The sequence below is a fragment of the Phytohabitans rumicis genome (genome assembly GCF_011764445.1).
GTDB lineage: Bacteria > Actinomycetota > Actinomycetes > Mycobacteriales > Micromonosporaceae > Phytohabitans > Phytohabitans rumicis.
This window is the reverse complement of the sequence record NZ_BLPG01000001.1, coordinates 1,948,793-2,061,283: the sequence shown is the minus strand read 5'-3', so window position 1 is coordinate 2,061,283 and position 112,491 is coordinate 1,948,793. Positions and strand designations below refer to the sequence as shown.

Sequence of the window (112,491 nt, the reverse complement as noted above, 5' to 3'; positions counted from 1 at the left end):
GGCTCTTCCCGGAGATGACCGCGCTGGAGAACGTGATGGTCGGCGCCGACGCGCACCACAAGACCAGCGTGATCTCGGCGCTGTTCCGGCTGCCGAGGTTCTGGCGGGAGGAGCGGACCGGGCGCGACCGCGCGCACGACCTGCTCCGGTTCGTCGGTGTCGAGCGGCCGGGCGAGTTGGCGCGCAACCTGTCGTACGGCGAGCAGCGGCGCCTGGAGATCGCGCGGGCGCTGGCGACCAGCCCGACCCTGCTCTGCCTGGACGAGCCGGCCGCCGGCTTCAACCCGGCGGAGAAGGACTCCCTCCTCAAGCTCATCCGCAAGATCCGCGACACCGGCGTCACGGTGCTGCTGATCGAGCACGACATGCGCCTGGTCATGGGGGTCACCGACCGGATCGTGGTGCTGGAGTTCGGCAAGAAGATCGCCGAGGGCCTGCCCATCGAGGTTCGGGACAACCCGGCCGTGATCGCCGCGTACCTGGGAGTGCCGACCGATGCTGCTTGAGATCGAGAACCTGACCCTGCTGTACGGCCGCATCCAGGCCCTGCACGGCATCAGCCTGCATGTGAACGAGGGCGAGGTGGTGGCGCTCATCGGCGCGAACGGCGCCGGCAAGACCACCACCATGCGGGCGATCTCCGGGCTGCGTCCGGTGGCGTCCGGCAAGATCACGTTCGACGGCCACGACATCACCAAGACCCGCGCCGACCTGCGGGTGATCCGCGGCATCGGCCAGGCGCCCGAGGGCCGGGGCATCTTCCCCGGCATGACGGTGCAGGAAAACCTGGAGATGGGCGCGTACACCCGGCGGGACCGGTCGGCCATCAGCGGAGACCTGGCGATGGTCTTCGACCTCTTCCCGCGGCTCAAGGAGCGCGAACGCCAGGCCGGCGGCACGCTCTCCGGCGGTGAGCAGCAGATGCTGGCCGTCGGGCGGGCCATGATGACCCGGCCGAAGCTGCTGCTGCTGGACGAGCCGTCGATGGGTCTCGCGCCGATGCTGATCCAGCAGATCTTCGAGATCATCACGCGGATCAACGAGCAGGGCACGACCGTCCTGCTCGTGGAGCAGAACGCCCAGCAGGCGCTGTCCCGGGCACACCGGGGCTACGTGCTGGAGACCGGGCGGATCGTCAAGGAGGGCTCCGGTCAGGACCTCCTGCACGACCCGGCGGTCAAGGAGGCGTACCTGGGCGTCGCCTAGGGCCTGCTAATTGGTGCGTGGGCCGCCAAGCTCTGCTCAGGGCTTGCGGCCCACGCCCGCGTACGACGGCATGAGCTCGTCGACATCCTCGTCGGCGTGCCACCGGGCCGGGTCGACCAGGCCCGGCTCGACCAGCTCCAGCCCGGCGAAGAAGCGGGCGACCTGCTCGCCGGTGCGCAGCGCGACCGGGTTGGCGCGCGTGTACATGTCGGCGACGGCCTGCTCCTGCGGCGTCAGCGCGCGTGTCGGCGCTCCCACCTGGGAGATGGCCAGGTAGCTGCCCGGCACGACCGCGTCGCGCAGCCGGCCCACGAGGGCCGCCGGGTCGTCCGCGTCCGGGACGAAGTGCAGCACGGCCACGATCAGCACCGCGACCGGCTGGCTGAGGTCGAGGGTCGCGTTGAGCCGCGGGTTGGCGAGGATGGCGTCGGTGTCGCGGATGTCGGCCTGGAGCACGGTCACCCGCTCGTCGTCCTCGACCAGCGCCCGGCTGTGCGCGACGGCGACCGGGTCGGCGTCGAGGTAGACCACGCGGGCGTCCGGCGCGACCCGGTGGGCCGCCTCGTGCACGTTGCCGACCGTCGGGATGCCCGAACCCAGATCCAGGAACTGCCGGATGCCGGCCGCCGCGAGGAACTTCACCGCGCGGCGCAGGAAGCCCCGGTTGGCGTGCGCGGAGATCCGCAGCTGCGGGGCGACGGCGAGCACCTGCTCGGCCATCTGCCGGTCGATCGCGAAGTTGTGCAGGCCGCCGAGCATGTAGTCGTAGATCCGGGCGGTGCTCGGCCGCTCCAGGTCGATCTCGGGCGGCGCCCACGCCGGCCGGTCCATCGGTGCCTCCCTCTATCTGCCTGTCGGCGGACACCTTACGGGCTTCGGGCCGGCTCCGCGTGCCCGTGGCCGAGAGTGTCGGGGGTGCGGACTAGAGTCGCATTCTGTGACAGAGTCAACGCCGCGCCTGCTCCTGCTCGACGGGCACTCGCTCGCATACCGGGCGTTCTTCGCCCTGCCGGTGGAAAACTTCTCCACCCAGACGGGACAGCCGACCAACGCGGTCTTCGGGTTCACGTCGATGCTGATCAACATGCTGCGTGACGAGCGGCCCACGCACATCATCGTGTCGTTCGACGTGTCGCGGCAGTCGTTCCGCACCGAGCGGTACGCGGAGTACAAGGCCGGCCGCGCGGAGACGCCGGCGCCGTTCCAGGGGCAGGTGAGCCTGGTCAAGGAGGTGCTCGACGCGCTGCGGATCCCGGTGGTGGAAAAGCCGGGCTACGAGGCCGACGACGTGATCGGCACGCTGACCAAGCAGGGCCGCGCGGCCGGCATGGAGGTGGTGATCAGCACCGGCGACCGCGACGCGTTCCAGCTGGTCGACGAGCACGTGACCGTGCTCTACCCGGTGCGCGGCGTCTCCGAGGTCTGGCGGATGAACCCGGAGGCGGTCGAGGCGAAGTACTTCGTGCCGCCGTCGCAGTACCGCGACAAGGCGGCCCTGGTCGGCGAGGCCAGCGACAACCTGCCCGGCGTCCCCGGGGTGGGCGACAAGACCGCCGCCAAGTGGATCAAGGAGTACGGCGGGCTGGACGGCATCGTCGCCAACGCCGACAAGATCAAGGGCAAGGCCGGCGACAACCTGCGCGCCAACCTGGCCAACGTCCTGCGCAACTACGAGATCAACGAGCTCGTGTGCGACCTGGAGCTGCCGCTGCGCCCCGAGGACGCGCGCTGGCAGGGCTGGGACCGCGAGGCGGTGCACCAGGTCTTCGACGCGCTGGAGTTCCGGGTCCTGCGCGAGCGGCTCTACCAGTACCTCGACGCCGTCGAGCCGGAGGCCGAGGCCGGGTTCGACCTCGACGGGTCCGTCCTGGCCGGTGGCGAGGTCGCGGCCTGGCTGGAGTCGTACGCGCCGGCCGGCACGCCGATCGGCGTCGCCGTGGCCGGGCGGTTCGGCCGGGGCACGGGCGAGGTGACCGGCGTCGCGCTGGCCACGGGCGACGGTCCGGCCGCGTGGTTCGATCCGGCCGAGCTGGACGAGGCCGACGAGGCCGCGGTCGGCGCCTGGCTCGCCGACGCCAAGCGGCCCAAGGTGATCCACGACAGCAAGCCGGCGCTGCTCGGGTTCCTGGCCCGTGGCTGGAAGATGCACGGGACCACCCGCGACACCGCGATCGCGGCCTACCTGGCGCGACCCGACCAGCGCACGTACGACCTGACCGACCTGGCCCTGCGCTACCTGCACCGCGAGCTGCGGGTCGACGCGCCGGAGACCGGCCAGCTCACGTTCGAGGGGCTGGGCGACGACGGCCAGGCGGTCGAGCAAAACCTGATGCTCCGCGCCCGGGCCACCCTCGACCTGGCCGAGGCGATCGACGCCGAGCTGTCCCGCGACGGTGAGCTGTCCGCGCGGCTGATGGCCGAGGTCGAGCTGCCGCTGGTCGAGGTGCTCGCCGAGATGGAGCGCACCGGCATCACCGCCGACACCGATTACCTGTCCGACCTGGAGAGCCACTTCGCGGCCGAGGTGAAGGCGGCGGCTCAGGCGGCGTACGCGGTGGTGGGGCGCGAGTTCAACCTCGGCTCGCCCAAGCAGCTGCAGGAGATCCTGTTCGGCGAGCTGGACCTGCCGAAGACCAAGCGCATCAAGAGCGGCTACACGACCGACGCCGACGCGCTGCAGAGCCTGTTCGCGCAGACCGGGCACCCGCTGCTGGAGCACCTGCTGCGGCACCGCGACGTGGCCAAACTCAAGTCCACTGTGGATGGCCTGCTCAAGTCGGTGTCCGACGACGGGCGCATCCACACGACGTACTTCCAGACCGTCGCGGCCACCGGGCGCCTGTCGTCGACCGACCCCAACCTGCAGAACATCCCGATCCGTACGCAGGAGGGCCGGCGGATCCGGCGGGCGTTCGTGGTGGGCTCCGGCTACGAGTGCCTGATGAGCGCCGACTACAGCCAGATCGAGATGCGCATCATGGCCGACCTGTCCAAGGACGAGGCGCTGATCGACGCGTTCAACTCCGGCGCCGACTTCCACGCGGCGACGGCGTCGTCGGTGTTCAGCATCCCGCTGACGGAGGTCACCGCCGACCACCGCCGCAAGATCAAGGCGATGAACTACGGCCTGGCGTACGGGCTGTCGGTCTACGGGCTGTCCCAGCAGCTCGGCATCCCGACCGAAGAGGCGCGGGCGCTGATGGACGAGTACTTCGAGCGGTTCGGCGGGGTACGCGACTACCTGCAGGCGGTGGTGGGGCAGGCCCGGCAGGACGGCTACACGGAGACCATCCTCGGCCGCCGGCGCTACCTGCCCGACCTGATCAGCGACAACCGGCAGCGCCGGGAGATGGCCGAGCGGATGGCCCTCAACGCCCCGATCCAGGGGTCGGCCGCCGACATCATCAAGGTGGCGATGCTGCACGTCGACACCGCGCTGCGCGGCGCCGGGCTGCGCTCCCGGATGCTGCTCCAGGTGCACGACGAGCTGGTGTTCGAGGTGGCGCCGGGCGAGCGTGAGGCCCTCGAAGCGCTGGTACGCCAGGAGATGGGCAACGCGTACCCGCTGTCCGTGCCGCTGGAGGTCTCGGTCGGCGTCGGCCACGACTGGAACAGCGCCGACCACTAGCCGCCCGGCGCGCCGCCGCCCCGCGGCGCGCCGATCAAGCTCAGCGGCCGGTTGGTGGGATGTTCGAGGTCTTGTCCGAGCGCCTGATCTTCTTCATCCTCTTCTCGGCCCGCTTCTCCTTCAACGTCCTACCCTGCTTCTTCAGGTTGGCCTTTTGCGGAGACTTGTCGGACATCGTGGTCCCTTCATCTGGCAGCCGCGGCTACCGGCAGGTCACGTGGACCTCAAACTCGCGCGGGGGGTGCGTCCGCTGATGCGGACTGTCACGCCACCGGGGTCCGGAGCGGCGCCCTCACACTACGCCCGTCGGGGCCTGCGGTGCCGCTTGCTGGTGAACGGACGACAGGGCCGGCCGACGCGACTGAGTCACGTTGGCCGGCCCTGCCCGAGGGGGATTGAACTGTCGTGCCGTGTGGGATGGTGGCTCAGGAAGTGATGGCGAGGTGGTTCTTCACGCTGGTCACGCCCGATGCCGCCCACGCTACGTAGCCCGCCTGACGGCGCTCGGCCCACGACTGGACAGAACCGTTCAGGGTGACCTCTCCGCCGTTGACGTTGACGATGATCTTGCCGGAGTCGAGCTGCGCGTTGCGCAGGATCGCTGCCTCGATCGCGGCCTTCGCCTCGGACGCCGGCGCGGTCGTGGTCAGCGAGATGCTGTTGGTGACCGCAGTGACGCCCTTGAGGTACATGACCGCGCGGGCGGCAGCCTCGCGCTGGTACTGCCACTTGACGGTCCCCGACAGAGTGAGAGTGTGATTGCGAACGTCGGCCTTGACCGAGTCCGACGGCACGTCGACCGCCCAGTTGAGCATCTGCTTGGCTGCCTCGGCGATATCGGTGTCCTTCGCGCCGGACATGCCCGGGTCACGTACCACCACCATGTCATCGGTGACGGCCTTGACGCCCCACACGCGCAGAGCCGATCGCTTCGCCGCATGGCGCTCGGGCAGGCTGTCAACCTCGCCGGAGAGTGTCACGACGCCGCTGTTCGTCGATACGCTGAGCCGCGCGGCGTCGATGCTGGGGTTGTACAGCAGCTCGTCGGTGACGTTAGTGTGAAGTTCGTTGTCGCTCCTATGGATCGTCTGTGTCATGTGCCAACCATGGCCTTCCGGCGAGAAACATGCCACGCCGTTTGCTGGTTATCTGAATAAATCTTCAAATTCGTTCATAAGTGCATGCGTATAAGGGGTTATGGTCGCCTATTCGGCACGACATTGTTCGTCACCGTAGAACCGCATGGTGAGGAGGTGCCGCCCCCGGGTGAGGAGCGCCGCGATGAGCGGGGCCGGCCGCGGGTGTCAGCGGGGCGGGTTGGCAACCGTCGCCGGCGGAATCTGTTCGGTGCCGTCGACGATGGCTTGAGCGAGGTCGGACAGGCGCCGGTTGTGGTTGCGGGCGTCGCCGCGCAGCAGTGTGAAGGCTTCGGCCATGTCCAGCTTGAGGCGTTCGGCCAGGACGCCCTTGGCCTGCTCGATCAGGACGCGGCTGCGCAACGCGGTTTGCAACTGCTCGGTGAGGGCGTCGCGCGCCGATGATCTCCGTGCGTAGGCGCATGGGCATCGCGTGCACGGCGACGAAGCCGACCTCCGCGGCGGCGGCGGTGAAGGCTGGCCAGCGGCCGGCCGAGGGTAGGTCGGCGACCGACACGGGTTGGCCGGTGCGGAAGCAGTCCACGCATGGGCCTTGGTCGGTCTGGAGCTGGAAGAGCTCGAGCAGCCTGGTCCGTTCGGAGGAGGCGGCCACCACCTGCAGCGTGTCCCGCTGGTCGGTCAGCAGCAGCCCGGCCGCCGAGACGCCCAGCAGTTGGACACATCGCTCGGTCAACACGTGCAGGAAGTCGATCACGTCCGCCGTCGCCTTCTTCGGCGACGGGGTCCCGCTCGAACCGTAGGCGTCGGGCGACCACGTCCCCGGCGACGTCACGCAGCCGCCGGTCGTGGGCGTACGCGTAGGCCCGCAGCCGGAGGAGAGCCACCGCCGCCGTCCAGGCCACCGGGCTGGGCGCGGTAGAGGCCCATGACGCCGACCAGGATCGCGCCGACCTGCAGGGGCAGCGCGAACACCGCACGTGCCCCGGCGTGCGTCGCCGCTGGCGCGAACACCGGCCACCGGGCCAGGCACCACGGGGTCGTCAGGTCGGCGACCAGCGCCGGGCCGCCGGTGACGGTGTCCACGCCCGGGCCCTCGCCGAGCGTCAGGGCCAACTCGTCCACCTCCGAGGCGACCTGGTCGCTGGCGTACACCAGCTCGCGTGGGCCGGTGCTGAGCACCACAGTGACGGCGGCGCCGTCCACGCCGACGGCCGACACCGCCGTGGCGCAGACGGGTGCGACCGTGACCGGTCCGCCCTGGGCGTGTTCGACGACCTGGCTCCACAGCGACATCCTGCGATCGGCGTTCATCGCGCCGCCCATCCGGACACCGCGCCAACCGAAGGTGGTTCCACGAGGGCGCCTCCGATACCTCAACGGTTCGTGAGGGCCGCGACGGGCACGTGACGTAGGACAAGGACCGGGTCGAACGCGACTGGCTCCTCGGGCGGCTTGTCACCGCCCCGCCTACGCCCGGTGCCCCGGGCTTCGTTCGGGCTGGGCGGGCTTCGCCGCGACGTAGATGGCGGTGCCGGGGAAGAGGCGGCCGCGCAGGGGGCTCCACTGGCCCCAGAGCTGCTCGTGGTCCTCGGGCCACTCGGGTTCGATCAGGTCGCGCAGGACGAAGCCGGCCGCCACCAGCTCGCGTACCCGGTCGCCGAGGGTGCGGTGCTGCTCGACGTACGTGGGGACGCCCGCCTCGTCCTGCTCGACGTAGGGGCTGCGGTCGAAGTACGAGTGCACGGCGACCAGGCCCCGCTCGCCCGGGTCGTCCAGGAAGATCCAGCGCATCGGGTGGGTGACCGAGAAGACCCAGCGGCCGCCGGGGCGGAGCACCCGGTGGACCTCGCGCATCGCGGCGGCCGAGTCGTCGACGAACGGGATCGCCCCGAACGCTGTGCACGCGATGTCGAACGACCGGTCGGGGAACGGCAGCGCCAGCGCGTCGGCCTGCACGAGCGGCACCCGTACCCCGGAAGTGTCGGCGGCGTGCGCGGCGTGCCGCAGCATGCCGGCGGACAGGTCGAAGGCGACCACCTGGGCGCCCTGGGTGGCGAGCCACCGGGCGGCGGCCGCGGCGCCGCAGCCGACCTCGAGGATGCGCCGGCCGGCGACGTCGCCGAGCAGCCGGGCGTCCGCCTCGCGCAGGCCCTCCGGGCACCACACGAAGTCTACGTCGCCGAGGAACTCGCCGTGTTCGGCCTGGTAGTTGTCGGCGTCGAGGTCCCACCAGCGGCGGTTGGCGCGGCGGGTCTGGGCGTCGGTCACCGGGTGGCGGCCGACCCGCTCGTCCTCGTCGATCACGCGCGCCACAGTAGCGGTATGACACAGGACACATCACGGCGACATCCAGGACATTTTCCCGCGATTGGGAGACACGCGCACATCGGGTGCCGGTAGGGCTTGCACGCTGTGGTAATGCGCACGGTAAGCTGTTCGATGCACTCGCGGATCGTGACCTCGGCAGGGAGCAGGTCCGCGGTCGGCGGACACATCTTGCACGCATCGATGCCAGCTGAGTATCGACAACGGTAGTGCTGTGCCCGGCGGCGGGTCCGTGGGCGCAGCAGGTCACCCGCGACACCATCCGTTCGGAGCAACAGTCCACATGACGAGCAGCATCGAGGCCACCTCGAGCGCCAACAAGGTCACCGTCGACGACCTCGGATCCGAGGAAGCGTTCCTCGCCGCGATCGACGAGACCATCAAGTACTTCAATGACGGCGACATTGTCGAAGGCACCGTCGTCAAGGTCGATCGGGACGAGGTCCTGCTCGACATCGGCTACAAGACCGAGGGCGTCATCCCCTCGCGCGAGTTGTCGATCAAGCACGACGTGGACCCCGCTGAGGTGGTGTCGGTCGGTGACCACATCGAGGCCCTGGTTCTCCAGAAGGAGGACAAGGAGGGCCGCCTGATCCTCTCGAAGAAGCGTGCGCAGTACGAGCGCGCGTGGGGGACGATCGAGAAGATCAAGGACGAGGACGGCGTCGTCCGCGGCTCCGTCATCGAAGTGGTCAAGGGCGGCCTCATCCTCGACATCGGGCTGCGCGGCTTCCTGCCGGCGTCGCTGGTCGAGATGCGTCGGGTGCGCGATCTGCAGCCGTACGTGGGCCGCGAGCTCGAGGCGAAGATCATCGAGCTGGACAAGAACCGCAACAACGTGGTCCTGTCCCGCCGCGCGTGGCTGGAGCAGACGCAGTCCGAGGTGCGCACCGAGTTCCTCAACAAGCTGCAGAAGGGCCAGGTCCGCAAGGGCGTCGTGTCCTCGATCGTCAACTTCGGCGCGTTCGTCGACCTGGGCGGCGTGGACGGCCTGGTGCACGTTTCCGAGCTGTCCTGGAAGCACATCGACCACCCGTCCGAGGTCGTCGAGGTCGGCCAGGAGGTGGAGGTCGAGGTCCTCGACGTCGACCTGGACCGCGAGCGGGTCTCGCTGTCGCTGAAGGCGACGCAGGAGGACCCGTGGCGCCAGTTCGCCCGCACCCACGCGATCCAGCAGATCGTGCCGGGCAAGGTGACCAAGCTGGTGCCGTTCGGCGCGTTCGTGCGGGTCGACGACGGCATCGAGGGCCTGGTGCACATCTCCGAGCTGGCCGAGCGCCACGTGGAGATCCCGGAGCAGGTCGTGCAGGTGGGCTCCGACGTCATGGTCAAGGTCATCGACATCGACCTGGAGCGCCGGCGGATCTCGCTGTCGCTCAAGCAGGCCAACGAGGGCTTCGTCGAGGGCGAGGAGCACTTCGACCCGACCCAGTACGGCATGGCCGCGACGTACGACAACGAGGGCAACTACATCTACCCGGAGGGCTTCGACCCGGAGACGGGCGAGTGGCTCGAGGGCTTCGAGAAGCAGCGCGAGGAGTGGGAGCGGCAGTACGCCGAGGCCCGCGTGCGCTGGGAGGCCCACACCAAGCAGGTGCAGAGCGCTCGGGCGGCCGACGCGGACGCGGCGGCGGCTCCGCCGGTGGCTCCGTCGTCGTCCGGCGGCTCGTCGGCTCCTGCCCGCCAGGCGCCTGAGGAGCCGGCTGGGACTCTTGCCACTGACGAGGCTCTTGCTGCTCTGCGGGAGAAGTTGGCTGGCGGTAAGTAGTCGTCGGTTGCGCTTTTGAGTTTCGGGCCGGGGTGCCCGCGGAGCCCGTCAGGCTTGATGTCTCCGCCGGTCACCCCGGCCCGAAACTCTGTTGTGGGCTTTCTCCGTCCGTTGGTTGCTGGCTTGGGAGTTACCTGATTTGTTGATGGTGGGCCTGACGGGGGCATCGGCGCGGGGAAATCGGCGGTTGCGTCGCGGCTCGTGACGCTGGGCGCCACGCTTGTCGACTCGGATCTGGTGGCGCGGGAGGTCGTGGCGCCGGGGACCGAAGGGCTGGACGCCGTTGTTGCGGCGTTCCCGGGAGTGCTGGGAGCCGATGGCGCCCTTGATCGGGTGGCGCTCGGCGATCGGGTGTTCGGGGATGATGGGGCGCGGCGAAGGCTCGAAGCGATCGTGCATCCTCGCGTGCGTGCCCGGTCCATCGAGCTTGTCGCCGCGGCGGGGGCCGACGCGATCGTGGTGAACGACGTCCCCCTCCTCGTCGAGGTGGGACTCGCACCGTCGTACCATATTGTGATCGTCGTCGATGCGGCCGAAGCCACCCGCGTGGGCCGGCTGGTCCGCGACCGGGGAATGACCGAAGATCAGGCGCACGCGCGCATCCGCGCGCAGGCCGACCCGGCGCGGCGGCGGGCCGCCGCCGACGTGCTGCTGGACAACGACGCGGACCTCGACACGCTGCACGCCCGGGTCGACGACCTGTGGCTGGGGCGGCTCGTGCCGTACGGCGAGAACGTGCGCCAGCAGCGGGTGGCGCACCCCGGCGCGCCGGCGGACCCGGCCGACTACGCGCGGATCGAGGCCCGGCTGGGGTACGTCCTGGGCGCCGACGCCCGGGTGGCGGACGGCGTCTTCGAGGTGACCACCGACCGGCCGGACCTGCTCGGCCCGGCCGGGTTTCCGCCGCTGCCGGACGGCGGCGGGCACGGCAGCGCCGACCCGGGCCGCCCGGCGCACATCGTCACAGGGGCACGTCGCCCGGCTTGATGTCGAGCTGCCCGAACGCCCCGACCCGGGTGCGCAGCTCCAGCCGGCGCAACCCACCGTTCCGATCGACCCAGTAGCGGATGCGGGCCTGCCCGCGCGCGCCGCCGACGTCCGCGACCTTGGAGATCTCGAACACGGTCACGGGCGCGCCGCCGATCGTGTCCGTGCGCAGCCACAGCGCCGCCTTGCGCAGCGCCTTCGCGTCGTCGCGGCGCGAACTGCTCACCGCGAGCGCCTCGTTGAGCAGCATGTCCAGATCGAGCCCGCCGAGCGCGTCGCCCCGCTTGGACCACGCGATGAACTCCCAGCCGCCGCCGGGCACGGGCATCGGGGGCAGCTTGCCGGCCGTGTAACCCTTGGCGCGTACGGAGACGCCGTCGCCGCTGACCCGCATGAGGATGCGCTCCTTCGGCGTGTCGGGGTCGTACACGCCGAGGTAGGCGCGGGTCTTGCGCCAGTCGATCCAGCCCTTCGCGCGCAGCACCCCGGCGGGGAGCATCGGCACGGTCAGCGTGAGCTCGCCGCCGCCCACGGCGCGGTTGCGCTGGCGCATCTTCGCGAGCAGGTCGGCCTCGGCGGTGCTCAGCTTGCGCGGCTTGGTGATCCGGCCGCCGAACGCGTCGATCGCGGCGATTTGCGGCTGTTCGCCGCGGGTCAGGTCGACCTTGACCGGCAAGTCCTTGGCCAGCAGCGCCTCGTACCGGTGCAGCCGCGCGTCGCCGTCCAGCCAGTAGCGGACCGCCCCGCCCATCGCGGCCAGCGATCCGGGCGCTGGCGTCGGGCTGGCGGGGCCGACGGGGCCGGTGGGGGTCGGCGTGGGCGTCGGGCTCCCGGTGGGGCGGATCCGCGGCGGCACCGCCGGACCGAGCAGCACGTCGACCGTCCGGCCCTCGACCGTGTCCCGGCCGAGCCAGCGCGACTCGCTGCTGACCAGCAGCTCCGCCACCGTTCCTGATTGATCGGATGGCGCGGCGTCCGCCACCGTGAAGAGCAGCGCGAGGAACGAGTCGATCACCGCCGGCTGCGCGGCGGTCGCCGTGGACGGCCGCACCCGCCAGTCGCCCACCGGTGGCGTCGCCGGTGGCAGACCGCCGTCGGCCCGTCCGGGCCGCGTCGCCACTATTCCGGGTACGGCTTGCAGCAGCCCGTCGTCGGGACCCGGAGCCGGCGCGGTGGCCGCGAGGTAGGCCAGCTGCCGGCGCCAGTCGACCCACCCCGCCAGGCGGATCTCGGTACCCGGCTTGCCCACTGTGGCGCGGATGCCGACCCGCCCGTCCTGGTAGTTGCGGGCGCGCATGCCCGCCAGGCGCTGCGCCTCGGTCGCGGACAGCGGCCGGATCTGGGCCGTCTCCTGCGCCGGGGTGCAGGAGACGAGGCCGGTGGTCAGTCCCGCGGCCGAGCCGACGGCGATGCAGACGAGAGCGACGAGCGCGACCACGCGCCGCCGGTCGAGGCTTGCCTTCACCTGAGGTTGAACGGCTGGGCGCGGTTGAGGTGACGTGTCGGAACACAATGGGGCGCTCGCGGCGGCCGGTCAGCGCGTCCTGCGCGACCGCGTCGGGTGCGCTCACCGACGAGCTGCCGGGGCTGCAACCCTGCGCCGGGTGTGATCGGCCGGTGTGGAGGCCCGATCGTGAACCCGGTCGGCCGCCGCGAGCGGCCTACCTCTAAGACGGTAGCGCGGTGATCTTGTGCACACAATGACAAATCGAAGTTGATCGTACGCGCTCCGAGGTTGTCATACGGTCGGCGTACGGTGGGCTGCATGGCGCTCGACATCCCGCGACTCGACGGCCGTTTCGAGGTAATCAGCGACTACAAGCCGTCCGGCGACCAGCCGACAGCCATCGATGACCTTGAGCGTCGGGTGCGCCGGGGCGACCGGCACACGGTGCTGCTCGGCGCCACCGGCACGGGCAAGAGCGCGACCACGGCGTGGCTGGTCGAGCGGCTGCAGCGGCCCACACTGGTGATGGCACACAACAAGACGCTCTGCGCCCAGCTCGCCAAGGAGTTTCGCGAGCTGATGCCCAACAACGCGGTCGAGTACTTCGTCTCCTACTACGACTACTACCAGCCCGAGGCGTACATCCCGCAGACGGACACGTACATCGAGAAGGACTCCTCGGTCAACGAGGAGGTCGAGCGCCTGCGCCACTCGGCGACGATGTCGCTGCTGACCCGCCGCGACGTGATCGTGGTGGCCACCGTGTCCGCGATCTACGGCCTGGGCACCCCGTCGGAATACCTCGACCGCTCGGTCAAGTTGCGGGCCGGTCAGGAGATCGACCGCGACAAGCTGCTGCGCCGGCTGGTCGACATCCAGTACACCCGCAACGACATGTCGTTCAGCCGGGGCACGTTCCGGGTCCGGGGCGACACGCTGGAGATCATCCCGGCGTACGAGGAGCTGGCGGTCCGGATCGAGCTCTTCGGCGACGAGGTGGAAAAGCTGTACTACCTGCACCCGCTCACCGGCGACGTGGTCAAGGAGGTCGACCAGCTGCTCATCTTCCCGGCCACCCACTACACGGCCGGGCCGGAGCGGATGGAGCGGGCGCTGCGCGGCATCGAGGCCGAGCTGACCGAGCGGCTCGCCGACCTGGAGCAGCAGGGCAAGCTGCTGGAGGCCCAGCGGCTGCGGATGCGCACGTCGTACGACGTGGAGATGATGCGCCAGGTCGGGTTCTGCTCGGGCATCGAGAACTACTCGATGCACATCGACGGCCGCGAGCCGGGCAGCCCACCGCACTGCCTGCTCGACTACTTCCCCGACGACTTCCTGACCGTCATCGACGAGTCGCACCAGACCATCCCGCAGATCGGCGCCATGTACGAGGGCGACGCCTCGCGCAAGCGGCTGCTGATCGAGCACGGGTTCCGGCTGCCGAGCGCGGCCGACAACCGGCCGCTGCGCTTCGACGAGTTCCTGGAGCGGGTGGGCCAGATGGTGTTCCTGTCCGCCACCCCCGGCCCGTGGGAGCTGCAGCACTCCGGTGGGGAGTTCGTCGAGCAGGTGATCCGCCCGACCGGCCTGATCGACCCCGAGGTGCTGATCAAGCCGACCAAGGGCCAGATCGACGACCTCATGCACGAGATCCAGCTGCGTACCGAGCGCGACGAGCGGGTGCTGGTCACCACGCTGACCAAGAAGATGGCCGAAGACCTCACCGACTACCTGCTGGAGCACGGCATCCGGGTGCGCTACCTGCACTCCGAGGTCGACACGCTGCGCCGGGTCGAGTTGCTGCGTGAGCTGCGCAAGGGCGACTTCGACGTCCTGGTCGGCATCAACCTGCTGCGGGAGGGCCTCGACCTGCCCGAGGTGTCGCTGGTGGCGATCCTCGACGCCGACAAGGAAGGCTTCCTGCGCAGCGGCACGTCGCTGATCCAGACGATCGGCCGCGCCGCCCGTAACGTGTCCGGCCAGGTCCACATGTACGCGGACAAGATCACCCCGTCGATGGCCAACGCGATCGACGAGACCAACCGGCGGCGGGCCAAGCAGGTCGCGTACAACGAGGCGAACGGCATCAAGCCCGAGCCGCTGCGCAAGAAGATCCACGACATCCTGGACGACATCTACCGGGAGGCCGACGACACCGAGGGCGCGCTGGCCGGCCACGGTCCCGGCGGGCACGTCATCGGCGGCTCCGGGCGGCAGATGTCGCGCGGCAAGGCGCCGGTGCCGGAGACCCGGTCGCGCGGCAAGGCGGCCACCCCGTCCCGGGCCGGCATGGCCCGTGCCGACCTGGCCCAGCTCATCCAGGACCTCAACGACCAGATGCTGGCCGCGGCCCGGGAGCTGCAGTTCGAGCTGGCGGCCCGGATCCGCGACGAGGTTCACGAGCTGAAGAAGGAACTGCGCGGCATGGACGTGGCGGGCGTGAAGTAGCCATGGGCCTGGCGCTCGCGTCCGGGGCCCCGCATCCGCGGCTGCGCCCGTACGTCGAGCGCTACGTCGGGTACGAGGAGGACGCCGGGTCGCTGCTGCGGCGGCGGGAGATGCCGGGCGCCCACGTGGTGCTGGTCGTCGGCTGGGGCGACCCGCTCGACGTGGTCGACCCGCGGGGGACCGGGGCGTACGGGGTCACCTCGTTCACCGCCGGGCTGTACGACTCGTACGTGGTCACCAGCACGGCCGGGGTCGGCCGGGGCGTGCAGCTCATGCTGGAGCCGCCCGTCGCGGGCCGGATCCTGGGCGTGCCGGCGGGCGAGCTGACCAACCGGGCGGTCGCGCTCGACGACCTGCCCGGCGGCTGGATGCGAGGGCTGCGCGAGCGGCTGGCCGAGGCGCCCGACTGGCGCAGCCGCTTCGCCGTACTGGACCAGGCGATCGGCGCCCGGCTGGACGCCTCCACCGCCCCGGATCCGCGCGTCGAGTGGGCCTAGGCGCGGCTGCGGCGCGCACACGGTGGGGTGAGCGTGGCCGGGCTGGCGGCCGAGCTGGGCTGGAGCGGCCGGCACCTCGCGTCGACGTTCCGGCGGGAGATCGGCCTGACGCCCAAGATGGCGGCGCGGGTGCTGCGCTTCGAGCGGGCGTACGCGGCGCTGGGCTCCGCCGATAGCTGGGCCGACATCGCGGTCTCGTGCGGGTACTACGACCAGGCGCACCTGATCCGCGACTTCAAGGAGTTCGCCGGCGCGCCGCCGGGTCACTTTCGTCCAATCGCGGGGGCGCCCGGCGTCGCAGACTAGGCGGCATGCGAACCATCTACCCGGTCTTCAGGTACGCCGACGCGCGCGCCGCCATCGACTGGCTGGTCACGGCGTTCGGCTTCGAGGTGGGGTCGGTGACCGACGGCCCCGACGGCTCGGTGACGCACGCCGAGCTGACGTACGGCACCGGCATGATCATGGTGGGCCAGGGCAAGCCGGCGGGCGGGCTGCCGGCCGCCGACGAATGGCGCGTCTACGTCGCCGTGGACGACGTGGACGCGCACCACGCCCGGGCCACGGCGGCGGGGGCGGAGGTCGTCATGCCGCTGACCGACCAGCCGTACGGGTCGCGGGAGTACGGCGCCCGCGACCTGGAGGGCAACGTCTGGTCCTTCGGCACGTACCGCCCGTAGGGGGCCGGGAAACGGGGGCGCGGACAGTGGGGTGGGGGCCGTAGGCTCAGCGGCGTGCATAGCGGGGAGCTGACCTGGGGGCCGCTGGACGGGGCCGCGGACGCGGGGGATCTGGCCGGGCTGGCGGGGCGGTGCCATGCGGCGGACGGCGGGATGACCGAGGTCACCCTCAGCCGGTACGCGGCCGACGGCGTCATCACGACGAGCGGGCGCACCGCCGGCGGGGAGCTGGTCGCGGCGGCGGCCGTCCGGCGGCTCCAGCCGGGCGTGGCGGTCATCGGGCTGGTGGACCCGGCGCACCGCGGGCGGGGCGTGGGCGGCCGGCTGCTCGACTGGGGCTGTCGGCGGCGGCCACGATCGCGGACGGCGTGACGGTGGAGACCGAGGCGCTCACCGCGGCGACGGAGCGCCTGTTCGCCAGCCGCGGGCTGCGCCAGGTTTTCGCCGAGGACGTGATGCGCTTCGACCTGGCCGGCGCCGAGCCGCCGGACGTGGCGCTGCCGCCGGGCGTACGGCTGGGGGAGTGGGGGTCCGACATCGCGGGCCGGTTCTTCGCCGTCTATGACGCGTCGTTCCGGGACCGGCCGGGCTTTCCGGGCTGGCCGGCGGAGCGGTGGGTGGCGTGGACCGCGGGCGACGACGAGTTCCGTCCACAGTGGTCATTGCTGGCGACGGGGGTGGACGGGGACGACGCCGGGTTCATCACGTGCGCGCAGGGGTGGATCGTCCAGGTGGGCGTGGTGCCGGCCTGGCGCGGGCGGGGACTGGGCGCGGCTCTGGTGGCCGAGGCGCTGCGGCGGATGCGGGCCACCGGCGCCGCCGACGCCCTGCTCGACGTGAACGTCAACAACCCGGCGGGCCAGCTCTACACCCGGCTGGGCTTTACCCTGCTCGGCCGGCGCGCGAGGTTTCAGCGCACCGTCTCGTAGGCTTCGACGAATCGTTCCAGCGCCGCGTCGACGCCCTCCCGGTCGCCGGTGGCGAGCAGATCCAGCAACAGGCCGCGCATGACGGCCACGCCGAGCCGCGCGTCGGCCCGCGCGACGTCTTCGGGTACGCCATGCCGCCGCGCGTACTCGACGGCCGGCTCCAGCCAGGACTCCACGATCCCGTCCAGCAGCGGTACGGCGTGCGGCCGGCCTTGCAGCGCCTGGCCGTACACCTCGAAGAACAGCCGTTCGTGGGGGGCGAGGGCGGGGTCGGCGAACCGCTGCCACATTCGCCGGAGCACGTCGCCGGGGCTGGCCGCGTTCTCGACGCTCACCTCGGCGAAGGCGTCCCGCTGCCGCCGCTCCACCGCCCGGATCGCCTCGACGAGCAGGCCCTCCTTGGAGCCGAAATGGTAGATCAGCATGCGGTGGCTGGTGCCGAGCGCGGCGGCGAGCTGCCGGAGGCTGAGGTCGCTCAGGCCGTGCGCGGCGAGGTGGTCGATGGCGGCGTCGAGCAGGCGCTGCCGGGGATCGGGCATGTACCATATGGTACATGCGTGACATCGATGTGACGGCTCGCTCGGGCGCCGACGCGGAGACCGTGTACGACCTACTGAAGTCCGGCGCGACCTGGCCGACGTGGTCGGGGCTGGGATCGTTCGCGCTGGAACGCCCCGACGCCACGGGCGGGGAGGGGGTCGGCGCGATCCGGGTGTTCCGGACGTGGCCGTTCACCACCCGGGAGGAGATCGTCGAGGCGGTGCCGGGGCGCCGGCTGAGCTACGTGCTGCTGTCCGGCATGGCGCTGGACGGCTACCGCGCCGACGTCGACCTCACCCCGGTCGAGGACGGCACGCTGATCCGCTGGCACTCCACGTTCACCGCGCGCCGGCCGTGGATGGGCGGGTTCTACCGGTGGTTCCTCGGCAGGTTCATCAAGGGCTGCGCGGACGGGCTGGCGAAGGCGGCCGCCGGGCGTACCAGCTAGGCAGGAACGTCCGTGAAGTGCTCGACCACCGGCGGCGCGGCGAAGTAGGGGCCGATGAGCGACCGCCAGGTCGTGAAGCGCTCGGTGTCGCGGAAGTTCTCGATGTGGGCCTCGACCGTGTCCCACTCGACGAGCAGGACGAACCGCGTCGGTGACTCGATGCCGCGTGTCATCCGCACCGACCGGCAGCCGGGGGTGCTGGCCAGCACGGGGTGGCCCTTCGCGTACGCCGCCGCGAAGTCGTCCTCCTGGCCTGCCACGATGTCGATCAAAGCCACCTCAAGCACCATGCGGGCAGACTACCGGGCCTAGCCTCCTAGGATGCTCTAGGCGTGGGGAGGCGCATTACACACCGGCGTGCCGTGCCAAAAAGCGTGGCGATGGTGGATGATGGAGGCCGTAGGAGGGGAGTATTCCCCCGCGATGATGTCGTCAACACGGTCAACACGACCCGGCATCGTCGGTCGCTGATCACGAGGCGGCGGAAGAGACCTCCGACAGAGTCACATCGCTTCGTCCATGACGAGGCGATGTCGTATGTCTGCCGGAGGTTGTCTTGGATGTTTCCGCAGGGGTGTGGATCGCCACCCTGATCGTGCTGGGTGCGGTGCTCATAGTCGACCTGCTGATCATCGGTCGCCGCCCGCACGAGCCGAGCATCAAAGAGTCCAGCCTCTGGGTGACGTTCTACGTCGCGTTGGCGCTGGTCTTCGGCGTCGGGGTGTGGCTGACCAGCGGCGGCACGATCGCGGGCGAGTTCTACGCGGGCTGGCTGACCGAGTACAGCTTGTCGGTGGACAACCTGTTCATCTTCGTGATCATCATGAGCCGGTTCGCGGTGCCCCGGAAGTACCAGCAAGAGGTGCTGCTGATCGGCATCATCCTGGCGCTGGTGATGCGCGGCGGGTTCATCGCGGCGGGCGCGGCGCTGATTTCCCAGTTCGCCTGGGTGTTCTACATTTTCGGCGCGTTCCTGATCTACACCGCGATCGGGCTGGCCCGCCAGGGTGAGATGGACGAGGCCGACTACAAGGAGAACGTGCTCATCCGGTACGCGCGGCGGGCGCTGCGGGTGTCGCCGGACTACGGCAACGGCCGGTTCACGACGGTCAACGGCGACGGGCGGCGGATGTTCACGCCGCTGCTGCTGGTGATGATCGCGATCGGCACCACCGACCTGATCTTCGCGTTGGACTCGATCCCGGCGATCTTCGGCATCACCGAGGAGCCGTACCTGGTCTTCACGGCCAACGTGTTCGCGCTGATGGGCCTGCGCCAGCTCTACTTCCTGCTCGGCGGGCTGCTGCAGCGGCTGGTCTACCTGTCGATGGGCCTGGCGGTCATCCTCGGCTTCATCGGCGTCAAGCTGGTGCTGGAGGCCCTCGCCGACAACAACGTGCCGTTCATCAACGGCGGCGAGCACGTGGGCTGGGCGCCGCACATCCCGATCTGGCTGTCCCTCACGGTGATCATCGGGACGCTGCTGGTGGCCACGGTGGCCAGCCTCGTCAAGTCGTCCCGGGAGGCCAAGAAAGAGTTAGTCGGCGCCGAGCGCTGAGACCCGCCCGTCTGAGACCCTGTGGACGGCGACCAGGGTGTCCGCCCGGTCGCCGGCCAGCGGCTCGTCGATGACCCGGCGCCGGGTGTAGCAGGCGTGCAGCATCTGGCGCCGTGCCCCGGGGTAGGCCGACACGAAGCCGATGTGGTGCACGCCACGGCCGGGCCGGGCGAAGAAGTACAGGTCGCCGGGGCGTTCCTCGCCGAGGGCCAGGGGAGTGGTGGCCCTGGCCTGGTCGTCGGCGTCCCGCGGCAGCCGTACGCCGAAGCGCCGCCAGGCCAGGTGCACCAGGCCGGAGCAGTCGATGCCGTACGTGGAGACACCGCCCCAGACGTACACGACGTCGTGCAGGCGGCGGGCGACGCCGAGCACCTGCGCCGCCGTGGGTGGGTCGGCGGGCAACGGCGCCAGGTCCCGCTCGGGTGCCCACAGTGGACTGTCGTGGCCGGGGACGTGCAGCGGCAGCCAGCCGCGCTCGGCGGCGCCGGCGGGGACAGGCGGGTGCCGAGCATCACCCCGGCCAGCACCACGCCGCCGTCCGGCCGGTCGCGGAGCGCGGTCGTGGTGGCGTCTACGACCACGGCGCCCTCGGCCTGTCTGGCCGCCGCCAACTGCCCGACCGGGAGCCAGCCGGGGTAGCCGCGCGGGTCGAGCTTGGCCGCCGGCTGCTCGACGGCGACGACCCGCGCCCACCCGTCGGACCGTACCTCCTCGACCAGCACCCGCTCGCCGAGCAGTAGCTGACTGAGCACACAGTCACTGACTTGCTGGTCGGTGTCCATTCCGGATACCCAGCGGGGGATGTCGGCGAGCCGGCCGAGTGCGGGACGGTCCACCGGCCGTACCGCCTCGGGGCTCGACCACAGCGTCGCGACGGTCGCGCGCACGGCGGCAAGCACGTAGCTAGTTTACAAGAAGTGGGTCGGCTCCTGAACATTATCTACGCCGAGACCGGGCGCGTCCGGGAGGACCACGGTGGCACCCTCGTACCGGATCCCGCCGCGTACCGGCGAGGCGGCCAGCCACCACGCGGCGTCCAGGTCCGGGACGGCCGTCGTGCCGTACGCCGACACCAGGCTCGCGGCCGCGCCGATGCCGACCGGGCTCTCCATCATCGAGCCGACGACCGTGCCCATCTCGTGCGCGGCGGCCAGCTCCAGCAGCGTGCGCGCCGGGCCGAGGCCGCCGCACTTGGCGAGCTTCACGTTCACCATGTCGGCGGCACGCCGGTGGATCACCTCGACGAGGTCGCGCACCCCGTACACGGACTCGTCGGCCAGGATCGGCACGCCCACCCGGTCGCTGACCCACGCCAGCCCGGCAATGTCCGATCTGGACACTGGCTGCTCGACCAGCTCCACGTCGAGGCCGGCGTCCTCGATGCCGCGGATCACCCGGACCGCCTCCCTGGGCGTCCAGCCCTGGTTGGCGTCCAGCCGGATCCGCACATCCGCGCCGACGGCCGCCCGCACCAGACGTACCCGATGAAGATCGGTATGAGCGTCCGTGCCCACCTTCAGCTTGAGCACCGCGAAGCCCTCGGCGACCCGGTCCTTGGCCGCCGCGGCGAGGGCGCCGGGGTCGCCGGCGGACAGCGTGACGTCCGTCGGCACGCGCAGCGCCGTCCCGCCGAGCAACCGCGCCAGGGGTACGCCCAGCCGGCGCGCCGCGAGGTCGTGCAGCGCGGTGTCGACGGCGGCCTTCGCGGCCTCGTTGCCGGCGACCGCGCGCCGCGTCTCGGCCAGCCGGGCGTTCAGGTCGTCGGGGTCGCGGCCGGTCAGCAGCGGGCCGAGCAGCTCGCGGACGCACGCCTCGCTGCCGGCCACCGAGGCGCCGGTCACCTGCCACACCTGTGGCGCCTCGCCGAAGCCGGACCGGCCGTCGGCGTCGACCACCTCGACGATCAACGTCTCGACGGTGGTGGCCCGGCGCAGCGCGGTGACGAACGGCGTGTGCAGCGGCGCGGAGACCCGGTGGGTGCGGACGGCATCGATCATCGCTGGGCCCAGGCGGCGGCGGAGACGCGGGCGACGAGCGCGCAGGCGTCGGCGTCCGGCAGGTCGGTGCTCGTGCAGACGGCGATCGCGTACGGCGGAGCGTCGTCCGGGAAGACGACGCCGGCGCCGTGGCGGACGCCGTGCACCCAGCCGTTCTTGTGGGCGATGCGGGTGCCCGGCGGCAGGCCGGCGACCAGGTCCTCGGTGCGCTCCTGGGCGAGCAGGACGCCTCGCAACTCCGGTTCGGCCACGGTGGCGGTGAGCAGGGCGGCCAGGTCGGCCGCCGTGACGAGGTTTTCGATGCCGGCGTCGCGGGCCGCGTAGTCCTCGATGCCGCGGCGGGTCGTGCTGTGCCGCGCGCCCACGCTCTTCCAGACGTCCTCGACGGCGGGCAGGCCGATGTGGGACAGCACGATGTTGGTGGCCAGGTTGCTCGACTGGACGATCATGCGGGTGGCCAGCCAGCGCAGCCTAGCGGTGCCGCCGAGGCGGTCCCACACCTGCTTGTCCGTGTCGTACTCGGGCGTGCAGCCGAACAAGCCCGTTGTTTGGGACTCGAAGACGTTGTGCACCGGCACCTCGGCGTCCAGGTCGAGCCCGGAGCGGTGCAGCGCCGCCAGCACGGCGACCTTCATCGTGCTGGCGGCGTAGTGGGTGGTGTCCGGCAGCCGGGTGTACGCGGGTGCGGCGCCCAGCCGCCCCACGTACACCGAGACCGTGTCGGGGAAGCTATCCAGCATGCTTGCGGCGCGCGGTCTCGCGGGCCCGCTGCGTGGCGTCCAGGGTCACCTTGCGCAGCCGTACGGTGGCCGCGGTGACCTCGACGCACTCGTCCTCGCGGCAGAACTCCAGCGCCTGCTCCAGGGACAGCTTGCGGGGCGGGATCACCTTCTCCGTCTCCTCGGCGGTGGACGAGCGCATGTTGGTGAGCTTCTTCTCCTTGGTGATGTTGACGTCCATGTCGTCGGAGCGGGAGTTCTCCCCGATGATCATGCCCTCGTAGACCTCGGTGGTCGGCTCGACGAACAGCGTGCCGCGCTCCTGCAGGTTGAGCATCGCGAACGGGGTGACCACGCCGGTCCGGTCGGCGACCAGCGAGCCGCTGTTGCGGGTGCGCAGCTCGCCGAACCACGGCTCGTAGGACTCGAAGACGTGGTGCAGGATCCCGGTGCCGCGGGTGTCGGTCAGGAACTCGGTGCGGAAGCCGATCAGCCCGCGGGCCGGCACCAGCCACTCCATCCGGATCCAGCCGGTGCCGTGGTTGACCAGCTGCTCCATGCGGCCCCGGCGGGTGGCCAGCAGCTGGGTGATCGCGCCGAGGTACTCCTCGGGCGCGTCGATGGTGAGCCGCTCCACCGGCTCGTACGTCTTGCCGTCCACCTGCCGGGTCACCACCTGCGGCTTGCCGACGGTCAGCTCGTAGTGCTCGCGGCGCATCTGCTCGACCAGGATGGCGAGGGCCAGCTCGCCGCGGCCCTGCACCTCCCAGGAGTCCGGCCGGTCGGTCGGCAGCACCCGTAGCGACACGTTGCCGACCAGCTCCTTGTCCAGGCGGTCCTTGACCATCCGGGCGGTGACCTTGGCGCCCTTGACCCGGCCGACGAGCGGCGAGGTGTTGGTGCCGATCGTCATCGAGATGGCCGGCTCGTCGACCGTGATGCGGGGCAGCGCCACCGGGTTGTCGGCGTCGGCCAGCGTGTCGCCGATCATGATCTCGGGGATGCCGGCGACCGCCATGATGTCGCCGGGCCCGGCGCTGTCCGCCGGCTTGCGCTCCAGGCCGTCGGTCATGAGCAGCTCGGAGATGCGTACGCGCTCCTCGGCGCCGCCCTCGCGGCACCAGACCACGGTCTGGCCCTTGCGGATCGTGCCCTGCCGCACCCGGCACAGCGCGAGCCGGCCCAGGAACGGCGAGGCGTCGAGGTTGGTGACGTGCGCCTGCAGCGGCGCGGCCTCGTCGTACGCGGGGGCGGGAATGGTCTCCAGCAGCGCCTGGAACAACGGCTGCAGGTTGGCGGAGTCCGGCAAGGCGCCGTCGGCGGGCTGCTTCAGCGAGGCCATGCCGTCGCGGGCGCAGGCGTACACGATCGGGAAGTCGATCTGGGTCTCGTCGGCGTCCAGGTCGAGGAAGAGCTCGTACGTGTCGTCGACGACCTCCTTGATCCGGGCGTCCGGCCGGTCGACCTTGTTGATGACGAGGATGATGGGCAGGCGGGCCTTGAGCGCCTTACGGAGCACGAAGCGGGTCTGCGGGAGTGGCCCCTCGCTCGCGTCGACCAGCAGGAGCACGCCGTCGACCATGGTCAGGCCGCGTTCCACTTCGCCGCCGAAGTCCGCGTGGCCGGGGGTGTCAATGATGTTGATGGTGACGGGTGGTTCACTGTCGGTGGGCCGGTACGTGATGGCGGTGTTCTTGGCGAGGATCGTGATGCCCTTCTCCCGCTCCAGGTCCATCGAGTCCATCACGCGGTCGGTCATCTCGGCCCTGGCGTGGAACTGGCCACCTTGTCGCAACATGGCGTCGACCAGGGTGGTCTTGCCGTGGTCCACGTGGGCGATAATGGCGACGTTGCGGAGATCGGAGCGGGTCTGCATGCCGCCCATCCTCCCAGACGGGTTTCGGGGGCCTTCGTGCAAGACCTGCTGAACTTGCTCGAGCAGTTGCCGCCGGTGCTGGTGTACGTGGTGGCGGCGCTGCTGGTCGCGGGCGAGACCGCGGTGATCGTGGGCATGGTGGTCCCCGCCGAGGCGACGCTGCTGACCGTGGGCTTCCTGGCGTACCTGGGCACCCTGCGGCTCGGCCCGGCCATCGCGTTGATGATGCTCGCCGCGCTCGCCGGCGACACGCTGGCCTTCCGCAGCGGCCGGCGCTACGGGCCGCGGCTGCGCGCCAGCCGCTGGGGCCGGCGGGTCGGCTACGAGCGCTGGCACAAGGCCGACGCGATGCTGGCCCGGCTCGGCGGCCGGGCCATGTTCGGGGCCCGGTGGGTGGCGTTCGTGCGGACGCTCGCGCCCCGGCTGGCCGGCGGCGCCGGCATGCCGTACCGGTGGTTCGCGCCCTGGAACGCGTTGGGCGTGGTCACCTGGGTCGGCGCGTCCGTGACGGTCGGCTACCTGGCCGGCGAGTCGTACGAGACCGTGTCGGAGTACCTGGGCAGGGCGACCGGCGCGGTGCTCGTGCTGCTGGTCGCCGTCGTCGTGATCGTCCTCATCGGACGGTGGCTGGGCCGCAACCCGGACCCGGTCAAGGCGCTCGCGACGCGTGCGGGGGCATGCCGCCGATGCGGTGGGTCACGCAGCGGTACGGCTTGCTGCTCTTCCTGCTGTCCATGAAGATCGGTCCGGGGTGGGCGTTCGTGCTCAACCTCGTCTCGGGCCTGGCGCTGCTGCTGCTCTTCGCGGTCGTCATGGCCTGGCTGGTCAACGCCGTGGTGCTCCACAGTGGACTCTCGGTGGTGGACACGGCGATCGCGAACTGGATCGCCTACCGGCGCACCGACGGCTTCGCGCACTCCGCGAACCTCGTGGTCGACGTGTTCACCCCCAAGTACCTGGTGCTCGCGGTGGCCGTCGTCGCCCTGGTGCTGGGTTGGCGTACCCGGGCGTGGCGGGGCGACCTGGTCACGTTGATCGGCACGGTCGGCGCGTTCCTGCCGCTGGTGGTGCTCGCCGCGGCTGAGCGCGTCCTGGTGCCGGAGCGGTACTTCCTCACCCAGCACGCGGTGGTGACGGCCAGCCTGTGCACGCTCGCCTGGCTGGTCGCCCAGCGCACCCGGTGGCCGGCCGCGGTCGCGGCGTGGACCGCCGCGGGGGTGGGGCTGGCGACCGTGTCGGCGGCCCGGCTCTACGTCGCCTTCAACACCGCCAGCCAGATGGTGACGTCGGTGCTGCTCGGCGTGCTGTGGACGGTGGTCTTCATGGTGGCCTGGTCGACGCACCAGGACGTACCCGATATATCGGATTCACGGGCCCGCGAGCGGCTGCCGTAGTTGTTAGGGTGCGCCCCATGGGGTGCCTGGAGCGGACGCCCGTGTCGTCGTCCGTTGCTGAACCCTCGTCGTCGGCGTCCCCGGCGCCCGTCACGCTCGCCGAGGGTTTCGGCAAGGGGGCGACGCCTTCGCGCTCGCCTTCGCCTTCGCCGTGGCGAATGTCCGTGCGTTGATGACAGAGTGCGAATGTCTAGCGTTCTGAACGCTAGATGAACTTATGGTTAATGGATGTTACGGCGTACCCTTTTGCGCGGCGCTGCTGCCGCGACCGTTATCGGCGGGCCGTTTGCCGGGTTTGCCAACCGGGCGAGCGCGGCCCCGGCGACCCCGGTGGTCGGCCCCATTCCTGACCTACGCGACGGCAAGGTGCGGCTCTGGCTGCCCGAGGGCTTCCAGTACCGCTCCTTCCACGACACCGAGTTCCCCGTGACGCTGAACGACGGCACCCTGCTGCCCGGCCGGCACGACGGCATGGGTGCCTTCCGCGGGCGCAACGGCAACTATCTGCTGGTCCGCAACCATGAGCTGAACAACCCCGGTCCGGCCTTCGGCGACGCCGGTGCGGCATACGACCCGATGGCGCAGGGTGGCACCACCACGGTCGAGGTGACCCGGTACGGCGAGGTGGTGAGCGCCTACACCAGCTGCAACGGCACGATGATGAACTGCTCCGGCGGGCGGATGCCGTGGGGCAGCTGGATCACCTGCGAGGAGACCATCAACGGGCCGGACGTCGGGCCCGACTTCACCGGCGCGTCGAACGTGCCGCTGACCCAGCGGCACGGCTTCATCTTCGAGGTGCCCGCCGGCCGGCCGTCCGACCGCGAGCCGATCACGTCCGCCGGCCGGTTCGCGCACGAGTCGGTGGCGTACGACCCGCGCAGCGGCTACCTCTACCTGACCGAGGACAACTTCGGGTGGCCATCCGGGTTCTACCGGTACAAGCCGCGCAAGCACGGCCGGCTCGGCAACAACGGCCGGCTGCAGATGCTGAAGGTGCGTGGGCGGACCAACCTCGACCTGGCCGCCGCGCAGCAGAGGCGTGCCACGTACCGGGTGGACTGGGTCGACATCGACGACCCGGCGCCGACGTTCCCGTACACGCCGGGCCAGCCGGCACCGACCACCAACGACACGGCGCTGACCCACGTCGGCCGGCAGGGGTGGGCGCAGGGTGCCGCGTACTTCTCCCGACTCGAGGGCTCCGCGTACGACGACGGCGTCGTGTACTTCACCTCCACCCAGGGCGGTGGGCCGGCCGAGACGTCCCTCGGCCCGATCGCCGACGGGTACGGCAACGGCAGCGGCCAGATCTGGGCGTACCACACCCGGGCGGCTGTGTTGCAGCTCGTGTTCGAGTCGCCCGGCCCGGACGTGCTGGACTTCCCGGACAACGTCACCACCAGCCCGCGGGGCACGCTGGTGGTCTGCGAGGACAACGTAGCGGACAACTTCGTACGCGGGCTGACCCCGGGTGGCCGGCTCTTCAACATCGCGTTGAACCGGCTCACCAGCAGCACGGGGGTGGACCGGTCGAACGACGAGTTCGCCGGGTCGACGTTCAGCCCGGACGGACACACGCTCTTCGTCAACATCCAGGCCAGCCGGGGGATGTCGTTCGCGATCTGGGGTCCATGGCACCGGATAGGGGTGTAGTTTTCACATTTTCCTCACGAGCCCCATTTCGGGCAAATAACGTGTAGGGCATGAAGTGGGTGCTCGTGTCTGTGGTGGCTTCGGTGTTGGTCCCGGCTCCCGCCGCGGCGGCGGGCCCCGTGGCCACGGTCCGGTCCGACACCGGGCTCAACATGCGCTCCGGCCCATCGACGGCTGACGCCGCGATGGGCCGGCTCGCCGACGGCGCCCGGCTGACCGTCGTCTGCCAGGCGTACGGGCAGTTCATCGCGGGCACCCAGCGCCGGACCGCCGCCTGGGACCGGCTGTCGAACGGGCGGTACATCTCGGACGGGTACGTTCGCTGGAGCCCGCGGCGACCGTGGGTGCACTGGTGCGGCACCAAGGGCGCCGCCCGGCCCACTATCCGGACCGGGACGGGCCCGCTCAACGTCCGCACCGGACCCGGCACCCGGTACGCCCGCGTCGGCCAGGCCGCCGAGGGCGCGGTGCTGGCCGTCGAGTGCCAGGTGTGGGGCGAGACCGTCAACGGCCGGGTCCGCCGCACGGCCGCCTGGAACCGGCTGGCCGGCAACCGGTACGTGTCCGACGCGTACGTCGCCTGGAGCTCCGCCGCGTCGACACTGCCGTGGTGCGGCCAGGAGCCGCCCACCGTGCCGCCGGCGAACTCGGCCCAGTTCATCGCCCGCGCGGCGGGGCCGGCCCGCGCGGGCTTCCGGCAATACCAGGTGCCGGCCTCGGTGACCATCGCTCAATCCATCCTCGAATCCGGGTGGGGCGGTAGCGGGCTGACCCGCCGGGACCACAGCTACTTCGGTATCAAGTGCTTCGGTAGCCCGGGCGGGATCGCGGTGGGCTGCCGCTCGTACGCCACCTATGAATGCGACAAGTCGCACTGCTGGCGGACGACCGCACAGTTCCGGGCGTACCGGAACGCGACCGGCTCGTTCGCGGATCACGGGCGCTTCCTGACCGTGAACCCGCGGTACAAAAAGGCGTTCAAGTACAGCCGCGACCCGAACCGCTTCGCCGTCGAGATCCACAAGGCCGGGTACGCCACGTCGCCGACGTACGCCAAGAACCTCATCGACCTGATGAAGCGCTACAACCTGTACCGCTTCGACAAGTAGGCGGCCGGGCCGCCGTCAGGCGGCGCGCGGCTCGGCGGAGATCTCGCCCAGGTGGACGAGGCGTGACCGGATCCCGCCGCGGTTGCGCCCGAACTCCTTCATCAGGTCCGGAATGGACGCCCCGCCGCGATAGCGGGTGACGAGGCGCTCGTCGTCGTCCGGCGCCCAGCGCGCGCCGTGGTTGGGATGCGCGTGACGCCGCCGCGCGGGCGTGTGGGTCATCGCGACGAGTCCGGCCAGCGTGGAGGTGACGACGTCGGCCAGGACGGGCAACTCGTCGGGTGCCAGCTCGCCGGTCACCTCGGCGACGACCCGGCCATCGCGGTCATGCCCGACGACCCGGAGAGCGATCGGGCCGGCGTCAGCGCCGGCGGCGGTGATCTCGTAGCTGCGGCCACCGACGATCAGGCGGCGGCTGAAGGTGGCTTCCATGCCGTCACCGTAGGGCTGCCCTCCGACAATTCCCTTGTGTCTGGCCGATCATGCCGTCTGACCTCGGCTTGCGGTTCTTGTCGGTGGGTGGGTTTACGGTCCCGGATGTGTTAGACGGTGTGTTGCTGGAGGATCTCGCCGAGATGGCGCCGGGTCCGGAGCTGGCCGCATTTCTGGCCACTGTGGACAGATCAGTCCTCAATGGATACGAGATGGTGGAGCTGATGCGGGCCCGGTCGCGTCAGATCGCACACGAGCAGGCCGCGCTGCTCGCTGACATGGTGGAGGTGGCTCATTGCGCGTCGGGGGAGTTCGATTCGCCGGCAGGGCGGATGGAGCGCCCGGACGAGTTCGCCTCGGATGAGATCCGGATGGCGCTGTGCCTGACGAGGCGTCCCGCCGATCGGATGCTGAGCCTGGCTCTGGATCTGGTCAACCGCTTGCCGGCGGTGCACGAGGCCCTGTCGCGGGGCCAGCTCGATCTGGCGCGGGCGCGGGTGTTCGCCGCCGAGACGGCGGTCCTGGACGAGCCGACCGCACGGCAGGTCGCCGGCGAGGAGCTGGACTGGGCGACGAATCGTACGACGGGCCAGATCGGCGCCCGCTTGCGACGCAAGGTCATCTCCGTCGATCCAGATGCCGCCCGCAGGAGGCAGGAGCGCTCGGTCGCGCGCCGCTCTGTCCACAGTGGTCTTGATGAGCACGGCACCGCGAGGCTGGCCGGCTACCGGTTGCCCGCCGACCGGGCGGCGGAAGCGCTGGCGCGGATCGACGCGATCGCCCGTGCGGTGAAGCAGGCAGGTGACGAGCGGAGTATGGACGCGCTGCGGGCGGACACGTTCCTGGATCTGTTGACCGGAGTCGAAACCGCGGGCGCGGCTGCGGGTGGTGCCGTGGAGCTGCGCGTTTCGCTGTCCACGTTGATGGGGCTGTCGAACGAGCCGGGCGAGGTCGCGGGTTGGGGGCCGGTGATCGGCGAGATCGCTCGCAAGATCGCAAAGCAGCAGGCGCGCGGTCCCTGGCGGGCCAGCGTGTACGACGACAGCGGTGGGCTCGTGTTCCATGGTCGGGTCCGGCGCCGCCCGACGCGCATCGACGAGCAGTTCGTGAAGGCGCGGGACGTCACGTGCCGGGCGCCGGGTTGCCGGGTGCCGGCCAGTCACGCCGATCTGGACCACACTCGCGACTTCGCCAAGGGCGGGGCGACGATCCCGGAGAACCTGGGTGTCATGTGCCGCCACCACCACGGCTACAAGCACCACGACGGCGTCGACGTGCTGCAGATCATGCCCGGAGTGTTCGTCTGGACCAGCCGGCTCGGCCACCGGTACGTCGTGCCGCACGATCCGCCGGATCTGCCGGATTGAACCGCCGTGCTGCGCGCCCCGTACTCCCGGGCGCAGCCGCTCCAGGGGAGGTTCCGCATGCGTGCCAGGCTGGCCGCCGTTGCTCTGCTCGTCGTCCTGGGAGTCACCGCCTGCTCAGGCGGAGAACCGGAGGTCGACCAGGCCGCACCACCACAGCAGCAGGTGGCGGCCAGCCAGGAGGCCACGCAACCGGCCACCGCCGGCCCCGTCCCGGCAACGCTGAAGTTCGAGGGCACGACGCTCGACGGCAAGTCCTTCAGCGGCGCCGCCCTCGCCGGCCGCCCGACCGTGCTGTGGTTCTGGGCGCCGTGGTGCGCGACCTGCTTCGGCCAGGCGGCGTCGGTCGCCGACATGCAGACCGAGTTCGGCACGAAGGTCAACCTGCTGGGGGTGGCGGGGCTCGGCGACGCGAAGGCGATGAAGGAGTTCGTCAAGGACGGCGAGGTCGGCAACGTGACCCACCTCAACGACGAGGCGGGCACCGTCTGGAAGAAGTTCAAGATCGCCGAGCAGAGCACGTTCGTGCTCATCGACAAGGATGGCAAAGTGCTCCGGACGGGGTGGATGGACAGCGTCGAGTTCGAGGGCAAGGTCGCCGAGATGGCGGCCTGAGCGATGACAACCCTCGTCCTCGCGCTGACCGCGGGCATGCTCGCCGCGGTGAACCCCTGCGGTTTCGCGCTGCTGCCCGCGTACCTGTCGCTGCTGGTGGCCGGGGACGCGAAGGTCACCAAGGCGCTGGCCTCCACCGCGGCCATGACCGCCGGCTTCGTGGGCGTGTTCGGCGTGTTCGGCGTGATCGTGGCGCCCGCCGCCGGCTGGATCCAGCAGCGGCTGCCGTGGGTAACCGTCGTGTTGGGACTGATGCTCGTGGTCGCCGGTGGTTGGCTCGCCGCCGGCCGGGCGCTGCCAACACCGTGGCGCGGGCCGCGCGCGCCGGAGGTCCGCCGGACGTTGCCGTCGATGGCGCTGTTCGGCGCCGCGTACGCCGCCGCGTCGTTGAGCTGCACGATCGGGCCGTTCCTGGCGATCGTGGTGGCCAGCCTGCGCGCCGGTTCGACCGGCGCCGCCCTCGGACTCTTCCTCGCGTACGCCGCCGGCATGGGCCTGGTGGTCGGCGCGGCCGCCCTCGCCGTGGCGCTGCTGCGCACCTCGCTGATCGGGGCGGTCCGCCGGGCCGGCCCGGCGATCACCCGGACCGGCGGCGTGCTGCTCATCCTCGCCGGCGGCTACGTGGCCTACTACGGCGGGTACGAGATCAGGCTGTCCGGCGGCGCCGTCGACGATCCGGTGATCACCGTCGCCGCCCGGGTGCAGCACTGGTTGTCCGGCGGGCTCACCGGGGCCGGCGTCGGCGTGGTGGGCGCCGTTTTCGCCGCACTCCTTGTTGTGGCCGTGTGGATCCGGCGTTCAAAAGTCGGCGAACAGGTACGGGACCTGCCGGGGGAAGAGGGCGCGCAGCTGGGCGCCGGCGTCCGGGGACACGGTCCCGAAACCGCGTAGCGGCAGCTCGTCGGGGTCCAGCACGCCGTAGACGAGTGCGGATAGCCCGGCCGCCCGCAGCGTCGCGTCCGGTACGCCGTCGCTCGGTGTGACCGTCGGCCCGTCCAGCAGGTACGTCCCGGCGATGAAGGGGTCGTCGACGACCTCGACGACCACCCGGCCGGGACCCGAACCGGCGAGCGCGTCGACCGACAGAACCCGGGCCATCGGCGCGTTCGAGTTGGGCACGCGGGTGCGGGCCTCGGTGTGGGTGCCGAGGTCGGTGGCCCACAGTTCCGGGATCTCGTCGGCCGGTACGCCCGCCACGATCCGGGCGACCTGGTCGACGTGCCGGGCGAAGAACTGCAGCAGCAGTGCCCGGCTCAGCGGCGTGGTCACGAGCAGGTGGTCCACGACGAGGTCGGCACCGAAGCCGGTGATCTGGTAGAGGGCGGCGGCCGCCACCTGGCCGTCCACCCGGGCGGTGACCAGCCAGTGCTTGTCGTCCTCGCGGAGCCGGGCGGCGCGGAAGTCGGGGAACGTCGCGAACCCGTGCCGCTCCGCGGCCAACCGCTGGGTGAAGGCGCGGTACGTGTCGTATCCGGTGCCGATCCGCTCCCAGGCGAGCTCGCCGGGCAGGTCGGCCCGCAGCAGGTGGCCGAGGTCTTCGGGAGCGAACGTGACGGTGCGGCGCTGGGGCAGCCCGACGTAGCCGAAGCGTTCGTAGAACGAGGCGCGGAACGGGTACAGGGCGCTCACCGTGTGGCCTTCGTCACGCATCTCGCGGAGGAGCTGGGTGAGCAGTGTCCGCACGTAGCCCTGGCGGCGGGCCAGCGGGTGGACGGCCACCCCGGCGATGCCGGCCATCCGGTGGAGGGTGCCTCGTACGTTCTGGCGCATCGGGATCCCGGTTACCGCCGCGAGCGCGGTGCCGCCGTCCTCCACGACGAGAGTCCGGTTGCCTTCGTGGAATGGCAGGTAGTCGCGGAACGGCTGGCCGTCCGCGGGTGATGCCTCGAAGGCGTACGCCTGGAGGGGAAGGAATGGCTGAGTCTCTCCTCGGAGCTGATGCACCGGATCTTCATCGCCCCAGTAAACCCTTAGGGTCATCTCCCCTCGGGTGCGAGGGCGGAATCAGGGAGAAGTCGGTGCCGGGCCCGGATGGAAGTGTGAAGATCGACGGGGAGGCTGTGCTCATGGCGGTCATCACGGGGGTCGAGCGGGCAGGATCGGTCGAAGCCACACCACAGGTTCGCCTGCCTCGACAGATAATCATTGTCGTCAGCGCCATTACCGTGTACTTCGGCGTGCGTCATCTGACCGAGGGCTCGGTGGGGCAGGCGGTCGCGAACGCGGACCGGGTCGTGGACTTCGAGCGCGCCCTGGGGCTGCACCATGAGCAGTGGCTCCAGTCGACGCTCGCGGGGTCCCCGGCGGTCAGCACGTTTTTCAACTGGATCTACATCTGGGGGCACTGGCCGGTCATCGCGGTCACGCTGGTCTGGCTTGCCCGCAACAATCCGGTGGTCTACCTGCGTGCGCGGAACGCCATGATCATCTCCGGGGTCATCGGGATGGTCATCTTCGCGTCGTTCCCGGTCGCGCCGCCGCGGCTGGCCGGGATGGGCATGGTCGACACGGTGACGGTCAGCTCGCACGCCTACCGGGTGCTGCAGCCGCCGATGTTCACCAACCAGTACGCGGCCGTGCCGAGCCTGCACGTGGGCTGGGACCTGCTCATGGGCATCGCGATCGCGATCGCGGCGCGCCGGCTGTGGGTGCGCGTGCTGGGTGTGGTCATGCCGGTGGCGATGACGCTCGCGGTCATCCTCACCGCCAACCACTACATCCTCGACGCGATGGCGGGGGCGGCGCTCACCACGGCCTGCTGGTTCGGGGTCGGCTGGTGGATGCGCCGGAGATCTTTAACGCCTTTGACGGTATCTTGACCTAATTGGTGGCAAATCCCAAGGGTCACCCCTTACACTCCGGCCACATGGGTTGGAAAGACCAGGTGCTGGTGCGTTTGACACGGGCGACCGGGGTGCAGGTGTTGCGGCAGGCCGGCGGGCGCAGGGGGCTGAGCCTCGCGCGGCGTGAGCGCATGCTGGTGCGGCCGACGTTCATCCTCTCGTCGGTGCGGTCGGGCTCGACGCTGCTGCGGATGATCCTCAACAGCCATCCGGAGATCTACGCGCCCCACGAGTTGCACCTGAGCAGCGTGAAGGTGGACCTCTGCGATCACTACGCGGAGAAGAGCATGGGTGAGCTGGGCCTGCCGGCGGCCGAGCTGACCCACATGCTGTGGGACCGGATGCTCGACCACGCGCTGCGCAAAAGCGGCAAGTCGGTGCTGGTCGAGAAGACGCCCAACCACGTGTTCATGTGGAACAGGTTGGCCCGCTGCTGGCCCGACGCCCAGTTCATCTTCCTGCTGCGCCACCCGGCCGCGATCGTCGAGTCCTGGGCGCGGGCCCGGCCCGAGGGCGGGCGCGAGGGGCCGCGGCCAGCGTCGGCCGGTACGCCGCCGCGCTCAACGACGCCCGGCGTGTCCTGCCCGGCCACACCGTCCGCTACGAGGACTTGGTCGCCGATCCGGAGAAGGAGGGCCAGGCCCTGTGTGACTTCCTCGGGGTGCGGTGGGAGCCCGCGATGCTCGAGTACGGGCGCTTCGAGCACGGCGCGATCAAGGCCGGGCTCGGAGATTGGACCCAACGGATCCGAAGCGGCCGGGTCCAGCCGCCGCGCCAGCTCCCGCCGGCGACGGACCTGCCGGACGGCCTGCGGGCCGTGGCCGAGGACTGGGGGTACGTCTGACTAGAGGTCTAGTAGTCAGTATGTATTGACAAAGTCACCGCCCCGGGGTCAACTGAGGCAAAACTTCGGGAGGCGATGTGAGGATTGCTGGTGCGCCCATTTCGTGGGGCGTGTGTGAGGTGCCCGGTTGGGGCCACCAACTCCCGCCCGAGCGAGTGCTCGCCGAGATGCGCGCCCTGGGTCTGGAAGCGACCGAGTTCGGCCCGGACGGCTTCCTCCCCGTCGAGCCGATCGCGCGGGAGGCGCTGCTCGCCGGGCTCCGGGCGGTCGGCGGGTTCGTCCCGGTCGTGCTCCACGACGGCGACCCGGTCCCGGCCATCCGCCAGACCGCCGAGCGCTTCGCCGCGGACGGCGCCGACGTCGTCGTGCTCGCCGCCGACACCGGAGCCATCGGGTACGACAGCCGCCCCGCCCTCGACGAGGCCGGCTGGCAGACGCTCCTGTCCAACCTCGACGCGGCCGCCGCGGCGGTGGCCGAGCACGGGCTGACCGCCACGTTGCACCCGCACGTCGGCACGATGGTCGAGACCGCCGACGAGGTCGACCGGGTGCTCGCCGGGTCGTCGATCCCGCTGTGCCTGGACACCGGGCACCTCCTGGTGGGCGGCGCCGACCCCGCCGAGATCGCCGCCCGGGTGCCCGAGCGGATCGCGCACGTGCACCTGAAGGATGTCGACGCGGACTACGCCGCCAAGGTGCGCGCCGGCGAGCTGACCTACACCGAGGCGGTCCGCGCCGGCATGTACCGGCCGCTGGGCAAGGGCGACGTCGACATCGCCGGGATCGTCCGGACGCTCGTGGACTACCAGGGCTGGTACGTCATGGAGCAAGACGCCATCTTGAGCGGCCCCGAAGACGACCCGCTTCCGGACGTACGGGCCAGCGTCGAGTACCTGAGGGGCCTGTAGATGTTCGAGGTCCTCACCATGGGCCGGATCGGGGTCGACATCTACCCGCTGCAGGTGGGCGTGGGCCTGGCGGAGGTGGAGAGCTTCGGCAAGTACCTCGGCGGCAGCCCCACCAACGTCGCGGTCGCGGCCGCCCGCTACGGCCACAGAACCGCCGTCATCACCCGGACCGGCGCGGACCCGTTCGGGGCGTTCATCCACCAGGCACTCACCGGGTACGGCGTGGACGACCGTTACGTGACCGCCGTCGACCACCTGCCCACCCCGGTCACCTTCTGCGAGATTTTCCCCCCGGACGACTTCCCGCTCTACTTCTACCGCTATCCCAGCGCGCCCGACCTGCAGATCGAGGCCGACGAACTGGACCTCGACGCGATCCGGAGCGCCGGCATCTTCTGGGTGACCGGCACCGGCCTGTGCGAGGAGCCGAGCCGGTCGGCCACCTTGAAAGCCCTCAAGGCACGCGACAAGGCCGGCATCACGATCCTCGACCTGGACTACCGCCCGATGTTCTGGCCGTCCCGGGAGGAGGCACGGCACTGGCTCCAGGAGGCCCTGCCGTACGCCACGGTGGCGGTCGGCAACCTCGACGAGTGCTTCACCGCCGTCGCCGAGCAGGATCCGGCGGCCGCCGCGAAGGCGCTGCGCGACCGGGGCGTGGACCTCGCCGTCGTCAAGCAGGGCCCGCGCGGCGTGCTCGCCGTGGACGCCGGAGGCGCCGTGGAGGTGCCGCCGGTGCCGGTCGACGTGGTCAACGGCCTGGGTGCCGGCGACGCGTTCGGCGGGGCGCTGTGCCACGGCCTGCTCGCCGGGTGGGACACCGCCCGCATCATGCGGTTCGCCAACGTCGCCGGCGCGATCGTCGCCGGCCGGCTGGCGTGCTCCGACGCCATGCCCACGCTAGCTGAAGTTGAGGCCCATGTTCACTGACCGGCTCGCCGAGGTGGTCGACGCCCGTGTCCACCGTCCACACGTCATCGTGGAGGCCGCGGCCCGGCGCCGGCGCGCGTACGTCGGTGACCGCCTCGTGCTCATCGCGGCCGACCACCCGGCGCGCGGGGCGCTGCGGGCCGGCAGCCGCCCGCTGGCCATGGCCGACCGCGCCGACCTGCTCGAACGGCTGTGCGTCGCGCTGGAGCGGCCGGGCGTCGACGGCGTGCTCGGCACCGCCGACATCCTGGAGGACCTGCTGCTGCTCGGCGCCCTCGACGGCAAGATCGTCGTCGGCTCGATGAACCGGGGCGGCCTGGCCGGCACCACGTTCGAGATCGACGACCGGTTCACCGGGTACGACGCCGACGCGCTCACCGCGATGCACTTCGACGGCGGCAAGATGCTGCTGCGCATCGACCCCGACGACCCGGCGACGGCGTCCACGATGCAGTCCTGCGCCCAGGCGGTCGACACCCTCGCGGCCCGCCGGCTGATGGCGATGGTCGAGCCGTTCATCTCGCACCGCGTGGACGGCCGGGTCCGCAACGACCTCACACCGGACGCGATGATCCGGGCCATCTCGGTCGCCTCCGGGCTGGGCGGGACGTCGGCGTACACCTGGTTGAAGGTGCCGGTGGTGCCGGAGATGGAACGCGTGATGGCGGCCTCGACGCTGCCCGCGCTGCTGCTCGGCGGCGAGGTGCCGGCGGACCGCGACGCCGCGTTCGACGGCTGGCAGAAGGCGCTGCAGCTGCCCACGGTCAAGGGCATCGTCGCCGGCCGGTCCCTGCTCTACCCGACCGACGACGACGTGGCCGGCGCCGTCGACACGGCGGTGAGCCTGCTATGAAGGTGATCACGCCGGAGTCGGCCGGCTGGACCTACTCGGGGCTGCGCGTCGTGGACCTCAACGGCACGCTCACGTTCGCGACCGGCCCGGACGAGGTGCTGGTGCTGCCGCTGTCCGGGTCGTGCACGGTGGAGTGCGACGGCGAGACGTTCGTCCTCAACGGACGCCGGGACGTCTTCTCGGGCGTCACCGACTTCGCGTACGCGCCGCGCGACGCGACCGTGACGGTCACCGGCCGCGGGCGGTTCGCCATCCCGGCGGCGCGGGCGCGGCGGCGCCTGGAGTTCCGGTACGGCCCGGCCGAGAAGGTGCCCGTGGAGCTGCGCGGTGCGGGCAACTGCTCCCGCCAGGTCAACAACTTCTGCACCCCGGAGGCGTTCGAGGCGGACCGGCTCATCGCCTGCGAGGTGCTCACGCCGGGCGGCAACTGGTCGTCGTACCCGCCGCACAAGCACGACGAGGAGCGGCCGGGCGAGTCGGTGCTGGAAGAGATCTACTACTTCGAGGTCGCCGGCGGCGGCATGGGGTACCAAAGGGTCTTCGGCGAGGGCATCGACGTGCTCGAGGAGGTCCGCGGCGGCGACGTCGTACTGGTCCCGCACGGCTGGCACGGCCCGTCGATGGCCGCGCCCGGCTACGACCTCTACTACCTGAACGTGATGGCCGGCCCCGGCGCGGAGCGCGCGTGGCTGGTCTGCGACCACCCCGACCACGCCTGGATCCGCGGCACCTGGGCGGACCAGGCAATCGACCCGAGACTTCCGGTGGGAGAGCGATGAGACTCACCGTCGCACAGGCCCTCGTCCGGTTCCTGGCCGTGCAGCACAGCGAGCGGGACGGCGTGGAGCAGAAGCTGTTCGCCGGCTGCTTCGGCATCTTCGGCCACGGCAACGTCGCCGGCCTCGGCCAGGCGCTCATGGAGGCGGAGCTGCACGCGCCCGGCGCGCTGCCGTACCACCAGGCCCGCAACGAGCAGGCGATGGTGCACGCCGCCGCGGCGTACGCGCGGATGCGCAACCGGTTGACGACCCTCGCGTGTACGTCGTCGATCGGCCCCGGCGCGACGAACATGGTGACCGGCGCGGCCCTCGCCACGATCAACCGGCTGCCGGTGCTGCTGCTGCCCGGCGACGTGTTCGCCACCCGGGCGGCCGACCCGGTGCTGCAGCAGCTGGAGCACTCCCAGGGTGACGTCACGGTCAACGACACGTTCCGGCCGGTGTCGAAGTACTTCGACCGGATCTGGCGGCCCGAGCAGCTCCCGTCCGCGCTGCTGGCCGCGATGCGGGTGCTGACCGACCCGGCGGAGACCGGCGCGGTCACCCTCGCGCTGCCGCAGGACGTGCAGGCGGAGGCGTACGACTGGCCGGCGGAGCTCTTCGACCGCCGGGTCTGGCACGTGGCCCGTCCGGTGCCCGAGCCGGCGGCGCTCGCCCGCGCGCTGGACGCCATCCGGGGCGCCCGGCGACCGCTGATCGTGGCCGGCGGCGGGGTCGGCTACTCCGACGCCACCGCGGCGCTGCGCCTGTTCGCCGAGGCCACCGGGATCCCGGTCGCCGAGACCCAGGCCGGCAAGGGCTCGCTGCCGTACGACCACCCGCTGGCGCTCGGCGCGGTGGGCGCGACCGGCACCACCGCCGCCAACCAGATGGCCCGCCAGGCCGACGTGGTGATCGGCATCGGCACCCGGTACAGCGACTTCACCACCGCGTCCCGCACGGCGTTCGGCGACGCCACGTTCGTCAACATCAACGTGGCCGCCTTCGACGCCGCCAAGCACGCCGGCGTCGCGATCGTGGCGGACGCCCGGGAGGCCCTCACCCACCTGACCGCGGAGATCAACTGGTCGGTCCCGCCCGAGTACCGGCAGGAGGCGCGCCGGCTCGCGGCCGAGTGGGACGAGACCGTGGAACGGGCGTACCACCTGGGCCACGGCCCGCTGCCGGCCCAGTCCGAGGTGATCGGCGTGGTGAACGAGGTCTCGGATCCCCGCGACGTCGTGGTCTGCGCGGCCGGCTCGATGCCCGGCGACCTGCACAAGCTGTGGCGCACCCGGGACCCCAAGGGCTACCACGTCGAGTACGGCTACTCCTGCATGGGCTACGAGATCGCCGGGGCCTGGGCGCAAAAATGGCCAGCCCGGATAGAGACGTGTTCGTCATGGTCGGCGACGGGTCGTACCTGATGATGTCCTCGGAGCTGGTCACCGCCGTGCAGGAGGGCATCAAGCTCATCGTCGTCCTGGTGCAGAACCACGGCTTCGCCTCGATCGGCGCGCTGTCCGAGAGCGTCGGCGCGCCCCGGTTCGGCACCTGGTACCGCTACCGCAACCCGGACACCGGCCGGCTGGACGGCGGCGTCCTCCCGGTGGACCTGGCCGCCAACGCGGCCAGCCTGGGGGTACGGGTGCTGCGCGCGAACGGCGTCGAGGAACTGCGCGCCGCGCTGCGCGAGGCGAAGGCGCACGACGGGCCCACGCTCGTGCACGTCGAGGCCGACCCGCTCGTGTACGCGCCGGACAGCCAGTCCTGGTGGGACGTCCCGGTGGCGGAGGTGTCCGAACTGGACGCCACGGGGGAGGCCCGCAAGTCGTACGAGGCCGCGAAGGCGAACCAGCGGCCATACCTTGGAAAGGCGCGACAGTGAAGACGATAGAGCACTGGATCGGCGGCAAGGCCACGGCCGGCGCGTCGACCCGTACCGCACCGGTGTGGAACCCGGCCACCGGACAGCAACAGGCGCAGGTCGTCCTCGGCACCGCCGGCGACGTCGACGACGCGGTACGCGCGGCCCGTGCCGCGTTCGCGGACTGGTCCCAGTCGTCGCTGAGCCGGCGGGCCAAGGTGCTCTTCGCGTTCCGCGAGTTGGTCAACCGGCACATCGACGACCTCGCCGAGGTCGTCAGCGACGAGCACGGCAAGGTGGTGTCCGACGCCCGCGGCGAGGTCCAGCGCGGGCTGGAGGTGGTCGAGTTCGCCTGCGGCATCCCGCACCTGCTCAAGGGCGACTTCTCCGACCAGGTCTCCACCGGCGTCGACTCGTACTCCTTCCGCGAGCCGCTGGGCGTGGTCGCCGGCATCACGCCGTTCAACTTCCCGGTGATGGTGCCGATGTGGATGCACCCGATCGCCATCGCCTGCGGCAACACGTTCGTGCTCAAGCCCAGCGAGCGCGACCCGTCCGCCTCGGTGCTGGTGGCGCAGCTGTGGGCCGAGGCCGGCCTGCCCGACGGCGTCTTCAACGTCGTGCACGGCGACAAGGAGTCGGTCGACGCGCTGCTCGACCACCCCGACGTGGCCGCGGTGTCCTTTGTGGGCTCCACGCCCATCGCCCGCTACATCCACCAGCGCGGCACCGCGAACGGCAAGCGCGTGCAGGCCCTCGGCGGCGCCAAGAACCACGCCATCGTGCTGCCGGACGCCGACCTGGACTACGCCTCCGACCACCTGGTCGCGTCGGCGTTCGGCTCGGCGGGGGAGCGGTGCATGGCGATCTCGGCGACCGTGGCGGTCGGCGACGCCGGCGCCGCGCTGGTCGAGGCGGTCAGCGCGAAGGCGGCCGCGGTGAAGGTCGGGCCCGGGCGGGACGCGACCAGCGAGATGGGCCCGGTCGTCACCAGCGCGGCCCGGGACCGGATCGTCGGGTTCATCGACTCGGGTGAACGCCAGGGCGCGCGGATCACGGTGGACGGCCGCGGGCTGGTCGTCCCCGGGTACGAGGACGGCTTCTTCGTGGGGCCGACCGTCGTCGACGAGGTCACCCCGGGGATGGACGTCTACCGCGAGGAGATCTTCGGCCCGGTGCTGTCCGTGCTGCGGGCGGAGACCGTCGACCACGCGATCCGGCTCGTCAACGCCAACCCGTACGGCAACGGCACGGCCATCTTCACCTCCAGCGGCGAGGCGGCGCGGCGGTTCCAGCGCGGCGTCCAGGTGGGAATGATCGGCATCAACGTGCCGATCCCGGTGCCGATGGCGTACTACTCCTTCGGCGGTTGGAAGGACTCGCTCTTCGGCGACAAGCACGTGCACGGTCCGGAGGGCATCTCGTTCTACACCCGCGCGAAGGTGATCACCGCGCGCTGGCCGCACGTCTCGCACCCGGCGGGCGCCAGCTACCACTTCCCCACATCAAGCTGAGCCCCACATCAAGCTGAGGCACCTACCCCACCTACCCACGGAGGGACAAAATGGCACAGCTAAGGAAGGCGGCACTACTCGGACTCATCACGGCCGTGACGCTCGGCGTGGCGGCCTGCGGCAACGACGACGACACCGGGGGCGGGGCGACGACCCAGACGACCGGCCTGACGATCGCGGTGATCACGCACAGCGACGGCACCGACAACTTCTGGCCGGTGGTCAAGAACGGCGCGGAGGCGGCCGGCAAGCAGCTGGGCGTGACGATCGACTACACCTTCTCGGGCGACCCGCTCAAGCAGTCCCAGCTGATCGACGACGCGGTGGCCAAGAAGGTCGCCGGGATCGCGGTCTCCCTGCCGAACGCCGACGCGCTGCGGGCCGCGTTGCAAAAGGCCCAGTCGGCCGGCATTGCCGTGGTCACCCTGAACTCGGGGCAGAACCAGTCGGCCAGCGTGGGCGCCATCGCGCACGTCGGGCAGGACGAGAAGATCGCCGGTCAGGGAGCCGGGGAGCGGCTCAAGGTCGCCGGCGTCAAGAACCTGCTGTGCCTGATTCACGAGGCGGGCAACATCGGCCTCACCGAGCGGTGCGCCGGCGTCGCCGAGACCCTTGGCGGGAAGGTCACCAACCAGCAGGTCAACGTGGCCAACCTGACCGACGTGTCGGCGACGGTAAGCGCCAAGCTGCAGGCCGACAAGTCCATCGACGGCGTGATCGCGCTGAACCCGGGCGTCGCCACCGCCGCCCTGGCCGGCATGAAGGAGGCCGGGACCAGCGCGAAGCTGGCCACCTTCGACCTGTCGCCGGACGTCATCTCGTCCATCCAGGCGGGCGACATGCTCTTCGCGGTCGACCAGCAGCAGTACCTGCAGGGTTACCTGCCGGTGCAGATCCTCTATCTGAACAAGACGAACCTGAACACCGTCGGTGGCGGGCAGCCGATCCTGACCGGGCCGGGCTTCGTCACGAAGGAGAACGCGGGCCAGGTCGCCGACCTGACGAAGAAGGGCACGCGCTAATGGCGACCCTGGCGGTGCCGGACGAGCGGGTGGCCGGACGCGGCCTGTTCCGCAGGATTCTGGTACGCCCGGAGCTCGGCTCCCTCACCGGCGCGATCGCGATCTTCATCTTCTTCGCGGTCCTGTCGGAGACGTTCCGTTCGATGCAGGGGGTCGCGACCTGGCTGGACCCGGCCTCGCTGCTGGGCATCATGGCGGTCGCCATCGCGCTGCTGATGATCGGGGGCGAGTTCGACCTGTCCGCCGGCGTGCTCACCGGTACGGCCGGCACGGTGACGGTGTGGCTGGCGGCGCTGGAGGGCTGGAACGTCTGGCTGGCGATGGCCGCTTCGTTGGCGATCGCGGTGGCGGTCGGGCTCGCCAACGGGATCCTCGTGGTGCGCACCAGGCTGCCCAGCTTCATCATCACGCTGGGCATGTTTCTGATGCTGCAGGGGCTCAACCTGGGCGTCACCAAGGTGATCACGGGTGGGTCGGTGCAGATCGCCGGGCTGGGCAGCGCGTCGGGCTACGAGTCGGCGCAGACCGTGTTCGCCAACCCGATCACGATCGCGGGGCAGCAGTTCCGCATCGCCATCCTGTGGTGGGTACTCATCGTGCTGGCGGCGACCTGGGTGCTGACCCGCACCCGCGCCGGCAACTGGATCCTGGCGGCGGGCGGCGACGCCAACGCGGCCCGCGCCACGGGCGTGCCCGTTGCGCGTACGAAGATCATGCTGTTCGTCACCGTGTCGGTGTGCGCCTGGCTGGTGGGCAACATCGCCGTGCTTCGCCTGAGCGTAGTCCAGGCGAACATGGGCATCGGCGAGGAGCTCACCTACATCGTCGCGGCCGTGATCGGGGGCTGCCTGCTGACCGGTGGCTACGGATCCGCCATCGGTGCGGCGCTGGGCGCGCTGATGTTCGGCATGGCGCAGAAGGGCATCGTCTACGCCGGCTGGGAGAGCGATTGGTACAAGTTCTTCCTCGGCGCCATGTTGTTGATCGCCGTCATCACCAACCAGTTCGTGCGCCGGTACGCGGAGGTGACGCGACGATGAGCGCACCTCTGCTGGAAGTATCGAAGCTCAGCAAGCGGTACGGGCAGGTCATCGCGCTGCGGGAGGTGTCGGTGACGGTCCGGGCCGGCGAGGTGACCTGCGTCCTGGGCGACAACGGCGCCGGGAAGTCGACCTTCATCAAGATACTGTCCGGGCTGCACCAGTACGACAGCGGCGAGTACCGCATCGACGGCGAACCGGTGCGCCTGACCAGTCCGCGCGACGCGCTGGACCGGGGCATCGCCACGGTGTACCAGGACCTCGCGATGGTGCCGCTCATGGCGGTCTGGCGCAACTTCTTCCTGGGCGCCGAGCCGACCCGCGGGATCGGGCCGCTGCGCCGCTTCGACATCGAGGCGGCGAAGCGGATCACCCGCGACGAGCTGCTGGCGATGGGTATCGACATCCGCGACGTGGAGCAGCCGGTCGGCACCCTCTCGGGCGGTGAACGGCAGTCCATCGCGATCGCCCGCGCCGTCTACTTCGGCGCCAAGGTGATCATCCTCGACGAGCCGACATCGGCGCTCGGCGTCCGGCAGGCCGGCGTGGTGCTGAACTACATCATGCGGGCGCGGGCGCGCGGACTCGGCGTCATCTTCATCACCCACAACCCCCACCACGCGTACCCGGTGGGCGACCACTTCGTCGTGCTGCGGCGCGGTCAGATGATCGCGGACGCGGCCAAAAAAGACATGAGTCGCGACGACCTGACCCGTCTCATGTCCGGCGGTGCCGAGCTGGAGGAGCTCGCGCACGAACTCGACCGGGTCGGTACTGCCAGCGACCGGCCACAGAGCACCTGAAGGAGCACAATGAACATCGGCGTCATCGGCACCGGCAACATCGGCACCGAACACATCCGCCGGTTGGCCGGACACGTGTCGGGGGCGCGGCCCGGTGCGGTCTTCGACGTGGACACCGAACGCGCCGGCGCGATCGCCGCCGCCGTCGGCGCGTCCGTCCACCGCGAGGCGCACGACGTCATCGACGATCCGGCCGTCGACGCCGTCCTGATCGCCTCGCCCGGCGACACCCACGCCGAGCTCGTCCTGGCCTGCATCGCCGCGGACAAGCCGGTGCTGTGCGAGAAGCCGCTCGCCACCACGAGCGGCGCCGCGCTGAAGGTGGTCGAGGCCGAGGCCGCGCACGGCCGCCGGCTGGTCCAGGTCGGCTTCATGCGCCGGTACGACCCCGGCTACCTCCAGGTGAAGTCGGTGCTCGACAGTGGACAGATCGGCGAGGCGCTGATGCTGCACTGCGTGCACCGCAACCCGAGCGTGCCGCCGACGTTCACCACCGACATGACGCTGACCGACTCCGTCGTACACGAGATCGACGTGACCCGGTGGCTGCTCGACCAGGAGATCGTCGCCACCACCGTGCTGGGCGGGCGGCAGAGCCCGCTCGCCGCCGACGGGCTGCGGGACCCGAAGCTGGTGCTGCTGGAGACCGACGCCGGCGTGCTGGTCGACGTGGAGATCTTCGTCAACGCCCGGTACGGGTACGACGTGCGGTGCGAGCTGGTCGGCGCCACCGGCACGGTCACCCTGGACACCCCGTCCACCGGCACGGTGACCCGCAACGGCGGGCGGGCGCAACCCATCCACCCGGACTGGCAGGAGCGCTTCAGCCAGGCATACGTGGACGAACTGCAAGCGTGGGTCGCCGGTCTCGCCCGCGGCGTCACCGGCGGACCGAGCGTCTGGGACGGGTACGCGGCCACCGCGGTTGCGGAGGCGTGCATATCGTCTAGGGGTACGCGTACCACTGTGGACCTCGCCGACCGCCCGAGCCTGTATCGGAGCACACCGTGAACCCCGTAAGCGAGCTGATCCGGGTCGACCGCTCCAGCCCTGTGCCGCTGTACTTCCAGGTGGCGCAGCGGCTGGAGGAGCTGATCGAGTCGGGCCAGCTGGTGCCGGGCACCCGGCTGGAAAACGAGGTCTCTCTCGCCGACCAGCTCGGGCTGTCCCGGCCCACCATGCGCCAGGCCATCCAGTACCTCGTCGACAAGGGGCTGCTGGTCCGCAAGCGCGGCGTGGGCACCCAGGTCGTGCACGCCAAGGTGCGCCGCACCGTCGAGCTGACCAGCCTGTACGACGACCTGGACCGCACCCACCAGCAGCCGCGCACGGACGTGCTGTCGCTGGCGGAGACCACCGCCCCGGACGAGGTGGCGGTGGCGCTGGTCCTGCCCACCGGCGCGCCGGTGCTGGCCATCGAGCGGCTCCGGTACGCCCAGGGCGAGCCGCTGGCGGTCATGCGCAACTTCCTGCCCTCCGGGCTTTTCCCGCTGACCATCGAGGATCTGCGCGCGCGCGGGCTGTACCAGCTCATGCGGGCGGCCGGGATCAACCTGCGGCTGGCCGACCAGACCATCGGCGCCCGCCGCGCCACCGCCGCGGAGGCCAAGGCCCTCGGCGAGGTGCGCGGCGCGCCGCTGCTCACGATGGCCCGCACCGCGTACGACGACGCGGGGCGGGCGGTGGAGTACGGCCAGCACGCGTACCGGGCCTCGCACTACAGCTTCGAGCTGACCTTAGTGGCGCGGTGACCTAGGAGGCACGGTGATCGGCGTTGGCGTCATCGGGCTGGGCTGGATGGGCCGGGTGCACGCGCAGGCGTACCTGCGGGTGGCCCACCACTACCCGGTGCCGGCGCCGCGCCTGGTCGTGGCCGCGGACCCGGTCGCCGGGCTGCGCGCCGACGCCGCCCGCCGGTACGGCTTCGGGCGTACCACCGGGGACTGGGCCGAGGTGCTCGCCGACCCGGACGTCCACGCGGTGAGCGTGACCGTGCCGAACTTCCTGCACGCCGAGGTCGGCGCCGCCGCGGCGCGGGCCGGCAAGCACATCTGGATCGAGAAGCCGGTCGGGCGGGACGCCACCGAGGCCGCCACCGTCGCCGCGGCGGTGGCGGCGGCCGGGGTACGCGCCACGGTCGGCTTCAACTACCGCCACGCGCCCGCGGTGGCGTACGCCCGGGAGCTGATCGCGGCGGGCCGGATCGGCGCGGTCACGCACGCCCGGTTCCGGCTGCTGTCCGACTACGCCGCCGACCCGAAGGGCGCGCTGTCGTGGCGCTTCGTCCGCGAGCGCGGCGGCTCCGGCGTCCTGGGCGACCTGATGTCGCACGGCGTCGACCTGGCCCGGTACCTGGTCGGGCCGATCGAGGCGGTGGTCGCCGACGAGGCCACGTTCGTCCCGCGGCGGCCGGTGCCGGGCGGCGCCACGAGCCACTTCGCGACGGTCGAGGGCGGCGTGCTCGGCGACGTGGAGAACGAGGACTACGTCGGCTGCCTGGCCCGCTTCGCCGGCGGTGCGCGCGGGACCCTGGAGGCGAGCCGGGTCAGCGTGGGCTCGCAGTGCGACTACGGCTTCGAGATCCACGGCACCGAGGGCGTGCTCGCCTGGGACTTCCGGCGCATGGGCGAGCTACGCGTCGGCGGGACCACCGTGCACGTCGGCCCGGGGCACGGCGAGTACGCCGCGTTCCAGCCCGGTCCGGGCATCGCGATGGGGTACGACGACCTGAAGGTCATCGAGGCGGCCGGCTTCCTGCGGTCCATCGTGGACGGCACCGCGCACGGCCCGACGATCGACGACGCGGTCCACGCCGCGCGGGTGGTCGCGGCGATGGCCGAGTCCGCCCACAGTGGACGCTGGGTCAATACAGGCTGAGCAGGCCGGTCGCGCCGGTGCGTTCGGCGAACGCGCGTACCCGGGCGGCGTGCGCGGCCGATCCGGTGGCGCGGGCGGCCCACGCGGCCGCGAGCACGGCGTCGCTGGCGCAGCCGATCTCGTCGTAGCGTTCGGCGGCGGTCGCCGGGTCGCCGGCCACGAGGGCCTCGGCGGCGACCACCCACCGGGTCCGCCGGACGCTGGTGCGCACCACCCGCTCCACGGTGGAACCGCCGGTGAGCACGTCGGCGTGCACCGCCGCGGACAGCCACTCCAGGGTCAGTGCGGTCGGCGCCTCGTGCCACAGCTCGACCAGTTCGGCCAGGAGCGCGGCCGCGCCTGCGGTGTCGCCGTCGAGCGCCCGGCTCAGGGCGCCGTGGGCGTACGCGTTGTAGCGCAGCCGCACGAACCCGGACCGGCGGGCGACGTCCAGGCTGCGGGCCACGTCGGAGACCTGGGGCCGCCCGCACAGCGCGCCGATCCAGGCCCGCCGGCCGCGCAGCTGCAGATCCCAGTCGGTGGTGTCGGCGCCCTCCTCGTCGAGGTACTCGTCGGCGGCGCGCAGCAGGGCCGGCCAGTCGCCGGTGAAGTACGCCACCTCGGCCTCCTCCGAGTGGCTGAGTACGAGGCTGAGCTGTCCACCGTGGACACCCCGGCTCTCGCGTTCCAGCTCGGCCGCGCCGGCCAGCTCGCCCTCCTCCTGGCGGAACGTGGCCAGGTTGTGCGCGGCCCGGCGCAGCGTCGGCAGGCTCTGCGCCCGGCACACCTCGACGGCCCGTTCCAGGTCGGCCAGGGCGGACGCGTCGCCGGCCACGTACCGGGTGGCGTGCTCGGTGACGAGGGCGTGCATCTCGGCGTCGGCCAGGCCCTGCCGGTGCGCCAGTTCCCGGGCGGCGCGGGCGGCCGGCAGCGCGGCGCCGGTCTGGAACTCCAGCAGGTGCAGCCGGGCCAGCTCGCCGTACGCCTCGGCCTTGGCGGCGTCGTCGGGCAGGTCGGCGAAGAGGGCGAGTGCCCGGTCGAGGTGCTCGCGGGCCCGGTCGCGTTCGGCGCGCATGAACTCGGCCTGCCCGAGCAGCGTCTCGGCGCGGGCCTCGCCGGTGCGGTCGCCGGCCTCGCGCATCCGCTCGGCGAGCCGGGTGACCTCCTTGACGCCGTACTCGCGGTAGAAGCGGTCGCTGTCGACGAGGAACTGCAGCCGGTGGTGCAGCAGCTCGGCGGTGCGCCGCTGGGCCGGCTCGTGGTCCACCGGCCACACGTTGAGCGCCTGGCCGACGTACCCGAGGGCGGCTTCCACGGCGTACACGGCGAAGGCCGCGTCGGCGGCGGCCCGCAGCGCCGCGCGGGCCGCCTGGACGTCGGCGGCGGTGTCCTCGCCAAGGCTCTCGGCGAGCGCGAGCGCCTCGATCCGGTGCCGGGCCACGGCGGTGGCCAGGTCGTGGCGGCCGTCGATGGAGACCGCCTGCAGCCAGCCGGCCGCCCGGCGATGCAGCGCCGCCCGGGTGGCCCGGGGCAGCCGCCGGTACGCGACCTCGCGGACCAGCTGGTGCTGGAAGGTCAGCTCCGCCTCGCCGGCCACAGTGGACACCGAGCCGGCGACGAAGAAGTCCCGGCGCTGCAGCCGGACCAGCACGCCGGCCACGTCGGCGCCGTCCAGGCTCAGCATGGTGCCGATAGCGCCCGGCCAGAGCCGGTCGCCGAGCACGGCGGCGGCGTTGAGCAGGGTGCGCTCGGCGTTGTCGAGCAGGTCGATGCGGTTGGCGATGACGCCGTGCACGCTGTCCGGCACGTCCAGGTCGCCCTGGCCGTCGGCGAGCATCCGCACGTACTCGACGGCGTACATCGGGTTGCCGCCGGTCAGCCCGGTCAGCCGCTCGGTGTGCTCGGCGGCCACGCCGTGCCGGCTCATCAAGGTGGACAGCAGGGTGCGCATCTCGTCGGCGCGCAGCCGGGACAGCGACACGGTCAGCATGCCGGGCAGCGCGGACGGCCAGGCCGGTTGCTCGTCCAGCAGTTCCGGCCGGTACGTGCACAGCACCAGCAGCGGCGCGTCCCCGCCGGTCTCCACCAGCTCGGCCAGGAAGCGCAGCAGCGCCGGGTCGGCGAAGTGCAGGTCCTCCACGACGAGCACGGTGGGCAGGTGCCGGGCCAGGGCCAGCAGCGCGTCCCGCCAGGCGGCCTCGATCTCGCCCGGCCGCACCGGCCGGCCGGGCAGCCCGGCCAGCGGGCCGAGCAGGTTGGTCAGCCGCTCCACCTCGGTGGCCGGCAGCACCTTGGCCAGCGCGGTGGCCAGCCGCTCGCGGGTGCGCACCGGGTCGTCGGTGTCCAGCACGTCCGCCTCGGTCTTGATGATCTCGGCGAGCGCGTCGTACGTGCCGCCCGCCCCGTACGGCAGGCAGCGCCCGACCCGCCACCGCACCAGCAGGCCGCTGTCGTCGTGCACCCGCCGCAACAGCTCCCGCACCAGCCGGCTCTTGCCCATCCCGTGCGCGCCCACCACCGAGACCAGGTGCGCGCGGCGCTCCGACACGCACCGGCGCAGCGCGGCCATGAGCAGGTCCAGCTCGGCGGCCCGGCCGACCAGGGGAGTGGCCTCGTCGTCGGGGACCGGCGGCCGCCGTACCGACGCCCGGGCCAGCCACGCCTCGACCGGCTGCGACTTGCCGGCCAGCTCCAGGCGCAACGGCGCCTCGTCGTACCGGATGGAACCGGCGGTGGCGCGGTGCGTGACCGCCGAGACCAGGACGCCGCCCGGCGGCGCGTGGGTCTGCAGCCGCGCCGCGGTGGCGACGACGTCGCCGGACAGCAGCGCCTCGCCGCCGTTGCGGGCCGCGGCCAGGTCGACCAGGGCCTCGCCGGTGGCGATGCCGACCCGCGCCCGCATCGGGTAGCGGCCGGCCAGCGCCCGCCCGTCCAGCTCCCGCTGCAGCTCCAGGCCCGCCAGCACGGTACGCAGGCCGTCGTGCTCGGTTTCCACGGGTACGCCGAACACGGCCATCACCGCGTCCCCGATGTACTTCTCCACCACCCCGCCGTAGCGCCGGATCACCTCGCGGGCCGTGCTGAAGTAGTCCAGCTGCAGCTGGCGCAGGTCTTCCGGGTCGAGGCTCTCGGCCATGTTCGTGAAGCCCTTGAGGTCCACGAACAGCACGTTGACGGTGCGCCGCTCCTCGCGGACGGCGCCGGTCGCGGACAGGTCGCGGGACAGCTGGCGGCCGCAGGCGGTGCAGAAGTTCAGTCCGGGCGCGACCAGCGTCAGGCACGCGCCGCAGCGGGTGTGCAGCGGTGCTCCGCAACGCCCGCAGAACTGATGGGAGGGGTCGGCGGGCGCGTCGCACTTCAGACAGACGCGATCCATGGTCTGTCACACGGTAGCGGTGTCTGTCGAGCTTGGGACAGTTGCGCGGTAGGCCCGGCCATTAGGCTACCCACATTGGATCTACTTGGAGGGACGACATGACGGACCCGCTGGAACCGACCGAGGTGACCACGCAAGGCAAGGGTGTCAGCTCGACGCAGGGCAAGGGGGTCAGCTCCACGACCCAGGGCAAGGGGTCAGCTCCACCACGCAGGGCAAGGGCGTCAGCTCCGCGCCCGCCGACGAGGAGAACTGACCGACCTCTCAGCGGTCGCTGCGCCGGGGCATGGGCAACAGCCGGCGCAGCGTGTCGCCGGGGCCGAGGAACCAGTGGTCGGCCACGCAGCGCACACCGACGACCTCGACCGGGCCGTCGCTGCCGGCGGCCTTCCCTTGGCTGGTCACGGTCGTCGGGAGCCCGCATTCGGGGCAGTCGTACAGCATCTTTACCTCCTCCCTTCCATGACACTGCGTATTCGCTACGAGCGTGTTAACTGCGCGCGTGATACCGGTCATGCGTGGCATAGATTGGTCAAGTGATCCCTGCCACCCCCGCCGCCCTGGCGCAGGCCCTCGCCGGGGTCGGTTACCTGGCCGACGACGGCCTGGCGACCGCCGGCCATCTCGCGCAGCGGCTCGGCCGTCCGCTCTTCCTGGAGGGCGACGCGGGTGTGGGCAAGACCGCGTTCGCCCAGGCGCTGGCCGACGCGACCGGCGCCCACTTCGTCCGGTTGCAGTGCTACGAGGGGCTGGACGCCTCCCAGGCCCTGTACGACTGGGACTTCCCGCGCCAGATCCTGCACCTGCGCACGGTGGAGGCGGCCGCCGTCGCGGCCGGGGACAAACCGGACACTGAGGCACTGGAGGCCAGCCTGTACGACCGGCGGTTCCTCATCGCCCGGCCGCTGCTGCAGGCGCTGGAACGCACCCCGTGCGTGCTGCTGGTCGACGAGATCGACCGGGCCGACGACGAGTTCGAGGCGTTCCTGCTGGAGATCCTCGCGGACGCCGCGATCACCATCCCGGAACTGGGCCGGATCGCCGCCGAGCGGCCGCCGCTGACGGTGCTGACCAGCAACCGCACCCGGGAGGTGCACGACGCGCTCAAGCGCCGCTGCCTCTACCACTGGGTGGAGCACCCGACCTTCGAGCGCGAGGTGGCGATCCTGCGTTCCCGGCTGCCGGAGGTCACCGAGCGGCTGGCCACCGACGTGGCCGGCGCGATCCAGCGGATGCGGCGGCTCGACCTGATCAAGGCGCCGGGCGTGGCGGAGGCCCTGGACTGGGCCAACGCCCTGGACGCCCTCGGCGCCCGGCAGATGGACCCCGATCTGGCCGCGGCCACCCTCGGCGCGGTGCTGAAGTACCGCGAGGACGCCGACCGGGTGCGGGCGGCGCAGCCGTGGCTGACTACCTGACCGGCGTCCTGGTCGGCTTCGCGCGCACGCTGCGCAACGCCGGCGTACAGGCGATCGGCGAACGGGTCGAGGCGATGATCGCGGCCGTCGACGCGCTGGACGTGACCCGGCCGGAGGACGCCTACTGGGCGGGCCGGTTGACGCTCTGCGGCGAGCCGGACGACCTGCCGATCTACGACGCCGCGTTCGCCGCCTACTTCGGCGGCCGCATGCCCGTCCGTCCGCCGGCGCCCGTGCCCGCCCGCCGCCGCGCGGCCGCGCTGTTCGCGCAGCGCTCCGAGGGCGGCGAGGCCGGCGCCGACCCGCAGAAGGACCTCAACGTCGCGGCCAGCGCCGCCGAGGTGCTGCGCCGCCGCGACGTCGCGGCCCTCTCGGCGGCCGAGCGCGACGAGGTACGACGGCTCGTGGCGCTCCTGGCCCCGAGCACCGCGGTCCGGCCCGGTCGCCGGTGGCGCCCGGCCCGGGGTGGCGGGGTCGACCCGCCCCGCACGGTACGGCGGATGCTGCGCCACCTCGGCGAGCCGACCCGGCTGGCCCGCCGCGACCACCGGCCCAAGCCGCGCCGGCTGGTCCTGCTGCTGGACGTGTCCGGCTCGATGGCCCCGTACGCCGACGCCCTGCTGCGCTTCGGCCACGCGGCGGTACGGCGGCGCCCGACCCTGACCGAGGCGTTCACGCTGGGCACCCGGCTGACCCGGGTGACCCGGGCGCTGCGCCACCGCGACCCGGACGGCGCCATCCGGGGGCCGGCGAGGCCATCCCGGACTGGCACGGCGGCACCCGGCTGGCGGAGTCGCTGAAGGCGTTCCTGGACCGGTGGGGGCAGCGCGGCACGGCCCGCGGCGCGGTGGTGGTGCTGTGCAGCGACGGCTGGGAGCGCGGCGACCCGGCGCAGCTCGCCGCGCAGATGGCCCGGCTGTCCCGATTGGCGCACCGGGTGGTGTGGGTCAACCCGCACCGCGGCAAGCCCGGGTACGAGCCGCTGGTCGCCGGGATGGCGGCGGCGCTGCCCTATCTGGACGACTTCGTCGCCGGGCACAGCCTCGCCGCCCTGGAAGAGCTCGTCCGGGTCATCTCGAAGCCGTAAGTGTTTCTGGCGGGTTACGCCGAACCCCTTGCGGTAGATCGCTGGGAGGACTTGTCTGATGGGTAGGTCGCCCCATGGGAGGGATGATGGCCCGTATCAGCATCACCGTCGATGGCGTCCGCTACGACGATGACGTCCAACCCCGCACTCTTCTCGTCCACCACCTGCGTGAACGGCTCGGCAAGGTCGGCACCGTGGTCGGCTGCGATACCAGCAACTGCGGCTCCTGCACCGTCCTCATGGCCGGTGAGGCCGTGAAGAGCTGTACCGTCCTGGCCGTCCAGGCCGACGGCAAGGACGTCACCACCGTCGAGGGCCTCGGCGACGGTGGCCTACACCCGGTACAGCAGGCGTTCCACGACTGCCACGCCCTCCAGTGCGGCTTCTGCACGCCTGGGATGATCATGACGGCGGTCGACCTGCTCGCCGAGAACCCCGACCCCACCGACGCGGAGATCCGGGAGGGGCTCGAGGGAAACCTGTGCCGCTGCACCGGCTACCAGAACATCGTCCGGGCGGTCCGCGACGCCGCCACCGCGATGCGCTCCGCCCAGGCCCCCGCGCCGGAGCCGGCCAGCGAGGAGGTGTCGGCATGACCGTCACCCACGAGCGCCCGTCCGGCGAGGTCGGCACCGCCCGACGGCGCAAAGAGGACGCCCGGCTCATCACCGGCCGGACAATGTGGACGGAAAACATCACCCTGCCCGGCATGCTGCACCTGGCGATCCTGCGCAGCCCCATGGCGCACGCCCGGATCACCCGCGTCGACACCTCGGCCGCGCTGCGCGAGCCGGGCGTCGTGGCGGCGTTCAGCGGCCGGGACGTGGCCGACGTGCAGGGCAGCCTGCCGTGCGCGTGGCCGGTCACCGAGGACATGGTGCTGCCGGACCACCCGCCGGTCGCCGTCGACGAGGTGCGGCACGTCGGCGAGGCGGTCGCCGTCGTGGTGGCCCGCGACCGGGCCAGCGCGGTCGACGCGCTCGCCGCCATCGAGATCGACTACGAGCCGCTGCCGGTCGTGCTCGACATGCCGGAGGCCCTCGCCGAGGACGCCCGGCTGGTGCACGCCGACAAGGGCACCAACAAGGCGTACACGTGGATCTTCGACTCCGGCGAGGCCGGCACCGGCCAGTCGGTGGACGCGGCGTTCGCGGACGCCGAGGTCGTCATCAAGCGCCGGTACGTCCAGCAGCGGCTGATCCCGGCGTTCATGGAGCCGCGCAGCGTGGTCGTCGACCCGACCGGCGACCAGCAGACCGTGTGGTCCGCCACCCAGATCCCGCACATCCTGCGCTTCCTGATGGCGGTGGTGACCGGCACGCCCGAGCACAAGGTCCGGGTGATCGCTCCGGACGTCGGCGGCGGGTTCGGCGGCAAGCTGCAGGTCACCGCGGAGGAGATGATCGCCTTCATCGCCGCGCAGCGGGTCCGCAAGCCGGTCAAGTACACCGAGACCCGGTCGGACAGCATCCTGTCCGCCCACCACGGCCGCGACCAGATCCAGGAGCTGGAGTTGGCCGCCCGGCGCGACGGCACGGTGCTCGGCCTGCGGGTGCGGCTGCTGGCCAACATGGGCGCGTACATGGGGTTGGTCACGCCGGGGGTGCCGCTGCTCGGCGCGTTCATGTACAACGCCATCTACAAGTTCCCGGCGTACCGCTTCGAGTGCACAGGCGTGTTCACCAACACCACCCTGACCGACGCCTACCGGGGCGCCGGGCGTCCCGAGGCCACGTACGCCATCGAGCGGATCATGGACGAGCTCGCCGTCGAGGTCGGCCAGGACCCCATCGAGGTACGTCGGCGCAACTGGATCGGGCACGAGGAGTTCCCGTTCAACACCGTCGCCGGGCTGACCTACGACTCAGGCAACTACGAGGCCGCCACCGACAAGGCGTTGGCCCTTTTCGGGTACGACGAGCTGCGCCGCGAGCAGGCCGCCCGGCGTTCCGCGAAGGACCCGGTGCAACTCGGGATCGGCGTGTCCACGTACACCGAGATGTGCGGGCTCGCGCCGTCCCGGGTGCTCGGTGCCCTCCGGTACGGTGCCGGCGGCTGGGAGAGCGCCAGCGTGCGCGTGCTGCCCACCGGCAAGGTCGAGGTGGTCACCGGCACGTCGCCGCACGGGCAGGGCCACGAGACGGCGTGGAGCCAGATCGTCGCCGACCAGCTCGGCGTGGCGTTCGAGGACGTCGAGGTGCTGCACGGCGACACCCGCACCTCGCACAAGGGCCTGGACACGTACGGGTCGCGGTCCCTGGCGGTCGGCGGGTTCGCGCTCGTCAACGCCTGCCAGCGGGTCGTCGACAAGGCCAAGCCGATCGCCGCGCACCTGCTCGAATGCGACGTGTCCGACCTGGAGTTCAGCGGCGGCACGTTCCGGGTACGCGGCGCACCGTCCGATGTGGCCGGCAAGACGATCGCGGACTGCTCGCTGGCCGTGTTCGCCGCGCACGACCTGCCCGACGGCGTCGAACCGACCCTCGACGCCGAAGCCACGTACGACCCGGCCAACTTCTCGTTCCCGCACGGCACGCACCTGTGCGCGACCGAAGTGGACACCGAGACCGGGCGGGTCTCGATCCGGTCCTATGTGGCCGTCGACGACGTCGGCCGGGTCATCAACCCGCTGATCGTCGAGGGCCAGGTGCACGGCGGCGTGGCCCAGGGCATCGCCCAGGCCCTGTTCGAGGAGGCCGTGTACGACGCCGACGGCAACCTGCTCACCGGCACGTTCGTGGACTACACGGTGCCGAGCGCGGCGGACCTGCCGGACATCGTGAGCGACCGCACCGAGACGCCCGCGCCGGACCACCCGCTGGGTGTGAAGGGCGTCGGCGAGGCCGGCACGATCGCGTCGACGCCGGCCGTGGTCAACGCCGTCGTCGACGCGCTGCGCCCGTACGGGGTGAACGACATCCGCATGCCGTGCACGCCGGAGCGCGTGTGGCGGGCCGTCCAAGGGGGTGACCGGTCATGATCCCGGCCGCGTTCGAGTACGTCCGTCCGTCCACCGTGGACGAGGCGGTCCAGGCGCTGACGGACGGTGGTGAGGACGCCAAGGTGCTGGCCGGCGGGCAGAGCCTGATCCCGGTGCTGCGCCTGCGGCTGGCCGCGCCCAGCGTGCTCGTCGACCTCGGCGGCCTCGGCGAGCTACGCGACGTCCGCGACGACGGCGACGCCCTGGTCATCGGCGCGATGACCCGGCACGCCGACATCCTGCGCGACCCGCTCGTGCGCGCGCACGCGCCGCTGCTGGCCCAGGCCACCGCCACGGTCGCCGACCGCCAGGTGCGCCACCTCGGCACGATCGGCGGCTCGCTGGCGCACGCCGACCCGGCGGGCGACCTGCCCGGCGTGGCGGTCGCGCTGGACGTGGTCATGGAGATCGCTGGACCCGGTGGCCGCCGCACGGTCGCCGCGTCCGACTTCTTCGTGGACTTCCTGACCACCGCGCTGGGCCCGGACGAGGTGCTGGTCTCCGTCCGGGTCCCGAAGCAGGACGGGTGGGGCACGCACTACGAGAAGTTCAACCGGGTGGCGCAGGCGTGGTCCATCGTCGGCGTCGCCGCGGCCGTACGCCGGGACAACGGCAGCATCGCCGAGGCCCGCGTGTCGCTGACCAACATGGGCGCCACGCCGATCCGGGCCCGGGGCGTGGAGGAGGCGCTGGTCGGCGCCCCGGCGACCATGGACGCCGTGGCCGCCGCCGCCGAACGGGCCGCCGAGGGCACCGCGCCCCCGACCGACGTGACCGCGTCCGCCGACTACCGCACGCACCTGGCCACCGTGCTGACCCGGCGCGCGCTGGCCGCCGCCGGAGGCGTACATGCGGCTTGACCACCAGTTCACCGTGCCGGCGAAGGTCGACGAGGCATGGCAGGTGCTGCTCGACGTGCCGCGGGTCGCCCCGTGCATGCCGGGTGCCACCCTGACCGACTTCGACGGCGAGCACTTCACCGGCACGGTGAAGGTCAAGGTCGGGCCGATCGTCCTGACGTACACGGGCAAGGGCCGCTTCGTCGAGCGCGACGAGGCGGCCCACCGCGTGGTCGTCGAGGCGTCGGGTCGCGACACCCGGGCCGCGGGTACGGCCGCCGCCACCGTCACCGCCGTCCTCGTACCCGACGGGGACGCGACCCGCGTCGAGGTGACCACCGACCTGACCGTCACCGGCAAACCGGCGCAGTTCGGCCGCGGCATGCTGGCCGACGTCGGCGGCCGCCTGCTGGGCCGGTTCGCCGACTGCCTGGCCCAGGAGCTGTCGACGCCCGCCGTTCCTGCGGCGGACGTCGAGCTCGCCCCGCCCCCGCGGAGCCGGAGCCCATCGACGTCCTGCGCCTGTCGGCCGCCACCCCGATGGCCCGCTACGCCGGCCTCCTGCTCCTGTCCGCCGCCGCCGCAGGCGTGACCTGGCTAATCATCCGCGCCCTCCGCCACTAACCCCGCCCCTCCTCCTCCCCCGCCCCCTCGCCGCCCTCCTCGCGCCCCCTCTCCCCTCTCGCCGTCGATCAAGGGCGAATGGTCGTGCTTTGATCTCTTTTCCACGACCATTCGCCCTTGATCGACGCCAAAGTCCTTGATCGGCGAGCGCTGCCGGGGGTGTGGGACGGTGTCCGCTTCCCGCGAGACGCCGCCACCGAGATCGTGGGCAATGTCGGGGACATCGCCCACTCCGACGAGCGCGGCGCCGCGTAGGCCACGGGTTACCCGTGAGTAGGGGGCCCCTGCTGGGGATCGGGCGTGAGTAGGGCGCCCTCTGTACAGCTTCACGCAGGCAAAGGGGCGCCCCCAAGGCCGGGTAGTTAAGGAAAGTGGGCCCTTGTCAAGCGGTGTCGGCGCTGTTCGACGTGGCCGGGGCGATCGGGCCGGCCGCTCGGACGTATCCGGCATACCCGACCGCGAGACCCAAGGCCATCCACGACTGTGGCGAGTAGTTGCCCCGTGGACGGCAACTACTCGCCACAGTCGTCAAGACCCGCCCTGCGTCGTCAGCGCTTGACACGCACCGGGTTCCCCTAACTTCCCGGCCTTGGGGGCGCGCCCACTCACAGCGGGACGCCCAATGGGCCCCCTTTTTGGGGCTCCTGTCCGCTCCGGGGGCCTACCCGCCCCGCCCGGCCCGCGCCGATCAAGGAAAACCGCGTCGATCAAGGGCAAACGGTCGTGGATCGGAGATCAAAGCACGACCGTTCGCCCTTGATCGACGAGGAGAGCGCGGGGCGCGGAGGGCGGAGGGCGGGCGCGGAGGGCTTAGGTCGGGCGCTCTCGTTTGGGGAGCTTGCTGACCACCGCGTCGTACGAGGCGTCCACCGCTTCGAGCAGCTCGTCCGGCGGGATCTTGCCGTCGAAGCCCAGCGTGTTCCACCCGGACCGGCCGATGTACGCCATCACCGACGCGTCGTCCGGATAGCGGGCCAGCCATTCGTCGGCCACCTCGCGGCTGGCGCCGCACTTGACTCCGACGCTGCCTCGCGACTCCGACTCCGAGCCCAGGAACGCGAAGATCTTGCTGCCGACCTTCACCACGACGTCGCCCTCCCAGGGCTCGTCCTGCCACGCTCCGGGCTTGGCCAGGCAGTACGCCAGCACCTCGTCCCACGTCATGGCCCTAGGCTATGAGAAGTCCGACCCCGAGCGTAATCGTGCCGGCGGCCAGGCACGCGGCGCCGGCCCAGAGGATCGCGAAGAAGCGGTTGGGCTGAGTGACGTCCTTGCCGGCGGACGAGGCGAAGAAGCCCCCGGACATCAGGATCGCCGCCGCCGGTACGCCGAGGCGCGCCACCCAGTCCGCGACGCCGTCGAGCGTGGTCGCGTCGGCGAGGAGTTGGCACACCAGCCCCAGCGTCACGAGTACGCCGGCGTGCGCGTGCCCGGCCCGGGCGAACGCCTTCTGGAAGTCGGTCATCGGCACCTGACCCCGCACGATCTTGGTCATGAACCAGCCGCCGAACTCGATGGTCACGATCGTCAGCAGCATGATGCCCGCGACGACCCGACTGGCGTCACTCATGACAACCTCCGATCTAGCCGCTGTCAAGTTACGCGAACGATAGCACACGGATACGGTGAAGCGGTGGTGACGGCGGAGGACGTACGGCAGGTGGCGCTGTCCCTGCCACGCGCCTACGAGGCGCTGGTGCGCGACCGGGTGAAGTTCCGGGTGGGGCGGATCGTCTTCGTGTCGCTGTCCCGGGACGAGACGTTGATGGGCTTCGGCTTTCCCAAGGAGGAGCGCGAGGCCCTGGTCGCCGCCGAGCCCGACAAGTTCCTGATGCCGATCAAGTCCGACGAGCGGTATCAGTGGGTCCGGGTGCGGCTGGCCGCCATCGACCGCGACGAGATGCGCGAGCTCGTCACCGACGCGTGGCGCATGTGCGTGCCGAAGAAGGTGGCGGCCGCCTACGACTCAGCCGCGCCGGACGCGGGGTAGGGCAAAGGACAACTGGGCGTCACCCCAGTTCCTCGAAGAGCGTCAGCTGCAGGTGCGCCGGGCCTTCGAGGCGGGAGTTCAGCGAGTCCCAGGGCGTGCGGGTCGGTGGGGCGATCACCTCGGCGCCGGCCGCGGCCAGCCGCGCGGTCGCCTCGGCGGCGTCGTCGACCTCGAACGCGACCCGGATGTGCCCGGCCACCCGCCGCCCCACCTCGACCTCGTCGACGTAGTCGGCGTGCCCGGCGTCGGCCAGTTCGAGGGTGGCGACTCCGGCCTCCAGGATCGCCACGCGCCCGTCCGGCGAGGAGAACGCGGCCTGCTCGGGCATGCCGAGGACGTCGCGGTAGAAGCGCAGCGCGGCGTCGTAGTCGTCGGCGGTGACGACGAGGCGAAGCTGCCGGACCGGAGAAGATCCACTCATGTGCTTACCTTAGTGTGTACGGCGCTGAGCTGGGACTATGGCATGGGAGGAACGGCGTGACACCGCGCGTTTTGGCCGTCGAGGGCACGGACCTCTTCACGGGTACGGCCAGCGCGCCGCTGCAGGTGATGCGGGTCACCCTGGGGGAGGGGCGAGGACCCGTCACGGTACGCGTCGAGGGGCCGTCGGTCACCACGCCGGAGCCCGTGGTGGTCCACGAGGTGCCGGGCGTCGTCGAGGTCGGGGTGCGGATCGCCGCCCCCGCGCCGGCCGGCTCGGTGCACCGGGTCACCGCCCTCGTCGACGACCAACCGTCCATGGTGGACACGTTCATCACGGCGGCCGACACCGGCTGGACGATGTGGATGGTGTCGCACTTCCACTACGACCCGGTGTGGTGGAACACCCAGGGCGGCTTCACCGAGGTCTGGCACGACCTGCCGTGGGCGGACCGGCTGCGGCCACCGTTCGTGCGGACGGCGTTCGACCTCGTCCGGGCGCACCTGGAGGCGGCCCGGCACGACGAGGACTACCGGTTCGTGCTCGCCGAGATCGACTACCTCAAGCCGTACTGGGACGCGTTTCCCGGTGACCGGGCCGAGCTGCGCCGGTTCCTGCACGAGGGGCGCGTCGAGTTGGTCGGCGGGGCGTACAACGAGCCCAACACCAACCTCACCCACCCCGAGTCGACGATCCGCAACGCGGTCTACGGCATCGGATACCAGCGCGACGTGCTCGGCGGCGATCCCCGCTCGGCCTGGATGCTCGACGTCTTCGGGCACGACCCGGCCTTTCCCGGCCTCATGGCGGACGCCGGCCTGGACTCCAGCGCCTGGGCGCGCGGGCCGTTCCACCACGTCGGGGCGAAGCGGCATACCGGCGACATCACCCGGATGCAGTTTCCCAGCGAGTTCGAGTGGGTCTCGCCGAGCGGGCGCGGGCTGCTGACCGCGTACATGGCCAACCACTATGTGGCGGGCTGGGACATCGAGCGCAAGGATACGCTCGACGCCGCGATGGCCGAGGCGTACGCCCAGTTCCGGGAGTTGAAGCGGGTCGCCGCGACGCGCAACGTGCTGCTGCCCGTGGGACACGACCACAACGTGCCGTCGCGCTGGTGCACGGAGATCCACCGGCACTGGGCCAAGCGGTACGTGTGGCCCCGCTTCGTGGTCGGCCTGCCGCGCGACTTCTTCGCCGCCGTACGCGCCGACCTTGCCCACAGTGGACGGTCGTTGTCACCGCAGACCCGGGACATGAACCCGGTCTACACCGGCAAGGACGTGTCCTACATCGACACCAAACAGGCCCAGCGGGCCGGCGAGGTCGCGGTGCTGGACGCGGAGCGGCTGTCCACAGTGGCCACGTTGTTCGGGCACCGGTTTCCGGCCGAGGCGCTGGACAAGGCGTGGCGGCAGCTGGCCTACGGCGCCCACCACGACGCGGTCACCGGCACCGAGTCCGACCAGGTCTACCTGGACCTGCTCGGCGGTTGGCGCGAGGCGTACGAGTGGTCCGCCGGCGCGCGGGACGCGGCGGTGCGCGCCATCGGGGAGCAGGTCGGCACCGCTGGCCCGGGGCGCCCGGTGCTGGTGGTCAACCCGCTGTCCTGGGCGCGCGACGGGGTCACCACGGTCCGGCTGGCGTTCGACGCGCCCGGCCCGCAAGGGGTTGCCGTCGCCTCCGACGATGGCGAGCCCGTGAAGGCGGTATCCGAAGGGGTATGCCGGCACCCGGATGGCACGCTCGCCGAGGTCACGCTCTCGTTCCTGGCCCGCGCGGTCCCGCCGGTCGGCTACCGGGTCTACCGCGTCCTCGACGCGCCCGACGTGCCCGCGGGTTGGACCCGGGCCACCGGACACACCGCGTCGAACGACGCCTTCCTGGTGGCGGCCGACCCGGCCCGGGGCGGCGCGCTGTCCCGCGTCCTTGACCGCCGGACCGGCCGCGAGTTGCTGCGCCCCGGCGGCCTGGGCGGCGCGCTCGTCCGCCAGGAGGAGCACGACTCCCATCCACGGTGGGGCGAGGGGCCGTGGCACCTGCTGCCGAAGGGGCCCGGTCACGGCGCCGGACCCGCCGAGGTGTACGCGGAGACGAGCCCGGTCGGCAGCCGGGTCGTCTCGGTCGCGGACCTCGGCGACCTGCGCGCCCGCCAGGAGGTCACACTGTGGGACGGCGTCGACCGGGTCGACTTCCGCACCCACGTCGACGGCTCCATCGGGCAGGACCACCTGCTGCGGGTGCGCTTCGACCTCGACGCGCCCGGCGCGCTTCCGGTGTCCGAGGTGGGGTTCGCCGCGATCGGCCGGTCGTTCGGCTTTCCCAATTCGGACGCCGCCGAACATCTGTGGACATTGGACAATCCGGCGCACACCTGGGCCGGGCTGTCCGCGACGGCGCGGATCCGGGTACGACTGCCCGACGGGAGCCGCCAGGAGCACGCGATCGGCGTGGCCGAGGTGATCGCGGACGCACCGGCCCGGGACCTGCTCGTCCGGCTCGCCGCGATCGGGGTCACCGCCACCGGCACCCGCCCGGACGGGCAACGCTACGGCGCCCTGGACGCCGACTCGAACCTGCCGGACGTGCGGATCGCGCTGGGCGCCGGCAACTCCTTCGCGGCGGCGGTGCTGGAGTCGGCCGGCCCGGCGTACCGGGAGGCGCTGGCGCGTACCGGAAAGGTCTTCGTCCCCGCGGACCGCAGCCGCCGGGCGGCCTGGACGCCGGACGCGGACCTGCGCGGCCCGCGCGACCTGCCGGTGCTCGTGGTGGCCGGCGAGGCGCTGGACGTCGACGGCACGGCCATCGACGCGGCGGGCGTCGCGCCGGTCGCCGAGCCGTTCGGCGGCCACTCGGTCGCGCTGGTCAACCACGGCACGCCGAGCTTCGTCGCCGAGCCCGACGGCACGCTGTACCTGTCGCTGATGCGGTCGTGCAGCGCGTGGCCGTGCGGCGTCTGGATCGACGGGCCGCGGCGCACCGCCCCGGACGGCAGTTCGTTCGCCTGGCAGCACTGGACCCACACGTTCCGCTACAGCCTGGTGGCCGGCGCGGGTGACTGGCGGGACGCCGGCTTCGTGCGCGCCGGTCAGGAGGTCAACCACCCGGTGCACGCCACGGAGGTGCCCGCCGCCGCCGGCCCGCTCCCGGCGAGCCTGAGCCTCGCCTCCGTCGAGCCGGAGACGGTCGTGCTGGCCGCGCTCAAGCCGCGTGGCAACCCGATGGCGTCTGGCCAGCCCAACGACGGCTCGTCAGGGGTGACGTTCCGCCTGTACGAGTCGGCCGGCGCCCCGGCAACGGCCACGGTGCGCCTGCACGGCGGGCTCGACAGCGCGGTCGCGACGGATCTGCTGGAGGGCACGGCGCGCGGCCCGCTCACTGTGGACGGTGAGGCTGCGGTGGTCGACCTGGCCGCAGCGGACGTGGTGACGGTCGGCGCCCAGCCGCTGCTGCTGGCTGCCGGCGCGGCCCTGGGGCCCGCGCGAGCGGAGCGAGCGCCAGCCAGCAGAGTGATCGAGCCGGCTCAGCCGGTCTACACCCGGTACTGGCTGCACAACAAGGGTCCGGCCCCGGTGGGCTACCTGCCGGTGAGCGTCCACGTCGAACCGACGTCCATCGCACCGGGCGGCACCGTCCTGGTACGCGTCGCGTCCGGGACCCGTGCGGCGGCCGGCGTGGTCGACCTGGACGTGCCGGCCGGGCTCACCGTGACCCCGGACGGACCGCTGCCGTACGACCTGGCGGCGGGCGAGCACGCCGAGTTCGCGGTGCGGGTGCGCGCCGACGGCGCCCCGGCGGGGACGTATTTCGTGGGCGCCCGGATCCGTGACGACCTCGGGCAGGTGCTGGAGGACGTAGTCGCGGTGGCGGTCGGCGAGGCGGGCGTGCCGCTGGACGTCGTCCTCGACGCCGAGCCGCTCCGGCTCGCTCCAGGTGTTCGGGCCGACCTCGCCGTGCGGCTGGACAACCGGTCGCCCGGCGAGATCCGCGGCGAGGCGCAGTTGGTGAGCCCGTACGGCACCTGGGGCGGGCCGGACTGCGGCGTCGCCATCACGCCGTGGACGCAGGGCTTCGCCGTGCCGGCGGGCGGCAGCACGCGTCTGCGGTACGAAGTCGCGGCGCCGGCCACCGCCCGGCCGGGCAGCCACTGGTGGGCCCTCGTCAAGGTTGTCTACTTCGGACGGTTGCACTACACCGAGGCGGTGCCGGTCGAGATCAGACCGGCGCCATGACCTTTCGCGGCGTCAACAGCAGCCCGAAGCTGAGCCCGAACACGGTCCACAGGGCCGCCAGTTCGGCCACGGAGGCGAGCCGGAAGTCCCACAGCAGCCCGGCCGGGATGTCGGCCGGCACGCCGTCCGGAGTGGCCGGCCACGTCATCAGCAGCGCGGCGTAGCCGGCCGCGGCGACCGCGACGGCGAGCGCCGCACGGTGCGCGGGTGGCCACGGGCGCGCCGCCAGCCGGTCGTGGACGAGCAACGCCAGCCACGTGACGGCGATCCCGGCGGCGATCAGCGTGAGGTACTGGACGGTGCGCTCGGTCACCGTGTCGGGATCGCCCACGCCGGGCGGGTTCGCGGGGTACTTCAGGGCCGGCAGCAGCGCGACCGTGACGAACCCGAGGAACGACAGCAGCGCCGCCCGGCCGAAGTCGGTGCCGGCGGGCAGCCGGTGCCGCACCCGGGCGAAGACCACGGCCACGACCAGCGCGAGGCACACCGCGACGATCGCCGCGGCCACCATGCCGCCGATCACCTGTGTGGTACGGCCGTACAGCGCCTCCTCGTGCACTGTGGACCGTGCCTCTTCGATGACCAGGGCGTTGTCGATCTGCGGCTCCACGAGGAGCAGGGCGACGAGCGAGGCGGCGACGCCGGCGAAGAGCCCGGCGAGCGCCCCGCGGCGCACGATCGCGCCGAGGGTGAGGGAACCCATCGCGGCTAGTGGCAGGGAACGCCGAAGGCGTGCCGGCCGTCGTGCGTGAGCTCGTGGATCTGGTCGGCGAACGCGGTGCCGTTGAGCTGCAAGAGCACGAAGACCGCGGCGATGGCGGCGGCCGCGAGCAGCCAGGCCACCACAGGTACGCGAACGGGGGTGACGGCGGAAGCCGAAGGTGCTGACATGCCAGGTGTTCCTCTCGTCCATGCCTCGTGGCGATGCGGTGCGTGCCACGGCCGGTCTCCTGGCTCCCGGATCAGCGCACTCCCTCAACCTTCCCAGACCGTTGCCGGCCCAGTGGCGTCGCGAGGGAACACTCCCCGGTCACAGTGGCGAGGACCACGCCGGACTTTCACCGGCTTCCCGATACACCGTGGCCTGGGCAGCCTAACATGGCCCGCATGCCCGCGGCCTATCCCTTCTCCGCCGTCGTCGGCCTTGACGACCTGCGTCTCGCACTCCTGCTCACCGCCGTCAATCCTGCGATCGGGGAGTGCTTGTGCGCGGCGAGAAAGGTACGGCGAAATCGACCGTCGTGCGCGCGCTGGCGACCCTGCTGCCCGAGTTGGACGCCGTACGCGGCTGCCGCTTCGCCTGCGACCCCGCCGCGCCGGACGCCTCCTGCCCGGACGGTCCGCACGACCCCGGCGCGGGGTGACCCGGCGCCGGGCCGCGCTCGTCGAACTGCCGGTCGGCGCCACCGAAGACCGGGTCGTGGGCACCCTGGACATCCAGCGGGCGCTCACCGAGGGCGTCAAGGCGTACGAGCCTGGACTGCTCGCCGCCGCCCATCGTGGACTGCTCTATGTGGACGAAGTGAACCTGCTCCCGGACCACCTCGTGGACCTGTTGCTGGACGCCGCCGCGATGGGCCGGGCGCACGTGGAGCGGGACGGGGTCTCGGTCAAGCACGCGGCCCGCTTCCTGCTGGTCGGCACCATGAACCCGGAGGAGGGCGAGCCGCGCCCGCAGCTGGTGGACCGGTTCGGCCTGGTGGTCTCGGTCGGGTCGCCCGACGAGCCGGCACCCCGGCCGAGGTGGTACGCCGGCGGCTGGCGTACGACGCCGACCCGGACGGCTTCGCCGCGCGATGGTCCATACAGGACAATGCGCTCGCCGGCCGGATCGCGGACGCCCGCGACGTGTTGCCCGGTGTACGGCTGCCCGATGTCGAGCTGGACCGGATCGCCCGCATCTGCCTGGCGTACGGGGTGGACGGGTTGCGCGCCGACATCGTGGTCGCGCGGGCCGCGTTGACGCTCGCCGCGTGGCAGGGCCGGGACGAGGTGACCCCGGACGACATCCGGGACGCGGCCCGGCTCGCGCTGCCGCACCGGCGCCGGCGCGATCCGCTGGACCCGCCCGGGAGCGACTCGTCGAAGCTGGAGGAGGCGCTGCGCGAGCCGGACGAGGAGCCGGACGGTCCGGATGACGGTGGCCCGACGGGGTCCCGCCCGTCCGGCGAAGGCGATGGGACGGACCAGCCGGTCGCCGCGCCGGGGCAGGCGTACCAGCCGCGGGTGCTGGCGCTGCCGAAGGCGGGCGAGCGGGCGCACACCGGCCGGCGGTCCCAGGCGTACGCCCGGCGCGGCCGGGTGGTCGGCGCCCGGCTGCCGCGGGGTCCGGCGCCCCGCACCTGCCGGCCACGCTGCGGGCCGCCGCCGCGCGGGGCAGCCGCACGGTCCACCCGGGCGACCTGCGCGAGTCCGTCCACATCGGACTGGAGGCGAACCTGGTGCTCTTCGTGGTGGACGCCTCCGGGTCGATGGCCGCCCGCAAGCGGATGGGCACGGTGAAGACCGCCGTGCTGTCGCTGCTGCGCGACGCGTACCAGCGGCGGGACCGGGTCGGCATGATCACATTCCGGGGCGCCGGGGCGGACGAGGTGCTGCCGCCGACGTCCAGCCACGAGGTGGGGGTGGCCCGGCTCGCCGAGTTGCGCACCGGTGGCCGTACGCCGCTGGCCGCCGGCCTGCGCGCGGCGGCGCGTACGCTGCGGACCGAGCGCCGCCGCGACCCGCGCCGCCGGCCGCTGCTCGTGGTGGTCACCGACGGGCGCGCCACCGCCGGGGAAGACCCGCTCACCGTCACCCCGGAGCTCGCCGGCACCACCACGGTGGTCGTCGACTGCGAGGCCGGCCCGGTGCGCTTCGGCCTGGCCCGGCGGCTGGCCGACGCTATGGGCGCCGAGTGCGTCCCGCTCGCGCAGCTGTCCACGCTGAGGAGGGCCGCCTGATGCCGCAGGGCAAGCCGGAGCACGTGCCCGACGACGGGCTCACCACGCGGGAGCGGCGCCGACAGCCGGTGCTGGCCGTCCACACCGGACAGGGCAAGGGCAAGTCCACGGCGGCGTTCGGGATGGCGCTGCGCGCGTGGAGCGCCGGCTGGCCGATCGTGGTGTACCAGTTCGTGAAGAGTCCAAAGTGGAAGGTCGGCGAGGAGGCGGCCCTGCGGGCGCTCGGCGAGACCGGCAAGGGCGGGGCGGTCACCTGGCACAAGATGGGTGAGGGCTGGTCGTGGATCCAGCGTCCCGGCACCGAGCGCGACCACGCCGCCGAGGCCGCCGAGGGTTGGGCGCAGATCAAACGCGACCTGGCCGCCGAAGCCTATCGGTTCTACGTGCTCGACGAGTTCACGTACCCGATGAAGTGGGGCTGGGTCGACGTCGCGGATGTCGTCGCGACGCTGCGCGAGCGCCCCGGCGGCCAGCACGTCGTGGTCACCGGGCGGGACGCCCCGGCCGGCCTGGTCGACCTGGCCGACCTGGTCACCGACATGACGAAGGTCAAGCATCCGATGGACGCCGGACGCAAGGGCCAGCAGGGCATCGAGTGGTAGCCCGGCTCGTCGTCGCGGCGCCCGCGTCCGGGCACGGCAAGACGACGGTCGCGACCGGACTGCTGGCCGCGTTCGCCGCCCGCGGCACCCGGGTCGCCGGCTTCAAGGTGGGCCCGGACTACATCGACCCCGGCTACCACGCGCTCGCCGCCGGCCGGCCGGGCCGCAACCTCGACCCGGTGCTGGTGGGGCAGGAGCGCATCGGGCCGCTGTTCGCGCACGGCAGCGCCGGCGCGGAACTCGCGGTAATAGAGGGCGTCATGGGCCTGTACGACGGTCGCGTCGGCGCGGGCGACTTCGGCTCCACCGCCCACGTCGCCGCGCTCCTGCGCGCCCCGGTGGTGCTGGTCGTCGACGCGTCCGCGCAGGGCCGCTCGGTGGCCGCGCTCGTGCACGGCTTTCGGTCCTTTGGGGACGTCCCGCTGGCCGGCGTCATCCTCAACCGAGTCGGTTCAGACCGGCACGAAACCCTGCTGCGGGACGCGTGCGAGGAGGTCGGCACCCCCGTACTCGGAGCGCTGCGCAGGCACTCGGCGGTGGCCGCGCCGTCGCGGCACCTCGGCCTGGTGCCGGTCGTGGAACGCTCGGCGGAGGCCGAGGCGTCCGTCGCGGCGCTCGCCGCCGTCGTGGCCGGCGGGGTCGACCTCGACGCGGTGCTCGCGGTGGCGCGGACCGCACCACCCTTGCAGGCCACGCCGTGGTCACCGTCCTATCCGGACCCGGTCACCGGCCGGCCGGTGGTCGCGGTCGCCGGTGGTCCGGCGTTCAGCTTCGGGTACGCCGAGACCGTCGAGCTGTTGCGCGGCGCGGGCGCCGAGGTGTCCATCGTGGACCCCTTGCGTGACGAGGCGCTGCCGCCGGGCACCCGGGCGCTCGTGGTGGGCGGCGGCTTTCCCGAGGTGTACGCCGACCGGCTGGCCGCCAACGCGCCGCTGCGCGCCGCCGTGGCCGCGCTGGCCGCGTCCGGCGCGCCGATCGCGGCCGAGTGCGCGGGGCTGCTGTGGCTGTGCCGCAGCCTCGACGGCGCCCCGATGTGCGGGGTGCTGGACGCCGACGCGGCGATGACCGACCGGCTGACGCTGGGCTACCGGGACGCCGTGGCCCTGACCGACAGCTCAGTGGCGCCGGCCGGCATGCGGGCGACCGGCCACGAGTTCCACCGCACGGTGGTGACCCCGCCCTCGGCACCGACCCCGGCGTGGGCCTGGCGCGGCGCGGAGCCCGAGGGTTGGGTGGCCGGCGCGGTCCACGCGAGCTACCTGCACCTGCACTGGGCCGGCCATCCCGAGATCCCGGCCCGCCTGGTCGCAGCGAGCCGGGCGTTCACGAACGATCGCTAGGGTGGGCGGCGTGACCGAAGATCGTGAGGTACTCGACTGGGCGACGTTCGGCTCGGCCAGCCGGGAGTTGGCGGGCCAGGTGTCCGCGGACGGGTTCCAGCCGGACCTGATCCTGGCCATCGCCCGGGCGGGCTCTTCCTCGCTGGCGCGCTCGGCTACGCGCTGGAGGTCAAGAACCTGCACGTCATGAACGTCGAGTTCTACACCGGCGTGGACGAGCGCCTCGACATGCCGGTGATGCTGCCGCCGGTGCCGCAGGTCGTCGACCTGGCCGGCGCGCGGGTGCTGATCGCGGACGACGTGGCGGACACCGGGGCGACGCTGAAGCTGGTGCACGACTTCTGCGCGGACCACGTCGCGGAGGTGCGCTGCGCCGTCCTGTACGAGAAGCCGCACACCCGGGTGCGCTGCGAATATGTCTGGAAACGCACCAACAGCTGGATCAACTTTCCCTGGTCCTCCGACTGAACCTCTTGGTGTCCTTGTACCAACAAACCCTCGTTGGCGATATTGCGACAGAGGCCAACGAGGGAGGACAACGCGATGAACGACGTAGCCATCTCCGTAGGTGCGGTCAAGGTTGCGGAGCACGCCCACCGGTTTGGCGTGCCCCTGACCTCCGCGCAGTGCGAGCAGATGTCGCGGGCCGTGCTGGAAGCCGCCGAGCCGTACTTCGACGGCGTGGGGCCGGACCTGGGCTGGCCGCCCCTGCCCGACCCCATGTCCTAGACGTCTATTCCCAGGGTCCTGGATCTAGACGAGAAAGGGTCAGCTCCGAACCCTAACTCGTCTAGATCCAAAAATTCAGGGCTACCGCGACGTCCGCCGTGGTACAGACCGTTGCTCCCGCGGCCTCACCCGCCGCGATCCACACCCCTGGCGCACCCAAGCCGTCGTACGGCGCCCGTAGACCTCGACCTTGCCGGGAACAACCTGAACGTGGGCAAGATCATCATGGATCGACTGGTATCGGCGGATGCGGTCTCCCGGTGCGAGCGGGCGGCGCATCCGGCGCCAGAGCAGCAGGGCGGCGCCGACGACGGTGGCGGCGACGGGGATCGTCAGGGTGGCCGGCCAGGGCCCGCGCCGCGGGCGGCCGGCCTCCCGGACGGTCAGGTCGGGCAGCAGCCCGGTGGCCAGTTGCAGGTCGAACACCTGGCAGTTCTGGGTGCCCAGTTCGCAGGTGCTGCCCGTGTCGAAGCGGGACAGCGTCCGGCGGGTGCCGGCACCCAACGCCACCTCGGTCAGCGACAGCTGACCCGCGTCGTTCGTGGTCGCGACGACCATGCTGTCCGCCGAGCGCCAGCCGAGCAGTTGTACGACGTCCTGGACCGGTTCCGGCACGGGCGTACCGGTGATGGCGAGGAACTGGACATCGACGGTGAGCGACAGGAACACGCTGTGGTTGGTGTTGCCGCCGGACGGCCCGTCCGCGGCCCAGGGCACGGTGGCGAGGAACCGGCCGTCCGGCGACCAGCCGGCGCCGGCGGCCAGTTCGCGCCCGCCGGGGATGGGGACGGTGCCGGACCCGCGGCCGTCGAGGTCGATCAGGTGGGCCTCCTGGCCGACCTGTACGGCGAGCCGGCCGCTGTCCGGGGCGAACGCCGCGGTCCACGCGGGTGTGGCGGTCGGCACCTCGGTGCTCCGCCCGGTCGACACGTCGAGCAGTCGCAGGGTGCCGGTGCGGGCCACCGTGGAGTCGACGAAGTTGACGGAGCCGTCGGAGGGGCCGAGCGGCGCGGCGGCGTACGCCACGTAGCGGCCGTCCGGCGACCAGGCCAGCAGCCGCACGCCGACCGGGTCGCCGATCGGGATGGACCGGCGCCGGCCGTTGGTCAGGTCCACGAGGAGCAGGTCCCGGGTGGCGCGGCGGTCCTCGCCGAGCAGCACGCGGGTGCCGTCCGGTGCGAGCAGCGCCGTCGGGCGGTCGCGCTCGTCGGCGGCGTCGACCCGCCGGTACGTGTCCCGGTCCGCGCCGACGACCAGTGGCTGGAACATGTTGAACAGCTCGCCGTTGCCGTAGCCGTAGAGGGCGATCGCGCGGCCCGGCGGGGCCTTGCTGACGGTGCTGGTGAGCAGCGAGTACCCGGCGAGGCGGTCCGGCAGGCCGGGCTTTTCCGCGGGGCGCCCGGCTGGGCGGGACGCTGCACGACGGGTACGACCACGACGGCGAGGCAGAACACGACGGCCGCCCACACCGCGGCGGCGCCGATCCGCCCGCGGCGGACCGAGCGGCGGCCCCGGGTGAGCACGGTGTCCAGGTAACCGGCCGGCAGCGGCGGGGCGGGCGCGTCCGGCAGCGTGGCGAACAGGTCTCTCATGGCGTCTGCGACCCTCCCGGCACGTAGTTCGGCAGCAGGCGGCGCAGTGCCGCGATGGCGAGCGAGGTCTGGCTCTTGACGGTCCCCGGCGAGCAGCCCAGCGCCGCCGCGGTCTGCGCGACGTCGAGGTCCTCCCAGTAGCGCAGGACCAGCACCGCGCGCTGGCCGCGGGACAGCTTGGCGAGCGCGGTCAGCAGGTCGACGCGGTGCTCGGCGCCGGCCAGCGGGGTGCTCGCGGGCCCCGCCACCTCGGCCGTGGGGCGGACCCGGCGCGCCCAGAAGCGTTCCCGCTCGGCCAGGTAGGCGTGGAGCAGCATCGCCCGCACGTAGGCGTCGGTCGAGTCCGCCGCGGCCGCCCTGCGCCAATGCCGGTACAGCTTGACGAGGCAGTCCTGGAGCAGATCGTCGGCCGCCGACCACTCTCCGCACAGCCGGTGCGCGAGGCGCCGCAGCACCGGCGTGCGGGCCTGCACGTACTCGATGTAATCCCGTTCGTCGCGCAACCTGACCTCCCAGCCCACTATGAGTGGGCCGGGACCCGATTCGGTTGTGGCGCCCGCCCGACTATCGGTCCTCGAGGTCGCCCTCGGTGCGCAGGTACGCCTCCCGGATGCCGTCGAGCACGGCCGGATCCGGGTACTGCCACATCTTGCGGTCGGCCGCCTCCAGGAGGCGCTCGGCGATGGCGTGCAGCGCCCACGGGTTGGACCGCTCCAGGAACGCCCGGTTCTCCGCGTCCAGCACGTACGCCTCGCCGAGCTTGTCGTACATCCAGTCGGCCACGACGCCGGCCGTCGCGTCGTACCCGAACAGGTAGTCCACGGTGGCGGCGAGCTCGAACGCGCCCTTGTAGCCGTGCCGGCGCATGGCCTCCAGCCAGCGCGGGTTGACGACCCGGGCGCGGAAGACGCGCGCTGTCTCCTCACTCAGCGCCCGGGTGCGCACCGCCTCGGGCTGCGTGCTGTCGCCGATGTACGCGGCCGGCGCGGCACCGGTCAGCGCCCGCACCGTGGCGATCATCCCGCCGTGGTACTGGAAGTAGTCGTCGGAGTCGGCGATGTCGTGCTCGCGGGTGTCGACGTTCTTGGCCGCCACGGCGATGCGCCGGTACGCGGTCTCCATGTCGGCGCGCGCGGGCACGCCGTCGAGCCCGCGGCCGTACGCGAAGCCGCCCCAGGCCGCGTACACCTCGGCGAGGTCGGCGTCGTCGCGCCAGTTCCGGCTGTCGATCAGCGGCAGGATGCCGGCCCCGTACGCGCCGGGCTTGGAGCCGAAGACGCGCGTCGTGGCCCGCCGCTCGTCGCCGTGCTCCCGCACGTCCGCCAGCACGTGCGCCCGGACGTAGTTGTCGGCGGCCGGCTCGTCGAGTGCGGCCACCAGCCGGACCGCGTCGTCGAGCATCGCCACCACATGGGGGAACGCGTCGCGGAAGAACCCGCTGATCCGTACCGTCACGTCGATCCGGGGCCGGCCCAGCTCGTCGAGCGGGACCGGCGCGAGGCCGGTCACCCGGCGGGACGCGTCGTCCCACTGTGGACGGACGCCGAGCAGCGCGAACACCTCCGCCACGTCGTCACCGGCGGTACGCATCGCGCTGGTGCCCCACACGGACAGCCCGACCGAGCGGGGCCAGTCGCCGGTGTCCGCGCGGTAGCGGGCCAGCAGCGAGTCGGCCATCGCCTGCCCGGTCTCCCAGGCCAGCCGGCTCGGGATGGCCTTGGGGTCGACGGAGTAGAAGTTTCGCCCGGTGGGCAGCACGTTGACCAGGCCGCGCAGGGGGACCCGCTCGGCCCGGCCGGTACGTAGCCGCCGTCGAGGGCGTGCAGCACGTTCGTCAGCTCGTCCGTCGTACGCGCCAGCCGGGGCACGATCTCGGTGGCGGCGAAGCGGAGGACGTCACCGACCGGGCCGTCGCCGGCGCGGTCGGGCGACCAGCCGTGCGCCTCCATGTCCTCGACCAGCTCGCGCGCCCGCGCCTCCACGCGGTCCACATCGGACCGCTGGGACGAGGTCAGCCCGAGCGCCTCGCGCAGGCCGGGCAGCGAGATCTGCCCGCCCCACATCTGTCGGGCGCGCAGCATCGCCAGCACGAGGTTGACCCGGGCCTCGCCGGTCGGCGCGGCGCCGAGCACGTGTAGCCCGTCGCGGATCTGCGCGTCCTTGACCTCGCACAGCCAGCCGTCCACGTGCAGCAGGAAGTCGTCGAACTCGGCGTCGTGCGGCCGGTCGTCCACCCCCAGGTCGTGGTCGAGGCGCGCGGCCTGGATCAGCGTCCAGAGCTGCGCCCGGATCGCGGGCAGCTTCGCCGGGTCGAGCGCGGCGATGGTGGCGTGCTCGTCGAGGAGCTGCTCCAGGCGGGCGATGTCGCCATAGGACTCGGCCCGCGCCATCGGCGGCACCAGGTGGTCCACGAGCGTGGCGTGCGCCCGGCGCTTGGCCTGCGTGCCCTCGCCGGGGTCGTTGACCAGGAACGGGTAGATCAGCGGTAGGTCACCCAGCGCCGCGTCCGGCCCGCACGCCGCGGACATGCCGACCGTCTTGCCGGGCAACCATTCCAGGTTGCCGTGCTTTCCGATGTGGACGACGGCGTGCGCGCCGAAGGAGTCCGCCACCCACCGGTACGCGGCCAGGTAGTGGTGGCTCGGCGGCAGGTCGGGGTCGTGGTAGATGGCGATCGGGTTGGCGCCGAAGCCGCGGGGCGGCTGCACCATCACGACCACGTTTTCGGCGCGCAGCGCGGCCAGCACGATGTCGCCGTTGGCGTCGACGTACAGCTCGCCGGGGGCGGGCCCCAGTGCCGCTCGATCTGTTCCCGCAGCCGCGCCGGCAGCGTCCGGTCGTACGCCAGGTAGTCGCGGGCCGGGATGCGCACCGGGTTGCCGGCGAGCTGCTCGTCGGTGAGCCAGTCCGGGTCCTGCCCGCCGGCCGCGATGAGCCTGTGCATCAGGGCGTCGCCGTCCGCCGGCAACTCCGAACCCACGGCGTAGCCACGCGAACGCAGGGCGGCCAGCAGCCGTACCGTGCTCGCGGGCGTGTCCAGCCCGACCGCGTTGCCGATCCGGGAGTGCTTCGTCGGGTACGCGGACAGCATGACGGCCACCCGCTTGTCCGGCGCGGCGACGTGCCGCAGCCGGGCGTGCGCGACGGCGATCCCGGCCACCCGTGCGGCCCGCTCGGGGTCGGCGACGTACACGGTGAGCCCGTCGGCGTCGACCTCCTTGAAGGAGAACGGGACCGTGATGATCCGGCCGTCGAACTCGGGGATCGCCACCTGGCTCGCCGCGTCCAGTGGGGACAGTCCATCGTCGCCGGTGGCCCACGCCTGCCGGCTCGTGGTCAGGCACAGCCCTTGCAGGATGGGCACGTCGAGGGCGGCCAGCGCGCCCACGTCCCACGCCTCGTCGTCGCCGCCCGCGCTGGCTTCGGCGGGCCGCGTGCCGCCGGCCGCGAGCACGGTCACGACGAGCGCGTCGGCGTGCCGCAGCGTCGCCAGCAGCGCCGGGTCCGGCGTCCGCAGCGAGGCGCAGTAGACCGGCAGCGGCCGCCCGCCCGCCGCGGCGACGGCCGCGCACAGCGCCGACACGAACGCGGTGTTTCCCGCCACATGGTGCGCCCGGTAGTAGAGCACCGCGACCACCGGCCCGTCGCCGTCCGGCAGGTCCCCGGCGCCCCAGGTCGGCGTGGGCGCCGGCGGCGCGAACCCGTGCCCGGTCAGCAGCACCGTGTCGGACAGGAAGCGGTGCAGCTCGGCCAGGTTTCCCGGCCCGCCGTGGGCGAGGTAGGCGTGCGCCTCCGCGCACACCCCGCTGGGCACGGTCGAGAGCCGCATCAGCTCCGCGTCGGGCGCCTGCTCCCCGCCGAGTACGACGACCGGCCGCGCACCGGCGAGCAATGCGTCGAGCCCGTCCTGCCAGGCCCGGTGGCCGCCGAGGATCCGGACCACCACCAGGTCGGCGCCGTCCACCAGGGCGGGCAGGTCGTCGACGGTGGTGCGGGCCGGGTTGGCCAGGCGGTAGGCGGCGCCGCTCGCCCGCGCGCTGAGCAGGTCGGTGTCGGACGTCGACAGCAGCAGGATCACGCCGGGCTCCTCCCCGGGATCCGCGTCCCGGCTGGTCGGACGCGGCGACGGGAGTGTCTGGCTCCTGAGTCGTTGCTCAGTGACAGTGGCGGGACCGCGCCGGACTCGCACCGGCTTCCTCCGCTTGTCGCCGCGGGTTGCGGACCCCAGCGTAGCTGCCCGTAGTATCCGGCCCGTGCCCAGGTCACCCCGGCGGTCCCACCCCGACGCCTGCCCCGGCGCGATCGACGTGCACCGCGCCGTCGACGGCGGGCTGGCGCGGGTCCGCGTGCCCGGCGGCGCGCTGACCGCCGCCCAGTGGCGGGCGCTCGCGGACGCGACGGCCGAACTGGGCGACGGCGGGCTGGAGCTCACGTCCCGGGCCAACCTCCAGGTCCGCGGCCTCGCGGCCGGCGCGGAGACGGCGCTCGCCGCGCGGCTGTCGGCGGCCGGCCTGCTGCCGTCGGTCACCCATGAGCGGGTACGGAACATCGTCGCCTCGCCGTTGAGCGGGCGCGACGGGCGGGGCGTGCTGGATGTCCGGTCGCTCGTGGCGGCGCTCGACCGGGCCCTGTGCGCCGATCCGGCGCTGGCGCAGCTGCCCGGCCGCTTCCTGTTCGCGCTCGACGACGGGCGCGGCGACGTGGCCGGGCTGGGCGCCGATGTGGGACTGCGCGGCCGGACGGTGCTGCTCGCCGGCCAGGACAGCGGCCTGCGGGTGGCCCCGGACGAGGCGGTGCCGGTGTTGCTGGCGGCGGCGCACGCGTTCCTGGCGCTGCGCGGCGACCACTGGCGGCTGTCCGAAATAGACGATGGCGCGGCGCTCGTGGCGGCCCGCCTGGGCTCCGGGCCGGCGGCGGCGCCGCCCGCGCGACCGGTGGCGCACGGCCCGATCGGCGTCATCCCGCAGGCTGACTGCCGGTTGGCGATCGCCGCGACCGCGCCGCTGGGCCGGCTCGACCGCGCCCAGATCAAGGTCCTGTGTGCGGCGCCGGGCGTGGTCGTCACGCCGTGGCGGAGCGTGGTCGCGGTCGACCTGCCCGACCTCGGGCTCCTGCCCGCGCTGGAAAACGCCGGCCTGGCAACGGATCCCGGCTCGTCGTGGGTCGGCGTGACCGCCTGCGCGGGCTCCACCGGCTGCGCCAAGTCCGCGACCGACGTACGCGCCGACGCGATCGCCCACCACAGTGGACAGTCGTCGCCCCCGCTGCCGGTGCACTGGGTGGGCTGCCCGCGCGCCTGCGGCAGCCCGGCGGCCGACCACGTGCGGATGCTGGCGACCGAGGACGGGTACATGGAGACGCAGCCATGACGGCGTACATCAAGGACGGTGCGGAGATCTACCGCCGGTCGTTCGCGACGATCCGGGCCGAGGCGGACCTCGCCGGGCTGCCGGACGGCGTGGCCCGGGTGGCCGTACGCATGATCCACGCCTGCGGGATGGTCGACCTGGTCGCGGACCTGGCCTGGTCGGCGGGGGTCGTCGCGGCCGCCGAGGCGGCGCTGCGCGGCGGCGCCCCGATCCTGTGCGACGCCGCGATGGTGGCCGCCGGGGTGACCCGCCGCCGGCTGCCCGCGGACAACGAGGTGGTCTGCACGCTCCGCGATCCGCGGGTGCCCGACCTGGCCGCCCGGCTCGGCACCACGCGCAGCGCCGCCGCGCTGGAGCTGTGGCGGGACCGCCTCGACGGCGCGGTCGTCGCGGTCGGCAACGCGCCCACCGCGCTGTTCCGGCTCCTGGAGCTGGTCGGCGAGGGCGCCGGCCGCCCGGCCGCGGTGCTCGGCATCCCGGTCGGGTTCATCGGGGCGGCCGAGTCGAAGCAGGCGCTGGCGGGCAGCGGGCTGGAACACCTGGTGGTGCACGGCCGGCGGGGCGGCAGCGCGATGACCGCGGCGGCGATCAACGCCATCGCGAGCGAGGAGGAGTGATGGGCACGGGGCGTCTGTGGGGCGTGGGGCTCGGACCGGGCGACCCGGAGCTGGTGACCGTCAAGGCCGCCCGGCTCGTCGAACGGGCCGACGTGGTCGCCTACCACAGCGCCCGGCACGGCCGCAGCATCGCGCGTTCGGTGGCCGAGCCGTACCTGCGGGCCGGGCAGATCGAGGAGGCGCTGGTCTACCCGGTGACCACCGAGACGACCGCGCACCCGGGCGGCTACCGGGGCGCCATCGAGGACTTCTACGCCGACTGCGCCGGGCGCCTGGCCGCCCACCTGGAGGCCGGCCGCGACGTGGTGGTGCTGTGCGAGGGCGACCCGTTCTTCTACGGGTCCTACATGCACATGCACAAGCGGTTGGCGCACCGGTACCCCACCGAGGTCGTACCCGGCGTCACCTCGGTCAGCGCGGCGGCTGCCACGCTGGGCCGCCCGCTCGTCGAGCGCGACGAGGTGCTGACCGTGCTGCCCGGCACGCTGGCGCCGGACGAGTTGGCCCGGCGGCTCGCCGGCACCGACTCGGCCGCGATCCTCAAGCTGGGCCGCACGTTCGGCGCCGTGCGGGACGCGCTCGCCGAGGCCGGCCGCCTGGACGAGGCGTGGTACGTCGAGCGCGCCACCACCGACCGGGAGCGCGCCGTTCCGCTGTCCGATGTGGACCCCGCGACCGTGCCGTACTTCTCCCTCGCCATGCTGCCCAGCCGGGTGGCCGCGGCACCGGTCGTCGCGCGGCCGGCACCCGCCACCGCCACCGGTGAGGTGATCGTCGTCGGCCTCGGCCCGGCCGGTCGGGAGTGGACGACACCCGAGGCGCAGTCCGCCCTCGCCGCCGCCGACGACCTGGTCGGGTACGGCCCGTACCTGGACCGGGTGCCGCCGAACCCGCGCCAACGCCGGCACCCGTCGGACAACCGGGAGGAGGCGGCGCGCGCCGCGTACGCGCTGGACCTGGCCGCCTCCGGTGCGCGGGTCGCGGTCGTGTCGTCCGGGGACCCGGGCGTGTTCGCGATGGCCAGCGCGGTCCTCGAGGTGGCCGCGGAGCCGCGCTTCGCGGGCGTGCCGGTGCGGATCGTGCCCGGCCTCACCGCCGCCCAGGCCGTGGCCAGCCGGGCCGGGGCGCCGCTCGGGCACGACTACTGCGTGCTGTCGCTGTCGGACCGGCTCAAGCCGTGGGACGTCATCGTCGAGCGGCTCACCGCCGCGGCCCGCGCCGACCTGGTCATCGCCATCTACAACCCGGCGTCGCGCAGCCGTACGTGGCAGGTGGAGAAGGCCCGGGATCTGCTGCTGGAGCACCGGGCGCCGGACACGCCGGTGGTGGTCGGCCGGGACGTCGGTGGGCCCGCGGAGGACGTACGGGTGGTGCGCCTGGCCGACCTCGACCCGGCCGGGATCGACATGCGCTGCCTGCTGATCGTCGGCTCGTCGACCACGCGCGTGGCCGGGAGCGCGGTGTTCACACCACGGCGTTATCCCTGAGCCACGCGACCGCTTCGTCCACGGTGGACACCGCTGGCACGACCGCGGCCGGGGCCGGCCGGTCGACCATCACGACGGGCAGGCCGAGCTGGCGGGCCGCCACCAGCTTCGCCGCGGTCATCTCGCCGCCGCTGTCCTTCGTGACCAGTACGTCGATCGCCTGCTCCCGCATGAGCGCCGCCTCGCCGTCCACCGTGTACGGTCCCCGGTCCAGCAGCAGCAGGTGCCGGGCCGGCAGCGGCGGCTCCGGCGGGTCCACGGTGCGGATGAGAAACCACAGGTCCAGCGGGGCGAACACGGCCAGGCTCTGCCGTCCGGTGGTCAGCATCACCCGCTTGCCCAGTCCGGGCAGCGCGGCCGCGGCCTGAGCCACGGTCGGCACCCGGCGCCAGTCGTCGCCCGGCTCCGCGGTCCAGCCCGGCCGGTGCAGCGCCAGCAGCGGCACGCCGGTCTGGGCGGTGGCCGCCCGAGCGGAGGCGCTGATCCGGCTCGCGAACGGGTGCGTGGCGTCCACGACGGCGTCGATCCGCTGCTCCGCCAGCCAGGTGGCCAGCCCTTCCGGACCGCCGAAACCGCCGATCCGCACCTGTCCGGCGGGCAGGCGCGGATCGCGTACCCGGCCGGCGAGCGAGGTCACCACGTGCCAGCCCGCGCAGGCGAGGGCCAGGGCGCGGGCCTCGCCGGTGCCGCCGAGGATCAGTAGCCGCATCTAGGCCGCCCCGATCGCGTGGAACGCGCCGGCCCGGGTGCCGAAGTACAGCGTGCCCTTCCACACCGCGGGCGTCGACTCGACACAGCCGCCGATGTGGACCGTCCACAGTGGCTTCGGCTGGGCCTTCGTGTCCCGTACGTCGTACGCGTGCATGTCGCCCTTGCAGTCCCCGATGAGCAGCACGTCGTCGACCACGACCGGCGACTGCCAGGTCGTGGGCGGCAGGTGGAAGCGCCAGCGCACCGCGCCGCTGTCCCGGTCGACGCCGACCACGTCGCCGCCGGTCGTGTCGTAGATGACGACGTCCTTGTAGAGGGCCGGCGTGCCCCAGATCCCGGCGGGCTTGGTGGCGTGGTCGTCCACCTTCCACACCAGCGGATCCTTGGGGCGGCTCGGGTCCAGCTTCATCATCTGGCCGACCTGCCGGGACCGGGCGGTGCCCCGCTCGTACTGCGCGCCGATGTAGAGCGCGCCCTTCTCGTCGGCGACGATGGTGGCGTCCGTGTCGTCGCCGGTCCAGAAGCGAAACACCCGCTTCGGCGTACGGCCCTGCTTGAGCCCGCTGATGTCCCAGCCCTGGACCAGGCCGCCGGAGTTCGCGAAGTACACCACGTTGCCGGACACCGCGACCGAGCCCTCGATGGACACGTTCTGGTCGCCGACGTCCTTGAGCAGTTGGGCGTCCCAGCCCGGTGCGTGGAAGACCACCTTCGGCTTCACCCGCACCTTGCCGTCCGGCCCGTACCCGCGGTTGAGCTTGACGACGTGGAACTGGCTGTTCTCCCCGCCCTCGAAGAGGTAGTCGTCGATGACGAGCGCGGAGCCGTCCCAGTCGTTGTTCCACATCGTGGGGGAGACAGCGGTGGCCGACAGCCGCCACAGCTCGGTGGGCTTGCCGCGGTCGATCGCGAGGATCCGGTAGTAGTTGTCCCGTGAGCCGGTGTAGACCAGCGGAAAGCCGTCGGGGTCCACAGTGACCGAACCCTTGATGATGTCGCCGGTGGGAAAGTCCGGCAGGATCCGCTCGCCGGTCTTCGCGTCGAGGAAGTGCACCGCCCGGTCGTACGCGCCGAAGACCACCCAGGTGCGGCCCTGGCGCTCGAAGACGGCCGGCTGACCGGTCCAGCCCGATCCGCACCAGACCCGCTCGCCCTTTGAGTCGGTCGACTTCGCGCACAGCCCGCCCGTACGCGGGAACTGCCACCGCTGGGCCGGCTTGGTGCGCGGCACCGGCCCGGTGCCGTAGTACGTCCGCGTCGGGTTGCCGCGGAAGGTGAGCAGCCCGTCGACCGTCTCGCCGTACGGCTGGCCCACCTTGGCCGGGTCCGACCACCCCTCGAACGACGCCGGGGCGACCGTCACGGCCTCGACCGGGGTGGCCGGCGGCGACCCGGTCACGAACCGCACCTCCGGCTCGGTGCCACACGCCGCGACGACGCCAACACTGAGCGCGACGACCACCCGTCTCATCACCGCCACAGTGTGCCGGGCCCCCACAACCCCTCGCCACGTTGGCGCCCACGTTGATCAGGGAGTAGCTCGGGCGTGTTGCGGTGCGCCGGGAGAGCGGATCCCTGATCAACGCGATCTTGGGCGGACGTCAGCCGCGGGGACAGATGCAGAACGGGTGGCCGGCCGGGTCGATCAGCACCCGCCAGCGCTCGCCACCGGGCTGGAACTCGGGCTTCGTCGCGCCCGCGGCCAGGTAGAGCTCCTCGGCCTTGTCCAGATCCTCCACGCCCACGTCGAGGTGGAACTGCTTGGTGCCACCCGGGTTGGGCCACGCCGGCGGCTGGTAGTCCTCGACCCGCCCGAAGCCGATCGAGGTGGTCCCGTCGCTGATCATCGCGTACTCGTGCTCGCTGTGGGTCACCTCCCACCCGAGCACCTGGTGGTAGAAGCGGGCGAGCGCGGCCGGGTCCGGCCCGTCGATGTTGACCATGACGAGGTTGGCAATCGCTGTCATGCCCCCAGCCTGCCGCCCATACCTGCCACCTTCCGTCAGGTACCGCAGGTCAAGATCCCCGTGATCAGGGACCTGCTCCCGCGCCACTCCGCAACACGCCAGAGCTATTCCCTGATCAACTCGCGAGGCGGGGGCTAGCGGGGCGGGTGGGGGAGTAGAGGTGGCTGTCGGGGAAGTTCAGGGCGGTCAGCACCTGGCCTACGACGATGACGGCGGTGCGTTTCACGGCGGCCGCGTGGACCTGGGCCGCGATGGTGGACAGCGGGCCGCGGAGGATGAGCTCGTCGGGGCGGCTGGCGTACGCGACCACGGCGGCCGGGCAGTCCGCCCCGTAGTGCGGGACCAGCGCGGCCACCACGTCGTCGATGCGCTGGACGGCCAGGTGCAGCACGATCGTGGCGCGGCTGGCGCCGAGGGTGGCCAGGTCCTCGCCGGGCGGCATCGGGGTGGCCTGTCCTGATACGCGGGTCAGGATCACGGTCTGCCCGACTGTGGGCACAGTCAGTTCGCGGCCCAGCGACGCGGCCGCCGCCGCGAAGGCGGGCACGCCCGGGGTCACGTCGTACGGCACGCCGGCCGCGTCGAGGCGGCGCATCTGCTCGGCCATCGCGCTGAACACCGACGGGTCGCCCGAGTGCAGCCGCGCCACGTCGAGCCCACCGGCGTGGGCGGACACCATCTCGGCGACGATCTCGTCCAGGGTCAGCCGGGCGGTGTCCACTGTGCGCGCACCGGTCGGGCAGTGCGCCAGCAACTCCAACGGGACGAGGCTGCCGGCGTACAGGCAGACCGGGCTGGCCGCGATCAGGTCCCGCCCCGCACGGTGATCAGGTCGGCCGCACCCGGTCCCGCGCCGATGAAGTGGACAGTCACTTGTGCACCGTCCACTGTGTTACCGGCAGCGCCGGCCGCCAGCCGGTGAAGCCCCCCACCGGCGCCGCCCGGTTGATGGCGATGCGGGTCAGGTCGCCGCCCACCCGGCCGTACCAGTCGGTCACGACGCGCTCGGACTCCAGCGTCACCGCGTTGACCACCAGCCGCCCGCCGGGGCGCAGCGCCGCCCAGCACTGCTCCACCATCCCGGGCGCGGTCACCCCGCCGCCGACGAACACGGCGTCCGGCGCCGCGAGGCCGGAAAGCGCCGCCGGCGCCCGGCCTTCCACCACGACAAGTCCGGGTACGCCCAGCGACTGGGCATTGGCGCAGATGCGTGCGGCCCGTGCACCGTCGGACTCGACCGCGATCGCCCGGCACGCCCGGTGCGCGCGCATCCACTCGATCGCGATGCTGCCGGCGCCGGCCCCGACGTCCCACAGGAGTTGGCCGGGCACGGGCGCCAGGCGGGCCAGCGTGATCGCCCGGATCTCCCGCTTGGTGAGCTGCCCGTCGTGGTCGTACGCCGCGTCGGGCAGGCCGGGCACGGTCGGCAGCACGGCGGTGCCCCGGCACTGGACGGCCACCAGGTTGAGCGGGTCGGCCGCGTCCCACGAGTCCTGGGCGGTGCCCCGCACGATCCGTTCGCCGGGACCGCCGAGCTGTGCCAGCACGGTCAGCGCGCTCTCGCCGTACCCCTTGGAGGTGAGCAGCGCGGCGATGGCCGCGGGGGAGGCGGCACCGGCGGAGAGCACGAGCAGGCGGCGGCCGGGGTGGACGGCGGTGTGCAGCAGTTCGACCGGGCGGCCGACCAGGCTGACCACCTCGACCTCCTCGGCGGCCCAGCCGAGCCGGGCGCAGGCCAGCGACGTCGACGCCGCCTGCGGGAGCACCGTGACCCGGTCGGGTCCGAGGATCCGCACCACCGTGGAGCCGATGCCGTAGAACATAGGGTCGCCGCTGGCCAGCACGCACGTGCGGGCGTCGCGGTGCCGTTCGAGGAGGCCGGGCAGGGCGGGCAGCAGCGGGGATGGCCACGGCACCCGCTCGCCCTTGGCCTCGTCCGGGACCAGGTCGAGCTGGCGCCGGCTGCCGAGCAGCACCTCGGCGGCGCGTACGGCGTCCTGGGCGGTGGCGGACAGGCCGGCCCAGCCGTCGGCGCCGATGCCGACCACGGTCACGTCAGGCATTGCCGAGCACCCGGGTGACGGTGATCTCGATGACGACGCGCCGCGGGTTGGCGCGCGGCGTGCGGTAGCGCTCGGCGTACCGGCGCTCGGCGTCGCGGACGGCGGCCGGGTCGTCGCGCACCACCGCGTGACCCTCCAGAGTGGACCAGGTGCGGCCGTCGACCTGGCAGATCGCGACCCGCCCGGTGGCGGCGGCGTGGCGCGCCTTGCGGGAGTCGCGCGAGGTGATGACGCGGGCCACGCCGGCGTCCGGGTCGAGCGTGACGCCGACCGGGGTGACGTGTGGCGAGCCGTCCGGGCGCAGCGTGGTCAGCGTGCACAGGTGCCGCTCGCGCCAGAACGCCCTAAATGTCTCGCCAGCCACGATCACGCCGGCTACCGTACCGTCGCGTGGACGAGACCCTGTACGCCGGCAGCGCCCCGTACTACGCGGTGGGCCGCATGCCGTACCCGCAAGAGGTGGCCGACGCGCTCCGGCGCGAGCTGGGGCTGGACGGCACCGGACGGTTGCTGGACGTGGGCTGCGGACCGGGGTCGCTGACGCGGCTGCTGGCGCCGCTGTTCGCGGCAACGGTCGGGATCGACGCGGACGCCGGGATGCTCGCCGCCGCGCCGGCCGTCCCTGGCGTGACGTGGCGCCGGATGCGGGCCGAGGAGCTGCCCGGCGACCTGGGCACGTTCCGGGTGGTGACGTTCGCGCAGTCGTTCCACTGGATGGACCGGCAGCGGGTCGCGGGCCTGGTCCGGCCGATGCTCGAGGCCGGCGGCGCCTGGGTGCACGTCGGCGCCATCACGCACCGCGGCCGGGTCCAGGCGGGCGCGCCGCCGTACGACGAGATCGACGCCCTGATCGCCCGCTACCTCGGGCCGGTGCGGCGGGCCGGGCAGGGCCTCCTGCCCGGCGGCACCCTGGGCGGGGAGGAGGACGTCATGCGGGCCGCCGGCTACCGCGGCCCGGCGCGGCTGGTGGTCGGCGGCGACACGGCCGTCGAACGCTCCACGGACGAGGTGGTAGCCGCCGTCTTCTCGCTGTCGAACGCCGCGCCGCACCTGTTCGGCGAGCGGCTGGCCGACTTCGAGCGGGACCTGCGCGCCCTGCTCGGCGGCGGGCCCTTCACCGAGCACACCCACCCGGTCGAGCTCGTCATCTGGAGTTAGTCGTTCAGGACCTTGGCGAGCTCGTCGCGGAACCGGCGCTCCGGCTCAGTCACCAGGTCGCCGCCGAGGCCCAGCAGGCCGCCGCTGGGCGCCGCGGTGACCACCTGCTCGGCGACGCTGACCAGCCAGTGCGCGTACGCCCCGGCCTCGCCCGCGCTGACCTTGCCGTGCAGCAGGGTGGCCGCCTCGCCGGCCCGCTTGAGCACGTCGGCGGTGTACGCCTCGGGGTCGCTCGGCGCGATCGCGGGCAGTTCCTCGCCGGCCTCCGGGTCGCCCACCCGCGCGACGACCTCCAGCGCGACCGCGGCGACGAGCGGGCTCGCGCCCTCCCGGCCGGCGGCGATTGCTGAAAGGCCCGCCGCGTTCTCGGCGTGCGTGCGGCGGGTGCCGTCCGACTCGGCGGCGCTGGCCGCGATGAGGACCGACTGCGGCAGGCCGACCAGCAGCCCCCACTCCTCGTCGGAGAACCCGAGCGTCGAGTACACCGGTTGTTCCGTCACGTGCTCGCCTCTTTCCTCAGCGGTCGACCCCGCTCAGGGTAGACAGCAATCCCTGGGCCCGGACGACCGGCACCGATAGGGTCTTGTACCCGACGTCGTCGAACAGAACCGTCATCCGGTCCGCCTCGTACGCCAGCACCATGCCGAGGCCCCACTCCGCGTGCCGTACCGTGCTGTGCAGCGGAAACGGCCCGGCGCCGTTGGAGCGGTGCGCGCGCCCGGCGGCGCAGTTGTCGCAGTGCCCGCAGGGCTTGCTGAGGTGCTCGCCGAAGTACGCGAGCAGCGCCTGGCCGCGGCACGAGCGGCGTTCGGCGAACGCCCGCATCATGTCGGTGCGCGAGCGCTGCAGGGCCTGCTGCCGCTCCACCTCGGCCAGCGCGGCGCGGGCCGCCTCGGCGGGGATCGGCGCGTACGGGGGCGCGGTGAGCTTGTGCGGTCCGGCCGGCACCGCCGCGCCGACCTCCTCCAGCAGGCCGAGCAGCTGGCCGAGCCGGCGGGTGCCCAGCCCGGTGCGGTCGCGCAGCGCGGTGCGGCTCAGCGGGCCGGTGCGCAGCACGGCGGCCAGGTCGCGCAGCTCCTTCTCGTCCGGCGCGCCGCCGGTGAAGAACCGCTGCAGCGCCACGTCCTCGGCCCGCCACAGCAGCAGCGCCCGCGCCGGGTCGCCGTCCCGCCCGGCGCGCCCGATCTCCTGCTGGTAGCTGTCCGGCGAGTCCGGCAGCGCCATGTGCGCCACCCACCGGATGTCCGGCTTGTCGATGCCCATCCCGAACGCCGACGTGGCGACCATGACCGGCACCTTGCCCGCGAGGAAGTCCCGGTGCCGCTTCTCCCGCATGCCCGCGGCCATCCCGCCGTGGTACGCCTGCGCCCCGAACCCGGCCGCGGACAGCCGCTCGCCCAGCTCCTCGGCGGCGCGCCGGGTCGGGACGTACACGATGCCGGGCCCGGTGTCCGCTCGGAGCAGCGCGACGAGGCGGCGCCAGCGGTAGTCCTCGTCGGGGCAGTGGGCCACCTCGAGGAAGAGGTTGGACCGGTCCAGCCCGGACACCACGACGAGCGGGTCGCGCAGGCGGAGCCGGGCGGTGATGTCGTCGCGGACCGGCGGGGAGGCCGTGGCGGTGAGCGCGAGGACGGGAGGCCGGCCCAGCCCGTCGATGAAGTGACCGAGCGCTAGGTAGTCGGGGCGGAAGTCGTACCCCCAGGAGGAGATGCAGTGCGCCTCGTCGACCGCGACCAGGCTCGGCTTCAGGGCGCGCACCTCGGCCAGCCGCTCCGGCTGGGCGAGCTGCTCCGGGGTGATGAACAGGAACCGGGCCTCGCCGCGGCGCAACGCTTCCAGGGCCGCGGCCCGCTGGCCGGGCGTCTCGGCGGAGCTGACCCGGACGGCGTGCATGCCGGGTCGGTTGTTGAGCGCGGCGATCTGGTCCTGCTGCAGGGCGAGCAGCGGGGAGATCACCACCGTGGGTCCGGGCAGCAGCGTCGCCGGCACCTGGTAGACGGCGGACTTGCCGCCGCCGGTCGGCAGGACGACGAGCGCGTCGCGGCGGCGCAGCACGGCCTTCATCGGACCGAGCTGGCCGGGTCGCAGGCGACGCCAGCCAAATTGGGTACGCGCGGCGCGGCGCACCCGGCGGGAGAGGAACAGCGGCAGCATCATGGCCCCGCCATCTTGCCCCGCCGGGCGGGCGGTTATGCCTCCGGCCTGGTGGGTCCCTCGCCGGGCTGACCCTCCGGGCAGCGCACCCGCAGATGCTGGTGGCCGAACGGCTTGTCGATCAGCCAGCAGTGGTGTGGCTCCTCGGTGCCGGGATGCGCGTACCCGTCGAAGAACCGGCACGTCACGCACATCTTGGTGACCGGGATCTGGCCCTCGCGCTGCATCCGCCGGATGTGGTCACTGACCACGCCGAGCAGCTGGTACTGCCCCTCGTGGTCGAGGTTGTGCAACTCGGCGAGCAGGTCGGCGGCCCAGTTGAGCAGCTCGGGGGACTGGACGCGCCCCTGCGCCGTCAGCGCCACCCGCACCGAGTGCGGCGCGTACGACGGGGACGGGTCGACCGTGACCAGGCCCTCGCGGGCGAGCGTCGACACGGCCGCCATGGTCGCCTGGGTGGTCATGTTGAGGTCGGCGGACAGGTCGGCGAGCGGGTAGATCTCGCTGCGGCGGCTGAGCAGGAGGAGCACTTGTTGTTGGGCGATGGTGCGCTCCAACTTCGCCGACGGTCCCTCGGCCACGTGGACGGCGACCGCCACGCGGGCCAGGCCGGTGGCGAGCTGGCGGGTTGAGGTTTCGAGGTCCACGTGTATCTGCCTCTTTGGCTGGGGGAGCAGCGCTGTTCGTACCGGCGGTCACGTTACTCCAGCCGCACCCGGCGTAACAGTCACAGAAAGGCACCGTCTTCCACAGATGTTCCTTAAACGGTCATCTCCCCTTGCCGAACATGGAACGGATCGCGGCGAGGAGCAGGAGTGCGCCGAGGATGGCGCCCACCACGCGTACGGCGGGGATGTCGAACCAGCTCCGGTCCTCGGCGGCGTGCACCGCGGCGACGTACAGCGCATCCATCCTGGCACTGTCGCACGCGCTGTCGAGATTCAAGCGCCCCCCGGTGGCCCCGGCGCGCCGATCAAGGGGAGGGGTTCGGGAAACTGGAAGGTTTGTTGACTATTTCGGGTTACGGGTGTCACCATGACGTACGCGCACCGGGGGGCCCTTACGGTCCACCGTCCACTATGGAATTCCGGGGGGTCTCATGTCCGAAGCTGGCCGCGACCTGGTTCGCCTCGCCGGCGCGGTGTTGCAGCCGGGCTTCGAGGGCACGTCACCGCCGCCGTGGGTCCGTCGCTGGCTGGGCGAAGGGCTCGGTGGGGTGGCGCTCTTCGGGCGCAACGTCGAGAACCCCGCGCAGGTGGCCGCCCTGACCGCCGCGCTGCGCGCCGAGCGGCCGGACGTGATCGTGGCGATCGACGAGGAGGCCGGCGACGTCACCCGGTTCGAGACGCGGCAGGGCAGCTCGCGTCCGGGCAACCTGGCGCTCGGTGCGGTCGACGACGTGGCGCTGACCGAGGCGGTCGCCCGCGACCTGGGCCACGACCTGGCGCAGGCGGGCATCACGCTGGACTACGCGCCGGACGCCGACGTCAACGTCAACCCGGACAACCCGGTGATCGGCGTGCGCGCGTTCGGGGCCGACCCGGATCTGGTGGCCCGGCACACCGCCGCCTGGATCACCGGGCTGCAGTCCGCCGGGGTGGCCGCCTGCGCCAAGCACTTCCCGGGGCACGGGGACACGAGCGTCGACTCGCACATCGACGTACCCCGGATCGGATCGTCGCGGGCGGAGCTGGACGTGCGGGAATTGCCGCCGTTTCGCGCGGCGATCGCCGCCGGGGTCCAGGCGATCATGACGGGTCACCTGCTCGTGCCGGCGGTCGACCCGTACCGGCCGGCGACGCTGAGCCGCGCGGTCGTGACCGATCTGCTCCGCGACGAGCTCGGCTTTCCCGGCGCGGTGATCACCGACGGCATCGAGATGCGCGCGCTCACCCGCCGCTACGGCCTGGAAGGGGCCGCGGTCCAGTCGCTCGCCGCGGGCGTGGACGCCATCTGCGTCGGGGGCGACCACGCCGACGAGGGTACGGCGAGCCGGCTGCGCGCCGCGATCGTCGAGGCGGTGACCTCGGGGGCGCTGCCGGAGGAGCGGCTCGCCGAGGCGGCCAAGCGGGTCGAGCAGCTCGCCGCGTGGACCGCCCAGGCGCGGGCCGCCGCGATGCCGGACCGACCGGGCGGGGCCCCGGTCGGCCTGGCGGCGGCGCGGCGAGCGGTACGGGTCATCGGCACCGGCCTGCCGCTCGCCGCGCCGCCGCACGTCGTGGAGTTCGAGCCGCCCCTCAACATGGCGATCGGGCCGGAGACGCCGTGGGGCGTCGCCGTACCCCTGCTGGCTCTGCTGCCGGGCACGACGGCCACGCGGCTGTCGGCGGAGGCCGACGGATTCATCCTTGCGGCTGACGGGCGGCCGCTCGTGCTTGTCGTGCGCGACCTACACCGGTACGACTGGATGGCGCGCGCGGTGGCGTCGGCGCTGGCCGCCCGGCCGGACGCGGTGGTGGTGGAGATGGGCGTGGCGGAGAAGGTGGTGGGTGCGGTGCACGTGGCGACGTTCGGGGCGACCCGGGCGTGCGGGCAGGCGGCCGCCGAGGTCCTCGCCGGACGGACGGCCTGACCACTGTCCACAGCGGAGTGTGCCCCCACGGATACGCGGAGTTGCACTATCGTCCATTCGTGGCCACCGATTGGCAGCGCGCCGTGATGGTGCCTTCGTGGATCCGCTGGCTGCCGTGTTCGTTCGCTTTTCTGACGGTCGTGCCCGATCAGGAGCGGTTCCGCCGCTCGGCGTGGTCAATGCTGCCGTGGGACAAACCGGTCTGGTGTGACCCCGGGTCGGTCGACGACTGGGTCGTCCAGGCGCAGCGCTACCACCCACGCCGCGAGGCCGACCACGCCGAGCTGCACGCCCGGGACCACTACGACCGGGTGGTGCGGGTGCGGGCGGCCCGGGTCGAGCTCTTCACCGAGATGTGCCTCCGGCGCGGGCTGCCGGTGCCGCACACCCTGGACGAGCTGCTGGCCTGTCTGGTCGGGTTCGGACTGTTCGAGATGGACGGTGAGTGGCTGCTGCCCCGGCTCGATCAGAACCCGGTCGACGTCCTGCCGCTGGTCGGCGAGGAGGTCGTCAACGAGCACCGGGCCCAGCAGGACGACCGCACCGTGCTGGTCGCGATCACCGTGCGGGAGCTGGCCGAGCACAGCCGCCCGCGCTGGCGGCGCCGCCTGGTCGAGACCGACATCGGCGCGCTGGCCGGCGCGCTGCGCATGCCGGTCGAGGAGATCCGGCGGGCGCTCACCCAGCTGGGCGAGATCGCCGGCCTCGTCGTCGAGCCGGCGCCCGCGGTCGCCCAGGATCGGGTACGCATCACCGTGACCTGGCCCGCGTTCGCGCGGCTGTTCCCGTTCGACGACCTGCCGGCACCCGAGCACGCCGTTTGAACCTGCGGGGGTGGTGATCCACGCGTACCCTGGCCGGGTGACGAAGCGACTGACCGCCCGCGTGGCGATTGGCCTGGCCCTCGCAGTGACCGTCCTGTCCGGCTGCAGCTCCGAGGGGGCGTCCACGGACTGCGGCCTCGACGCGTGCACGGTGACGTTCGACCGGGGCGTGGAGGCGAACGCCAGCGTCCTCGGCGTGGACGCGAAGCTGGTCGGCGTCGACGGCGACAAGGTGACCGTGGAGGTGGCCGGGGAGCAGCTGACGCTGACCGTCGGCCAGCAGGGCACCGACGTCAGCGGGCTGAACGTGACCCTGGAGAGCGTCAACGACGACCAGGTGGTGGTCAAGATAGCCCGGTAGGGGGCATACCTGTGGAGACCCTGCTGTGGGCGATCGCTGCGACGCTCGGCGCCGCGGCGGTCGCCCTCGGCGCGGTCGAGGTGGTGCACCGGGTCATCCGCCGGCTCGGCCGGCACTCGATTCTCCTACGGGAGCTGTCCGATCACGCCCACCGGCCGTTCCAGGTGGCGGCGTCGCTGCTGGCGGCCGAGGTAGCCGTCCGCAGCGCGGTGGGGGACTTCGCGGGGCGGACGGCCGTCGTACACCTGCTGGTCCTGGCCGTGATCGGCGCGTTCGCCTGGCTGGTGGGCGCGCTCATGCTGGTCGTCGAGGACGTGGCGCTGGACCGCTTCCGCACCGACGTGCCCGACAACCGGCGGGCCCGGAAGCTGCACACCCAGGTGGTGATGCTGCGCAGGGTGACGGTCGCGGCGATCGTCGTGATCACGTTCGGCGTGATGCTGATGACGTTTCCGCACGTCCGGGCCGTGGGCGCCAGCCTGCTGGCCTCCGCGGGGATCATCGGTGTGCTGGCCGGGTTGGCCGCGCAGAGCACGCTGAGCAACGTGTTCGCCGGGCTCCAGCTCACCTTCAGCGACGCGCTGCGCCTGGACGACGTGGTGGTCGTCGAGAACGAGTGGGGCCGCATCGAGGAGCTGACCCTCACGTACGTGGTGGTGCAGATCTGGGACGACCGCCGGTTGATCATGCCGACGACGTACTTCACCTCCAAGCCGTTCCAAAACTGGACCCGGACCCGGGCGGCGGTGCTGGGCACCGCGGAGCTCGACGTGGACTGGGCGGTGCCGGTCCAGGCCATGCGCGAGGAGCTGCGCCGCCTGATGGAGGGCACCCAGCTGTGGGACGGCCGGGTGTGCGTCCTGCAGGTCACCGACGCGGTCGGCGGCATGGTCCGGATCCGGGCGCTGGTCAGCGCCGTGGACGCGCCGACCCTCTGGGACCTGCGCTGCCTGGTCCGCGAGCACCTGGTCGGGTGGATCCGCGAGCAGCACCCGACCGCGCTGCCGCGCCTGCGCGCGGAGGTCGGCGACGGCGCCAACCAGCTCGTGTGGCAGTGGTCCAAGCCGCTGCGCGAGGCGCCCGTGGAGGGCGAGCCGGACCACGACGCGCGGGTCTTCGGCGGCAGCCAGGAGGGCGAGGCCCGAGCGGCCGACTTCGAGGGCCCGGCGGACCGATCAAGAACATAGGGCGCAAGGGTTGGCGTACTCCTAGGCTGGGCATAGTCCCGGTAATGGGGTGAAGGAGGACGCCATGGCCGATGTTCTCGAACGCGCTCCGGCTCGGCCGGTCGCCGAGCAGTCCACCGCCGAGTTGGTGCAACGCGCCAGCGAACAGATTTCCCTGCTGGTCCGCGACGAGCTGACGCTCGCCAAGGCCGAGCTCACCGACAAGGCCAAGCACGCCGGGGTCGGGCTGGGCCTGTTCGGCGGCGGGGGCGCACTGGCGTTCTACGGCGTCGGGGCGCTGGTCGCCGGGGGCGTGCTGCTCCTGGACCTGGTCCTGCCGGCGTGGGCGGCCGCGCTGATCGTGGCCGGCGCGCTCTTCATCATCGCGGCCGTGCTCGCGCTGGTGGGCAAGGGGCAGGTCAGCCGGGCGGTGCCGCCGATGCCCGAGGCGGCCGCCTCGGGCCTGCGCGCCGACCTCGACGCGGTGACCACGGCCGTGCGGTCGCACGGCACGAACGGCGGGCGGTTGTGATGGCCACTGTCAACGGGAAGGTCGACACCCAGGCTTTGCGGGCGGAGATCCAGCGGACGCGCGCCGATCTCGGCGAAACGGTCCAGGCGCTCGCCGCCAAGGCCGATGTCAAGGCCCGGGTACGCCGTTCCGCCGCGCACCGCGTCGAAAGCGCCCGCGCGCACCCCGTACCGTTGGCCGCCGCCGCCTCCATGGTGACCGGCGCCCTCGTGGCCGTTGTCGTGTTGCTGATGATCCGGCGGAGGCGCCGGTGAAAGTGAGTGGATTGATGGGAAAGGTCGCTTATAAGCCGGTCGGGATGCTGCTGGGGATCGGTGCCGGTTTGCTGGCCGGCGTCATCTTCAAGCAGGTCTGGAAGGTGGCCGCTGGCGACGACGACGCCCCCGACGCCACCGACGAGGAACGCGGGTGGGGCGAGGTCCTGGCGGCCGCCGCGCTCCAGGGCGCGATCTTCGCCGTGGTGAAGGCCGCGGTCGACCGGGGCGGCGCCGCAGGGGTCCGCAGCCTCACCGGCAAGTGGCCGCATTGACCCGTATCCGGCTAAAGCGGACCCAATTTAACGCTGGATCAGGTCACATGTCGGAGAAAATCGTCGGGTAAGCTGTGCGAAGTTTTTGCGTACGTGGTTTGCTGGTCCACGCTGTTGAGAGATGGCGTGGTTGGGAAGACTCCTTCATCGGGGGCCGGCTCAGGCGCCGCTGCTCGAAAACGGCCAATCGGCCGCACGGTGTGCTCGGCCGCCAGTTTTAGAAGGAGATACAGCATGGCGCAGGGAACCGTGAAGTGGTTCAACGCAGACAAGGGCTTCGGCTTCATCACCGTTGACGGCGGGGGTTCCGACGTCTTCGTCCACTTCTCGGCGATCCAGACCAGCGGCTACCGGACGCTGGAGGAGAACCAGCGGGTGGAGTTCGAGATCGCGCAGGGCCAGAAGGGCCCGCAGGCTGAGCAGGTCCGCCCCATCTGATCCTCAGTCCGTCGAGCCCCCGCATCCTGCCCTGTATGCGGGGGCTCGACGCTGTGTTGATGGGTTCGATCGCTCGCGCTGTGTTTGATGGTTCGGATCGCTCGCGCGGCGCTTTAGGGCGACGTCTCCCTGTGGCGGCGGGGTCCGTGGTGGTCACGGGGGCGCGACGCCACAGGGAAACGTCGCCGCGCCAGCTCGCTCCCTCACTGCTTTCGGCGGGCGCGGAGGCCGATGGCGATGAGGATCAGGCCGAGCACGCCGACGATGGGGCCGGCGATGGCCCACGCGGTCACGTCGGTCATCACGCTGCCGGTCAGGTAGCCCAGGCCCTGCAGGGTCCAGACGCAGCCCACCACGACGGCGAGCAGCCCGAGGGCCAGCGGCAGCCACGCCTTCACGAGGTCACCACCGGTGGTGCACCTGGGGGCGGACGAGCTCGTCGTACACGGCGGTGACCGTGGCGTGCGCCTCGGGCGGCAACGGTGCGAGCGCGGCGGCCGAGGCGTTCGCGTGGGCCTGCTCGGGGTTGCGCGCGCCGGGGATCACCACGGTCACGGCGGGCTGGTCGACGATCCAGCGCAGCGCGAACTGGGCCATCGTCTCGCCGGCCGGCACCAGCGGCTTGAGGCGGCGTACGGCGGACAGGCCGGTGGCGTAGTCGACGCCGGAGAAGGTCTCGCCCACGTCGAACGACTCGCCGTGCCGGTTGTAGTTGCGGTGGTCGTCCGCGGCGAACCGGGTGTTCTCGTCGTACCGGCCGGAGAGCAGCCCGCTGGCCAGTGGCACCCGGGCGATGATGCCCACGCCGGCGGCGGCCGCGGCGGGCAGGACCTGCTCCAGCGGCTTGAGGCGCAGGGCGTTCAGGATGATCTGGACGCTGGCCACGCCGGGGCGGGCGATGGCGGCGAGCGCCTCGTCGCAGGTCTCCACGCTCACCCCGTACGCGGCGATGCGCTTCTCCTGCACCAGGGTGTCCAGCGCGTCGAAGACCGCCCCGGTGTGGTACACGGGCGTGGGCGGGCAGTGCAGCTGCACCAGGTCGAGCGTGTCGACGCCGAGGTTGGTGCGGGACCGGTCGTTCCAGGCCCGGAAGTTGTCCAGCGTGTACGCCGAGGGCTCCTGCGGCACGCGCCGGCCCATCTTGGTGGCGACGAACAGGTCCCCGCCGTGCTGGCGCAGGAACCGGCCGATGAGCTGCTCGCTGCGGCCGTCGCCGTACACGTCGGCGGTGTCGATGAACGTGACGCCGGACTCGACCGCGGCCGCGAGCGTCGCGAACGCCGCGTCCTCGCTCACCTCGCCCCAGTCCGCGCCGAGCTGCCAGGCGCCGAGTCCGATCACGCCCGCGTCGCGGCCTAATGATGCTGCGTCCGCGTGTGCGGCGCTTGCCCCCGATGGTGCCGCGGGCGCGGCTGCAGCCAGCCGGCCGAAATTCCGCTTCTCCACGGGCCCACACTAGCGGTATGGTTAGCAAGACGTACGTACGGTTTGGGGGACTCATGTGGGATCCGAGCACGTATCTGCGGTACGGGGACGAGCGGTCGCGACCGTTCTACGACCTGGTGGCCCGCGTCGGGGCGGACCGGCCGCGCGCCGTCGTCGACCTCGGCTGCGGGCCCGGCAACCTCACCGCCACGCTCGCCCAGCGCTGGCCCGACGCCCGGGTACGGGGCATCGACTCCTCGGCGGAGATGATCGAAAAGGCATCGGCTGAGGCGTACCCGGTGGGATTTTCGGTGGGCGACCTGCGCGACTGGACCCCGGAGCCGGACGTGGACGTGGTCGTGTCCAACGCGGCCCTGCAGTGGGTGCCCGGGCACGAGGGCCTGCTGGTGCGCTGGGCGGCCGAGCTGCCCACGGGGGCATGGCTGGCCGTGCAGGTGCCCGGCAACTTCGACGCGCCGTCGCACCGGGCGCTGCGCGAGGTCGCCGCGCGATCGCTGCTTCGGGACGATCCGGTCCTCGACCCGGTGGGCTACGCCGCACTGCTGGCCGACGCCGGGTGCACGGTCGACGCCTGGGAGACCACGTACGTGCATCAGTTGCCGTTCGTGGCGGGTGCGGACCACCCGGTGCTGACCTGGATGGAGGGGACCGCGCTGCGGCCGGTGCGGGCGGCACTGGACGCCGACGAGTGGGCCGTGTTCCGGGCCACGCTCGGCGCGCGCCTGGCCCTCGCGTATCCCGCGCGCGGTAGCGTCGTGGCGTTCCCGTTCCGGCGGGTCTTCTTCGTCGCGCGTACCTAAAGGGGGTCTCCTCGTGGAGACGTTCATCGCCGGGCTGCCCAAGGTCGAGCTGCACGTGCACCACGTCGGGTCGGCCTCGCCGCGGATCGTGGCCGAGCTGGCCGCCCGCCACGAGGGCCGTACGCCGGTGCCGGCCGACCCGGCGGCGATCGCGGAGTACTTCGTGTTTCGGGACTTCGCCCACTTCGTGGAGATCTACCTCAGCGTGGTCGATCTGATCCGCGAGCCGGAGGACGTGCGGATCCTGACCTTCGAGGTGGCCCGCGAGCTGGCCCGCCAACAGGTGCGGTACGCGGAGCTCACCGTCACGCCGTACTCCCACGTGAAGCGCGGGATCCCGGCGCCGGAGTTCTGCGCGGCGATCGAGGACGCCCGCGTGCACGCCGAACGGGAGCTGGGCATCGTGCTGCGGTGGTGCTTCGACATCCCGGGCGAGGCGGGGCTGCCGGCGGCCGAGGAGACGCTGCGGATCGCGCTGGACGAACGGCCGGACGGGCTGGTCAGCTTCGGCCTCGGCGGCCCGGAGATCGGGGTGCCGCGGCCGCAGTTCAAGCCGTACTTCGACAAGGCGCGGGCGGCGGGGCTGCGCTCGGTGCCGCACGCGGGGGAGACGACCGGCCCGGCAACCATCTGGGACGCGATCCGGGAACTGGGCGCCGAGCGGATCGGGCACGGCATCGCGGCGGCGCAGGATCCCGCGCTGATGGCGTACCTGGCCGAGCACCGGATCCCGCTGGAGGTGTGCCCGACCTCCAACGTACGCACCCGAGCGGTCGCGTCGCTCGACGAGCACCCGCTGCCGGTGCTGCGCGACGCCGGCGTCCTGGTGACGGTCAACTCCGACGACCCGCCCATGTTCGGCACCACGCTCAACGACGAGTACGCGGTGGCGGCCCGGCTGCTGGGGCTGGACGAGGCCGGGGTGGCCGGGCTGGCGAAGGACGCGGTGGCGGCGTCGTTCCTCGGGCCGGCGGAGCAGTCCCGGCTCGCCGCCGAAATCGACGCGTACGGCGGCTAGGCGCCCCGCCCCCGTCGCGCCCGCGCTGGTCCGCGTCGATCCGCGCTGTTCGCGCCGGTCCGCGCCGTCTTCGCGCCGTCTTCGCGCCGATCAAAGGTCTCCGCGTCGATCAAGGGCAAACGGTCGTGCTTTGATCTCTAAACCACGACCGTTTGCCCTTGATCGACGCGCAAATCCTTGATCGACGCTCGGTGGGAGGAGTCTGCGCCCTCGCCGCTCCTGCGCGCGTTCGACGCACCGGCGGTGATCAGGGAGCGGCTCTCCCGGCACGCCGACGACACGCGGAGCTGGTCCCTGATCAACGGGGAGGGCTCGGCGCGGCCGTTAGATGGCGTAGAGGGGGTCTTGCCAGCAGGCCAGTACGGCCAGGATCACGCCCGCGATGATGGCGGCCCAGCGGATGAGGCGGCGCCTCGGAATGGAGCGGGTGCGCTCCTCCTGGTCCGCCTCCACCGCGGGTGACCTCCTCACAGGGGTGGGCGCGCGGCGGGATCTGGGTTGGGGGACCGTTTCCCGCCGCGCGCGCAAGAGCCCCACCGGACCGGGGTGGGTGGACATACTGCGGGCGGTGGTCCGATGGAACCGGATGGGATCGATGACCATGCTGCCACCCTGCCGGCGCCGACTACGCCCCGTTAACTCAGACCTAAGGAAGACTTATCGGTCTCCTGTGGACCGCTGCCGTGGCTGTGCCTGCTGGCTCGCTTCGCTCGCTTCGGCCCCGGACAGCGGTCCAATCCGTATCTGATCGCTCCGCGCCCAGCTACGGATTGGACCGCTGCCGCGGCCACCGCCGGGATCCAGGCTCCCTAGCTAGCCGGCCCACCAGGCCGAAGCGGCTGACCGTGCGTGGGGTGGCCTCGGCGTCGGCGAGCAGCATGATGACGCTGGCGCCGCCGAGCTGGGCCCGGTCGATGCTGACCGAGCCGCGTGCCTGCTGGGCCGCCCGGCGGGCGATGTCGAGGCCGAGGCCGGTCGAGCCGCGGTCGCTCATGCCCCGGGCAAGCGCCCGGTCGGGGTTGGCGATGCCGGGGCCGGCGTCGTCGACGCGCAGCGCCACGTAGCCGTCCCGGCGCGAGATCGCCACCTCGAACGCGGCGCCCTGCGGCGTGTAGCGGAACACGTTGCCCAGCACGGCGTCCAGCGCCGCGGCCAGTTCGGCGCGTGGTAGCGGGACCGGGATCCGGGTGTGCGCGCCGAGCACCTGGTTGGGGCGCTGCTGGTCGCTGGCCAGCGCGGACCAGAAGACCATCCGGTCGCGGACCACCTCGCTGGCGTCGCACACGCTCTCTTCGGGCTCGGCCGCCTGCTCGACCACCTTGCGGCTGGTCTTGATGAGCACGTCGACCTCGCCTTCGAGGGTGACGATCGCCTGCCGGATCCGCCGGATGGTGCGGCGCCGGTCCAGTTCGGCGGCGCTGAACTGGCCCACGCTCGTGTCGTCCGAGTCCAGGGCGTCGGCGTCCAGCCGCAGCACGGTCAGCGGGGTGCGCAGCCGGTGCGAGAGGTCGGCGACGAGTTCGCGCTCGTTGCTGCGCGAGGTGACCAGCTTGTCCGCCATCCGGTTGAACGCGAAGCCGGCCTCGGCCAGCTCGCGCGGGCCGCTGGGCTGCACGCGTACGGCCAGGTCGCCGTCGCCGACCGCCATCGCGGCCTGCACCAGCGACCGCGCCGACCCGACCGCCACCGAGGCCAGCCGGTCCACCACGATCACCGACGCGATCACCAGGCCCAGGGTGAGGCCGATCAGCAGCCACCAGTTGGCGCCGCCGAGGTCGCCCGCGGGCACGAACACCTCGATCACCGCGGTGGCGCTCTGTAGTCGTACCGGCTGCAGGTAGACCACGCCGCCGTCCACGTCGTTGACGACCGACTTGGTGCCGCTGGCCGCCTCCGCCACGTCCTCCGGCGTCGCTTTCGCGCCGTCGGTCGCGGCATCCATCCCGTGTACGACGGGAGCCTGCCCACCGGGTCCGGCGGCCTGCACGGCACGGCGTACCACGTCGTTGCCGGACGCGACGGTGAGCGCGCCCGCGACCGTGGCGCTGCGGCGCTGCGCCTCGGCGATGGCCTCGTCGCGGGCGTCGGCCCGCTGCTCCAGCCCGAGCGGGATCATGAAGGCCAGCGCCGCGATGGTGGTGAGGGCGGCGGTGACGTACGCGTGGGCCTGCCTTAGTCCGGTGCCACCAGCCGGAAGCCGACCCCCCGCACGGTGCGCAGGTAGCGAGGCTTCGCCGCGGACTCGCCCAGCTTGCGGCGTAGCCAGTACAGATGCACGTCGATGGTCTGGTCCTCGCCTACCGACGGTTGCCGCCATACCTCCTCCAACAGCTCCCGGCGAGAAACTACGCGGCCGGGTCGCGCCGCCAGATAGGCCAGCAGATCGAATTCCTTGCGGGTCAATGCCAGGGGTACGCCGTCCAGTTGCGCGCTGCGCTCGCCGACGTCGACCTTCAGGCCGCCGACCTCGTGTACGGCCGGCTGCACGGTACGGCTGGCCCGGCCGGCGCGGCGCAGCACGCTGGTGATGCGCGCGTCCAGGTGGGCACCGGTGAACGGCTTGACCATGTAGTCGTCGGCACCGGCCCGTAACAGCCGGACGATCGCCTGCTCGTCGTCGCGGGCGGTGGCGATGATGATCGGGATGTCGGTGATGCCGCGCAGCATCCGCAGCGCGTCGGCGCCGTCCAGATCGGGCAGGCCGAGGTCGAGTACTACGAGGTCAGGGGTCTCCGAAGCGACCCGGCGCAGCGCGTCGAGCGCCGTCCCGACCGCGTGCACGGCATGCCCTCGGTCGGCCAGCGAACGCAGCATCGCGCCGCGCACGACATGGTCATCCTCGACCAGGAGCACGGTGGCCATGCGAAGACGGTACTGCCCTTGGCAAGGCGGCGTCCTTTCCGGTTTCGCAGTATGTGGACAAAGCGGGCTTTGCTGATCCCCCTTCGTACCGATAATCGGGATGGCGGCGTGCCATATCTGGCCAGCCAGGGGGTACCTGCCAGCATGGTCCGAGTGAACCGCGCCACCCACGTACCCCCGACGCCGGCCCCGCAGGCCGGCGCCGCGCTGACAGAGGCCGACCTGCGGCAACGCGCCGCGGAGGTCCTCGACGCCAACTGGGAACGGGACCACACGGTGCCGTCCCGGGCCCTGTATCCGCACCAGTGGAGCTGGGACGCCGCGTTCATCGCGGTGGGTCTGGCGCACCACGCGCCCGAGCGGGCCTGGTGGGATCTGCGCAGCCTCTTCGCCGCGCAGTGGGCCGACGGCCGGGTGCCGCACATCGTGTTCGACCCGAACGTCTCCGAGCGCGACTACTTTCCCGGCCCGGCGTTCTGGGACGCCCCGCCGGTGCCCGGCCGGCTCGCCGGGCTGACCACCGGCATCGTCCAGCCGCCGGTGCACGCCGTCGCCGCGTGGGAGGTCTACCGGCGGGCGACCGACCGCCCGGCCGCCCGCGCGGAGCTGACCTGGCTCTACCCGCGGCTGGTCCGCCAGCAGGAGTACCTGTTCGGCGCGCGCGACGTGGGCGGAGCGGGCCTGGCCAGCATCGTGCACCCGTGGGAGTCGGGCCTGGACAACAGCCCCGCCTGGGACCGGGCGCTCGCCGCGGTGCCGGCCGACCTGAGCCTGCTGCGGCGCCACCGCCGGCAGGACACCAACGTCGCGGACTCCTCGCACCGGCCCACCGACACCGACTACGCCCGGTACATCGCGCTCGCCGCCGCGTACCGGGACAGCGGGTACGCCGACGCCGGGCTGGCGCAGCGGCACCTGTTCCTGGTGGAGTGCCCGGCGTTCAACGCGATCCTGGGCGCCGCCGAGCACGCCCTCGCCGACATCGCCGAGGTGGTCGGCGCCGACCCGGCGCCGCACCGGGACCGGGCCGAGCACATCACCAAGGCGCTGCTCGACCGGCTCCTCGACCCGGCGACGGGCATGTTCCACGCCCGCGACGTACGCACCGGGGAGCTGACCCCGGCCCGCTGCGTCAGCGGCCTGCTGCCGCTGATCCTCCCCGGGCTGCCCGAGGACCGGGTGGCCGCGTTGCTGGCCGAGGCTGGTTCGGGCCGGTTCGGGTACGCCGGCCCGCCGGTGCCCTCGTACGACCGCACGGCGCCGGACTTCGACCGGCTGCGGTACTGGCGCGGCCCGGTCTGGATCAATGTGAACTGGCTGCTGTGGCGCGGCCTGCGGACGCACGGGCACGCGGCGGCGGCCGGCACCCTGCGCACCGCGATGCTCGACGTGATCCGCCGGGGCGGCTGCTACGAGTACTTCGACCCGATCGACGGCGCCGGGATCGGCGCGGCCGCCTTCAGCTGGACGGCCGCGCTCGCCTTGGACCTGCTCGCCGCCGACTAACCCCGCGCCGCCGCCCTCGCCCGCCGCCGCCCTCGCGTGGCGGTCTCCGCGCGGCCCGGTCTCCGCGCGGCCCGGTCTCCGCGCGGCCCGGTCTCCGCGCGGCCCGGTCTCCGCGCGGCCCGGTCTCCGCGCGGCCCGGTCTCCGCGCGGCCCGGTCTCCGCGCGGCCCGGTCTCCGCGCGGCCCGGTCTCCGCGCGGCCCGGTCTCCGCGCGGCCCGCGCCGATCAAGGCTTTGCGCGTCGATCAAGGGCAAACGGTCGTGGTTTGGAGATCAAAGCACGACCGTTCGCCCTTGATCGGCGAGGAAGTCCTTGATCGACGCGCCGACGCCGCCGGCGGCGTCGGCCGGCCGGCGGGGGCAGGCCAGCGCCGGTGGGGGCGGCGACCGATCAGGCGGTGGCGGGCGGCAGGCGCAGGACCCAGCGGTACGCCTGGACCATGCCGGTGTCGAAGCCCGCCGCCGAGCCCCACAGGAACAGGCGGAAGCGGCGGTACAGCGGCTCGCCCCAGCGGGCCACGATCTCCTCGCGGGCACCGTCCAGGCGCTTGGCCCACTCCCGGCAGGTCAGGAAGTAGTTGTGCCGGTCGTCGTCGACGCTGAGCAGCTCGAACGGCGACCGGGAGACCTGCCGCAGGTACTGGTGCAGCAGCAGCGGCGCCGAGTTGCCCGGGTAGATGTAGCGCTTCATGAACGTCGAGGCCAGGTGCTTGCGGCGCATGGCGAGGGCGTCGAGGTAGACGCGGCCGCCGGGGCGCAGCAACTCGGCGTACTTGCGCAGCGTGGTGCGGTAGTCGGGCAGGTGCTCGGTGACGCCCATGTTGACGATCGCGTCGAAGGGCTGCGGGCTCCGGTAGCCGAAGATGTGCTGCCGGACCACCGTCACGGGGAGTTTCTCCCGGGCGAACAGCTCGGTCAGGTAGCGCTCGGACTCCTTCGACAGGGTCGTGGTGGTGACGTCGATCCCGCGCCGCGCGGCGTGCTCGGAGAACGCGCCCCAGCCGCCGCCCACCTCCAGCACCCGGTCGCCGGGCTTGACCCCGATCGCGTCCATCGCGAGGTCCATCTTGCGGGTCATCGCGTCCTCGAGCCGCTCGTCGTCGGCCGCGAACACGCCCTCGGTGTAGCAGCGGTGCCGCTCGTCGAGGAACGTCAGGAAGAACTCCGAGTCCTCGTCGTAGTGGTGCGAGATGGCCCGGCGGTCGTCCTCCTTGCGGCCCCGCCACAGGGCCGCCGGGGTGAACCGGGACAGGAACGCGATCGGGTGGAAGTCCTTGAAGAACTCGCGCATCTTGAGCGCCGCGACCAGGTCGCCGTCGACGTCCAGCCAGCCTTGTAGGTACGCCACGGCGATGCCGAGCTGGTCCAGCCCGGTCAGCGCCCGCGCCCCGCGCGTGTCCTTGACGGTGATCGTGAAGAGGGGGTCCCCTGAGCCAAACCGGTGGGCCGCACCGCCCACCGCGGCCACCGCGAACGGCACGGCCGGTCGCGAGGCGAAGAATTCCTGGTAGCGGCGCTGGAGCGCGGCGATCATATCGGTGCCTGCCACACCGGCAATCTACCGCTGCGCGGCACTTCCGGCGCGGCTCTATAGCATGGCAGCGGTTACCGACTGCTGAACACACTGAGGAGATCGCCGTGTCCGCACCCCGTACCCCTGTCGTGGCCGACCTCGTCGTCCCGGCCGGGACGACGGCGGCCGACGCGGTGTCCGCCGCCGGCCTTCCGGTCGCGGGACCCAAGGCCATCGTCGTGGTACGCGAACTTCTAGCGGATGGCTCTGCGGGCCGTCTGCTTGATCTTGACTGGGCCCCGGACGCGGACGTGACCGTGACGCCGGTGGCGATCGACGAGCCGGACGGGCTCAACGTGCTGCGCCACTCCACCGCGCACGTGCTCGCCCAGGCGGTGCAGGACCTGTACCCGGAGGCGAAGCTCGGCATCGGGCCGCCGATCGACAACGGGTTCTACTACGACTTCGACGTGCCGCGGCCGTTCCAGCCGGACGACCTGGACAAGCTCGAAAAGCGGATGCAGGAGATCGTCAAGGCGGGGCAGCGCTTCCGCCGGCGGCGCTTCGACAACGTCGCGGCGGCGCAGTCCGAGCTGGCCGACGAGCCGTACAAGCTGGAGCTGGTCGGCACGGCCGGCGCCGGCGGCTTCGACTCCGCCGAGATCATGGAGGTGGGCGCGGGCGAGCTCACCATCTACGACAACGTGGACGCGGCGTCCGACAAGGTGTGCTGGTCCGACCTGTGCCGCGGGCCGCACCTGCCGAACACCCGGCTGATCGGGGCGTTCAAGCTGATGCGCAGCGCCGCGGCGTACTGGCGCGGCTCGGAGAAGAACCCGCAGCTACAGCGGGTCTACGGGACGGCCTGGCCGACCCGGGACGCGCTCAAGGCGTACCAGCGGCTGTTGGAAGAGGCCGCGCGCCGCGACCACCGCAAGCTGGGCGCGGACCTGGACCTCTTCTCGTTCCCGGACGAGATCGGCTCGGGCCTGCCGGTCTTCCACCCGAAGGGTGGGATCATCCGGCGCGAGATGGAGAACTACTCGCGGCGCCGGCACGAGCAGGCCGGGTACGAGTTCGTCAACACGCCGCACATCACCAAGGCGCACCTGTTCGAGACGTCGGGGCACCTGCCGTACTACGCGGAGACCATGTTCCCGCCGATGGAGCTGGAAGGCGCGCAGTACTACCTCAAGGCGATGAACTGCCCGATGCACAACCTGATCTTCCGGGCGCGCGGGCGGTCGTACCGGGAGCTGCCGCTGCGGCTGTTCGAGTTCGGCACGGTGTACCGGTACGAGAAGTCCGGCGTCGTGCACGGGCTGACCCGGGTGCGCGGGCTGACCATGGACGACTCGCACATCTACTGCACCAAGGAGCAGATGCCCGGCGAGCTGCGCACGCTGCTGGCGTTCGTGCTCGACCTGCTGCGCGACTACGGCCTGGAGGACTTCTACCTGGAGCTGTCCACCCGGGGCGACTCGGAGAAGTTCATCGGCTCCGACGAGGAGTGGGCCGAGGCGACCGAGACGCTGCGGCAGGCCGCCGAGGACTCCGGCCTGGAGCTGGTGCCGGACCCGGGCGGCGCGGCGTTCTACGGGCCGAAGATCTCCGTGCAGGCGCGCGACGCGATCGGGCGCACCTGGCAGATGTCGACCATCCAGCTGGACTTCAACCAGCCGAAGCGCTTCGGGCTGGAGTACCAGGCGTCGGACGGCACCCGGCAGCAGCCCATCATGATCCACCGGGCGCTGTTCGGGTCGATCGAGCGGTTCTTCGGTGTCCTGACCGAGCACTACGCCGGCGCGTTCCCGGCCTGGCTGGCGCCGGTGCAGGTGGTGGGCATCCCGATCCGCGACGACCACGCCGCGTACCTGGCCGACTTCGTCTCGACGCTCCGGGACGCGGGCATCCGGGCGGAGGTGGACACCTCCGACGACCGGATGCAGAAGAAGATCCGTACGGCGCAGCAGCAGAAGATCCCGTTCATGGCCATCGCCGGGGACGCGGACGTCGAGGCGGGCACGGTGTCGTTCCGGTACCGGGACGGGTCGCAGCGCAACGGCGTACCGCTGGCGGAGGCCGTGGCGCACGTGATCGAGATCGTCAACTCGCGCACGAATGAAGGTCCGTCAGCCCCATAGGATCAGGGTGTGACGGACGGGTTGGAGCGGCTGTGGACGCCGCATCGGATGACGTACATCGCCGGGCAGAACCAGCCGCCCGGGTGCCCCTTCTGCGTCGCTCCGACCCTGGAGGACGGCAGCCTGGTGGTCGCCCGGGGCAAGCTCGTCTACGCGGTGCTCAACCTGTACCCGTACAACCCGGGGCACCTGCTCGTGTGCCCGTACCGGCACCTGCCCGACTACACCGACATCGACGCGGATGAGACGGCCGAGCTGGCGCACTTCACGCAGACGGCGATGCGGGTGATCCGGCAGGTCAGCGGCGCGCACGGCTTCAACATCGGGATGAACCAGGGCTCGGTCGCCGGCGCCGGCATCGCCGCCCACCTGCACCAACACGTCGTGCCCCGGTGGGGCGGCGACAGCAACTTCATGCCCGTGGTCGGCCAAACCAAGGTCCTCCCCCAACTCCTCACCGACACACGCGACCTCCTCATAGACGCCTGGCCCGAGGACTAACCTCCGCCCGTGCCCGCGCTTGGCCCGCGTCGCTCGGCCGGCGCCCGCTCTCCGCGTCGATCAAGGGCAGCTCGCGGCTCGCGTCGATCAAGGGCATATGGTCGTGCTTTGATCTCCAAACCACGACCGTTTGCCCTTGATCGACGCGGTTTTCCTTGATCGGCGGGGCGGTCGGGTCACACCCGCGGAGTTTTGTCCGGATCTTGCTGGCGTCCCGGTTGCGGGGGCGGCGCTTGACTTCCAGCGTGCTCGAACTGGAACCGTGTCACGCATGAAGACTCTGGGACACAGCGGCATCGAGGTGAGTGCGCTCGGCATCGGGTGCTGGGCGATCGGCGGGCCGTTCTGGGCGGGGGAGCAGCCGCTCGGTTGGGGCCGGGTGGACGACGAGGAGTCGATCAGGGCGCTGCGCCGCGCGCTGGAGCTAGGCGTCACCTTCTTCGACACCGCCGACGTGTACGGCACCGGGCACAGCGAGCGGATCGTGGGGCGGGCGTTCGCCGGGCGGCGGGACGAGGTGGTGATCGCCACCAAGTGGGGCAACGTCTTCGACGAGTCGACCCGGCAGCTCACCGGCACGGACGCGTCGCCGGCGTACCTGCGTACGGCCGTGGAGGGCTCGCTGCGCCGGCTCGGCACCGACCACATCGACCTCTATCAGCTGCACCTGAACGACCTGCCGATCGCGCAGGCGCGGGAGCTGCTCCCGGTGCTGGAGTCCCTTGTGGACGCCGGCAAGATCCGGGCGTACGGCTGGAGCACGGACTTCGCGGACCGCGCCACCGTGTACGCCCAGGCCGGTGCGGTGGCCATCCAGCACGCGATGTCGGTGCTGCAGGACTCGCCCGAGGTGCTGGCGGTGGTGGACAAGTACGACCTGGCCAGCATCAACCGCGGGCCGCTCGCGATGGGGCTGCTGACCGGCAAGTTCACGGCCGCGTCGACGCTCGGGCCGGACGACGTACGGGGGATCGCGCCGGATTGGCTGTCGTTCTTCCGGGACGGGAAGCCGTCGCCGGAGTGGCTGGACCGGGTGGCCGCCGTCCGGGAGGCGCTGACCGCGGACGGCCGTACGTTGGCGCAGGGCGCGCTGGGCTGGCTCTGGGCCCGCAACGGCCACACGATCCCGATCCCGGGCTGCCGCACGGTGGCCCAGGTGGAGGAGAACGCCGGGGCGCTGTCGCGGGGCCCTCTCCCGCCGGACGCTTACGCCGAGGTCGAGCGGTTGATCAGGGAGTTCGTCTAGCGGCGCGCCGCGACACGCCAGACAAACTCCCTGATCAACTTGGAGAGACGGGACGGGTCAGGCGGACGCGTGTTCCTTTTTGACCTGCTCGGCCAGGTGGGTGGGCATGGGGTCGTGCCTGGCGAAGGTCCTGGTGAAGGTGCCGGCGCCGCTGGTCATGGAGCGCAACTCCACCGCGTACCTCACCAACTCCGTGGCCGGGACCTCGGCGCGGACCAGGGTGCGCTCGTTGCCGCTCGGGTCGGCCTCGGTGCCGAGGACGCGGCCGCGGCGGCTGGACATGTCGCTCATGACCGCGCCGACGAACGAGTCGGGCACCCGGATGACGATCTCGTCGACCGGTTCGAGCAGGGTCAGCTGGCCCTTCTCGGCCGCGTCCTTGAGCGCGAGCGCGCCCGCGGTCTGGAACGCGGCGTCCGAGGAGTCGACGCTGTGCGCCTTGCCGTCGAAGAGGGTGACCCGCAGGTCCACCACCGGGTAGCCGGCGACGATGCCGCGCTCCATCTGGGCGCGGACACCCTTCTCCACCGACGGGATGTAGTTGTGCGGCACCACGCCGCCCACGATCTTGTCCACGAACTCGAAACCGCTGCCCCGAGGCAGCGGCTCCACCCTGATGTCGCAGACCGCATACTGGCCGTGGCCGCCGGACTGCTTGACGTGGCGGCCGTGACCGGCCGAGCCGGCCCCGAACGTCTCGCGCAGCGCCACGCGTACCGCCACGGTCTCCAGGTCGACGCCGCCGGCGCGGAGCCGGTCGAGGACCACGTCGGCGTGCGCCTCGCCCATGCACCACAGCACGAGCTGGTGGGTCTCGGCGTTGCGCTCCAGGCGCATGGTGGGGTCGCCGGCGACCAGGCGGCCCAGGTTTTTCGCCAGGGCGTCCTCGTCGGCGCGGCTCTTCGCCACGATGGCCACCGGCAGCAGCGGCTCGGGCATCTCCCACGGCTCGACCAGCAGCGGGTGGTCCTTGGCCGAGACCGTGTCGCCGGTCTCCGCGCTGCCCGACTTGGTGATCGCGCAGATGTCGCCGGCGATGGCGGCGGGCACCTCGCGCAGGGACGCGCCCAGCGGCGAGTAGATGTGCGCGATCCGCTCGTCGGCGTCGTGGTCGGGGTGGCCGCGGTCCTCCATGCCGTGGCCGGAGACGTGCACGGTGGCCTCCGGGCGGAGCGTGCCGGAGAAGACCCGGACCAGGGAGACCCGCCCGACGTGCCGGTCGATGGTGGTCTTGACCACCTCGGCGACCAGCGGGCCGTTCGGGTCGCAGGTCAGCGGCGGCTGCGGGGATCCGTCGATGCCGGTGACCGCGGGCAGGTCGTGCTCCTGCGGCGTCGGGAACGCGGCGGTGAGCAGCTCCAGCAGCGCGTCGAGGCCGACCTGGGTCTCCGCGCAGACGGGCACGACCGGGTAGAAGTGGCCGCGGGCGACCGCCTTCTCCAGGTCGGTGATGAGCACCTCGACCTCGATCTCCTCGCCGCCGAGGTAGCGGTCCATCAGGGTCTCGTCTTCGCTCTCCGCGATGATGCCCTCGATCAGCTCGTTGCGGGCCTCGTCGATGGCCGGCAGGTGCTCGGGGTCGGGGTCGCGGACCTCGGGCGGGTAGCCGTCCGTGTAGTCGAAGACCCGCCGCGTGATCAGCCCCATCAGGCCGACCGTGGACTCGCCGTCGTCGCCCAGCATCGGCAGGTACAGCGGGAGCACGTTGTCGCCGAACACCCGCTGGCACAAAGCCACCGTCTCGTCGAAGTCGGCCCGCTGGTGGTCGAGCCGGGTCACGGCGACCGCGCGGGGCATGCCGACCGCGGCGCACTCCTCCCACAGCGCGGCGGTGGCCGCGTCCATGCCGTCGACGGCGGACACCACGAAGAGGGCGGCGTCGGCGGCGCGCAGCCCGGCGCGCAGCTCACCGACGAAGTCGGCGTATCCGGGGGTGTCCAGCAGGTTGACCTTGATGCCGTTGTGGACCAGGGGAGCGCAGGCCAGGCTCACCGACCGCTGCTGCTTGACCGCGGCGGCGTCGTGGTCGCAGACCGTGGTGCCCTCGGTGACCGCCCCGGCTCTGGGGATCGTGCCGGTCGCGGCGAGCAACGCCTCGACCAGCGTGGTCTTTCCTGCGCCGGAGTGCCCGACGAGCACCACGTTGCGTACCCTGCCGGGCGCGTCCACCACCGGCGCGGAGCCGGTGACTCCCTTCTCCTGACTCTTTTGCGCCACCGGAGAACCTCCCTCAGCCGATGAGCGTGAGCTACCTCACGTTCGCCCTTCGATCCCACACCCGCAACACGCCGTACACAACCCCGACGCGCGAAGTAACACAGCCTGGCCGCGGCCCGGTCGAGGTCCGCGGACCGTTATCGTGAGAGCCGCCATGGCGAAGATCTTCCGCGTATCCGCTCGGACGGCCCTCAGCTCCGTCGCAGAGCCCATTGCCCGCGCCCTCCTCAAGCTGGGTATCACTCCGAACGCCGTCACGGTGGCCGGGACCGTCGGCGTGCTCGTCGGCGCGATCGGCTTCGGTGCCCGCGGCCACCTGATCATCGCACTCACGATCGTGGTCGTGTTCGCGCTCACCGACTTCCTCGACGGCACGATGGCCCGGATGAAGGGCGGCTCGACGAAGTTCGGGGCGTTCCTCGACTCCTCGATGGACCGGGTCGCCGACGCCGGCATCTTCGGCGCGGTGGCGTACTACCTGGCCACGCGGGACGACCGCTGGGGCATGGTCGCGGCGCTGCTCTGCCTGGCCGTCGGGCAGATCGTCTCCTACGTCAAGGCCCGTGCCGAGGGCCTCGGCATGACCTGCAACGTCGGCATCGCCGAACGCCCCGAGCGGCTGCTCAGCGTCGGCGTCGGCGGCCTGCTGGCCGGGCTGGGTCTCGCGTGGGCGCTGCCGGCCGCGCTGTGGATCCTCGCCGGGCTGTCCGTGATCACCGTCGGCCAGCGCATCGCGCACGTCTACAAGCAAGCGAACGCGAACACGAACGTATGACCGAGCGTAGCGAGGGAACCAGCCGGCTCAGCCTCGCCGAAATCGGGTATGCCGCCGGGTGGCGGCTGGTCCGGGCGCTGCCCAGGCCGGTCGCGGCGGCGGCCTTCCGGGCCGGCGCCGACTACGCGGCGCGCAAACGCGGCAGGGGTACGCGGCGGCTAGCTGCCAACTTGCGCAGGGTGGTAGGCCAGGATTCGTCGGAGCGCGAGTTTGACGCGCTCTTGAAGCGGGCACTGCGCTCGTACGCGCGCTACTGGATGGAGGCGTTCCGGCTGCCGTCGCGGTCGAAGGAGGAGATCCTGCGCGACTTCAGCCTCGACGGCGACCACATGCTCGCCGAGAACGTCGCGGCCGGCCGGGGGTCGGTCGTGGCGCTCCCGCACGGCGGCAACTGGGACGCCGCCGGCGCCTGGGTCGCCGCCCGCGGCTGGCCCATCGTCACGGTCGCCGAACGCCTCAAGCCCGAGGGCGTCTACCAGCGCTTCCTCGCGTACCGGCGGGGTTTGGGCATGGAGATCCTGCCGGCCGACGGCGGCGCGTTCGACGTCCTGGTCGAGCGCCTCCAGCAGGGGTACGTCGTGCCGCTGCTCGCCGACCGGGACCTGTCCGCCCGCGGCGTCGAGGTGAGCTTCTTCGGCGGCCGGGCCCGGATGCCCGCCGGGCCGGCGCTGCTGGCCCTGCGTACCGGCTGCCCGCTATACACCGTCACCATGTGGTACGAGGAGGACCGCGCCCGGGGCGCCCTGGCCGGCCCGCTCACGGTGCCCGCGGACGGCCCCCTCGACCAGCGGGCGCGGGCGCTGACCCAGCAGGTCGCCGACGGCCTGGCGGCGGGCATCGCCCAGTACCCCGAGGACTGGCACATGCTGCAGCGACTGTGGCTGGACAGCCCGGCAACCGCACAGATCTAACACAGGGAGGGGGCCGCAGTGCGGATCGGCATCGTGTGCCCGTACTCCTTCGACGTCCCAGGCGGCGTCCAGAACCACGTGATGGACCTCGCCGAGGCGCTGATGGCGCTCGGGCACGAGGTCAGCGTGCTCGCACCGGCGGACGAGGACGCGCCGCTGCCGCCGTACGTGGTGCCGGCCGGGCGGTCGGTGCCGTTCCCCTACAACGGGTCGGTGGCGCGGATCAGCTTCGGGCCGGTGTCGACCGCGCGGGTGCGGCGGTGGCTGTCCCGGGGCGAGTTCGACGTGCTGCACGTGCACGAGCCGTTCTCGCTGAGCCTGTCGATGCTGGCGGTGCTGTCCGCGCGGGGGCCGGTGGTCGCCACGTTCCACACGGCGATGACCCGGTCCCGGGCGATGGCCGCCGCGCAGGGCCTGCTGCAGCTCGTGCTGGAGCGGATCACCGCCCGGATCGCGGTCAGCGCGCTGGCCCGCAAGGTGCAGGTGGAGCACATGGCCGGCGGCGCCGTGGAGATCCCGAACGGGGTGGCGGTGGCCAAGTTCGCCGACGCCGTGCCGCTGCCCGGCTGGCCGGCCGACGGCGGCGCGCTCGGCTTCCTGGGCCGCTTCACCGAGCCGCGCAAGGGCTTCGCGCACCTGCGTACGGCGTACGTGGCGCTGGCCCGGCAGCGGCCCGGCCTGCGCCTGTTGGTAGCCGGGCCGGGCGAGCGCGACGAACTGCTCGACGGCGTGCCTTCCGACCTGCACGACCGGGTGGAGTACCTGGGCAAGGTGTCCGAAGCGGACAAGGCGCGGATGCTGCGCAGCGTCGACCTGTATGTCGCCCCGAACACCGGCGGTGAGTCGTTCGGGATGATCCTGACGGAGGCGATGGCGGCCGGGACCCCGATCGTGGCCAGCGACCTCGACGCGTTCCGCCGGGTGCTGGACGGCGGGCGGGCCGGCCAGCTGTTTCCGGTGGGCGACACCGACGCGCTGGCCGGGTGCGTGGCGGACCTGCTGGACGACCCCGCGCGCCGGGCCGCGCTCGCCGCGCACGCCCAGCAGGTGGTCAGGGACTTCGATTGGCCGGTCGTCGCCGGGCGGGTCCTGGAGGTGTACGCCACGGCGATCGAGGCCACCGACGGCAGGGTGATGGAACAAGAGCCCAGTTAAGACCCTCTACCATTCCGGGCATGTGGTGGGTCGTGGGCGTGGTCACCGTGGTCGCGCTCGTTTCGACGTACCTGACCTGGACGGCCAGCCGGGTCGACCGCCTGCACGCCCGGGCGGCGGCCGCGGCCAAGGCCCTCGACGCGCACCTGCTGCGCCGGGCCGCCGCGGCGGCCGTACTCGCGGAAGAGCGCGCGGCGGGTGAGCTTTACGCGGCGGCCCGGATCGCGCTGGACGCCGTGCCGGGCGAGCGCGAGGCCGCGGAGAATGATCTGACCCGGCAGCTGCGGACGGTGGCCCTCGCCGTGGACGCCGACGGGCTGGTGGCGGCGAGCCGGCGGCTCGCCCTGGCCCGGCAGGTGCACACGGACCTGGTCCGGGACGCGCTGACCGCGCGGCGCCGCCCGGTGGTACGCCTGTTGCGGATGACCCGCCGGCACGCCGCACCGGCCTACTTCGACATCGACGACCCGGTCCTCGCGCCGGCGGCCGTGCCCGTTGTGGAGCAGGCCACCTAGGGGGCGATTGGCTGTGGGAGGGGTCCTGGGCCGGGACTAAAATCCTGGTCATGGCCGAGATCACCACGCAGTCAAGTGCGCCCGTCACCGGCACTGCCCGCGTCAAGCGGGGCATGGCCGAGATGCTCAAGGGCGGCGTCATCATGGACGTGGTCACCGCCGAGCAGGCCAAGATCGCCGAGGACGCCGGTGCGGTCGCGGTCATGGCGCTCGAGCGGGTGCCCGCCGACATCCGCGCGCAGGGCGGCGTGTCGCGGATGAGCGACCCCGACATGATCGACAGCATCATCAGCGCCGTCTCCATCCCGGTGATGGCCAAGGCCCGCATCGGCCACTTCGTCGAGGCGCGGGTGCTGCAGGCGCTCGGCGTCGACTACGTCGACGAGTCCGAGGTGCTGACCCCGGCCGACTACGCCAACCACATCGACAAGTGGGCGTTCACGGTGCCGTTCGTGTGCGGGGCGACCAACCTGGGCGAGGCGCTGCGCCGGATCACCGAGGGCGCCGCGATGATCCGTTCCAAGGGCGAGGCGGGCACCGGCGACGTTTCCAACGCGACCACGCACATGCGCCAGATCCGGGCGGAGCTGCGCCGGCTGACCTCGCTGCCGGAAGACGAGCTGTACGTGGCGGCCAAGGAGCTGCAGGCGCCGTACGAGCTGGTCAAGGAGGTCGCGGCCACGGGCAAGCTGCCGGTCGTGCTCTTCACCGCGGGCGGCATCGCCACGCCGGCCGACGCCGCGATGATGATGCAGCTCGGCGCCGAGGGCGTGTTCGTCGGCTCGGGCATCTTCAAGTCCGGCAAC

The 112,491-nt window shown here is 72.3% G+C and carries 112 protein-coding genes, 5 pseudogenes and 2 riboswitches (2 of these 119 only partly in view); of the genes and pseudogenes, 75 read left to right on the top strand and 42 right to left on the bottom strand.

What is annotated here, in order from left to right; genetic code table 11:
- Positions 1 to 506 carry the 3' portion of an ABC transporter ATP-binding protein gene (locus Prum_RS08765; protein ID WP_173075495.1) on the top strand. Its footprint begins 310 nt before the window's first position, so the window shows 506 of its 816 coding nt (coding positions 311-816); the start codon falls outside the window, past its left edge; the stop codon is at positions 504 to 506.
- A complete protein-coding gene (locus tag Prum_RS08760; RefSeq protein WP_173075493.1) occupies positions 496 to 1,206 on the top strand; it encodes an ABC transporter ATP-binding protein in 711 nt (236 codons plus the stop codon). Before Prum_RS08765 ends, Prum_RS08760 begins: the two co-directional genes overlap by 11 nt.
- Positions 1,207 to 1,242: 36 nt before the next feature.
- Here Prum_RS08760 and Prum_RS08755 read toward each other — a convergent pair whose 3' ends face one another.
- Positions 1,243 to 2,037, bottom strand: coding sequence for an SAM-dependent methyltransferase (locus tag Prum_RS08755; RefSeq protein WP_173075491.1), 795 nt, complete (start codon positions 2,035 to 2,037; stop codon positions 1,243 to 1,245).
- Positions 2,038 to 2,143: 106 nt separating this feature from the next.
- Between Prum_RS08755 and polA the strand changes: the two genes are divergently transcribed.
- Positions 2,144 to 4,834: a DNA polymerase I gene (gene polA / locus Prum_RS08750; RefSeq protein ID WP_173075489.1), complete on the top strand. Its 2,691-nt coding sequence runs from the start codon at positions 2,144 to 2,146 to the stop codon at positions 4,832 to 4,834.
- Positions 4,835 to 5,259: 425 nt separating this feature from the next.
- Here polA and Prum_RS08745 read toward each other — a convergent pair whose 3' ends face one another.
- The 5 genes and pseudogenes from Prum_RS08745 to Prum_RS08730 all read right to left on the bottom strand — a co-directional run bounded on the left by Prum_RS08745 (position 5,260) and on the right by Prum_RS08730 (position 8,262).
- Positions 5,260 to 5,931: a BON domain-containing protein gene (locus Prum_RS08745; RefSeq protein ID WP_173075487.1), complete on the bottom strand. Its 672-nt coding sequence runs from the start codon at positions 5,929 to 5,931 to the stop codon at positions 5,260 to 5,262.
- Between the two features lie 207 nt (positions 5,932 to 6,138).
- A complete protein-coding gene (locus Prum_RS49350) occupies positions 6,139 to 6,345 on the bottom strand; it encodes an ANTAR domain-containing protein (RefSeq protein WP_281368870.1) in 207 nt (68 codons plus the stop codon).
- Between the two features lie 82 nt (positions 6,346 to 6,427).
- A pseudogene (locus Prum_RS55000) lies at positions 6,428 to 6,667 on the bottom strand (GAF domain-containing protein); the annotation flags it as partial.
- A gap of 92 nt (positions 6,668 to 6,759) precedes the next feature.
- Positions 6,760 to 7,254 (bottom strand): GAF domain-containing protein, encoded by a 495-nt coding sequence (locus tag Prum_RS08735; protein WP_173075485.1) that lies wholly within the window; start codon positions 7,252 to 7,254, stop codon positions 6,760 to 6,762.
- 144 nt (positions 7,255 to 7,398) lie between these two features.
- Positions 7,399 to 8,262 (bottom strand): class I SAM-dependent methyltransferase, encoded by an 864-nt coding sequence (locus Prum_RS08730; RefSeq protein ID WP_371871362.1) that lies wholly within the window; start codon positions 8,260 to 8,262, stop codon positions 7,399 to 7,401.
- Positions 8,263 to 8,539: 277 nt separating this feature from the next.
- Between Prum_RS08730 and rpsA the strand changes: the two genes are divergently transcribed.
- Together rpsA and coaE are read left to right on the top strand one after the other, a co-directional pair.
- A complete protein-coding gene (gene rpsA / locus Prum_RS08725) occupies positions 8,540 to 10,024 on the top strand; it encodes a 30S ribosomal protein S1 (RefSeq protein WP_173075483.1) in 1,485 nt (494 codons plus the stop codon).
- A gap of 201 nt (positions 10,025 to 10,225) precedes the next feature.
- The gene (gene coaE, locus Prum_RS08720; protein WP_371871206.1) at positions 10,226 to 11,011 is read left to right on the top strand and encodes a dephospho-CoA kinase; all 786 of its coding nucleotides are present in this window, start codon (positions 10,226 to 10,228) and stop codon (positions 11,009 to 11,011) included.
- Here the strand turns inward: coaE and Prum_RS08715 are convergent.
- Entirely contained in the window at positions 10,986 to 12,476 is a 1,491-nt protein-coding gene (locus Prum_RS08715) for a hypothetical protein (protein WP_173075481.1), read from the bottom strand. The two genes, coaE and Prum_RS08715, sit on opposite strands and share 26 nt — an antisense overlap.
- Before the next feature lie 300 nt (positions 12,477 to 12,776).
- Here Prum_RS08715 and uvrB point away from each other — a divergent pair, with 300 nt between their 5' ends.
- From uvrB to Prum_RS08690, 6 genes are read left to right on the top strand one after another with little or no spacing between them, the layout of a single operon-like run.
- A complete protein-coding gene (gene uvrB / locus Prum_RS08710) occupies positions 12,777 to 14,906 on the top strand; it encodes an excinuclease ABC subunit UvrB (protein WP_173075479.1) in 2,130 nt (709 codons plus the stop codon).
- Positions 14,907 to 14,908: 2 nt separating this feature from the next.
- Positions 14,909 to 15,403: a DUF6597 domain-containing transcriptional factor gene (locus tag Prum_RS51195; protein WP_246277755.1), complete on the top strand. Its 495-nt coding sequence runs from the start codon at positions 14,909 to 14,911 to the stop codon at positions 15,401 to 15,403.
- Between the two features lie 33 nt (positions 15,404 to 15,436).
- Positions 15,437 to 15,709: a helix-turn-helix domain-containing protein gene (locus tag Prum_RS51190; protein ID WP_246277754.1), complete on the top strand. Its 273-nt coding sequence runs from the start codon at positions 15,437 to 15,439 to the stop codon at positions 15,707 to 15,709.
- 5 nt (positions 15,710 to 15,714) lie between these two features.
- Positions 15,715 to 16,083 carry a VOC family protein gene (locus Prum_RS08700; protein ID WP_173075477.1) on the top strand — a complete coding sequence of 123 codons (369 nt, stop codon included), beginning with the start codon at positions 15,715 to 15,717 and terminating at the stop codon, positions 16,081 to 16,083.
- A gap of 54 nt (positions 16,084 to 16,137) precedes the next feature.
- On the top strand, positions 16,138 to 16,455 hold the full coding sequence (locus tag Prum_RS08695) for a GNAT family N-acetyltransferase (RefSeq protein ID WP_173075476.1): 318 nt from the start codon (positions 16,138 to 16,140) through the stop codon (positions 16,453 to 16,455).
- On the top strand, positions 16,452 to 17,012 hold the full coding sequence (locus Prum_RS08690; protein WP_173075474.1) for a GNAT family N-acetyltransferase: 561 nt from the start codon (positions 16,452 to 16,454) through the stop codon (positions 17,010 to 17,012). Before Prum_RS08695 ends, Prum_RS08690 begins: the two co-directional genes overlap by 4 nt.
- Here Prum_RS08690 and Prum_RS08685 read toward each other — a convergent pair.
- Entirely contained in the window at positions 16,994 to 17,551 is a 558-nt protein-coding gene (locus Prum_RS08685; protein ID WP_173075472.1) for a TetR/AcrR family transcriptional regulator, read from the bottom strand. The two genes, Prum_RS08690 and Prum_RS08685, sit on opposite strands and share 19 nt — an antisense overlap.
- Positions 17,552 to 17,565: 14 nt before the next feature.
- On the opposite strand from Prum_RS08685, the gene Prum_RS08680 reads away from it, so the two are divergent.
- Positions 17,566 to 18,000 carry an SRPBCC family protein gene (locus Prum_RS08680; RefSeq protein ID WP_173075470.1) on the top strand — a complete coding sequence of 145 codons (435 nt, stop codon included), beginning with the start codon at positions 17,566 to 17,568 and terminating at the stop codon, positions 17,998 to 18,000.
- Here Prum_RS08680 and Prum_RS08675 read toward each other — a convergent pair.
- Positions 17,997 to 18,290: an antibiotic biosynthesis monooxygenase family protein gene (locus Prum_RS08675; RefSeq protein ID WP_173075468.1), complete on the bottom strand. Its 294-nt coding sequence runs from the start codon at positions 18,288 to 18,290 to the stop codon at positions 17,997 to 17,999. The two genes, Prum_RS08680 and Prum_RS08675, sit on opposite strands and share 4 nt — an antisense overlap.
- Positions 18,291 to 18,556: 266 nt before the next feature.
- Here Prum_RS08675 and Prum_RS08670 point away from each other — a divergent pair, with 266 nt between their 5' ends.
- Positions 18,557 to 19,558 carry a TerC family protein gene (locus Prum_RS08670; protein WP_173075466.1) on the top strand — a complete coding sequence of 334 codons (1,002 nt, stop codon included), beginning with the start codon at positions 18,557 to 18,559 and terminating at the stop codon, positions 19,556 to 19,558.
- On the opposite strand, the gene Prum_RS51185 is transcribed toward Prum_RS08670, so the two are convergent.
- Positions 19,538 to 19,960 carry a C40 family peptidase gene (locus Prum_RS51185; RefSeq protein WP_246277753.1) on the bottom strand — a complete coding sequence of 141 codons (423 nt, stop codon included), beginning with the start codon at positions 19,958 to 19,960 and terminating at the stop codon, positions 19,538 to 19,540. The two genes, Prum_RS08670 and Prum_RS51185, sit on opposite strands and share 21 nt — an antisense overlap.
- A gap of 20 nt (positions 19,961 to 19,980) precedes the next feature.
- On the opposite strand from Prum_RS51185, the gene Prum_RS51180 reads away from it, so the two are divergent.
- Entirely contained in the window at positions 19,981 to 20,298 is a 318-nt protein-coding gene (locus tag Prum_RS51180) for a hypothetical protein (RefSeq protein ID WP_246277752.1), read from the top strand.
- A gap of 168 nt (positions 20,299 to 20,466) precedes the next feature.
- Here the strand turns inward: Prum_RS51180 and Prum_RS08660 are convergent, their stop codons facing one another.
- The 3 genes from Prum_RS08660 to typA are packed head-to-tail and all read right to left on the bottom strand — an operon-like array spanning position 20,467 to position 24,150.
- Positions 20,467 to 21,555, bottom strand: coding sequence for a mandelate racemase/muconate lactonizing enzyme family protein (locus Prum_RS08660; RefSeq protein ID WP_173075464.1), 1,089 nt, complete (start codon positions 21,553 to 21,555; stop codon positions 20,467 to 20,469).
- Entirely contained in the window at positions 21,552 to 22,295 is a 744-nt protein-coding gene (locus Prum_RS08655) for a serine hydrolase (protein ID WP_173075462.1), read from the bottom strand. Before Prum_RS08655 ends, Prum_RS08660 begins: the two co-directional genes overlap by 4 nt.
- A complete protein-coding gene (typA, locus tag Prum_RS08650) occupies positions 22,285 to 24,150 on the bottom strand; it encodes a translational GTPase TypA (RefSeq protein ID WP_173075460.1) in 1,866 nt (621 codons plus the stop codon). The genes Prum_RS08655 and typA overlap by 11 nt, the downstream gene beginning before the upstream one ends.
- Before the next feature lie 36 nt (positions 24,151 to 24,186).
- Between typA and Prum_RS08645 the strand changes: the two are divergent.
- From Prum_RS08645 to gsmA, 3 genes and pseudogenes are all read left to right on the top strand, one after another.
- Positions 24,187 to 25,544, top strand: a pseudogene (locus tag Prum_RS08645) (DedA family protein).
- A 228-nt stretch (positions 25,545 to 25,772) separates the two neighbouring features.
- Positions 25,773 to 27,200 carry a PhoX family protein gene (locus tag Prum_RS08640; RefSeq protein WP_173075458.1) on the top strand — a complete coding sequence of 476 codons (1,428 nt, stop codon included), beginning with the start codon at positions 25,773 to 25,775 and terminating at the stop codon, positions 27,198 to 27,200.
- A 50-nt stretch (positions 27,201 to 27,250) separates the two neighbouring features.
- Positions 27,251 to 28,309 (top strand): sporangiospore maturation cell wall hydrolase GsmA, encoded by a 1,059-nt coding sequence (gene gsmA, locus Prum_RS08635; RefSeq protein ID WP_173075456.1) that lies wholly within the window; start codon positions 27,251 to 27,253, stop codon positions 28,307 to 28,309.
- A 15-nt stretch (positions 28,310 to 28,324) separates the two neighbouring features.
- Here the strand turns inward: gsmA and Prum_RS08630 are convergent, their stop codons facing one another.
- Positions 28,325 to 28,741, bottom strand: coding sequence for a hypothetical protein (locus Prum_RS08630; protein WP_173075454.1), 417 nt, complete (start codon positions 28,739 to 28,741; stop codon positions 28,325 to 28,327).
- Between the two features lie 122 nt (positions 28,742 to 28,863).
- Between Prum_RS08630 and Prum_RS08625 the strand changes: the two genes are divergently transcribed.
- From Prum_RS08625 to Prum_RS08615, 3 genes are read left to right on the top strand one after another with little or no spacing between them, the layout of a single operon-like run.
- The gene (locus tag Prum_RS08625; RefSeq protein ID WP_173075452.1) at positions 28,864 to 30,108 is read left to right on the top strand and encodes an HNH endonuclease signature motif containing protein; all 1,245 of its coding nucleotides are present in this window, start codon (positions 28,864 to 28,866) and stop codon (positions 30,106 to 30,108) included.
- 57 nt (positions 30,109 to 30,165) lie between these two features.
- Positions 30,166 to 30,720, top strand: coding sequence for a redoxin domain-containing protein (locus Prum_RS08620; protein WP_173075450.1), 555 nt, complete (start codon positions 30,166 to 30,168; stop codon positions 30,718 to 30,720).
- Between the two features lie 3 nt (positions 30,721 to 30,723).
- A complete protein-coding gene (locus Prum_RS08615) occupies positions 30,724 to 31,611 on the top strand; it encodes a cytochrome c biogenesis CcdA family protein (RefSeq protein WP_173075448.1) in 888 nt (295 codons plus the stop codon).
- Here Prum_RS08615 and Prum_RS08610 read toward each other — a convergent pair.
- Entirely contained in the window at positions 31,519 to 32,664 is a 1,146-nt protein-coding gene (locus tag Prum_RS08610) for a GNAT family N-acetyltransferase (protein WP_246277751.1), read from the bottom strand. The two genes, Prum_RS08615 and Prum_RS08610, sit on opposite strands and share 93 nt — an antisense overlap.
- Before the next feature lie 233 nt (positions 32,665 to 32,897).
- Here Prum_RS08610 and Prum_RS08605 point away from each other — a divergent pair, with 233 nt between their 5' ends.
- From Prum_RS08605 to Prum_RS08540, 16 genes and pseudogenes are all read left to right on the top strand, one after another.
- Positions 32,898 to 33,539: a phosphatase PAP2 family protein gene (locus Prum_RS08605; protein WP_246277750.1), complete on the top strand. Its 642-nt coding sequence runs from the start codon at positions 32,898 to 32,900 to the stop codon at positions 33,537 to 33,539.
- A gap of 47 nt (positions 33,540 to 33,586) precedes the next feature.
- A pseudogene (locus Prum_RS54460) lies at positions 33,587 to 34,000 on the top strand (sulfotransferase); the annotation flags it as partial.
- A complete protein-coding gene (locus Prum_RS49340) occupies positions 33,895 to 34,407 on the top strand; it encodes a sulfotransferase (protein WP_218577149.1) in 513 nt (170 codons plus the stop codon). The pseudogene Prum_RS54460 and the gene Prum_RS49340, both read left to right, overlap by 106 nt.
- Positions 34,408 to 34,484: 77 nt before the next feature.
- Positions 34,485 to 35,315, top strand: coding sequence for a TIM barrel protein (locus Prum_RS08595; protein ID WP_218577147.1), 831 nt, complete (start codon positions 34,485 to 34,487; stop codon positions 35,313 to 35,315).
- On the top strand, positions 35,316 to 36,245 hold the full coding sequence (gene iolC, locus Prum_RS08590) for a 5-dehydro-2-deoxygluconokinase (RefSeq protein ID WP_173075442.1): 930 nt from the start codon (positions 35,316 to 35,318) through the stop codon (positions 36,243 to 36,245).
- Positions 36,235 to 37,098, top strand: coding sequence for a Cgl0159 family (beta/alpha)8-fold protein (locus tag Prum_RS08585; RefSeq protein WP_173075440.1), 864 nt, complete (start codon positions 36,235 to 36,237; stop codon positions 37,096 to 37,098). Before iolC ends, Prum_RS08585 begins: the two co-directional genes overlap by 11 nt.
- On the top strand, positions 37,095 to 37,877 hold the full coding sequence (iolB, locus tag Prum_RS08580; RefSeq protein ID WP_173075438.1) for a 5-deoxy-glucuronate isomerase: 783 nt from the start codon (positions 37,095 to 37,097) through the stop codon (positions 37,875 to 37,877). The genes Prum_RS08585 and iolB overlap by 4 nt, the downstream gene beginning before the upstream one ends.
- The gene (gene iolD / locus Prum_RS08575) at positions 37,874 to 39,283 is read left to right on the top strand and encodes a 3D-(3,5/4)-trihydroxycyclohexane-1,2-dione acylhydrolase (decyclizing) (RefSeq protein ID WP_246277749.1); all 1,410 of its coding nucleotides are present in this window, start codon (positions 37,874 to 37,876) and stop codon (positions 39,281 to 39,283) included. The genes iolB and iolD overlap by 4 nt, the downstream gene beginning before the upstream one ends.
- Positions 39,259 to 39,744 carry a thiamine pyrophosphate-dependent enzyme gene (locus Prum_RS55750; RefSeq protein WP_246278542.1) on the top strand — a complete coding sequence of 162 codons (486 nt, stop codon included), beginning with the start codon at positions 39,259 to 39,261 and terminating at the stop codon, positions 39,742 to 39,744. The genes iolD and Prum_RS55750 overlap by 25 nt, the downstream gene beginning before the upstream one ends.
- Complete coding sequence (locus Prum_RS08570) at positions 39,741 to 41,237, top strand: CoA-acylating methylmalonate-semialdehyde dehydrogenase (RefSeq protein WP_173075436.1); 1,497 nt, start codon at positions 39,741 to 39,743, stop codon at positions 41,235 to 41,237. Before Prum_RS55750 ends, Prum_RS08570 begins: the two co-directional genes overlap by 4 nt.
- Positions 41,238 to 41,287: 50 nt before the next feature.
- Entirely contained in the window at positions 41,288 to 42,259 is a 972-nt protein-coding gene (locus Prum_RS08565) for a sugar ABC transporter substrate-binding protein (RefSeq protein ID WP_173075434.1), read from the top strand.
- Entirely contained in the window at positions 42,259 to 43,299 is a 1,041-nt protein-coding gene (locus Prum_RS08560; protein WP_173075432.1) for an ABC transporter permease, read from the top strand. The genes Prum_RS08565 and Prum_RS08560 overlap by 1 nt, the downstream gene beginning before the upstream one ends.
- On the top strand, positions 43,296 to 44,102 hold the full coding sequence (locus Prum_RS08555; protein ID WP_173075430.1) for an ATP-binding cassette domain-containing protein: 807 nt from the start codon (positions 43,296 to 43,298) through the stop codon (positions 44,100 to 44,102). The genes Prum_RS08560 and Prum_RS08555 overlap by 4 nt, the downstream gene beginning before the upstream one ends.
- A 9-nt stretch (positions 44,103 to 44,111) precedes the next feature.
- Positions 44,112 to 45,113 carry a Gfo/Idh/MocA family oxidoreductase gene (locus Prum_RS08550; RefSeq protein WP_173075428.1) on the top strand — a complete coding sequence of 334 codons (1,002 nt, stop codon included), beginning with the start codon at positions 44,112 to 44,114 and terminating at the stop codon, positions 45,111 to 45,113.
- Positions 45,110 to 45,853, top strand: a complete 744-nt coding sequence (locus Prum_RS08545; RefSeq protein ID WP_173075426.1) for a GntR family transcriptional regulator — start codon at positions 45,110 to 45,112, stop codon at positions 45,851 to 45,853. Before Prum_RS08550 ends, Prum_RS08545 begins: the two co-directional genes overlap by 4 nt.
- Positions 45,854 to 45,866: 13 nt before the next feature.
- The gene (locus Prum_RS08540; RefSeq protein ID WP_246277748.1) at positions 45,867 to 46,979 is read left to right on the top strand and encodes a Gfo/Idh/MocA family protein; all 1,113 of its coding nucleotides are present in this window, start codon (positions 45,867 to 45,869) and stop codon (positions 46,977 to 46,979) included.
- Here the strand turns inward: Prum_RS08540 and Prum_RS08535 are convergent.
- Together Prum_RS08535 and Prum_RS08530 are read right to left on the bottom strand one after the other, a co-directional pair.
- Positions 46,966 to 50,334 (bottom strand): ATP-binding protein, encoded by a 3,369-nt coding sequence (locus tag Prum_RS08535; protein WP_173075424.1) that lies wholly within the window; start codon positions 50,332 to 50,334, stop codon positions 46,966 to 46,968. The two genes, Prum_RS08540 and Prum_RS08535, sit on opposite strands and share 14 nt — an antisense overlap.
- A 264-nt stretch (positions 50,335 to 50,598) precedes the next feature.
- On the bottom strand, positions 50,599 to 50,778 hold the full coding sequence (locus Prum_RS08530) for a hypothetical protein (RefSeq protein ID WP_173075423.1): 180 nt from the start codon (positions 50,776 to 50,778) through the stop codon (positions 50,599 to 50,601).
- Between the two features lie 92 nt (positions 50,779 to 50,870).
- Here Prum_RS08530 and Prum_RS08525 point away from each other — a divergent pair, with 92 nt between their 5' ends.
- The 8 genes from Prum_RS08525 (at position 50,871) to Prum_RS08495 (ending at position 57,537) form a co-directional block, all read left to right on the top strand.
- Entirely contained in the window at positions 50,871 to 51,752 is an 882-nt protein-coding gene (locus tag Prum_RS08525; protein WP_246277747.1) for an AAA family ATPase, read from the top strand.
- Entirely contained in the window at positions 51,737 to 52,552 is an 816-nt protein-coding gene (locus tag Prum_RS53675) for a vWA domain-containing protein (protein WP_281368869.1), read from the top strand. The genes Prum_RS08525 and Prum_RS53675 overlap by 16 nt, the downstream gene beginning before the upstream one ends.
- Positions 52,510 to 52,839, top strand: coding sequence for a VWA domain-containing protein (locus Prum_RS53670; protein ID WP_281369117.1), 330 nt, complete (start codon positions 52,510 to 52,512; stop codon positions 52,837 to 52,839). The genes Prum_RS53675 and Prum_RS53670 overlap by 43 nt, the downstream gene beginning before the upstream one ends.
- Before the next feature lie 86 nt (positions 52,840 to 52,925).
- A complete protein-coding gene (locus Prum_RS08515; RefSeq protein WP_173075421.1) occupies positions 52,926 to 53,435 on the top strand; it encodes a (2Fe-2S)-binding protein in 510 nt (169 codons plus the stop codon).
- Positions 53,432 to 55,819, top strand: coding sequence for a xanthine dehydrogenase family protein molybdopterin-binding subunit (locus Prum_RS08510; protein WP_173075419.1), 2,388 nt, complete (start codon positions 53,432 to 53,434; stop codon positions 55,817 to 55,819). The genes Prum_RS08515 and Prum_RS08510 overlap by 4 nt, the downstream gene beginning before the upstream one ends.
- Complete coding sequence (locus tag Prum_RS08505; RefSeq protein WP_173075417.1) at positions 55,816 to 56,679, top strand: FAD binding domain-containing protein; 864 nt, start codon at positions 55,816 to 55,818, stop codon at positions 56,677 to 56,679. Before Prum_RS08510 ends, Prum_RS08505 begins: the two co-directional genes overlap by 4 nt.
- Positions 56,669 to 57,250, top strand: coding sequence for an SRPBCC family protein (locus Prum_RS08500; protein WP_218577143.1), 582 nt, complete (start codon positions 56,669 to 56,671; stop codon positions 57,248 to 57,250). Before Prum_RS08505 ends, Prum_RS08500 begins: the two co-directional genes overlap by 11 nt.
- Positions 57,251 to 57,399: 149 nt before the next feature.
- The gene (locus tag Prum_RS08495; protein WP_173075415.1) at positions 57,400 to 57,537 is read left to right on the top strand and encodes a hypothetical protein; all 138 of its coding nucleotides are present in this window, start codon (positions 57,400 to 57,402) and stop codon (positions 57,535 to 57,537) included.
- A 555-nt stretch (positions 57,538 to 58,092) separates the two neighbouring features.
- Here the strand turns inward: Prum_RS08495 and Prum_RS08490 are convergent.
- Positions 58,093 to 58,446 (bottom strand): MmcQ/YjbR family DNA-binding protein, encoded by a 354-nt coding sequence (locus Prum_RS08490; RefSeq protein WP_173075413.1) that lies wholly within the window; start codon positions 58,444 to 58,446, stop codon positions 58,093 to 58,095.
- A gap of 4 nt (positions 58,447 to 58,450) precedes the next feature.
- Positions 58,451 to 58,852, bottom strand: a complete 402-nt coding sequence (locus Prum_RS08485; RefSeq protein WP_173075411.1) for a hypothetical protein — start codon at positions 58,850 to 58,852, stop codon at positions 58,451 to 58,453.
- A gap of 63 nt (positions 58,853 to 58,915) precedes the next feature.
- Here Prum_RS08485 and Prum_RS08480 point away from each other — a divergent pair, with 63 nt between their 5' ends.
- Positions 58,916 to 59,272 carry an MmcQ/YjbR family DNA-binding protein gene (locus Prum_RS08480; protein ID WP_173075409.1) on the top strand — a complete coding sequence of 119 codons (357 nt, stop codon included), beginning with the start codon at positions 58,916 to 58,918 and terminating at the stop codon, positions 59,270 to 59,272.
- A gap of 19 nt (positions 59,273 to 59,291) precedes the next feature.
- On the opposite strand, the gene Prum_RS08475 is transcribed toward Prum_RS08480, so the two are convergent.
- The gene (locus tag Prum_RS08475; RefSeq protein WP_173075408.1) at positions 59,292 to 59,693 is read right to left on the bottom strand and encodes a VOC family protein; all 402 of its coding nucleotides are present in this window, start codon (positions 59,691 to 59,693) and stop codon (positions 59,292 to 59,294) included.
- Positions 59,694 to 59,749: 56 nt separating this feature from the next.
- Between Prum_RS08475 and Prum_RS08470 the strand changes: the two genes are divergently transcribed.
- Positions 59,750 to 63,925, top strand: coding sequence for a glycoside hydrolase family 38 N-terminal domain-containing protein (locus Prum_RS08470; protein ID WP_173075406.1), 4,176 nt, complete (start codon positions 59,750 to 59,752; stop codon positions 63,923 to 63,925).
- Here the strand turns inward: Prum_RS08470 and Prum_RS08465 are convergent.
- Together Prum_RS08465 and Prum_RS08460 are read right to left on the bottom strand one after the other, a co-directional pair.
- On the bottom strand, positions 63,909 to 64,628 hold the full coding sequence (locus tag Prum_RS08465; RefSeq protein ID WP_173075404.1) for a CbtA family protein: 720 nt from the start codon (positions 64,626 to 64,628) through the stop codon (positions 63,909 to 63,911). The genes Prum_RS08470 and Prum_RS08465 overlap by 17 nt on opposite strands.
- A 5-nt stretch (positions 64,629 to 64,633) precedes the next feature.
- Positions 64,634 to 64,768 (bottom strand): CbtB domain-containing protein, encoded by a 135-nt coding sequence (locus tag Prum_RS08460; protein ID WP_246277746.1) that lies wholly within the window; start codon positions 64,766 to 64,768, stop codon positions 64,634 to 64,636.
- An 80-nt stretch (positions 64,769 to 64,848) separates the two neighbouring features.
- A riboswitch (cobalamin riboswitch) is annotated at positions 64,849 to 65,022 on the bottom strand.
- 10 nt (positions 65,023 to 65,032) lie between these two features.
- On the opposite strand from Prum_RS08460, the pseudogene Prum_RS08455 reads away from it, so the two are divergent.
- The 6 genes and pseudogenes from Prum_RS08455 to Prum_RS08435 all read left to right on the top strand — a co-directional run bounded on the left by Prum_RS08455 (position 65,033) and on the right by Prum_RS08435 (position 69,538).
- A pseudogene (locus Prum_RS08455) lies at positions 65,033 to 66,867 on the top strand (magnesium chelatase subunit D family protein).
- On the top strand, positions 66,867 to 67,469 hold the full coding sequence (cobO, locus tag Prum_RS08450) for a cob(I)yrinic acid a,c-diamide adenosyltransferase (protein WP_173075401.1): 603 nt from the start codon (positions 66,867 to 66,869) through the stop codon (positions 67,467 to 67,469). Before Prum_RS08455 ends, cobO begins: the two are co-directional and overlap by 1 nt.
- Positions 67,463 to 68,809 (top strand): cobyrinic acid a,c-diamide synthase CobB, encoded by a 1,347-nt coding sequence (locus Prum_RS08445; protein ID WP_173075399.1) that lies wholly within the window; start codon positions 67,463 to 67,465, stop codon positions 68,807 to 68,809. Before cobO ends, Prum_RS08445 begins: the two co-directional genes overlap by 7 nt.
- A gap of 10 nt (positions 68,810 to 68,819) precedes the next feature.
- Positions 68,820 to 68,999 carry a hypothetical protein gene (locus tag Prum_RS51170; RefSeq protein ID WP_246277745.1) on the top strand — a complete coding sequence of 60 codons (180 nt, stop codon included), beginning with the start codon at positions 68,820 to 68,822 and terminating at the stop codon, positions 68,997 to 68,999.
- The gene (locus tag Prum_RS08440) at positions 68,996 to 69,277 is read left to right on the top strand and encodes a phosphoribosyltransferase (protein ID WP_246277744.1); all 282 of its coding nucleotides are present in this window, start codon (positions 68,996 to 68,998) and stop codon (positions 69,275 to 69,277) included. The genes Prum_RS51170 and Prum_RS08440 overlap by 4 nt, the downstream gene beginning before the upstream one ends.
- Positions 69,278 to 69,352: 75 nt before the next feature.
- Complete coding sequence (locus Prum_RS08435; RefSeq protein ID WP_173075397.1) at positions 69,353 to 69,538, top strand: hypothetical protein; 186 nt, start codon at positions 69,353 to 69,355, stop codon at positions 69,536 to 69,538.
- 81 nt (positions 69,539 to 69,619) lie between these two features.
- On the opposite strand, the gene Prum_RS08430 is transcribed toward Prum_RS08435, so the two are convergent.
- From Prum_RS08430 to Prum_RS08420, 3 genes and pseudogenes are all read right to left on the bottom strand, one after another.
- Positions 69,620 to 71,005 (bottom strand): WD40 repeat domain-containing protein, encoded by a 1,386-nt coding sequence (locus tag Prum_RS08430; RefSeq protein WP_173075395.1) that lies wholly within the window; start codon positions 71,003 to 71,005, stop codon positions 69,620 to 69,622.
- 121 nt (positions 71,006 to 71,126) lie between these two features.
- Positions 71,127 to 71,633, bottom strand: coding sequence for a SigE family RNA polymerase sigma factor (locus Prum_RS08425; RefSeq protein ID WP_173075393.1), 507 nt, complete (start codon positions 71,631 to 71,633; stop codon positions 71,127 to 71,129).
- Positions 71,634 to 71,694: 61 nt separating this feature from the next.
- Positions 71,695 to 75,208, bottom strand: a pseudogene (locus Prum_RS08420) (cobaltochelatase subunit CobN).
- Positions 75,209 to 75,259: 51 nt separating this feature from the next.
- Positions 75,260 to 75,329, bottom strand: a riboswitch (cobalamin riboswitch).
- A gap of 54 nt (positions 75,330 to 75,383) precedes the next feature.
- Here Prum_RS08420 and cobG point away from each other — a divergent pair.
- From cobG to Prum_RS08405, 3 genes are read left to right on the top strand one after another with little or no spacing between them, the layout of a single operon-like run.
- The gene (gene cobG / locus Prum_RS08415; RefSeq protein WP_173075391.1) at positions 75,384 to 76,499 is read left to right on the top strand and encodes a precorrin-3B synthase; all 1,116 of its coding nucleotides are present in this window, start codon (positions 75,384 to 75,386) and stop codon (positions 76,497 to 76,499) included.
- Entirely contained in the window at positions 76,496 to 77,116 is a 621-nt protein-coding gene (locus Prum_RS08410) for a precorrin-8X methylmutase (RefSeq protein WP_173075389.1), read from the top strand. The genes cobG and Prum_RS08410 overlap by 4 nt, the downstream gene beginning before the upstream one ends.
- A complete protein-coding gene (locus Prum_RS08405; RefSeq protein ID WP_173075387.1) occupies positions 77,116 to 78,603 on the top strand; it encodes a precorrin-2 C(20)-methyltransferase in 1,488 nt (495 codons plus the stop codon). The genes Prum_RS08410 and Prum_RS08405 overlap by 1 nt, the downstream gene beginning before the upstream one ends.
- Here the strand turns inward: Prum_RS08405 and Prum_RS08400 are convergent.
- From Prum_RS08400 to Prum_RS08375, 6 genes are all read right to left on the bottom strand, one after another.
- Entirely contained in the window at positions 78,581 to 79,312 is a 732-nt protein-coding gene (locus Prum_RS08400; protein WP_173075385.1) for a cobalt-precorrin-6A reductase, read from the bottom strand. The genes Prum_RS08405 and Prum_RS08400 overlap by 23 nt on opposite strands.
- Positions 79,313 to 80,785: an outer membrane protein assembly factor BamB family protein gene (locus Prum_RS08395; RefSeq protein WP_173075383.1), complete on the bottom strand. Its 1,473-nt coding sequence runs from the start codon at positions 80,783 to 80,785 to the stop codon at positions 79,313 to 79,315.
- A gap of 130 nt (positions 80,786 to 80,915) precedes the next feature.
- Entirely contained in the window at positions 80,916 to 81,281 is a 366-nt protein-coding gene (locus Prum_RS08390; protein ID WP_173075382.1) for a VOC family protein, read from the bottom strand.
- Between the two features lie 115 nt (positions 81,282 to 81,396).
- Positions 81,397 to 82,086, bottom strand: coding sequence for a cobalt-precorrin-4/precorrin-4 C(11)-methyltransferase (locus Prum_RS08385; RefSeq protein ID WP_246278541.1), 690 nt, complete (start codon positions 82,084 to 82,086; stop codon positions 81,397 to 81,399).
- A 64-nt stretch (positions 82,087 to 82,150) separates the two neighbouring features.
- Positions 82,151 to 83,344: a precorrin-6y C5,15-methyltransferase (decarboxylating) subunit CbiE gene (gene cbiE / locus Prum_RS08380; RefSeq protein ID WP_173075380.1), complete on the bottom strand. Its 1,194-nt coding sequence runs from the start codon at positions 83,342 to 83,344 to the stop codon at positions 82,151 to 82,153.
- On the bottom strand, positions 83,337 to 83,714 hold the full coding sequence (locus tag Prum_RS08375) for a pyridoxamine 5'-phosphate oxidase family protein (protein WP_173075378.1): 378 nt from the start codon (positions 83,712 to 83,714) through the stop codon (positions 83,337 to 83,339). Before Prum_RS08375 ends, cbiE begins: the two co-directional genes overlap by 8 nt.
- 20 nt (positions 83,715 to 83,734) lie before the next feature.
- Here Prum_RS08375 and Prum_RS08370 point away from each other — a divergent pair, with 20 nt between their 5' ends.
- Positions 83,735 to 84,502: a class I SAM-dependent methyltransferase gene (locus tag Prum_RS08370; protein ID WP_246277743.1), complete on the top strand. Its 768-nt coding sequence runs from the start codon at positions 83,735 to 83,737 to the stop codon at positions 84,500 to 84,502.
- Here the strand turns inward: Prum_RS08370 and Prum_RS08365 are convergent.
- The 4 genes from Prum_RS08365 to Prum_RS08350 all read right to left on the bottom strand — a co-directional run bounded on the left by Prum_RS08365 (position 84,499) and on the right by Prum_RS08350 (position 87,568).
- Positions 84,499 to 85,002, bottom strand: coding sequence for a hypothetical protein (locus Prum_RS08365; protein WP_173075374.1), 504 nt, complete (start codon positions 85,000 to 85,002; stop codon positions 84,499 to 84,501). The genes Prum_RS08370 and Prum_RS08365 overlap by 4 nt on opposite strands.
- 16 nt (positions 85,003 to 85,018) lie before the next feature.
- On the bottom strand, positions 85,019 to 86,659 hold the full coding sequence (locus tag Prum_RS08360) for a RecQ family ATP-dependent DNA helicase (RefSeq protein WP_173075372.1): 1,641 nt from the start codon (positions 86,657 to 86,659) through the stop codon (positions 85,019 to 85,021).
- Between the two features lie 32 nt (positions 86,660 to 86,691).
- Positions 86,692 to 87,303, bottom strand: coding sequence for a winged helix DNA-binding protein (locus tag Prum_RS08355; RefSeq protein WP_173075370.1), 612 nt, complete (start codon positions 87,301 to 87,303; stop codon positions 86,692 to 86,694).
- A 121-nt stretch (positions 87,304 to 87,424) separates the two neighbouring features.
- A complete protein-coding gene (locus Prum_RS08350; RefSeq protein WP_173075368.1) occupies positions 87,425 to 87,568 on the bottom strand; it encodes a hypothetical protein in 144 nt (47 codons plus the stop codon).
- A 187-nt stretch (positions 87,569 to 87,755) separates the two neighbouring features.
- On the opposite strand from Prum_RS08350, the gene Prum_RS08345 reads away from it, so the two are divergent.
- The 8 genes from Prum_RS08345 (at position 87,756) to Prum_RS08310 (ending at position 93,078) form a co-directional block, all read left to right on the top strand.
- Positions 87,756 to 89,228, top strand: coding sequence for a glycoside hydrolase family 3 protein (locus Prum_RS08345; RefSeq protein WP_173075366.1), 1,473 nt, complete (start codon positions 87,756 to 87,758; stop codon positions 89,226 to 89,228).
- Positions 89,229 to 89,287: 59 nt separating this feature from the next.
- On the top strand, positions 89,288 to 90,052 hold the full coding sequence (locus Prum_RS08340; RefSeq protein WP_173075364.1) for a DUF6042 family protein: 765 nt from the start codon (positions 89,288 to 89,290) through the stop codon (positions 90,050 to 90,052).
- Between the two features lie 37 nt (positions 90,053 to 90,089).
- The gene (locus Prum_RS08335; RefSeq protein ID WP_246277742.1) at positions 90,090 to 90,413 is read left to right on the top strand and encodes a hypothetical protein; all 324 of its coding nucleotides are present in this window, start codon (positions 90,090 to 90,092) and stop codon (positions 90,411 to 90,413) included.
- Positions 90,414 to 90,424: 11 nt separating this feature from the next.
- Complete coding sequence (locus tag Prum_RS08330; protein ID WP_173075361.1) at positions 90,425 to 91,600, top strand: mechanosensitive ion channel family protein; 1,176 nt, start codon at positions 90,425 to 90,427, stop codon at positions 91,598 to 91,600.
- A gap of 64 nt (positions 91,601 to 91,664) precedes the next feature.
- Positions 91,665 to 92,111, top strand: a complete 447-nt coding sequence (locus tag Prum_RS08325; protein ID WP_173075359.1) for a phage holin family protein — start codon at positions 91,665 to 91,667, stop codon at positions 92,109 to 92,111.
- The gene (locus tag Prum_RS08320; protein ID WP_173075357.1) at positions 92,111 to 92,365 is read left to right on the top strand and encodes a DUF3618 domain-containing protein; all 255 of its coding nucleotides are present in this window, start codon (positions 92,111 to 92,113) and stop codon (positions 92,363 to 92,365) included. The genes Prum_RS08325 and Prum_RS08320 overlap by 1 nt, the downstream gene beginning before the upstream one ends.
- Before the next feature lie 2 nt (positions 92,366 to 92,367).
- On the top strand, positions 92,368 to 92,640 hold the full coding sequence (locus tag Prum_RS08315; protein ID WP_173083538.1) for a DUF4235 domain-containing protein: 273 nt from the start codon (positions 92,368 to 92,370) through the stop codon (positions 92,638 to 92,640).
- 234 nt (positions 92,641 to 92,874) lie between these two features.
- Positions 92,875 to 93,078, top strand: a complete 204-nt coding sequence (locus Prum_RS08310) for a cold-shock protein (protein ID WP_173033499.1) — start codon at positions 92,875 to 92,877, stop codon at positions 93,076 to 93,078.
- Positions 93,079 to 93,281: 203 nt separating this feature from the next.
- Here Prum_RS08310 and Prum_RS08305 read toward each other — a convergent pair whose 3' ends face one another.
- Both Prum_RS08305 and Prum_RS08300 read right to left on the bottom strand, forming a co-directional pair.
- Positions 93,282 to 93,476: a hypothetical protein gene (locus Prum_RS08305; protein WP_173075356.1), complete on the bottom strand. Its 195-nt coding sequence runs from the start codon at positions 93,474 to 93,476 to the stop codon at positions 93,282 to 93,284.
- A gap of 4 nt (positions 93,477 to 93,480) precedes the next feature.
- Positions 93,481 to 94,419, bottom strand: a complete 939-nt coding sequence (locus Prum_RS08300; RefSeq protein ID WP_246277741.1) for an aldo/keto reductase — start codon at positions 94,417 to 94,419, stop codon at positions 93,481 to 93,483.
- Positions 94,420 to 94,577: 158 nt separating this feature from the next.
- Between Prum_RS08300 and Prum_RS08295 the strand changes: the two genes are divergently transcribed.
- Positions 94,578 to 95,324 carry a trans-aconitate 2-methyltransferase gene (locus tag Prum_RS08295; protein WP_173083534.1) on the top strand — a complete coding sequence of 249 codons (747 nt, stop codon included), beginning with the start codon at positions 94,578 to 94,580 and terminating at the stop codon, positions 95,322 to 95,324.
- A gap of 13 nt (positions 95,325 to 95,337) precedes the next feature.
- Positions 95,338 to 96,342 carry an adenosine deaminase gene (locus Prum_RS08290; protein WP_173075354.1) on the top strand — a complete coding sequence of 335 codons (1,005 nt, stop codon included), beginning with the start codon at positions 95,338 to 95,340 and terminating at the stop codon, positions 96,340 to 96,342.
- A gap of 324 nt (positions 96,343 to 96,666) precedes the next feature.
- Here Prum_RS08290 and Prum_RS53665 read toward each other — a convergent pair whose 3' ends face one another.
- The 3 genes from Prum_RS53665 to Prum_RS08280 form a co-directional block, all read right to left on the bottom strand.
- Positions 96,667 to 96,795 carry a hypothetical protein gene (locus Prum_RS53665; RefSeq protein WP_281368868.1) on the bottom strand — a complete coding sequence of 43 codons (129 nt, stop codon included), beginning with the start codon at positions 96,793 to 96,795 and terminating at the stop codon, positions 96,667 to 96,669.
- 310 nt (positions 96,796 to 97,105) lie between these two features.
- Positions 97,106 to 98,458 carry a sensor histidine kinase gene (locus tag Prum_RS08285; RefSeq protein ID WP_173075352.1) on the bottom strand — a complete coding sequence of 451 codons (1,353 nt, stop codon included), beginning with the start codon at positions 98,456 to 98,458 and terminating at the stop codon, positions 97,106 to 97,108.
- A 56-nt stretch (positions 98,459 to 98,514) separates the two neighbouring features.
- Positions 98,515 to 99,204: a response regulator transcription factor gene (locus Prum_RS08280; RefSeq protein WP_173075350.1), complete on the bottom strand. Its 690-nt coding sequence runs from the start codon at positions 99,202 to 99,204 to the stop codon at positions 98,515 to 98,517.
- A 153-nt stretch (positions 99,205 to 99,357) separates the two neighbouring features.
- Between Prum_RS08280 and Prum_RS08275 the strand changes: the two genes are divergently transcribed.
- Positions 99,358 to 100,710, top strand: coding sequence for an MGH1-like glycoside hydrolase domain-containing protein (locus tag Prum_RS08275; RefSeq protein ID WP_371871203.1), 1,353 nt, complete (start codon positions 99,358 to 99,360; stop codon positions 100,708 to 100,710).
- A 389-nt stretch (positions 100,711 to 101,099) separates the two neighbouring features.
- Here Prum_RS08275 and Prum_RS08270 read toward each other — a convergent pair whose 3' ends face one another.
- Positions 101,100 to 102,257, bottom strand: a complete 1,158-nt coding sequence (locus Prum_RS08270; protein ID WP_246277740.1) for a class I SAM-dependent methyltransferase — start codon at positions 102,255 to 102,257, stop codon at positions 101,100 to 101,102.
- Between the two features lie 89 nt (positions 102,258 to 102,346).
- On the opposite strand from Prum_RS08270, the gene thrS reads away from it, so the two are divergent.
- The 3 genes from thrS (at position 102,347) to Prum_RS08255 (ending at position 106,112) form a co-directional block, all read left to right on the top strand.
- Positions 102,347 to 104,365: a threonine--tRNA ligase gene (gene thrS / locus Prum_RS08265; RefSeq protein WP_173075346.1), complete on the top strand. Its 2,019-nt coding sequence runs from the start codon at positions 102,347 to 102,349 to the stop codon at positions 104,363 to 104,365.
- Between the two features lie 48 nt (positions 104,366 to 104,413).
- A complete protein-coding gene (locus Prum_RS08260) occupies positions 104,414 to 104,866 on the top strand; it encodes an HIT family protein (RefSeq protein WP_173083530.1) in 453 nt (150 codons plus the stop codon).
- A gap of 262 nt (positions 104,867 to 105,128) precedes the next feature.
- The gene (locus Prum_RS08255; RefSeq protein ID WP_173075344.1) at positions 105,129 to 106,112 is read left to right on the top strand and encodes an aldo/keto reductase; all 984 of its coding nucleotides are present in this window, start codon (positions 105,129 to 105,131) and stop codon (positions 106,110 to 106,112) included.
- 57 nt (positions 106,113 to 106,169) lie between these two features.
- On the opposite strand, the gene Prum_RS08250 is transcribed toward Prum_RS08255, so the two are convergent.
- Entirely contained in the window at positions 106,170 to 108,329 is a 2,160-nt protein-coding gene (locus tag Prum_RS08250) for an elongation factor G-like protein EF-G2 (RefSeq protein ID WP_173075343.1), read from the bottom strand.
- 154 nt (positions 108,330 to 108,483) lie between these two features.
- Between Prum_RS08250 and pgsA the strand changes: the two genes are divergently transcribed.
- The 5 genes in view from pgsA to pdxS are tightly spaced (at most 50 nt apart) and all read left to right on the top strand, a layout consistent with a single transcriptional unit that may run on beyond the window.
- Entirely contained in the window at positions 108,484 to 109,104 is a 621-nt protein-coding gene (gene pgsA / locus Prum_RS08245; RefSeq protein ID WP_173075341.1) for a phosphatidylinositol phosphate synthase, read from the top strand.
- Positions 109,101 to 110,015: a phosphatidylinositol mannoside acyltransferase gene (locus Prum_RS08240; RefSeq protein ID WP_173075339.1), complete on the top strand. Its 915-nt coding sequence runs from the start codon at positions 109,101 to 109,103 to the stop codon at positions 110,013 to 110,015. Before pgsA ends, Prum_RS08240 begins: the two co-directional genes overlap by 4 nt.
- An 18-nt stretch (positions 110,016 to 110,033) precedes the next feature.
- Positions 110,034 to 111,170: a glycosyltransferase family 4 protein gene (locus tag Prum_RS08235; RefSeq protein WP_173075337.1), complete on the top strand. Its 1,137-nt coding sequence runs from the start codon at positions 110,034 to 110,036 to the stop codon at positions 111,168 to 111,170.
- An 11-nt stretch (positions 111,171 to 111,181) separates the two neighbouring features.
- Positions 111,182 to 111,685, top strand: coding sequence for a hypothetical protein (locus tag Prum_RS08230; protein WP_173083528.1), 504 nt, complete (start codon positions 111,182 to 111,184; stop codon positions 111,683 to 111,685).
- 50 nt (positions 111,686 to 111,735) lie between these two features.
- Positions 111,736 to 112,491: the 5' portion of a pyridoxal 5'-phosphate synthase lyase subunit PdxS gene (pdxS, locus tag Prum_RS08225; protein WP_173075335.1), read on the top strand. 156 nt of this gene lie beyond the right edge of the window; 756 of the gene's 912 nt are visible here — the first part of the coding sequence; the start codon lies at positions 111,736 to 111,738; its stop codon lies off the right edge, out of view.

Coding starts and splice junctions, on each gene's coding strand:
- Prum_RS08345 (WP_173075366.1), top strand. CDS start 87,756: ATGTCCGAAGCTGGCCGCGACCTGGTTCGCCTCGCCGGCGCGGTGTTG.
- iolB (WP_173075438.1), top strand. CDS start 37,095: ATGAAGGTGATCACGCCGGAGTCGGCCGGCTGGACCTACTCGGGGCTG.
- Prum_RS08675 (WP_173075468.1), bottom strand. CDS start 18,290: ATGGTGCTTGAGGTGGCTTTGATCGACATCGTGGCAGGCCAGGAGGAC.
- Prum_RS08320 (WP_173075357.1), top strand. CDS start 92,111: ATGGCCACTGTCAACGGGAAGGTCGACACCCAGGCTTTGCGGGCGGAG.
- Prum_RS08395 (WP_173075383.1), bottom strand. CDS start 80,785: ATGAGACGGGTGGTCGTCGCGCTCAGTGTTGGCGTCGTCGCGGCGTGT.
- Prum_RS08280 (WP_173075350.1), bottom strand. CDS start 99,204: ATGGCCACCGTGCTCCTGGTCGAGGATGACCATGTCGTGCGCGGCGCG.
- Prum_RS08620 (WP_173075450.1), top strand. CDS start 30,166: ATGCGTGCCAGGCTGGCCGCCGTTGCTCTGCTCGTCGTCCTGGGAGTC.
- Prum_RS08260 (WP_173083530.1), top strand. CDS start 104,414: ATGACGTACATCGCCGGGCAGAACCAGCCGCCCGGGTGCCCCTTCTGC.
- Prum_RS08655 (WP_173075462.1), bottom strand. CDS start 22,295: ATGCTGGATAGCTTCCCCGACACGGTCTCGGTGTACGTGGGGCGGCTG.
- Prum_RS08360 (WP_173075372.1), bottom strand. CDS start 86,659: ATGATGCTGCCGCTGTTCCTCTCCCGCCGGGTGCGCCGCGCCGCGCGT.
- iolD (WP_246277749.1), top strand. CDS start 37,874: ATGAGACTCACCGTCGCACAGGCCCTCGTCCGGTTCCTGGCCGTGCAG.
- Prum_RS08440 (WP_246277744.1), top strand. CDS start 68,996: ATGAACGTCGAGTTCTACACCGGCGTGGACGAGCGCCTCGACATGCCG.
- Prum_RS08435 (WP_173075397.1), top strand. CDS start 69,353: ATGAACGACGTAGCCATCTCCGTAGGTGCGGTCAAGGTTGCGGAGCAC.
- Prum_RS08505 (WP_173075417.1), top strand. CDS start 55,816: ATGATCCCGGCCGCGTTCGAGTACGTCCGTCCGTCCACCGTGGACGAG.
- Prum_RS08500 (WP_218577143.1), top strand. CDS start 56,669: ATGCGGCTTGACCACCAGTTCACCGTGCCGGCGAAGGTCGACGAGGCA.
- Prum_RS08485 (WP_173075411.1), bottom strand. CDS start 58,852: ATGAGTGACGCCAGTCGGGTCGTCGCGGGCATCATGCTGCTGACGATC.
- uvrB (WP_173075479.1), top strand. CDS start 12,777: ATGGCGCTCGACATCCCGCGACTCGACGGCCGTTTCGAGGTAATCAGC.
- rpsA (WP_173075483.1), top strand. CDS start 8,540: ATGACGAGCAGCATCGAGGCCACCTCGAGCGCCAACAAGGTCACCGTC.
- Prum_RS08735 (WP_173075485.1), bottom strand. CDS start 7,254: ATGGGCGGCGCGATGAACGCCGATCGCAGGATGTCGCTGTGGAGCCAG.
- Prum_RS08660 (WP_173075464.1), bottom strand. CDS start 21,555: ATGATCGATGCCGTCCGCACCCACCGGGTCTCCGCGCCGCTGCACACG.
- cbiE (WP_173075380.1), bottom strand. CDS start 83,344: ATGCCTGACGTGACCGTGGTCGGCATCGGCGCCGACGGCTGGGCCGGC.
- Prum_RS08475 (WP_173075408.1), bottom strand. CDS start 59,693: ATGAGTGGATCTTCTCCGGTCCGGCAGCTTCGCCTCGTCGTCACCGCC.
- Prum_RS08745 (WP_173075487.1), bottom strand. CDS start 5,931: ATGACACAGACGATCCATAGGAGCGACAACGAACTTCACACTAACGTC.
- Prum_RS08615 (WP_173075448.1), top strand. CDS start 30,724: ATGACAACCCTCGTCCTCGCGCTGACCGCGGGCATGCTCGCCGCGGTG.
- Prum_RS08390 (WP_173075382.1), bottom strand. CDS start 81,281: ATGACAGCGATTGCCAACCTCGTCATGGTCAACATCGACGGGCCGGAC.
- Prum_RS08535 (WP_173075424.1), bottom strand. CDS start 50,334: ATGGATCGCGTCTGTCTGAAGTGCGACGCGCCCGCCGACCCCTCCCAT.
- Prum_RS08510 (WP_173075419.1), top strand. CDS start 53,432: ATGACCGTCACCCACGAGCGCCCGTCCGGCGAGGTCGGCACCGCCCGA.
- Prum_RS08325 (WP_173075359.1), top strand. CDS start 91,665: ATGGCCGATGTTCTCGAACGCGCTCCGGCTCGGCCGGTCGCCGAGCAG.
- Prum_RS08310 (WP_173033499.1), top strand. CDS start 92,875: ATGGCGCAGGGAACCGTGAAGTGGTTCAACGCAGACAAGGGCTTCGGC.
- iolC (WP_173075442.1), top strand. CDS start 35,316: ATGTTCGAGGTCCTCACCATGGGCCGGATCGGGGTCGACATCTACCCG.
- Prum_RS08640 (WP_173075458.1), top strand. CDS start 25,773: ATGTTACGGCGTACCCTTTTGCGCGGCGCTGCTGCCGCGACCGTTATC.
- Prum_RS08240 (WP_173075339.1), top strand. CDS start 109,101: ATGACCGAGCGTAGCGAGGGAACCAGCCGGCTCAGCCTCGCCGAAATC.
- Prum_RS51195 (WP_246277755.1), top strand. CDS start 14,909: ATGGGCCTGGCGCTCGCGTCCGGGGCCCCGCATCCGCGGCTGCGCCCG.
- Prum_RS08685 (WP_173075472.1), bottom strand. CDS start 17,551: ATGCCCGATCCCCGGCAGCGCCTGCTCGACGCCGCCATCGACCACCTC.
- cobO (WP_173075401.1), top strand. CDS start 66,867: ATGCCGCAGGGCAAGCCGGAGCACGTGCCCGACGACGGGCTCACCACG.
- Prum_RS08550 (WP_173075428.1), top strand. CDS start 44,112: ATGAACATCGGCGTCATCGGCACCGGCAACATCGGCACCGAACACATC.
- Prum_RS08630 (WP_173075454.1), bottom strand. CDS start 28,741: ATGGAAGCCACCTTCAGCCGCCGCCTGATCGTCGGTGGCCGCAGCTAC.
- Prum_RS08515 (WP_173075421.1), top strand. CDS start 52,926: ATGGCCCGTATCAGCATCACCGTCGATGGCGTCCGCTACGACGATGAC.
- Prum_RS08755 (WP_173075491.1), bottom strand. CDS start 2,037: ATGGACCGGCCGGCGTGGGCGCCGCCCGAGATCGACCTGGAGCGGCCG.
- pgsA (WP_173075341.1), top strand. CDS start 108,484: ATGGCGAAGATCTTCCGCGTATCCGCTCGGACGGCCCTCAGCTCCGTC.
- Prum_RS08680 (WP_173075470.1), top strand. CDS start 17,566: ATGCGTGACATCGATGTGACGGCTCGCTCGGGCGCCGACGCGGAGACC.
- typA (WP_173075460.1), bottom strand. CDS start 24,150: ATGCAGACCCGCTCCGATCTCCGCAACGTCGCCATTATCGCCCACGTG.
- Prum_RS08555 (WP_173075430.1), top strand. CDS start 43,296: ATGAGCGCACCTCTGCTGGAAGTATCGAAGCTCAGCAAGCGGTACGGG.
- Prum_RS08560 (WP_173075432.1), top strand. CDS start 42,259: ATGGCGACCCTGGCGGTGCCGGACGAGCGGGTGGCCGGACGCGGCCTG.
- Prum_RS08565 (WP_173075434.1), top strand. CDS start 41,288: ATGGCACAGCTAAGGAAGGCGGCACTACTCGGACTCATCACGGCCGTG.
- Prum_RS08410 (WP_173075389.1), top strand. CDS start 76,496: ATGACGGCGTACATCAAGGACGGTGCGGAGATCTACCGCCGGTCGTTC.
- Prum_RS08490 (WP_173075413.1), bottom strand. CDS start 58,446: ATGACGTGGGACGAGGTGCTGGCGTACTGCCTGGCCAAGCCCGGAGCG.
- Prum_RS08585 (WP_173075440.1), top strand. CDS start 36,235: ATGTTCACTGACCGGCTCGCCGAGGTGGTCGACGCCCGTGTCCACCGT.
- Prum_RS08465 (WP_173075404.1), bottom strand. CDS start 64,628: ATGGGTTCCCTCACCCTCGGCGCGATCGTGCGCCGCGGGGCGCTCGCC.
- Prum_RS08530 (WP_173075423.1), bottom strand. CDS start 50,778: ATGCTGTACGACTGCCCCGAATGCGGGCTCCCGACGACCGTGACCAGC.
- Prum_RS08700 (WP_173075477.1), top strand. CDS start 15,715: ATGCGAACCATCTACCCGGTCTTCAGGTACGCCGACGCGCGCGCCGCC.
- Prum_RS08760 (WP_173075493.1), top strand. CDS start 496: ATGCTGCTTGAGATCGAGAACCTGACCCTGCTGTACGGCCGCATCCAG.
- Prum_RS55750 (WP_246278542.1), top strand. CDS start 39,259: ATGGTCGGCGACGGGTCGTACCTGATGATGTCCTCGGAGCTGGTCACC.
- Prum_RS08350 (WP_173075368.1), bottom strand. CDS start 87,568: ATGGATGCGCTGTACGTCGCCGCGGTGCACGCCGCCGAGGACCGGAGC.
- Prum_RS08400 (WP_173075385.1), bottom strand. CDS start 79,312: ATGCGGCTACTGATCCTCGGCGGCACCGGCGAGGCCCGCGCCCTGGCC.
- Prum_RS08405 (WP_173075387.1), top strand. CDS start 77,116: ATGGGCACGGGGCGTCTGTGGGGCGTGGGGCTCGGACCGGGCGACCCG.
- Prum_RS08285 (WP_173075352.1), bottom strand. CDS start 98,458: ATGATCCCGCTCGGGCTGGAGCAGCGGGCCGACGCCCGCGACGAGGCC.
- Prum_RS08295 (WP_173083534.1), top strand. CDS start 94,578: ATGTGGGATCCGAGCACGTATCTGCGGTACGGGGACGAGCGGTCGCGA.
- gsmA (WP_173075456.1), top strand. CDS start 27,251: ATGAAGTGGGTGCTCGTGTCTGTGGTGGCTTCGGTGTTGGTCCCGGCT.